Source organism: Pseudonocardia sp. OZ21 (assembly GCF_059359135.1).
Genome location: NZ_JCADBN010000003.1, coordinates 112,367 through 224,129, shown reverse-complemented (window position 1 = coordinate 224,129; position 111,763 = coordinate 112,367). Strand labels below are relative to the sequence as shown.

Annotated in this window: 111 protein-coding genes, 1 tRNA gene and 3 pseudogenes (1 of these 115 only partly in view); 54 read left to right on the top strand and 61 right to left on the bottom strand. The window is 71.6% G+C overall.

All coding sequences use genetic code 11. The features are described from left to right. The first annotated feature begins 132 nt into the window (after window positions 1-132). The 3 genes from AC5L35_RS07935 (at window position 133) to pyrE (ending at window position 2,237) form a co-directional block, all read left to right on the top strand. Window positions 133-783 carry a TtfA family protein gene (locus AC5L35_RS07935; protein ID WP_495058903.1) on the top strand — a complete coding sequence of 217 codons (651 nt, stop codon included), beginning with the start codon at window positions 133-135 and terminating at the stop codon, window positions 781-783. A gap of 73 nt (window positions 784-856) precedes the next feature. Further along, entirely contained in the window at window positions 857-1,636 is a 780-nt protein-coding gene (locus AC5L35_RS07930) for an SDR family NAD(P)-dependent oxidoreductase (protein WP_495058902.1), read from the top strand. A 31-nt stretch (window positions 1,637-1,667) separates the two neighbouring features. Then, entirely contained in the window at window positions 1,668-2,237 is a 570-nt protein-coding gene (gene pyrE, locus AC5L35_RS07925; RefSeq protein ID WP_495058901.1) for an orotate phosphoribosyltransferase, read from the top strand. Between the two features lie 17 nt (window positions 2,238-2,254). On the opposite strand, the gene AC5L35_RS07920 is transcribed toward pyrE, so the two are convergent. The 3 genes from AC5L35_RS07920 to AC5L35_RS07910 form a co-directional block, all read right to left on the bottom strand. Continuing rightward, complete coding sequence (locus tag AC5L35_RS07920; RefSeq protein ID WP_495058900.1) at window positions 2,255-3,268, bottom strand: hypothetical protein; 1,014 nt, start codon at window positions 3,266-3,268, stop codon at window positions 2,255-2,257. A gap of 88 nt (window positions 3,269-3,356) precedes the next feature. Beyond that, window positions 3,357-4,514, bottom strand: coding sequence for a DUF4142 domain-containing protein (locus AC5L35_RS07915; protein ID WP_495058899.1), 1,158 nt, complete (start codon window positions 4,512-4,514; stop codon window positions 3,357-3,359). A 17-nt stretch (window positions 4,515-4,531) separates the two neighbouring features. After that, the gene (locus AC5L35_RS07910) at window positions 4,532-5,860 is read right to left on the bottom strand and encodes a ferredoxin reductase family protein (RefSeq protein ID WP_495058898.1); all 1,329 of its coding nucleotides are present in this window, start codon (window positions 5,858-5,860) and stop codon (window positions 4,532-4,534) included. Window positions 5,861-6,409: 549 nt separating this feature from the next. Here AC5L35_RS07910 and AC5L35_RS07905 point away from each other — a divergent pair. Further along, window positions 6,410-7,201: a TrmH family RNA methyltransferase gene (locus tag AC5L35_RS07905; RefSeq protein ID WP_495058897.1), complete on the top strand. Its 792-nt coding sequence runs from the start codon at window positions 6,410-6,412 to the stop codon at window positions 7,199-7,201. A gap of 61 nt (window positions 7,202-7,262) precedes the next feature. Then, entirely contained in the window at window positions 7,263-7,952 is a 690-nt protein-coding gene (locus AC5L35_RS07900) for an HAD family hydrolase (protein ID WP_495058896.1), read from the top strand. 8 nt (window positions 7,953-7,960) lie between these two features. Here the strand turns inward: AC5L35_RS07900 and AC5L35_RS07895 are convergent, their stop codons facing one another. From AC5L35_RS07895 to AC5L35_RS07885, 3 genes are read right to left on the bottom strand one after another with little or no spacing between them, the layout of a single operon-like run. Continuing rightward, window positions 7,961-8,203 carry a hypothetical protein gene (locus AC5L35_RS07895; RefSeq protein WP_495058895.1) on the bottom strand — a complete coding sequence of 81 codons (243 nt, stop codon included), beginning with the start codon at window positions 8,201-8,203 and terminating at the stop codon, window positions 7,961-7,963. After that, window positions 8,200-8,844 carry a DJ-1/PfpI family protein gene (locus AC5L35_RS07890; RefSeq protein ID WP_495058894.1) on the bottom strand — a complete coding sequence of 215 codons (645 nt, stop codon included), beginning with the start codon at window positions 8,842-8,844 and terminating at the stop codon, window positions 8,200-8,202. Before AC5L35_RS07890 ends, AC5L35_RS07895 begins: the two co-directional genes overlap by 4 nt. Then, window positions 8,841-9,839 carry a GlxA family transcriptional regulator gene (locus AC5L35_RS07885; RefSeq protein WP_495058893.1) on the bottom strand — a complete coding sequence of 333 codons (999 nt, stop codon included), beginning with the start codon at window positions 9,837-9,839 and terminating at the stop codon, window positions 8,841-8,843. The genes AC5L35_RS07890 and AC5L35_RS07885 overlap by 4 nt, the downstream gene beginning before the upstream one ends. Before the next feature lie 78 nt (window positions 9,840-9,917). Between AC5L35_RS07885 and AC5L35_RS07880 the strand changes: the two genes are divergently transcribed. Beyond that, window positions 9,918-10,985 (top strand): glycoside hydrolase family 76 protein, encoded by a 1,068-nt coding sequence (locus AC5L35_RS07880; RefSeq protein WP_495058892.1) that lies wholly within the window; start codon window positions 9,918-9,920, stop codon window positions 10,983-10,985. A gap of 18 nt (window positions 10,986-11,003) precedes the next feature. Here AC5L35_RS07880 and AC5L35_RS07875 read toward each other — a convergent pair whose 3' ends face one another. From AC5L35_RS07875 to AC5L35_RS07860, 4 genes are read right to left on the bottom strand one after another with little or no spacing between them, the layout of a single operon-like run. Continuing rightward, window positions 11,004-11,702, bottom strand: a complete 699-nt coding sequence (locus AC5L35_RS07875) for a DedA family protein (protein WP_495058891.1) — start codon at window positions 11,700-11,702, stop codon at window positions 11,004-11,006. Window positions 11,703-11,750: 48 nt separating this feature from the next. Further along, window positions 11,751-12,395 (bottom strand): DedA family protein, encoded by a 645-nt coding sequence (locus AC5L35_RS07870; RefSeq protein WP_495058890.1) that lies wholly within the window; start codon window positions 12,393-12,395, stop codon window positions 11,751-11,753. A 27-nt stretch (window positions 12,396-12,422) separates the two neighbouring features. Then, entirely contained in the window at window positions 12,423-12,647 is a 225-nt protein-coding gene (locus AC5L35_RS07865) for a hypothetical protein (protein ID WP_495058889.1), read from the bottom strand. Window positions 12,648-12,652: 5 nt separating this feature from the next. Next, on the bottom strand, window positions 12,653-13,237 hold the full coding sequence (locus tag AC5L35_RS07860) for a SigE family RNA polymerase sigma factor (protein ID WP_169397994.1): 585 nt from the start codon (window positions 13,235-13,237) through the stop codon (window positions 12,653-12,655). A 105-nt stretch (window positions 13,238-13,342) separates the two neighbouring features. Between AC5L35_RS07860 and fbaA the strand changes: the two genes are divergently transcribed. From fbaA to AC5L35_RS07845, 3 genes are all read left to right on the top strand, one after another. Continuing rightward, a complete protein-coding gene (gene fbaA, locus AC5L35_RS07855; protein ID WP_495058888.1) occupies window positions 13,343-14,374 on the top strand; it encodes a class II fructose-bisphosphate aldolase in 1,032 nt (343 codons plus the stop codon). A gap of 70 nt (window positions 14,375-14,444) precedes the next feature. Then, window positions 14,445-14,858 (top strand): DUF3151 domain-containing protein, encoded by a 414-nt coding sequence (locus AC5L35_RS07850; RefSeq protein WP_495058887.1) that lies wholly within the window; start codon window positions 14,445-14,447, stop codon window positions 14,856-14,858. A 17-nt stretch (window positions 14,859-14,875) separates the two neighbouring features. After that, window positions 14,876-15,967, top strand: coding sequence for an FUSC family protein (locus tag AC5L35_RS07845; protein WP_495058886.1), 1,092 nt, complete (start codon window positions 14,876-14,878; stop codon window positions 15,965-15,967). Between the two features lie 12 nt (window positions 15,968-15,979). On the opposite strand, the gene AC5L35_RS07840 is transcribed toward AC5L35_RS07845, so the two are convergent. Then, the gene (locus tag AC5L35_RS07840; protein WP_495058885.1) at window positions 15,980-16,219 is read right to left on the bottom strand and encodes a hypothetical protein; all 240 of its coding nucleotides are present in this window, start codon (window positions 16,217-16,219) and stop codon (window positions 15,980-15,982) included. 152 nt (window positions 16,220-16,371) lie between these two features. Continuing rightward, the gene (locus tag AC5L35_RS07835) at window positions 16,372-17,979 is read right to left on the bottom strand and encodes an ABC-F family ATP-binding cassette domain-containing protein (protein ID WP_495058884.1); all 1,608 of its coding nucleotides are present in this window, start codon (window positions 17,977-17,979) and stop codon (window positions 16,372-16,374) included. Window positions 17,980-18,147: 168 nt separating this feature from the next. On the opposite strand from AC5L35_RS07835, the gene AC5L35_RS07830 reads away from it, so the two are divergent. Further along, complete coding sequence (locus tag AC5L35_RS07830) at window positions 18,148-18,810, top strand: lysophospholipid acyltransferase family protein (RefSeq protein WP_495058883.1); 663 nt, start codon at window positions 18,148-18,150, stop codon at window positions 18,808-18,810. 31 nt (window positions 18,811-18,841) lie between these two features. On the opposite strand, the gene AC5L35_RS07825 is transcribed toward AC5L35_RS07830, so the two are convergent. From AC5L35_RS07825 to AC5L35_RS07785, 9 genes are all read right to left on the bottom strand, one after another. After that, window positions 18,842-19,465 carry a dienelactone hydrolase family protein gene (locus AC5L35_RS07825; protein ID WP_495058882.1) on the bottom strand — a complete coding sequence of 208 codons (624 nt, stop codon included), beginning with the start codon at window positions 19,463-19,465 and terminating at the stop codon, window positions 18,842-18,844. Next, window positions 19,444-20,742, bottom strand: a complete 1,299-nt coding sequence (locus AC5L35_RS07820; RefSeq protein ID WP_495058881.1) for a reverse transcriptase family protein — start codon at window positions 20,740-20,742, stop codon at window positions 19,444-19,446. Before AC5L35_RS07820 ends, AC5L35_RS07825 begins: the two co-directional genes overlap by 22 nt. A 257-nt stretch (window positions 20,743-20,999) precedes the next feature. Next, a complete protein-coding gene (locus tag AC5L35_RS07815; protein ID WP_495058880.1) occupies window positions 21,000-21,776 on the bottom strand; it encodes an urease accessory protein UreD in 777 nt (258 codons plus the stop codon). A gap of 5 nt (window positions 21,777-21,781) precedes the next feature. Next, window positions 21,782-22,480, bottom strand: coding sequence for an urease accessory protein UreG (gene ureG / locus AC5L35_RS07810; RefSeq protein WP_495058879.1), 699 nt, complete (start codon window positions 22,478-22,480; stop codon window positions 21,782-21,784). An 11-nt stretch (window positions 22,481-22,491) separates the two neighbouring features. Further along, window positions 22,492-23,175, bottom strand: coding sequence for an urease accessory protein UreF (locus AC5L35_RS07805; protein WP_495058878.1), 684 nt, complete (start codon window positions 23,173-23,175; stop codon window positions 22,492-22,494). Next, window positions 23,175-24,893, bottom strand: coding sequence for an urease subunit alpha (locus AC5L35_RS07800; RefSeq protein ID WP_495058877.1), 1,719 nt, complete (start codon window positions 24,891-24,893; stop codon window positions 23,175-23,177). The genes AC5L35_RS07805 and AC5L35_RS07800 overlap by 1 nt, the downstream gene beginning before the upstream one ends. After that, complete coding sequence (locus AC5L35_RS07795; protein WP_495058876.1) at window positions 24,890-25,267, bottom strand: urease subunit beta; 378 nt, start codon at window positions 25,265-25,267, stop codon at window positions 24,890-24,892. The genes AC5L35_RS07800 and AC5L35_RS07795 overlap by 4 nt, the downstream gene beginning before the upstream one ends. 1 nt (window position 25,268) lies before the next feature. Then, a complete protein-coding gene (locus tag AC5L35_RS07790; protein WP_433277009.1) occupies window positions 25,269-25,571 on the bottom strand; it encodes an urease subunit gamma in 303 nt (100 codons plus the stop codon). Between the two features lie 73 nt (window positions 25,572-25,644). Next, window positions 25,645-26,361, bottom strand: coding sequence for a hypothetical protein (locus AC5L35_RS07785; protein ID WP_495058875.1), 717 nt, complete (start codon window positions 26,359-26,361; stop codon window positions 25,645-25,647). An 86-nt stretch (window positions 26,362-26,447) separates the two neighbouring features. On the opposite strand from AC5L35_RS07785, the gene AC5L35_RS07780 reads away from it, so the two are divergent. Continuing rightward, complete coding sequence (locus AC5L35_RS07780) at window positions 26,448-27,728, top strand: adenylosuccinate synthase (protein ID WP_495058874.1); 1,281 nt, start codon at window positions 26,448-26,450, stop codon at window positions 27,726-27,728. Between the two features lie 127 nt (window positions 27,729-27,855). On the opposite strand, the gene AC5L35_RS07775 is transcribed toward AC5L35_RS07780, so the two are convergent. After that, window positions 27,856-28,473: a LysE family transporter gene (locus AC5L35_RS07775; RefSeq protein WP_495058873.1), complete on the bottom strand. Its 618-nt coding sequence runs from the start codon at window positions 28,471-28,473 to the stop codon at window positions 27,856-27,858. Window positions 28,474-28,756: 283 nt separating this feature from the next. On the opposite strand from AC5L35_RS07775, the gene AC5L35_RS07770 reads away from it, so the two are divergent. Then, complete coding sequence (locus tag AC5L35_RS07770) at window positions 28,757-29,965, top strand: outer membrane protein assembly factor BamB family protein (RefSeq protein ID WP_495058872.1); 1,209 nt, start codon at window positions 28,757-28,759, stop codon at window positions 29,963-29,965. 27 nt (window positions 29,966-29,992) lie between these two features. Here the strand turns inward: AC5L35_RS07770 and AC5L35_RS07765 are convergent, their stop codons facing one another. The 4 genes from AC5L35_RS07765 to nth form a co-directional block, all read right to left on the bottom strand. Beyond that, on the bottom strand, window positions 29,993-31,189 hold the full coding sequence (locus AC5L35_RS07765; RefSeq protein WP_495058871.1) for a MarP family serine protease: 1,197 nt from the start codon (window positions 31,187-31,189) through the stop codon (window positions 29,993-29,995). A gap of 103 nt (window positions 31,190-31,292) precedes the next feature. Continuing rightward, the gene (locus tag AC5L35_RS07760) at window positions 31,293-31,988 is read right to left on the bottom strand and encodes an NUDIX hydrolase (protein WP_495058870.1); all 696 of its coding nucleotides are present in this window, start codon (window positions 31,986-31,988) and stop codon (window positions 31,293-31,295) included. Between the two features lie 28 nt (window positions 31,989-32,016). After that, complete coding sequence (locus AC5L35_RS07755) at window positions 32,017-32,667, bottom strand: TlpA family protein disulfide reductase (RefSeq protein ID WP_495058869.1); 651 nt, start codon at window positions 32,665-32,667, stop codon at window positions 32,017-32,019. 49 nt (window positions 32,668-32,716) lie between these two features. Then, window positions 32,717-33,451, bottom strand: coding sequence for an endonuclease III (gene nth, locus AC5L35_RS07750; protein WP_495059252.1), 735 nt, complete (start codon window positions 33,449-33,451; stop codon window positions 32,717-32,719). A gap of 252 nt (window positions 33,452-33,703) precedes the next feature. Here nth and AC5L35_RS07745 point away from each other — a divergent pair, with 252 nt between their 5' ends. The 3 genes from AC5L35_RS07745 to AC5L35_RS07735 all read left to right on the top strand — a co-directional run bounded on the left by AC5L35_RS07745 (window position 33,704) and on the right by AC5L35_RS07735 (window position 36,169). After that, a complete protein-coding gene (locus tag AC5L35_RS07745) occupies window positions 33,704-33,955 on the top strand; it encodes a hypothetical protein (protein ID WP_495058868.1) in 252 nt (83 codons plus the stop codon). A 179-nt stretch (window positions 33,956-34,134) separates the two neighbouring features. Then, window positions 34,135-34,809, top strand: coding sequence for a Crp/Fnr family transcriptional regulator (locus AC5L35_RS07740; protein WP_169398011.1), 675 nt, complete (start codon window positions 34,135-34,137; stop codon window positions 34,807-34,809). 172 nt (window positions 34,810-34,981) lie between these two features. Then, window positions 34,982-36,169 carry an MFS transporter gene (locus AC5L35_RS07735; protein ID WP_495058867.1) on the top strand — a complete coding sequence of 396 codons (1,188 nt, stop codon included), beginning with the start codon at window positions 34,982-34,984 and terminating at the stop codon, window positions 36,167-36,169. A 7-nt stretch (window positions 36,170-36,176) separates the two neighbouring features. Here AC5L35_RS07735 and AC5L35_RS07730 read toward each other — a convergent pair whose 3' ends face one another. Beyond that, window positions 36,177-36,968 carry an MBL fold metallo-hydrolase gene (locus tag AC5L35_RS07730; RefSeq protein WP_495058866.1) on the bottom strand — a complete coding sequence of 264 codons (792 nt, stop codon included), beginning with the start codon at window positions 36,966-36,968 and terminating at the stop codon, window positions 36,177-36,179. Then, window positions 36,965-37,774, bottom strand: coding sequence for an NUDIX hydrolase (locus AC5L35_RS07725; RefSeq protein ID WP_495058865.1), 810 nt, complete (start codon window positions 37,772-37,774; stop codon window positions 36,965-36,967). The genes AC5L35_RS07730 and AC5L35_RS07725 overlap by 4 nt, the downstream gene beginning before the upstream one ends. 38 nt (window positions 37,775-37,812) lie before the next feature. On the opposite strand from AC5L35_RS07725, the gene AC5L35_RS07720 reads away from it, so the two are divergent. Beyond that, window positions 37,813-38,703: a Gfo/Idh/MocA family protein gene (locus AC5L35_RS07720; RefSeq protein WP_495058864.1), complete on the top strand. Its 891-nt coding sequence runs from the start codon at window positions 37,813-37,815 to the stop codon at window positions 38,701-38,703. A 5-nt stretch (window positions 38,704-38,708) separates the two neighbouring features. On the opposite strand, the gene AC5L35_RS07715 is transcribed toward AC5L35_RS07720, so the two are convergent. The 4 genes from AC5L35_RS07715 to sp36 form a co-directional block, all read right to left on the bottom strand. After that, the gene (locus tag AC5L35_RS07715) at window positions 38,709-41,750 is read right to left on the bottom strand and encodes a hypothetical protein (protein WP_495058863.1); all 3,042 of its coding nucleotides are present in this window, start codon (window positions 41,748-41,750) and stop codon (window positions 38,709-38,711) included. Window positions 41,751-41,843: 93 nt separating this feature from the next. Beyond that, window positions 41,844-42,434, bottom strand: coding sequence for a hypothetical protein (locus AC5L35_RS07710; protein WP_495058862.1), 591 nt, complete (start codon window positions 42,432-42,434; stop codon window positions 41,844-41,846). After that, complete coding sequence (locus AC5L35_RS07705) at window positions 42,431-42,895, bottom strand: RidA family protein (RefSeq protein ID WP_495058861.1); 465 nt, start codon at window positions 42,893-42,895, stop codon at window positions 42,431-42,433. The genes AC5L35_RS07710 and AC5L35_RS07705 overlap by 4 nt, the downstream gene beginning before the upstream one ends. A gap of 4 nt (window positions 42,896-42,899) precedes the next feature. Then, on the bottom strand, window positions 42,900-43,079 hold the full coding sequence (gene sp36, locus AC5L35_RS07700) for a Sp36 family protein (RefSeq protein ID WP_495058860.1): 180 nt from the start codon (window positions 43,077-43,079) through the stop codon (window positions 42,900-42,902). 73 nt (window positions 43,080-43,152) lie between these two features. Here sp36 and bagA point away from each other — a divergent pair, with 73 nt between their 5' ends. Both bagA and bagB read left to right on the top strand, forming a co-directional pair. Further along, a complete protein-coding gene (bagA, locus tag AC5L35_RS07695) occupies window positions 43,153-44,181 on the top strand; it encodes an ATPase BagA (protein WP_495058859.1) in 1,029 nt (342 codons plus the stop codon). After that, window positions 44,178-45,371, top strand: a complete 1,194-nt coding sequence (gene bagB / locus AC5L35_RS07690) for an ATPase BagB (RefSeq protein WP_495058858.1) — start codon at window positions 44,178-44,180, stop codon at window positions 45,369-45,371. Before bagA ends, bagB begins: the two co-directional genes overlap by 4 nt. A gap of 11 nt (window positions 45,372-45,382) precedes the next feature. On the opposite strand, the gene AC5L35_RS07685 is transcribed toward bagB, so the two are convergent. Beyond that, window positions 45,383-45,736 (bottom strand): WhiB family transcriptional regulator, encoded by a 354-nt coding sequence (locus AC5L35_RS07685; RefSeq protein ID WP_495058857.1) that lies wholly within the window; start codon window positions 45,734-45,736, stop codon window positions 45,383-45,385. A 155-nt stretch (window positions 45,737-45,891) separates the two neighbouring features. Between AC5L35_RS07685 and AC5L35_RS07680 the strand changes: the two genes are divergently transcribed. The 5 genes from AC5L35_RS07680 (at window position 45,892) to AC5L35_RS07660 (ending at window position 54,967) form a co-directional block, all read left to right on the top strand. Then, on the top strand, window positions 45,892-48,327 hold the full coding sequence (locus AC5L35_RS07680) for a penicillin-binding protein (protein WP_495058856.1): 2,436 nt from the start codon (window positions 45,892-45,894) through the stop codon (window positions 48,325-48,327). Between the two features lie 93 nt (window positions 48,328-48,420). Continuing rightward, on the top strand, window positions 48,421-48,720 hold the full coding sequence (locus AC5L35_RS07675; protein ID WP_495058855.1) for a hypothetical protein: 300 nt from the start codon (window positions 48,421-48,423) through the stop codon (window positions 48,718-48,720). A gap of 215 nt (window positions 48,721-48,935) precedes the next feature. After that, a complete protein-coding gene (locus tag AC5L35_RS07670; protein ID WP_495058854.1) occupies window positions 48,936-50,960 on the top strand; it encodes a bifunctional MFS transporter/dTMP kinase in 2,025 nt (674 codons plus the stop codon). A gap of 10 nt (window positions 50,961-50,970) precedes the next feature. Beyond that, window positions 50,971-52,122 carry a DNA polymerase III subunit delta' gene (locus AC5L35_RS07665; protein ID WP_495058853.1) on the top strand — a complete coding sequence of 384 codons (1,152 nt, stop codon included), beginning with the start codon at window positions 50,971-50,973 and terminating at the stop codon, window positions 52,120-52,122. A 34-nt stretch (window positions 52,123-52,156) separates the two neighbouring features. After that, on the top strand, window positions 52,157-54,967 hold the full coding sequence (locus AC5L35_RS07660) for a LuxR C-terminal-related transcriptional regulator (RefSeq protein ID WP_495058852.1): 2,811 nt from the start codon (window positions 52,157-52,159) through the stop codon (window positions 54,965-54,967). Between the two features lie 288 nt (window positions 54,968-55,255). On the opposite strand, the gene AC5L35_RS07655 is transcribed toward AC5L35_RS07660, so the two are convergent. After that, complete coding sequence (locus AC5L35_RS07655; protein WP_495058851.1) at window positions 55,256-55,984, bottom strand: class I SAM-dependent methyltransferase; 729 nt, start codon at window positions 55,982-55,984, stop codon at window positions 55,256-55,258. 130 nt (window positions 55,985-56,114) lie between these two features. Between AC5L35_RS07655 and AC5L35_RS07650 the strand changes: the two genes are divergently transcribed. The 7 genes from AC5L35_RS07650 (at window position 56,115) to AC5L35_RS07620 (ending at window position 62,455) form a co-directional block, all read left to right on the top strand. Next, window positions 56,115-56,191, top strand: a tRNA-Thr gene (locus tag AC5L35_RS07650). Between the two features lie 70 nt (window positions 56,192-56,261). Next, window positions 56,262-56,675, top strand: coding sequence for a hypothetical protein (locus AC5L35_RS07645; protein WP_495058850.1), 414 nt, complete (start codon window positions 56,262-56,264; stop codon window positions 56,673-56,675). A gap of 436 nt (window positions 56,676-57,111) precedes the next feature. Further along, window positions 57,112-57,345 carry a tyrosine-type recombinase/integrase gene (locus AC5L35_RS07640; protein ID WP_495058849.1) on the top strand — a complete coding sequence of 78 codons (234 nt, stop codon included), beginning with the start codon at window positions 57,112-57,114 and terminating at the stop codon, window positions 57,343-57,345. A 431-nt stretch (window positions 57,346-57,776) separates the two neighbouring features. Then, on the top strand, window positions 57,777-58,781 hold the full coding sequence (locus tag AC5L35_RS07635; RefSeq protein ID WP_495058848.1) for a hypothetical protein: 1,005 nt from the start codon (window positions 57,777-57,779) through the stop codon (window positions 58,779-58,781). Window positions 58,782-58,846: 65 nt separating this feature from the next. After that, window positions 58,847-59,359: an ABC-three component system middle component 2 gene (locus AC5L35_RS07630; RefSeq protein ID WP_495058847.1), complete on the top strand. Its 513-nt coding sequence runs from the start codon at window positions 58,847-58,849 to the stop codon at window positions 59,357-59,359. A gap of 20 nt (window positions 59,360-59,379) precedes the next feature. Beyond that, the gene (locus AC5L35_RS07625) at window positions 59,380-61,488 is read left to right on the top strand and encodes an ATP-binding protein (RefSeq protein ID WP_495058846.1); all 2,109 of its coding nucleotides are present in this window, start codon (window positions 59,380-59,382) and stop codon (window positions 61,486-61,488) included. A gap of 427 nt (window positions 61,489-61,915) precedes the next feature. Further along, complete coding sequence (locus tag AC5L35_RS07620; RefSeq protein ID WP_495058845.1) at window positions 61,916-62,455, top strand: dihydrofolate reductase family protein; 540 nt, start codon at window positions 61,916-61,918, stop codon at window positions 62,453-62,455. A gap of 91 nt (window positions 62,456-62,546) precedes the next feature. Here the strand turns inward: AC5L35_RS07620 and AC5L35_RS07615 are convergent, their stop codons facing one another. The 3 genes from AC5L35_RS07615 to AC5L35_RS07605 all read right to left on the bottom strand — a co-directional run bounded on the left by AC5L35_RS07615 (window position 62,547) and on the right by AC5L35_RS07605 (window position 64,570). After that, the gene (locus AC5L35_RS07615) at window positions 62,547-62,939 is read right to left on the bottom strand and encodes an ester cyclase (RefSeq protein WP_495058844.1); all 393 of its coding nucleotides are present in this window, start codon (window positions 62,937-62,939) and stop codon (window positions 62,547-62,549) included. Between the two features lie 157 nt (window positions 62,940-63,096). After that, entirely contained in the window at window positions 63,097-63,834 is a 738-nt protein-coding gene (locus AC5L35_RS07610; protein ID WP_495058843.1) for an SDR family NAD(P)-dependent oxidoreductase, read from the bottom strand. A 127-nt stretch (window positions 63,835-63,961) separates the two neighbouring features. Beyond that, window positions 63,962-64,570, bottom strand: coding sequence for a TetR/AcrR family transcriptional regulator (locus AC5L35_RS07605; RefSeq protein WP_495058842.1), 609 nt, complete (start codon window positions 64,568-64,570; stop codon window positions 63,962-63,964). Between the two features lie 177 nt (window positions 64,571-64,747). Between AC5L35_RS07605 and AC5L35_RS07600 the strand changes: the two genes are divergently transcribed. Genes AC5L35_RS07600 through AC5L35_RS07590 form a run of 3 tightly spaced genes read left to right on the top strand, consistent with a single transcriptional unit; the run spans window position 64,748 to window position 66,955 of the window. Then, window positions 64,748-65,155 carry a YciI family protein gene (locus tag AC5L35_RS07600; RefSeq protein WP_495058841.1) on the top strand — a complete coding sequence of 136 codons (408 nt, stop codon included), beginning with the start codon at window positions 64,748-64,750 and terminating at the stop codon, window positions 65,153-65,155. Between the two features lie 26 nt (window positions 65,156-65,181). After that, window positions 65,182-66,327, top strand: a complete 1,146-nt coding sequence (locus AC5L35_RS07595; protein WP_495058840.1) for an RNA polymerase sigma factor — start codon at window positions 65,182-65,184, stop codon at window positions 66,325-66,327. Between the two features lie 34 nt (window positions 66,328-66,361). Next, entirely contained in the window at window positions 66,362-66,955 is a 594-nt protein-coding gene (locus AC5L35_RS07590) for a DinB family protein (RefSeq protein ID WP_495058839.1), read from the top strand. Window positions 66,956-67,074: 119 nt separating this feature from the next. Here the strand turns inward: AC5L35_RS07590 and AC5L35_RS07585 are convergent, their stop codons facing one another. Further along, the gene (locus AC5L35_RS07585) at window positions 67,075-68,241 is read right to left on the bottom strand and encodes a flavin-containing monooxygenase (RefSeq protein WP_495058838.1); all 1,167 of its coding nucleotides are present in this window, start codon (window positions 68,239-68,241) and stop codon (window positions 67,075-67,077) included. Between the two features lie 172 nt (window positions 68,242-68,413). Here AC5L35_RS07585 and AC5L35_RS07580 point away from each other — a divergent pair, with 172 nt between their 5' ends. Further along, entirely contained in the window at window positions 68,414-68,647 is a 234-nt protein-coding gene (locus AC5L35_RS07580; protein WP_495058837.1) for a hypothetical protein, read from the top strand. 107 nt (window positions 68,648-68,754) lie between these two features. Here the strand turns inward: AC5L35_RS07580 and AC5L35_RS07575 are convergent, their stop codons facing one another. Beyond that, window positions 68,755-68,895, bottom strand: a complete 141-nt coding sequence (locus AC5L35_RS07575; protein WP_495058836.1) for a hypothetical protein — start codon at window positions 68,893-68,895, stop codon at window positions 68,755-68,757. Between the two features lie 214 nt (window positions 68,896-69,109). Between AC5L35_RS07575 and AC5L35_RS07570 the strand changes: the two genes are divergently transcribed. Further along, window positions 69,110-71,140 carry a sensor histidine kinase gene (locus AC5L35_RS07570; RefSeq protein ID WP_495058835.1) on the top strand — a complete coding sequence of 677 codons (2,031 nt, stop codon included), beginning with the start codon at window positions 69,110-69,112 and terminating at the stop codon, window positions 71,138-71,140. Window positions 71,141-71,143: 3 nt separating this feature from the next. Here the strand turns inward: AC5L35_RS07570 and AC5L35_RS07565 are convergent, their stop codons facing one another. The 3 genes and pseudogenes from AC5L35_RS07565 to AC5L35_RS07555 form a co-directional block, all read right to left on the bottom strand. Then, window positions 71,144-71,848 carry a DUF1345 domain-containing protein gene (locus AC5L35_RS07565; RefSeq protein WP_495058834.1) on the bottom strand — a complete coding sequence of 235 codons (705 nt, stop codon included), beginning with the start codon at window positions 71,846-71,848 and terminating at the stop codon, window positions 71,144-71,146. Window positions 71,849-71,963: 115 nt separating this feature from the next. Continuing rightward, window positions 71,964-72,227: an aldo/keto reductase gene (locus AC5L35_RS07560; RefSeq protein ID WP_495059251.1), complete on the bottom strand. Its 264-nt coding sequence runs from the start codon at window positions 72,225-72,227 to the stop codon at window positions 71,964-71,966. A gap of 47 nt (window positions 72,228-72,274) precedes the next feature. Further along, a pseudogene (locus AC5L35_RS07555) lies at window positions 72,275-72,844 on the bottom strand (aldo/keto reductase); the annotation flags it as partial. Between the two features lie 270 nt (window positions 72,845-73,114). On the opposite strand from AC5L35_RS07555, the gene AC5L35_RS07550 reads away from it, so the two are divergent. The 3 genes from AC5L35_RS07550 to AC5L35_RS07540 are packed head-to-tail and all read left to right on the top strand — an operon-like array spanning window position 73,115 to window position 76,772. Beyond that, complete coding sequence (locus AC5L35_RS07550; RefSeq protein ID WP_495058833.1) at window positions 73,115-75,334, top strand: xanthine dehydrogenase family protein molybdopterin-binding subunit; 2,220 nt, start codon at window positions 73,115-73,117, stop codon at window positions 75,332-75,334. After that, window positions 75,331-76,266, top strand: a complete 936-nt coding sequence (locus tag AC5L35_RS07545) for an FAD binding domain-containing protein (protein ID WP_495058832.1) — start codon at window positions 75,331-75,333, stop codon at window positions 76,264-76,266. The genes AC5L35_RS07550 and AC5L35_RS07545 overlap by 4 nt, the downstream gene beginning before the upstream one ends. Beyond that, the gene (locus tag AC5L35_RS07540; RefSeq protein WP_495058831.1) at window positions 76,263-76,772 is read left to right on the top strand and encodes a (2Fe-2S)-binding protein; all 510 of its coding nucleotides are present in this window, start codon (window positions 76,263-76,265) and stop codon (window positions 76,770-76,772) included. The genes AC5L35_RS07545 and AC5L35_RS07540 overlap by 4 nt, the downstream gene beginning before the upstream one ends. A gap of 7 nt (window positions 76,773-76,779) precedes the next feature. Here the strand turns inward: AC5L35_RS07540 and AC5L35_RS07535 are convergent, their stop codons facing one another. The 3 genes and pseudogenes from AC5L35_RS07535 to AC5L35_RS07525 form a co-directional block, all read right to left on the bottom strand. Beyond that, the gene (locus AC5L35_RS07535; RefSeq protein WP_495058830.1) at window positions 76,780-76,965 is read right to left on the bottom strand and encodes a hypothetical protein; all 186 of its coding nucleotides are present in this window, start codon (window positions 76,963-76,965) and stop codon (window positions 76,780-76,782) included. 86 nt (window positions 76,966-77,051) lie between these two features. Beyond that, window positions 77,052-77,558: pseudogene (locus AC5L35_RS07530) on the bottom strand (SAM-dependent methyltransferase); the annotation flags it as partial. 47 nt (window positions 77,559-77,605) lie between these two features. Beyond that, window positions 77,606-77,863, bottom strand: coding sequence for a hypothetical protein (locus AC5L35_RS07525; protein WP_495058829.1), 258 nt, complete (start codon window positions 77,861-77,863; stop codon window positions 77,606-77,608). 182 nt (window positions 77,864-78,045) lie between these two features. On the opposite strand from AC5L35_RS07525, the gene AC5L35_RS07520 reads away from it, so the two are divergent. Next, the gene (locus AC5L35_RS07520) at window positions 78,046-79,017 is read left to right on the top strand and encodes an ATP-binding cassette domain-containing protein (protein WP_495058828.1); all 972 of its coding nucleotides are present in this window, start codon (window positions 78,046-78,048) and stop codon (window positions 79,015-79,017) included. Further along, entirely contained in the window at window positions 79,014-79,805 is a 792-nt protein-coding gene (locus tag AC5L35_RS07515) for an ABC transporter permease (RefSeq protein ID WP_495058827.1), read from the top strand. Before AC5L35_RS07520 ends, AC5L35_RS07515 begins: the two co-directional genes overlap by 4 nt. A 7-nt stretch (window positions 79,806-79,812) precedes the next feature. Here AC5L35_RS07515 and AC5L35_RS07510 read toward each other — a convergent pair whose 3' ends face one another. Continuing rightward, entirely contained in the window at window positions 79,813-82,965 is a 3,153-nt protein-coding gene (locus tag AC5L35_RS07510; protein WP_495058826.1) for an ATP-binding protein, read from the bottom strand. A gap of 90 nt (window positions 82,966-83,055) precedes the next feature. On the opposite strand from AC5L35_RS07510, the gene AC5L35_RS07505 reads away from it, so the two are divergent. After that, window positions 83,056-83,673 (top strand): class I SAM-dependent methyltransferase, encoded by a 618-nt coding sequence (locus tag AC5L35_RS07505; protein ID WP_495058825.1) that lies wholly within the window; start codon window positions 83,056-83,058, stop codon window positions 83,671-83,673. Window positions 83,674-83,757: 84 nt separating this feature from the next. Further along, entirely contained in the window at window positions 83,758-84,315 is a 558-nt protein-coding gene (locus AC5L35_RS07500) for a GNAT family N-acetyltransferase (protein ID WP_495059250.1), read from the top strand. Window positions 84,316-84,433: 118 nt separating this feature from the next. Here AC5L35_RS07500 and AC5L35_RS07495 read toward each other — a convergent pair whose 3' ends face one another. After that, entirely contained in the window at window positions 84,434-84,682 is a 249-nt protein-coding gene (locus tag AC5L35_RS07495; RefSeq protein ID WP_495058824.1) for a DUF1049 domain-containing protein, read from the bottom strand. 484 nt (window positions 84,683-85,166) lie between these two features. Here AC5L35_RS07495 and AC5L35_RS07490 point away from each other — a divergent pair, with 484 nt between their 5' ends. Both AC5L35_RS07490 and AC5L35_RS07485 read left to right on the top strand, forming a co-directional pair. After that, window positions 85,167-86,555: an FAD-binding protein gene (locus AC5L35_RS07490; RefSeq protein ID WP_495058823.1), complete on the top strand. Its 1,389-nt coding sequence runs from the start codon at window positions 85,167-85,169 to the stop codon at window positions 86,553-86,555. A 15-nt stretch (window positions 86,556-86,570) separates the two neighbouring features. Continuing rightward, window positions 86,571-87,083: pseudogene (locus tag AC5L35_RS07485) on the top strand (GrpB family protein); the annotation flags it as partial. Window positions 87,084-87,101: 18 nt separating this feature from the next. Here the strand turns inward: AC5L35_RS07485 and AC5L35_RS07480 are convergent. Further along, complete coding sequence (locus AC5L35_RS07480; protein ID WP_495058822.1) at window positions 87,102-87,542, bottom strand: DoxX family protein; 441 nt, start codon at window positions 87,540-87,542, stop codon at window positions 87,102-87,104. 91 nt (window positions 87,543-87,633) lie between these two features. After that, a complete protein-coding gene (locus AC5L35_RS07475) occupies window positions 87,634-88,086 on the bottom strand; it encodes a DoxX family protein (protein ID WP_495058821.1) in 453 nt (150 codons plus the stop codon). A gap of 326 nt (window positions 88,087-88,412) precedes the next feature. On the opposite strand from AC5L35_RS07475, the gene AC5L35_RS07470 reads away from it, so the two are divergent. Further along, window positions 88,413-89,258, top strand: a complete 846-nt coding sequence (locus AC5L35_RS07470) for a patatin-like phospholipase family protein (protein ID WP_495058820.1) — start codon at window positions 88,413-88,415, stop codon at window positions 89,256-89,258. A gap of 29 nt (window positions 89,259-89,287) precedes the next feature. Continuing rightward, the gene (locus AC5L35_RS07465) at window positions 89,288-90,259 is read left to right on the top strand and encodes a 1-acyl-sn-glycerol-3-phosphate acyltransferase (protein WP_495058819.1); all 972 of its coding nucleotides are present in this window, start codon (window positions 89,288-89,290) and stop codon (window positions 90,257-90,259) included. 237 nt (window positions 90,260-90,496) lie between these two features. Here the strand turns inward: AC5L35_RS07465 and AC5L35_RS07460 are convergent, their stop codons facing one another. Next, on the bottom strand, window positions 90,497-94,852 hold the full coding sequence (locus tag AC5L35_RS07460; protein ID WP_495058818.1) for an HAD-IC family P-type ATPase: 4,356 nt from the start codon (window positions 94,850-94,852) through the stop codon (window positions 90,497-90,499). A 66-nt stretch (window positions 94,853-94,918) separates the two neighbouring features. Next, window positions 94,919-95,368: a hypothetical protein gene (locus AC5L35_RS07455; protein WP_495058817.1), complete on the bottom strand. Its 450-nt coding sequence runs from the start codon at window positions 95,366-95,368 to the stop codon at window positions 94,919-94,921. Window positions 95,369-95,669: 301 nt separating this feature from the next. Here AC5L35_RS07455 and AC5L35_RS07450 point away from each other — a divergent pair, with 301 nt between their 5' ends. Then, window positions 95,670-96,101 carry a DUF3618 domain-containing protein gene (locus AC5L35_RS07450; RefSeq protein WP_495058816.1) on the top strand — a complete coding sequence of 144 codons (432 nt, stop codon included), beginning with the start codon at window positions 95,670-95,672 and terminating at the stop codon, window positions 96,099-96,101. A 64-nt stretch (window positions 96,102-96,165) separates the two neighbouring features. Then, a complete protein-coding gene (locus AC5L35_RS07445; protein WP_495058815.1) occupies window positions 96,166-97,089 on the top strand; it encodes a Dyp-type peroxidase in 924 nt (307 codons plus the stop codon). Between the two features lie 21 nt (window positions 97,090-97,110). Here the strand turns inward: AC5L35_RS07445 and AC5L35_RS07440 are convergent, their stop codons facing one another. Next, entirely contained in the window at window positions 97,111-97,851 is a 741-nt protein-coding gene (locus AC5L35_RS07440) for a Clp protease N-terminal domain-containing protein (protein WP_495058814.1), read from the bottom strand. Between the two features lie 65 nt (window positions 97,852-97,916). Between AC5L35_RS07440 and AC5L35_RS07435 the strand changes: the two genes are divergently transcribed. Continuing rightward, window positions 97,917-99,092 (top strand): YihY/virulence factor BrkB family protein, encoded by a 1,176-nt coding sequence (locus AC5L35_RS07435; RefSeq protein WP_495058813.1) that lies wholly within the window; start codon window positions 97,917-97,919, stop codon window positions 99,090-99,092. Between the two features lie 61 nt (window positions 99,093-99,153). On the opposite strand, the gene AC5L35_RS07430 is transcribed toward AC5L35_RS07435, so the two are convergent. Beyond that, window positions 99,154-99,915, bottom strand: coding sequence for a hypothetical protein (locus tag AC5L35_RS07430; RefSeq protein WP_495058812.1), 762 nt, complete (start codon window positions 99,913-99,915; stop codon window positions 99,154-99,156). Window positions 99,916-100,142: 227 nt separating this feature from the next. Here AC5L35_RS07430 and AC5L35_RS07425 point away from each other — a divergent pair, with 227 nt between their 5' ends. The 4 genes from AC5L35_RS07425 (at window position 100,143) to AC5L35_RS07410 (ending at window position 102,962) form a co-directional block, all read left to right on the top strand. Then, on the top strand, window positions 100,143-101,135 hold the full coding sequence (locus tag AC5L35_RS07425) for a Gfo/Idh/MocA family protein (protein ID WP_495058811.1): 993 nt from the start codon (window positions 100,143-100,145) through the stop codon (window positions 101,133-101,135). A gap of 95 nt (window positions 101,136-101,230) precedes the next feature. Further along, window positions 101,231-101,635 (top strand): VOC family protein, encoded by a 405-nt coding sequence (locus AC5L35_RS07420; protein ID WP_495059249.1) that lies wholly within the window; start codon window positions 101,231-101,233, stop codon window positions 101,633-101,635. Further along, window positions 101,632-102,435, top strand: a complete 804-nt coding sequence (locus tag AC5L35_RS07415; protein ID WP_495058810.1) for an MBL fold metallo-hydrolase — start codon at window positions 101,632-101,634, stop codon at window positions 102,433-102,435. The genes AC5L35_RS07420 and AC5L35_RS07415 overlap by 4 nt, the downstream gene beginning before the upstream one ends. Before the next feature lie 29 nt (window positions 102,436-102,464). Then, on the top strand, window positions 102,465-102,962 hold the full coding sequence (locus tag AC5L35_RS07410; RefSeq protein WP_495058809.1) for a bifunctional nuclease family protein: 498 nt from the start codon (window positions 102,465-102,467) through the stop codon (window positions 102,960-102,962). On the opposite strand, the gene AC5L35_RS07405 is transcribed toward AC5L35_RS07410, so the two are convergent. From AC5L35_RS07405 to AC5L35_RS07370, 8 genes are all read right to left on the bottom strand, one after another. Beyond that, window positions 102,927-104,195 (bottom strand): MFS transporter, encoded by a 1,269-nt coding sequence (locus tag AC5L35_RS07405; RefSeq protein ID WP_495058808.1) that lies wholly within the window; start codon window positions 104,193-104,195, stop codon window positions 102,927-102,929. The two genes, AC5L35_RS07410 and AC5L35_RS07405, sit on opposite strands and share 36 nt — an antisense overlap. After that, window positions 104,192-104,653, bottom strand: a complete 462-nt coding sequence (locus tag AC5L35_RS07400; RefSeq protein WP_495058807.1) for a MarR family winged helix-turn-helix transcriptional regulator — start codon at window positions 104,651-104,653, stop codon at window positions 104,192-104,194. The genes AC5L35_RS07405 and AC5L35_RS07400 overlap by 4 nt, the downstream gene beginning before the upstream one ends. 129 nt (window positions 104,654-104,782) lie before the next feature. After that, complete coding sequence (locus AC5L35_RS07395; RefSeq protein ID WP_495058806.1) at window positions 104,783-105,367, bottom strand: hypothetical protein; 585 nt, start codon at window positions 105,365-105,367, stop codon at window positions 104,783-104,785. Beyond that, entirely contained in the window at window positions 105,364-106,200 is an 837-nt protein-coding gene (locus tag AC5L35_RS07390; RefSeq protein ID WP_495058805.1) for a carbohydrate ABC transporter permease, read from the bottom strand. Before AC5L35_RS07390 ends, AC5L35_RS07395 begins: the two co-directional genes overlap by 4 nt. Continuing rightward, window positions 106,200-107,156: a carbohydrate ABC transporter permease gene (locus tag AC5L35_RS07385; RefSeq protein WP_495059248.1), complete on the bottom strand. Its 957-nt coding sequence runs from the start codon at window positions 107,154-107,156 to the stop codon at window positions 106,200-106,202. Before AC5L35_RS07385 ends, AC5L35_RS07390 begins: the two co-directional genes overlap by 1 nt. A gap of 26 nt (window positions 107,157-107,182) precedes the next feature. Next, entirely contained in the window at window positions 107,183-108,460 is a 1,278-nt protein-coding gene (locus tag AC5L35_RS07380) for an ABC transporter substrate-binding protein (RefSeq protein ID WP_495058804.1), read from the bottom strand. A 26-nt stretch (window positions 108,461-108,486) separates the two neighbouring features. Beyond that, entirely contained in the window at window positions 108,487-109,464 is a 978-nt protein-coding gene (locus AC5L35_RS07375) for a DUF6807 domain-containing protein (protein ID WP_495058803.1), read from the bottom strand. Between the two features lie 619 nt (window positions 109,465-110,083). Continuing rightward, the gene (locus AC5L35_RS07370) at window positions 110,084-111,088 is read right to left on the bottom strand and encodes a LacI family DNA-binding transcriptional regulator (protein ID WP_495058802.1); all 1,005 of its coding nucleotides are present in this window, start codon (window positions 111,086-111,088) and stop codon (window positions 110,084-110,086) included. Between the two features lie 447 nt (window positions 111,089-111,535). Between AC5L35_RS07370 and AC5L35_RS07365 the strand changes: the two genes are divergently transcribed. Beyond that, window positions 111,536-111,763: the beginning of an extracellular solute-binding protein gene (locus AC5L35_RS07365; RefSeq protein WP_495058801.1), read on the top strand. Its footprint extends 1,086 nt past the window's final position; 228 of the gene's 1,314 nt are visible here — the first part of the coding sequence; its start codon is at window positions 111,536-111,538; its stop codon lies beyond the right edge, outside the window.

Sequence of the window (111,763 nt, the reverse complement as noted above, 5' to 3'; positions counted from 1 at the left end):
ATCGCACCAAATGTCGGAACGGGCTGCCGGTGCTGCGCCGGACTCACCCGGGAGGATGTACCGCCCGAACGAGGATCGTTCGGGTGATCGGGCGTCCGCGCACGTTGGCGACCACCGGTCTAGGCTCCCGCCGTGGGCCTCTCGTCAACGGTGTGGTTCGTCATCGCCGTGATCGCGCTGCTGCTCGGCGCCGCGCTGTTGTTCGCCGACCGCCGCGGCGGCCCTGGTGGGGCGAAGGACCGAAAGCGCTGGGCCGCCACGCACGGCTGGGAGTACCTCGACACCGATCCGGTGCTGCCGAGCCGGTGGCGCTACGGGACGATCCACCAGGGCGGCCCCGGTGTGGCGCGCAACCTGATGAGTGGTGACGTCCCCACGTCCATCGGACCGCGGCACGCCTACGTGTTCGATCACGAGCAGGCCGGACGGCTGAACTCCGTGCTGGTCGCGGTCCAGGTGCAGGACCAGCTGCCTGCCGCGGTGGAGCTGCGCCTGCCGTCGGCCCCGCTCCCGGACGACGCGGGGCTCGACCTGCTGGAGCCGGTCGGTGAGCGGTACGCCTTCGTGTCCGACGCCGACGCCGTGCGTCACCTCATCACGCCCCGTCTGGCCGAGGCCAGCGACCAGGTCGGCGACGACGTGGAGCTGCTCTGGGCCGAGGAGTCGTGGGTGCTCGCCACGGCTCCGCTGGGTTCCAGCTCGGAGCGCGTGCAGGACCTGCTCGCCGACCTCGCCGAGGTGGCCACCGTGCTGGAGCAGTCGCTGGGTGTCGGACGCCGCTGATCCGGCCTCGCCGCCACCCGTTCCGTACCGGTTCCGCCGGGTTGTCCGGATCGTTCGTCGGTAGGCTCCCGGCGTGCCCACCGTCTTGATCACCGGCGCCACCTCGGGCATCGGGGCCGCCTTCGCGTCCCGCCTCGCGCGTGACGGTCGCGACCTCGTGCTCGTCGCGCGCGACCGGGAGCGGCTGGAGGCCGCGGCGGTCCGGCACCGGGCTGCCGGTGTGGCCGTCGAGGTGCTGCCCGCTGACCTGTCGGTCGCCGAGGAGCGCGACCGGGTCGCGGCGAGGCTGTCCGATGCAGGCGCCGTACCCGTGGACCTGCTGATCAACAACGCCGGTTACACGGCGACCGCCGACGACGACCTGATCGCAGTGGGCGGCCCGGCGTTGCAGCGCCAACTCGACGTCAATGTGACGTCCGTGCTCAGGCTGACCGTCGCCGCCGTGCCGGGCATGATCGACAGAGGTCGGGGTGGCGTCATCAACGTCTCGAGCGTCGCCGGCTTCCTGCCCGGCCGCGGCTCGGTCTACGGCGCGGACAAGGCGTGGGTCACGTCCTTCACCGAAGCGGTGGCCGCCTCGCTCGCCGGCACCGGCGTGCGGGCACTCGCGCTGTGCCCCGGCTTCGTCCGCACCGAGTTCCACCAGCGTGCCGGCATCGACGTCGGCAGGCGCAGCGGTCCGTTCTGGCTCTCCGCGGAGAGCGTCGTCGAGGGGTGCCTGGCCGACCTGGCCAAGGGAAAGGTGGTGTCCGTGCCGAGCCCGCAGTACAAGGCGGTCGTCGCGCTCGTGGACCTGCTGCCCCGGCCGCTGGTCCGGCGTCTCCTGGCCCTCGGCGACCGACACCGCAAATGAGGTCCGGTCCACGGCTTGCCAGGATGACCGCATGAACGCAGACATCGAGCGCGACGAGCTGGCGGCACTCGTCCGTGACCTGGGAGTGGTGCACGGGCACGTCACTCTGTCATCCGGCGCCGAGGCCGAGTACTACGTCGACCTGCGCCGCGTCACGCTCGAGCACCGGGCCGCACCGCTGGTGGGCCGGCTGCTGCGGGTGCTCACGGCCGACTGGGAGTACTCCGCCGTGGGCGGTCTGACGCTCGGCGCCGACCCGGTGGCCGACGCCATCCTGCACGCGGCGGCCGCCGAGCGACTGGCGGTGCCCGAGATCCCACCGGTCGACGCGTTCGTGGTGCGCAAGGACATCAAGCAGCACGGCATGCAGCGGCTCATCGAGGGCCCGGACATCGCCGGGCGGCGAGTCCTCGTGGTGGAGGACACCTCCACCACCGGAGCATCCGTGCTGACTGCTGTGCGGGCGGTTCGTGAGGCCGGTGCCACGGTCGCCGGTGTCGCCACCGTGGTCGACCGCGACACCGGCGCTCGTGAGGCCATCGAGGCCGAGGACGTGCCCTACCGGGCGCTGCTCGGGCTGGCCGATCTCGGCCTCGCCTGAGCAGCGCCCTCAGGCGGTTACTTCACCGTGATGCGGACTGCGTCGAACGCGGGAGTCTGGTTGGCCCGCTGCATCATCGGGAGGCGGTGCGACCCGTCGCCCGCCCACACCGCGCACTGCGCGGTGCCCGCGGTCGGCATGCCGGTCACGGTCACGGTCACGGTGTCCGGCTCGGCGCCGCCGCCGTTGTCCTGAGTGGCCAGGAAGAACTCGGGAGCGGGTGCGGCGTCCGGCGCCACGTCCGTGGTGGAGAGCATCCGGCAGGCGGTGTGGAAGTGCCCGCGCTGCAGGCCGTCCTCCGTCAGGAACGAGCTCTCCAGGTAGTAACCGCCCGCGGCGGCACCGAGGAACCGGTCACGCACCAGGTTGCGGGTGCTCACCGAGATCGTGAACTTCTCCTTGACACCGACGCTGCGGGGCGAGTCCGTGATGAGCAGCGACGGGCTCTTGTCCTCGGACGCCACCTCACCGAAGGAGGTGCTCACACAGCGGGGAGCGAGCTGGAACCCGTCGTGCGGCGGGAGCTGGCTTCCGGTGCAGTCGGTGCCGAGGACGTCGAGGCCGTTGTTGGCCGGCGGCGCAGGCTCGTCGGGCTCGGCGGCACCGTCGTCACCATCGCCGCCCTCCTCGTCAGGGTCGGCGGAACCCTCGGACCCTCCCGCGTCGCCCGACCCGTTCGACCCGTTCGCGTCGTCGCCCTCCGGCTGGGCCGGAGCGGTGGTCTCGGGCTGCTCCTCGGAGTCGCCGGACGGTTCCGTGGCGGGATCGTCGGAGTTGTTGCCGGCGGGCACGACGGGGCGCGTCTCGGTCGGGGCGCCGTGGCCGCCTCCGGAGCCGTGGCCGCCACCGTGACTGCTTCCGGAGCCGTGGCCCGAACTGCCGGGCGCCATCGAGACCCCGTTCCCGTTGTTCGGGGATCCGGCGTACGCGCTGTCGCACGCGGTGGGGAGGACGGTCACCACAATGGCGGCCGCAGAGATCGCCAGCTTGCGGGCCGTGCTCCGGCGTCGTTCGCTACTGGACGGGAACATGCTGCTCCGTTTCGGGGTCGGGGAGCGGAAACCGGTGGCCGGGTGGCACAGCCGGGATGGATCGGCGCTTACGCGGGGAGCGTGGGAGCTAGCGCCGGAGTGAGTGACGGGAACCCTTACGGCTGGTGAGCCGGTGGGACCCGGTGTCCGAGACGGCCCGGTGCGATCCCGTTTCGGAGACGGCGCGGTGGGAGCCGGTGTCGGAGACGGCGCGGTGGGAGCCGGTGTCGGACGCGCTGCGGTAGGAGCCGGTGTCGGACGCGCTGCGGTAGGACCCCGTGTCGGAGACGCTGCGGTAGGACCCCGACTCGGACACGGCGCGGTACGCCCCCGAGTCCGAGACCCTCCGGCGGGAGCCGGTGTCGGAGATCGTCGTGGTCCGGCCGGCGCCGGACGTGTAGCGGCCGGTGTCGGACAGGGTGTCGAGCCCCGACCCGATGGACGCGGTCGCCCGGGGAGCGGGAATCGCGGCGACGGTGGTGAGCTCGGGGAGAGGTGACGCCGGAGCGCGCGGGACGGTGACCCGGTTGCGGCGCGCCGCGTTGCGACCCTTCATGGCAGCGAACAGCGCGATCGCGGCGAGTAGCGCGGCGACGAACACCAGGATCGGCACGAGGAGGTCGGTCGGGCCGGTGCCTCCGGACAGCAGACCCGGCGAGGCCTGCGGCAGCGCCGCGTAGTCGACGAGTCCGGTGCTCTCGAGGTACTGGATGTGCCGGCTGACGAACTCGTTGGCCGTGGTGGCGAACTGCCGCATCAGCTCGTTGCGAGTACTGGCCCGCACCTGCGCGATGACGGGCAGGACGCTGCCGTGCGCCTCGCGCAGCCGCTGGACGAACATCCGGTCGTAGTCGGAGCCGGTCTGCTGCGAGATCTCGTTCATCCATGCGACCTGCTGGCTGTTGGGGCTGCTGGGCAGCAGGACGCCGAGCTGGTCGGCGGCCTTGCGCACCTCCTGGTCGAGCGTGCCGTGCTCGCCGGAGATGTGCTGTCCGACCTCCTGGACCTCAGGGGAGCTCGCCTGCTGCTCGGCCTGCTGGCCCGTCGGCTGCTCCCACAGCCCGGCCAACCGGACCTTGATGAGCAGGTCACGGTCGGCAGGCCCGAGCGGCCCGAACTGGGTCTGCGTCCAACCGCCGGTGCCGGGCGACCCCGACGCCCACGACTGGTACACCGACGCGGATACGGCGAGGATCACGGCGACGATCACCGCGCGACGGAGTATGCGGGGGATACTGCGGAGCATTGGTGCCTTCCTGACGTTCACACGAAGTCGAACTGTTCGGTGTGCACCCGGGCCGGTGTCACACCAAGGGGGTCGAGAGCGCTCATTGCGTCGGTGACCAGCGCAGGCGGGCCACAGATGAAGTAATCGAGATCGTCGGGATGCTCCGTGTTCGGGAGCACCATCGCGAGCAGGCCGGGACCGATGTCGCCGGTGTGGCCGTCCCATCCGTCGTGCGGACGGCGCAGCACCTCGGTGACCACCAGGTCGAGCTGAAAGCGCAGTTCCGCGAGCTCGTCACGGAACAGCAGGTCCTCGGGCGAGCTGGCCACGACGACCAGGCGGTACGGCCGCGGATCCCCACGGTGCGCGGCCGTGCGCAGCATGCTCATCATGGGCGTGATCCCGACGCCGCCGGCGATCATCACGAAGCCGGCCCCCGCGCCGACGTCGTTGGTGAAGGCGCCGTGCGGGCCGTCCACCCAGACCGGGGAGCCCGGCGGGAGGCGGCGCAGCGCGCGGGTGAAGTCCCCGGTGTGGCGGATCGTGAACTCGGTGGTGTCCAGGTGTGCGCTGGACGCGATGGTGAACGGGTGCTCCTCGGCGGCCACCGACCGATCGAGACGGATCCATGCGAACTGGCCAGGAGCGAAGGCCCACGTCGTCGGCGGGCCCCCGTACCGCCGGCGCCTCGGCTCCAGCACGAGAGTGCTCACCGTCGCGTTCTCCCGGCGTACCTCGCGGACCAGGAACTCGGTGGACGCGTCGAACATCGGCCGCCACGCCCAGCGATATCCGAAGATCCCCACCACGAGGGCCGCGAGCAGGCCGAAGAGAGTGCCGATCGCGGGCTCGACCACGAGGTGGTCGAGCAACCACACGTGCAGTGCCGACAGCGTGATGACCGTGACCGCCAGCGCCACGTGCAGCCATCGCCACAGCTCGTAGGACAACCCGGTGTGGCTCTTCAGTACGGCGAGCCCGGCGAGTGCCGCGAGCGCGATGGTCGCCCCGGTGGCGGCTCGCGCCCGGTCGGGGGCGGTCTCGAAGTTCAGCAGCGTGATGTTGGACGGGTCTGCGGCGACCACGCAGGCGAGATGGGCGAACACCAGCGCCGCGGTGACGACGCCGAGGAAGCGGTGGATGTCGATCACGCTCTCGATGCCGAGCGCCCGGTTCAGGGAGCGGAGCCGGGACGGCAGTACCGCCGCACACACGAGCGCGGACAGCGCCAGCAACCCCGTCAGCACCGAGAGGTGATCCCACAACGGCTCGACCGGAGCGATCGAGAGCCACACGAGCGACGGTGCACCGACGATCAGGCCGAAAACGCTCAGCCACCCCGTGCGCACCCACCGCTGATCCATGCCGGGGACCGTAAGAGGCGCCATCCCGCACAGGTTGCGAAGCTGAGAGCACAGTGGGCCAGGAGTGACGCACGGCGCGACGAGTGGTCCGAGGATTACTCCGAATGTCTCATTTTTAGGGCTGTTTGCCGCGTAACGCCTTCAGGTCCGGCGTCCAGGGAGACCCGAAACGGGCGTGCCGCCACTCGCCGACGACGCCCCACCGTACGAGGACACGCGCCCCGGGCGAGCGGCGTCGGCGGTGCGCCGGACGGAGCGGGCATCGAGGGGCGTGCAGTCGGGCCCGGCAAGTCGTCCGTTCCCCGCGTCCGCGTCGTCCGAAACCTCCCCCCGACCGTTCGGCGCTCACTCTTGCGGGCATCGCCCTCTGTGATGACATGGGTGCGCTCCGCTACGGGGGGGTGCCGTGAGTCACCCGGCAGGCGCCCTCCGCGACGCACAAGCGCCATCCGTCACGCCGCGAGTGCCCTCCGTGACGGCGGGGGCCCGCCCCCGCGAGTCGGCACTCCAGCCACGTGGCCGGGCCCGTCGCGCGGGATCATTTGGGTCATGACCGAGGACGCGCCTGCACGGGCGGGAGACGAGCCCCGTCCCGTAGGGGACGGCGCGGACGCCGGAGACGGGCGACTCGACGACCCGGAACGGGCGACTCGCGGAGCAGGAACGGGCGACTCGCGGGACGGTGGGGAGGGGGTCGGGCCGAGCGAGTGGGGCGTGCCCGGACAGGTGGGGGTGGGGCCGTGGCCCGGCGGGCGGGAGTCGTGGCCCCGGGACGAGCGGTACGACCCCGAACTGCTCGAGCACGGTGACGCGCGCAACGTCGTGGACGCCTACCGCTACTGGCGGCGCGAGGCGGTGGCCGCCGAACTCGCCCGGCGGGCGCACCCCTTCCACGTGGCGATCGAGAACTTCGGTCACGACCACAACATCGGCACGGTGGTGCGCACCGCCAACGCGTTCGCCGCGGCCGGCGTGCACATCGTCGGACGGCGCCGCTGGAACCGGCGCGGTGCGATGGTGACCGACCGCTACCTGCAGGTGCACCACCACGAGACCCTGGCCGATCTCGTGGCGTTCGCGGGGGATCGCGGGCTCGTCGTGGTGGCCGTGGACAACACACCGGGAGCGCAGCGCATCGAGACCGCGGACCTGCCGCGCGACTGCCTGCTGCTGTTCGGGCAGGAGGGGCCCGGCGTCACGGGGGAGGCCCAGGAGGCGGCCGCGATGACGGTGTCGATCGCCCAGTTCGGCAGCACCCGTTCGATCAACGCGGGGGTGGCCGCCGGTATCGCCATGCACGCCTGGATCCGGCAGCACGCGGATCTGTCGGGCGCGTGGTGAGGCGGCGGCGACACCGGAAAACCGGACGGAGATCGGCTCGAGCGGTACCTAGACTTCGGCCGTGAGCAGCCGCCAGACCCTCGTGTTCGACGCCGACGACACCCTCTGGGAGAACAACGTCCTGTTCGAGCGGGTGATCGACGCGTACCTCGACTGGCTGGCCCACCCCACGCTCGACCGGGCGGCCACCCGTGCGGTGCTCGACGAGGTGGAGCGGGCGAACGTCGCCGTGCACGGCTACGGCAGCGCGAGCTTCCTGCGCAGCCTCGGCGACGCCTTCGGGCGGCTCAACCGGCGGCCCGTGACGGCGGCGGAGGCCGCGCGGATCGAGGAACTGGCCGCGGCCCTGGTCAACCACGAGGTGGAGCTCGTGCCGGGGGTGGCCGAGACGCTCGCCGAACTCGGCACCCGTCACGACCTCCTCCTGCTCACCAAGGGCGACCAGGCCGAGCAGCAGCGCAAGATCGACGCGTCGAACCTCGCCCACCACTTCCGCAGCACCCACATCGTGGCGGAGAAGCACGTGGCGGCCTACGAGGAGCTGGTCGTGGAACAGGGCCTCGTGCCGGCGACGACCTGGATGATCGGCAACTCGCCCCGCTCGGACATCCTGCCCGCCCGGGCTGCCGGTCTGGGGGCGGTGTTCATCCCGAACCGGTACACGTGGGTGCTCGAGCACGACGAGCTCGACCCCGACGACCGCGGCGTGCTGCACCTGCGGCGGTTCCCGGAGCTCGTCGAGCACTTCTGACCGACCGGCTACGCCGGGCAGGTGTACTCGGCGGGCCGGCGCAGCATGGCCAGCACCATCGCGGGCAGCATCAGCACGTGGCCGAGGGTGAACAGCGCGCCCGCGGACAGTCGGCCTGCCCAGAACGCCGGGAGCAGCACCACGAAGGGCACGAACATCGCCAGGCCCATCTCGGCGACCATCTCGACGAAGTGGCGCCAGAACCTGCGGTTGGTCAGCGCGGCGTGGGTGCTCCCGGCCGGGGCGGTCATGACCGCACCCGCAGGTGCTCGTGCACTCGCTCCATCACCGCGGGGCTGACCCGGCTCGGGTGGCCGGCGTCGAACGGCGGCTGCGGGTCGTACTCGATGAACACCTGGGCTGCCTGCGCCGCCACGTCGTCGACGAGCAGCGCGACGAGGCGGATCGCCATGTCGATGCCGGACGACACCCCGGCCGCGGTGATCAGGCGCTCGGGCAGGTGCTCCACCACCCGTTGCGTCACGGGTACCGCTCCGAGCTTCTCCAGGTGCTCCATGGCGATCCAGTGGGTGGTGGCCGTCAGGCCGTCGAGCAGCCCGGCGGCGGCGAGCATGAGGGAGCCGCTGCACACCGAGGTGGTGAAGCGGGTGCCGGCGTGGGCCGCCCGGATCCAGTCGAGGTACGGGCCTGCCCGTAGCAGGTCGCGGGAGCCGATCCCGCCCGGTACGACGACGACGTCGGGCGTGGGCACCTCGTCGAGGGTCGCGTCCACGGTGAGGCCGAGGAAGCCGTTCTCGGTGCGGACCTCGCCGCGCCGTTCGCCGACGAACACGACGTCCAGGTCGGGCACGCGCTGCAGCACTTCGTACGGCCCGATCGCGTCGAGCGCCGTCATGCGGGGGTAGAGGGGGATGGCGACCTGCATGGTCATGTCCTCTCGTCGGTGGTGGCTGTCGTGGTGGCGAAGTGCCGCCGGTACTGGTCGGGGGCGACGCCGAGGCGGCGCACGAACGCCCGGCGCATCGTCTCGGCGGTGCCGAACCCCGTACGGGCCGCGACGACGGTGACGAGCACGGGTTCGGACTCGAGCAGCCGCTTGGCCGCATCGACCCGGACCTGCTCGACGTAGTCGCCCGGCGGGGTGCCGAGCGCGCGGGTGAACTCGCGGCTGAAGTGGCGTTCGCTCATGCCCACCCGCGCGGCGAGGACCGGTATCCGCAGGTCGGCGGCCGGGTCGCTGTGAATCAGGTCCTGTGCGGCGCGGATCGAGGACTGCCGGGCCGGCGGTGACCAGATCGGTCCGGCGAACTGGCTCTGCCCACCCGGTCTCCGCAGGAAGACCACGAGCTCGCGTGCCATGTAATGCGCGACGTCGACACCGTGGTCGGCCTCGACGAGAGCGAGGGCGAGATCCACTCCGGCGGTGACGCCCGCAGCGGTCCAGATGCGTCCCTGCCGCAGGTAGATGGGATCGGGCCGGACGTCGACGGCCGGATACGCGGCGGCGAGCGCGGGCGCGTAGCGCCAGTGGGTGGTGGCCGATAGGCCGTCTAGCAGGCCCGCGGCGGCGAGCGGGAACGCCCCGGTGCACACCGAGACGACCCGTGCCGATCGTGGGGCTGCCCGGCGCAGCCAGCCGACGAGTGCATGGTCGGGTGTCATGTCGCGCGCTCCCCACCCCCCGGGGATCAGGAGCGTGTCGATCTCCCCCGTCTCCGGCAGCGCGGCGTCCACGCACATCCGCATGCCGCTGTCGGTGGTGACACTGTCCGGCGTCGCCGCCACGAAGGTGACCCGGTAGCGCGGCGCCGCGGATCCCTTGTGGTCGAGCACCCGGTTGGCGCCCATGAGGACCTCGTGCGGACCCGTGGCGTCGAGCGGCTGGATGCCGTCGAAGAGGGGGACGACGACCTCGTGGATGGCCACGCCTCAACGGTGGGACCGTCGCGGGATGGCGTCAACGACACGAAACCCACTCATTCGGCCATCAGGCAGACTGGATCGGTGGCTGCCGCGGAGGTCGACTGGTCGGAACGGGCGGGCATCGCCGAGCGGGCGGTCGTCCGCCGCCACCTACGACGGCTTGCCGGCGTGGTGCCGGGCACCCGCATCGGACGCATCCGGTGGCCCCGCCCGCTGCCCGTCCCCCCGGCGCCGTGGCACTACTGGTGGCAGGCGCATCTCCTGGACTGCATGATCGACGCACAGCTGCGGTCGCCGGAGCGACGGCGGGCCCACGCGATCGGGGCCCTGGTCCGGGGCGTCCGGCTACACAATGTCGGCTCGTGGCTCAACCGCTACTACGACGACATCGCCTGGCTCGGTCTCGCGGTGCAGCGCGCCGGACTCCTCGCAGGCCGCTCCGGGCCGTCGGCGCTCGCCGCGATCACCAACCGGCTCCACGACGGCTGGACGGAAGGCGGGGGCGGCGGCATCTGGTGGCGGCGTGACGACGACTTCAAGAACGCCCCGGCCAACGGGCCTGCGGCGATCCTGCTGGCCAGGGACGGGCAGTCGGCGTTCGCGGCGGCCATCGCCGACTGGATGGCCGAGAATCTGATCGATCCCGACTCCGGTCTGGTCCGGGACGGCGTCCGGATAGCACCTGACGGGAGCATCCGCGCCGTCGAGCCGTACATCTACACCTACTGCCAGGGTGTGCACCTCGGCGCCTGCGTCGAGCTGGCCGAACGGGACGGCCACCACCGGTTCACCGACCGCGCGCTGGCGATCGTCGACGCCATGACGCACCGGCTGGCCGACCCCCGTGGCGTGCTGCCCGGCTCCGGTGGTGGGGACGGTGGTCTCTTCGCCGGCATCACGGCCCGCTATCTCGCCGACGCCGCGCTGCGCATGCCCGAACTGGCCGGCGCGGCGACGCGGATCGTGGTGGCCGGTGCCACCGCGGTGTGGAACGGCCGCGCGGAGGTTCGTGGCGGTCCCGTGTTCTCCGCGGAATGGGGCAGGCCTGCCATGCATCCCGGCCGGGGAGTGCCCGAGGCCGATCTGTCGGTGCAGCTGTCGGGTTGGATGCTGCTGGAGGCAGCGGCCAGGCTGCAGCGGGCAGGCTGAGCTGCGCGAACCGGACTCTCAGCCGGTGTCGCGCAGGTCGTGCTCCTCCGGAGGCTGATCAGGTTCGGCGGACGGGTCGTCGATCGGCCTGCGCATCTCCTGCCGGTAGCGGTAGAGCCCGTAGCCCGTGCCGAGCACGAAGAACGCGATCGCGGCCACGGCCGTGGCGGTCTTGAGCCACGGCACGACGTCGAGCAGCCCGGCGCCGTAGTAGCCGAGCATGATCAGCGTGGGCACCCAGAGGACGGCGCCGACGGCGTTGGCGAGGATGTAGCGCCGGTTGTCCATGCGGGCGGCGCCGGCGATCATCGGCGCGAGTGTGCGTACCCAGGGCACCCACCGCGCCACGACGATGGCCCAGAACCCCCAGCGCTCGAAGAACGCGGCGGCCCGCGCCAGGTTGGTGCGGTTGAGGATGCGGCCGTTGCGGCGGGCCAGCATGCGGGTGCCGGCGTACCGGCCGACGAGGTAACCCACCTGGTTGCCGCCGACGGCGACGATGCAGGCCACCAGTCCGAGGGCCCAGGCGCTGGCCTCGTGGTGCCCCTGTGCCAGCACCACGCCCGCGGCCAGCAGCAGCGTGTCGCCGGGCAGGAACATCCCGACGATGAGCGCGCACTCGAAGAACACGAACGCGAGGACGACGACCCACACCGTCACCGGACCGGCCTCGGCGAGGGGCCCGACGGCGAGGTGCAGGACAGACGCGCTGCTCACGGGGCTCCAGAGTAGGTACCTCCGGGGTCGCGCGCGTGCGGAGCGGTGTTACCGGGCGTGGGCTCCACCGGAGCGGCGGGCGCGCAGCACCTCGAAGATGATCGGCAGCACCGACACCAGCACGATCACGATCAGCATCAGCTCGATGTGGTCGCGCACGAACGCGAACTGACCGAGCCAGAAGCCGAGCACCGTGACACCCGCGGCCCAGGCGATGCCGCCGATGAGCGAGTAGGTGAGGTAGCGCTTCGCCTCCATCTGGCCGACGCCTGCCATCACCGTGATGAACGTACGCACCACCGGCACGAACCGGCCGAGCACGATGGCCCGGTTGCCGTACTTGTCGAAGAAGTCCTGCGTCTTGCGCACGTGCTGCGGTTTGAACAGCTTCGACTTCGGCTTGTCGAACACGGCAGGGCCGGCCGTGCGTCCGATCCAGTAGCCCGACGCGTTGCCCGCGAGGGCCGCGACCACGAGGATCGCGCAGACCAGCCACAACGGGGCCTCGATCGAGCCCTGCGCGACGAAGAGGCCACCGGTGAACAGCAGGGAGTCGCCCGGCAGGAAGAACCCGAGCAGCAGCCCGCACTCGGCGAACACGATGAGTGCCAGCCCGACCAGCGCCCACGGGCCGAGCCAGGAGATGATCGAATCCGGCTGGAGCCACTCAGGGCCGAGCGCGAGTTCATGCACGGCCCGGACGGTACCGCGTTGACGCGGTCACCCCGGACCGGGGAGCACCCCCGGAGCGAGCAGCGAGAGCAGCGCGAGCGCCACGCCGAGCACCACGCCGCCGACCAGCGCGATCAGCAAGGCGATCCGTACGTCCGGGCCGGCCACCGGCGCCTGCCGCACCGCGCGGGGAACGCCGGCGCGTCCCGCGCCCGTAGCCCTGGCGCGCAGTGCTTCGGCGACCCGGCGCTCGGAATCGTCGCTGCTGCTCACGGACGTCATCGTGCCCCACCGCCGCTCATCACGCGCGCGACGGCCTCCAGTGCGCGGCTCGCCGTCGATTTCACGGTGCCGCGGCTGATGCCGGTGGCGTCTGCGATCTCGGCCTCGGACAGCCCGCCGTAGTAGCGCAGTACCAGCACCTCGCGCTGCCGGGGCGGCAACGTGGAGAGAGCATCCACCACCGCCTGGTGCTCGGCGGACAGCATCGCGAGCGACTCGGCGGAGCGGGCGTTCACCTGGTGGGGCGGGACGTAGTCGCGCGCCGTACGCCGTCGGCGCAGCACCGACCGTGAGCCGTTGACCACGGCCGTGCGCAGGTAGCCGACGGCGGCCGCCTCGTCGCGCAGCCCCGACCAGTGCCGATGCAGCCCGGTGAACGCCTCCTGGACGACGTCCTCCGCCGTGCTCGGATCGTCGACCAGGAGGACCGCCAGGCGCACCATGCGCATGCGGTGGTCGCGGTAGAGATCTGAGAGAGTCCGCGGGGCACCCGGAGCAGGGGGCGGCTCGGGGCGGGTGTCGATGCGCCGCAGCCTGCTCAGCGTCTGCTCGACGGCGTTCTCCCCACCGTCGCGGATCATGCGACGCAGCTTAATGGTGAGGCAGATGTCCGCCGACGGGGACGTCTCACTCCGAGTGCGGGATACTGCGGGTCGGAGAACGAGGACGTCGAGGAGGGCCAGACCGTGCCTATCGCCACCCCCGAGAAGTACAACGAGATGTTGGACAAGGCCAAGAACGGTGAGTACGCCTACCCGGCGATCAACGTCACGAGCACGGAGACGCTGAACGCTGCGCTGCGTGGCTTCGCCGAGGCGGAGAGCGACGGGATCGTGCAGATCTCCACGGGCGGGGCCGAGTTCCTGTCCGGCACCGCGGTCAAGGACATGGTGACCGGGGCCGTGGGGCTCGCGGAGTTCGCGCACGTCGTCGCCGCGAAGTACCCGATCAACATCGCGCTGCACACCGACCACTGCCCGAAGGACAAGCTGGACAGCTACGTCCGGCCGCTGATCGCGATCAGCCAGGAGCGTGTCGACCGCGGGGAGAACCCGCTGTTCCAGTCACACATGTGGGACGGGTCGGCCACCGAGCTGCACGAGAACCTGCGGATCGCCGCCGAGCTGCTCGACCAGGCAGTCAAGGCGAAGATCATCCTCGAGGTCGAGATCGGGGTGGTCGGTGGCGAGGAGGACGGCGTCGCCAACGACATCAACGAGAAGCTCTACACCGCCCCCGGCGACTACGAGGACACGGTGGAGGCGCTCGGCGGCGGCGAGAAGGGCCGGTACCTGCTGGCCGCCACGTTCGGCAACGTGCACGGCGTCTACAAGCCGGGCAACGTCAAGCTGCGCCCGGAGATCCTCAAGCAGGGCCAGGAGGTCGCCACCGCGAAGCTGGGGCTGTCTGCGGGATCGAAGCCGTTCGACCTGGTCTTCCACGGCGGCTCGGGCTCGCTGCTCGAGGAGATCCACGAGGCGCTGGGCTACGGCGTGGTGAAGATGAACGTCGACACCGACACGCAGTACGCCTTCACGCGCCCGATCGCGGACCACATGTTCAAGAACTACGACGGCGTGCTCAAGGTCGACGGCGAGGTCGGGACCAAGAAGGCCTACGACCCGCGCACGTACCTGAAGGCGGCCGAGATCGGGATGAGCGAGCGCGTCACCGTCGCGTGCGAGAACCTGCGGTCCACGGGCACGACCCTGCGCTGAACCGGGTGCGCAGGAAGCGCGCTCCGGCACTCGTGTCCGCGCACCACGCGAAGAACGGCAAGATGCTGGCATGACCCTGCACGGCAACCTGCTCGGACCAGAGCCCACCCTGCTGCCCGTCGACCCGGCCGCCGCGGAGCTCGACCGCGGCGTCACGCCTGAAGAGGTCGCGGCGGCGCATCCGACGTCGTCCCTCGCGTGGGCGGTGCTCGCCGAACGGGCGCTCGAGAACGCCCTGACGATCACCGGCTACGCCTATGCGCGTACGGGCTACCACCGGGGCCTCGACCAGCTGCGACGCTCGGGCTGGAAGGGCTTCGGCCCGGTCCCGTGGTCGCACGAGCCCAACCGGGGCTTCCTGCGGGCCCTGGCCTCGCTGCAGCGCGCCGCCGCCCTCATCGGGGAGACCGCCGAGGCGGAGCGTTGCCTGGTCTTCCTCGTCGACTCCGACCCGGCCGCCGCGGCTGCCCTCGGTCTGGGCTGACGTACTTGCCTGCAGCGGTGCGGCTGGACCGGGTGCGCGCCCGGTTCCAGCACGGCTTCCGCAGGCTCGAGGTGTCCGCGATCCCGATCACGCAGTGTGCGGTGGCCGCGGGACTGTCCTGGTTCGTCGCCTACAACCTGGTCGGTCACCCGCGGCCGTTCTTCGCTCCCATCGCCGCGGTGATCAGCCTCGGCGTGTCGCTGGGGAGCAGGCTGCGGCGCGTGGCCGAGCTCGTGCTCGGGGTGAGCCTCGGTGTGCTCGTCGGCGACCTGCTGATCTCCTGGATCGGGAGCGGAGCCTGGCAGATCACCCTGGTCGTCGGGCTCGCGATGGCCATCGCGGTGTTCGCCAACGGCGCCACGCTGCTCGTCGCGCAGGCCGCATCGTCCGCGGTGCTCGTGGCGACGCTGCTGCCACCCGGTGAGTCCGGCGGGATCGACCGCTGCCTCGACGCCCTGATCGGTGGCGCCGTGGGCGTGCTGGTCGTGGCCGTCCTGCCCACGGATCCGGTCGGTCCGGCCCGCAGGCAGGGACGTGCTCTGCTCGACGAGCTGGCCACCGTGCTCGGCATGACGGCCGACGCCCTGCGGGGCCGCGACGCCGGCGCCGCCGCCGCGGCCCTGGAACGTGCCCGCGCCAGCCAGCCGCTGATCGACGAGCTGCGTGCCGCGCTGCGGGGCGGCCAGGAGGTCACCACGGTCGCGCCGTTGCACCGCAGGCGGCGCCGTGTCCTCGGCCGGTTCGCGGAGCTCGCGGAGCGGGCCGACTACGCGATGCGCAACGCCCGTGTGCTCGGTCGCCGGGTCTACACCGCACTGGAGCACGACGAGCCCATCGCACCGGAGCTCGCCGACCTGCTGGGCGAGCTCTCTGCCGCTGTCCGGACGCTCACCGACCAGCTGGGGCGTGAGGGCGAACGGGAGCGCGCCCGTGAACCGGTGCTGGACGTCGTCCGGCACGCGGTGGCGCTGGTGGACGGCTGGACCGGCGGCCCATCGGAACAGGTGATCCTGGCGCAGCTGCGTTCGATCGCGTTGGACCTCCTGCAGGCCACCGGAATGACCCGCGCGGATGCTCTGGCGGCGATGCGGGACCAGCGCCGGATCTGACGGGGCCGACGGTCAGGCCGCCGCGACGTCCCCGGCCTGCACGCCGATGACACGCAGGCCCGCGCGGGCAACGGTGTCGAGCCCGCTCTGCAGGGCGGCGGCCAGCGTGTCTGCCTCCCGATCGAACCGGATCGCGGTCCGGTCGGCCTGCAGGTCCGGGGCGGTGTCGTCACCGCCCGCCTCGAACAGAGCGTCGAGCTCAGCGTCGGTGAGGCGGTCGTCGACGACCAGCGTGAACTCCTGGTTGCTCATCCCAGCTTCTCCTCGTGCAAGTGGCGGTCGGCGAACCGGTGGATCTGGCGGGCGAGGCTCTCCGGCGCGCGAGGCGTGGACCATGTTGCCGGCCGGTCCCCGCAAATCGTGCAGGTGAGCCCGGGTGCGGCACCCGCGCCGGATCTGACGGGTCAGGCCGGCCGGCCGTCCCGCAGATGCAGCTCGCGCCCCGTCCAGCGCCGGCGCAGCCACCGGTCGTGACTCGCAACCACCACCGCACCCGGGCTCGAGCCGAGCGCCTCCTCCAGCTCCTCGACGAGCGCGGGTGAGAGGTGGTTGGTCGGTTCGTCGAGGAGCAGCAGCTGCGGGGCGCCTGCCACCAGCAGCGCGAGCTCCAGGCGTCGACGCTGCCCGACCGACAGCTCCGCGACGGGCCGGTCGAGGTCCCGCGGCTTCAGCAGTCCGAGTGTCGCCAGCGGGGTGGCGGTGGCCCGCTCCGGCCCGAGCCGATCGGCGTACACCGAGCGCGCTGAGTGGGTGGACGGCTCGATCGAGATGTCCTGGGCCAGCAGCCCGACGCGCAGCCCGCGGCGGCGGTGCACCGTGCCCTCGACCGGGTCCAGCCGTCCTGCCAGCACCGCGAGCAGCGTCGACTTCCCCGCGCCGTTGGGTCCGGTGACGAGCAGCCGGTCGGCCGCGGGAACGTCGAGGTGGTCGAGGACGAGCCTGCCGGGCACGTGCACGCGGCGCAGCGCAGCCGCCGGTCCGGCGGCCGGCGCGCCGACCGCCGCGCTGAACCGCAGGGGATCCGGCGGCCGTGGCACCTGCTCGTGCGTGAGCTCGTCGAGCCGGCGCTCGGCGTTGCGCACGCGCCGCGACAGCTGCCGCTGCACCCTGCCGCCGAAGAAGTCGTAAGCCATCTTGTCGTTGTCCCGGGGCGGACGGTCGTGGGCGACACGCCGCGCGGTGACCGCCACCGCGTGGCGCAGTGCCACCAGCTCGTCCTGCTCGGCGGCGAAGCGCTGTGCCCAGCGGGCCCGCTGCGCGCGGCGGGCCTCCCGGTACTCGGTGTACCCGCCGCCGTACCGCGTCGGGCCGCCGAGCGCGGGATCGAGGTCGAGCACGTCGGTGCACACCGCGTCCAGGAACGCGCGGTCGTGACTGGCCGCGAGCACCACTCCCGGCAGCTGCCGCAGGTGCTCGGCGAGAAACCCGGCGCCGTCGTCGTCGAGGTGGTTGGTGGGCTCGTCGAGCAGCAGCGCACCGGGCCGGCGCACGAGCAGGGCGGCGAGCCCGAGCCTGGCCCGCTGCCCTCCGGACAGCGTGTCGAGCGGCCGTCCGGTGTCCACCCGGGCGAGCCCGAGGCCTGCCAGCACCAGCTCGGCCCGCCGGTCCGCGTCCCAGGCGTCGTGGTCGTGACACCACTCCAGGCAGTCGCCGTAGCGGCGCAGCACGTCGGGATCGGCGGGACGGCGTGCAAGCTCAGCGGCCAGTTCGGCGAGCGCGTAGACGGCCGCCCGGGCTTCCCGCAGCGCGTCCGCGAGCACGTCGGCGACCCGCGCCTGCGCGGGATACGGCAGTTCCTGGTGGCCGTGGCCGACGTCCGGTGGACGGGTGACGCTGCCGGAGTCGGGACCCTCCACGCCGGCGAGCAGCCGCAGGAGCGTCGACTTCCCGGCGCCGTTCTCCCCGATCAGCCCGATTCGGCTGCCGGGTGCTGCGGTCAGCGACACACCGTCGAGGACGGTGCGGTCGCCGTAGGTCTTGACGAGGTCGTGAGCGAGGAGTGCTGCGGGCACGCGGGACCACCGAAGGGTCGAGGGAGCGTCCACCGGGCGAGGCCGCGGGCGTGGACGCGTGGCGTGGTCAGATCCGCATGACCAGGCAAGGATGCCGCCATCCGGGTGGATGTGCAACGGATTTCGCAACTTCGGGAACGTTGACCACGCCACCCACGTTGGCGGCCCGTGCATCTGGTCGTTCGCTGGCTCCTCGCGCCGTTCGTCCGATTCTTGTATCGGCCGGTGGTGCACGGCGCTGAGCGGGTGCCCCGCTGCGGCCCGGTGATCATCGCCGCCAACCACCGCGCCGCCGTCGACACCGCGGTGATCTCGCTGACGGCCGGCCGGCCGGTCTCGTTCCTCGGCAAGGCGGAGTACTTCACCAGGACCGGATTGCGTGGTCGCGCGTTCGCCTCGTTCCTGACGGCGCTGGGCTACGTCCCCGTCGACCGGGCCAACGCCAAGGCCGGTCTCGCGGCGCTGCACGCCGCCCGCGAGGTGCTGGATGCCGGAGGGGTGTTCGCCATCTACCCCGAGGGCACCCGGTCGCTGGACGGACGCCTGCACCGCGGCCACACCGGCGTCGCCAGCCTCGCGCTGAGCACCGGTGCGCCGGTCGTCCCGGTGGCGCTGATCGGCACCGAGCGGGTGCAGCCCGTCGGGGCCCGGTTTCCGCGCCTGCGCCGCGTGACCGTGCGCTTCGGGGAGCCGCTCGACTTCACCCGCTACGAGGGACTCGAGGGCTCGGGCATGATCCGCCGCGCCGTGACCGACGAGATCATGGACGCGATCGCGAGCCTCTCCCACCAGGAGTACGTCGACTCCTACCACGAGCGCCCGGCGGCCTGACCTGGTCGGGCCGGTGACCGCTGGGCGGACCTCAGCGCTCGGCGAGGAAGGCGAGCACCCGCTCCCGCACGAGTGCCGCGGCGTCCGGGTCGTAGCCGGCCGACGAGCTGTCGGCGAACAGGTGGCGGTCGCCCGGGTAGAGGAACAGCTCGGCCTGGTCGGCCTCCTTGACCAGAGTCCGGGCCGCGTCGATGTCCTCGAGGAACCACGGGTCGGACTCCATCGCATGGATCTGGACCGGGACGCCGGCGGGCCATGACGTGCTGAACTCCGACACCGGCACGCACGAGTCGAAGAACAACGCGCCGCGCGCGCCAGGCCGTGTCTGGGCCAGCGCCTGGGCCGGCATCACGCCGAGGGAGAACCCGGCGTAGACCAGCTCGGCCGGCAGCCCCTCGGCGGCTCGGACGCCCCGGTCGTGCAGCTCCTGGAAGCCCACCTGCCTGGCGTACGCCATCCCGTCGTCCAGCGTCTCGAACGTGTTGCCGTCGTAGACGTCGGGTGTGTGCACGGTGTGGCCCGCCGTACGCAGGTCGTCGGCGAACGCCGTGACCCCGGCGGTCAGCCCCTGGGCGTGATGGAACAGCAGGACCTCGGCCATGGTGGGACTCCTCGTGCTCGCGGCGACGCCTGTCAATGATCCCAGTCGGGCCACCGGATCTCGGCGAAGCGCGCCCGCAGGCGGGCACCCCGCGCCGGGTGGGCGGCCTCGACCCAGGAGATGCGGCCCAGCAGGTGCTCGCGGAACGCCGGGTGGCCGGAGCGGTTCTGCGCGTCCGGCCCGGTGCGGGCGCAGTTGTGCAGCAGGGCCCGCAGCGCGTCGTACTCGCGGCGTGGAGTGGCCGGCCGCGCGTTGACCACCAGGCCGGTGATCCGCTGCCGGTGGTGGGAAGGCAGCACCCGGGTCTTGTCGGTGCGGACCCGGAACCCCTCCTCGGCCGCGATCTCCGTGACCCGGGCGACGATGCCGTACGCCGGGAGCGTCGCCTCGCCGGAGAAGACCAGGTCGTCGGCGTAACGGCCGTACTCCGCGCCGATGGCGGCGGCGAGCCCGGAGAGGCGGCGGTCGAGCCGGTGGGCGAGCAGGTTGGCCGTGGCCGGTGAGGTCGGCGCCCCCTGCGGGAGGTGCGGCGCGGCGAGCCGGTCCAGCAGCCTGCGCCGGGAGTCCAGCACGTCCGGTGGCGCGGGTGGCGCGCCGCGCAGCACGTGCACCGGCGTGCTCGTGACCAGGAGCCCGGCCAGTGCCGTGGCCACCGCCGGTGGGTAGCCGGCGGTGCGCATCAGACCGGCGATCCGTTCACCGGTGACGTGGCTGAAGAAGCCCTCCAGGTCCAGCCGGACCACCATTGCCCGGCCCGCGTGCACGGCAGCGAGGGTGAGCGGCGAGCGACCGCGGACGTAGCCGTGCGCGGCGTCGTGCACCGGGATGCGGGCCAGCACGTAGCGTCCGATGCGCCGCTGCAGTTCCTGCAGCCGGGGTGCCGGGGTCTCCAGCAACCGCGGGACGCCCGACCGCGAGGCCGTCCACCGTGTCCGGTAGTGGTGCAGCGGCCCTTCCGGCCTGCGGTGCAGCCAGCCGCCACGGTCGGCGAACCAGTCGAGCTCGCCCTCGCGCAGGTCCAGACCGCGGGTCAGCTCGTCGAGGCTGCCCCATGGCGTGACCGGCCAGCGCCAGACCGGCGCAGGCGGCTCCTCGGGCCGCAGCGGACGTGTCCCCTGCCGGGCGGCGAGCAGCGCGGTGACCTCGACCACCACTCGGGCCAGGTGGCTTCGCGGTTTGGTGCGCCAGCGACCGAGCAGGAGCGCGACGACGTCGCCGATCTCCTCCGGGCTCCTCCACCCGGGCAGCGGGGCCAGCCGCTCGGTGAGCGCGTCCAGGCGCCACGGGCCGGCCAGCGCGGCGTTTGCGACGACGGGTGGGTGCGGTGCCACGTCAGGTCGGTGCCGGACCGGTGGTGATGCAGCGGCGTGCGACGACCAGTGTTCCCGTCGGCCGCGCACTGTCGGCACTGCGTTCGTGCCCGGGGTGCGCGGGACGCCGTGCCGCAAAGAGGTGGTGCACCCCGGGGTTGCCCCGGAGCCACGAGGCCCGCCGTGTGGTGCTCGGGCGGGTGCTCGCCGTCTCGTCCGTACGCCGCTGCATCGAGGAGTGAACCTAGCGCCATGGGCCGACAAAACCGCCAGGAACCTCAGGGGGCTGCGGAGGTGAGCGTCGTCGCGGCCCAGCCGGGATGGCCGGCGATCGCGAGCGCCAGCCCTCGGCCGGCCGTGACGGCGTCGGTGCCCACGGCCGTGGCGAGCGACCCGCGCCCGGCGAGCGGGGTGAGCGACCACCACTCGCCCGCCAGACCGGTGGGCGGGTCCTCGCCCCACACCAGCACCTCCGTGCCCAGTACGCGGCGCCCGGCGAGGTGGGCGCCCGAGGCGTGCAGCGTCGGATCACCCAGCTCCTGACCCTGCACGAGAAGCGGGCGGCCCGTAGCGGTGTCCACGATGCGGGTGAGCCCCAGGTAGCGCCCCGACGTCTCCGCGGTGCGGCCGGCCACCAGCACCTCGCGGCAGCGCAGCCGGGAGCCTGCTCCCAGCTCGGCGTGCAGCTCGCCGCGGTGGTCGGCGCGCAGGGTGACCACGGTGGGCTCCGGCAGGTACTGGACGCAGGCGCCGTCGCCGATGGTGAGCCGGACGACGAGCCTGCTCGGCCCGGACGCCTGCCCGGGCAGGGCGAGTGTGGCGGCCACCCCGGTGAGGACGAGCTCCGCCCCCGGCCCGGCGACGACCTCGAGCACCACGTCGTCGCCGCCGAGTGGGGTGGTTGCCGAGCTCACCATGTGCACGGTGGCGGCCGGGGACCGGGACGCCACGGCCCCGCGCTGGGGCAGCAGCGTCAGCGGCGGCTGGGACCGCAGCTCACGGACGACGGTGCGCGCGCCGCGCCGTTCGACGACGATCCGCGCTCTGGCCAGCACGACGATCAGGCGGCGGGCACCCGCACCGCGGCGAGCTGGGCGAGCACCCACTCGGCGACGTCGGAGGCGGCCGGGTCGGTCACCAGGGACTGTGCGATCACGGGCAGCCCGCCGCGCATCCGGTGGGCGTCGGAGGTCATCACGCCGAGGTCCGCACCCACGTACGGGGCGAGGTCCACCTTGTTGATCACCAGCAGGTCGGCCGTGGTGACGCCGGGGCCGCCCTTGCGCGGCACCTTGTCCCCGCCCGCCACGTCGACGACGAAGATCTGCCGGTCGATCAGCCCGCGGCTGAACACGGCCGTCAGGTTGTCGCCGCCGCTCTCCACGAGGACGAGGTCGAGGTCGCCGAACCGCTCCTCCAGCAACTCGACGGCGTCCAGGTTGGCGGTGATGTCGTCGCGGATCGCGGTGTGCGGGCAGCAGCCCGTCTGCACGGCCTCGATCCGGTCGGGGGTGAGCACTCCGGCCCGGCGCAGGAAGTCGGCGTCCTCGGTGGTGTAGATGTCGTTGGTCACCACGCCGAGGCGCAGCCGCGGCCCGAGCGTGCGGGCCAGCGCGGCGACCAGCGCGGTCTTGCCGCTGCCCACCGGGCCGCCGATGCCGATGCGCACCGCCCGCCCGGACGGCGCCTGCGGGACGTGCGGGTCGGGCTCGGTGACCGTCGGGTCGAGCGAGTGGCCGTGGCCGTGGTCAGCACTCATGAACTGGCTCCTTACGAGACGAAGAGACGCACCTGTTCGCGGTGGTGGTGGACGTGGGCCTGGGCCATCAGGTCGAGCACCGGCGCTCCCGGTGCGGGCAGCCGGTCGGGCGGTAGCGCCGCGGCGTGCGCAGCCTGCGCGACCACGGCGTCCAGTTCGGGGCGCAACGCGACGATCGCGGCGTTCACCGCCAGCGGGTCCAGCCCGAGCAGCCGGACCGCGGCCGACGCCGGGCCGCTCACCGCGAGGTACGCGAGGCACTGGGCGGCTTCGGCCGGGCTGCCGCCGTCGATGCCGACGACGGCGCCCACCAGCAGGGCGTGGTGGGGCCGGGGGGCCACCGCGCAGAGGGCGTCGAGCACCGGCGACGGCCAGGAGAGCCGGGCCGCGCGTAGGGCCGCCCGGCCCTGGGCCCGCGACGCGTCGCGCTGGGCGGCAGCCGGCGTGCGGGCGTCCAGCTCGCCGTCGAGCACCGACCAGTCCGTGTCGGGCCGGGTCGCCGCCACCACCGCGGCCGCAGCGAACGCGGCCCCCACGAGGCCCGTGGTGCGCAGCCGTCCGGACAGGAACGAGCCGAGGTCGGGCACCCCGGTGATCAGCCCGCGGGCCGCCGCCTCCTCGACACCACCGGAGTGGGCGTGCCCACCGCCGGGGAACCGGGCGTCGGCCAGCGTGAGAGCCGCGAGGCTCGCCATCAGAACAGGAAGTAGCGCTGGGCCATCGGCAGGACGTCCACCGGGGCGGGCAAGACGAGCTCGCCGTCGATCCGCACGGCGAAGGAGTCGGGGTCCACCCGCACGTCCGGCGTGGCGTCGTTGGCGATCATGTCGGACTTGCGGACCGACCGCGTGTCGGCGACGGCCGCGGCACGCTTGGCCAGCCGCAGCCCGTCCAGGCCTGCGCGGTCGAGCGCTGCCTGCGCCACGAAGTTGACGCTGGTGTCGGCGGCCACCAGCGGTGCGGCCCCGAACATGGGCTGCGGCAGCACCGGCTGCGGCGTCGGGATGGACGCGTTGGCGTCGCCCATCTGCGCCCAGGCGATGAACCCGCCCTTGATCACCAGCTCGGGCCGGACGCCGAAGAACTTGGGCTCCCACAGCACGAGGTCGGCGAGTTTGCCGACCTCGACGGAGCCGATCTCGTGCGCCATCCCGTGGGCGATCGCGGGGTTGATCGTGTACTTGGCGACGTAGCGCTGTGCCCGCAGGTTGTCGGCGGCCCCGTCGCCCGGGAGCGCTCCGCGTGCGGCCTTCATCACGTGGGCGGTCTGCCAGGTGCGGATGATCACCTCGCCGATGCGGCCCATCGCCTGCGAGTCGGAGCTCATCATCGAGATCGCACCCATGTCGTGCAGCACGTCCTCGGCGGCGATCGTGGTGGGGCGGATCCGGCTCTCGGCGAACGCGAGGTCCTCCGGCACCCCCGGGTTGAGGTGGTGGCAGACCATGAGCATGTCGAGGTGCTCGTCGATCGTGTTCACCGTGTGCGGGCGTGTGGGGTTGGTCGACGACGGCAGGATGTTCGCCCGGCCGACCACCTCGATGATGTCCGGGGCGTGCCCGCCGCCCGCGCCCTCGGTGTGGAAGGCGTTGATCGAGCGGCCGGCGATCGCCTCGAGCGTGGACTCGACGAAGCCGGCCTCGTTGAGGGTGTCGGTGTGGATCGCCACCTGCACACCGGACGCGTCGGCCACCCGCAGGCAGGCGTCGATCACGGCGGGGGTGGTGCCCCAGTCCTCGTGCAGCTTGAACCCGCCCGCTCCGGCCCTCAGCTGCTCCCAGAGCGCCTCGGCGCTGGTGGTGTTGCCCTTGCCCATCAGCAGGACGTTGATCGGAAGGTGGTCCATCGCCTGCAGCATCCGGCCGATCGCGCGTGGCCCTGGCGACACGGTGGTGGCCTTGGTGCCGTCGGCGGGCCCGGTGCCCCCGCCCGCGAGCGTGGTGAGACCCGACGCGAGCGCGGTGTCGACGAGCTGCGGGCAGATGAAGTGGACGTGGGGGTCGATCCCGCCCGCGGTGAGGATCCGTCCGTTGCCGGAGATCACCTCCGTGGACGGCCCGATCACCAGCGTGTCGTCGATGCCGTCCATCGTGTCGGGGTTGCCTGCCTTGCCGATCCCGACGATCCGCCCGTCACGGATGCCGATGTCGGCCTTCACCACGCCCCAGTGGTCGAGCACGACGGCGCCGGTGATCACCAGGTCGGGAGCGCCCTCCGCGCTCGTGCGCGCCGACTGGCCCATCGACTCGCGGATCACCTTGCCGCCACCGAAGATCACCTCGTCGCCGGACGCGGCGCCGCGGCTGCGGTCCTCGGTGACCTCGATGAGCAGGTTCGTGTCCGCCAGCCGGATGCGGTCGCCGACGGTGGGGCCGAACAGGTCGATGTAGCGGGCACGCTCGATCGAGGTCACTGCTCTCCTCCGTAGGCGAGCGGGCCGGGGTCGGCTCCGCGCTCGTCGAGCGCGCCTGCGAACTCGACGCGCAGACCCGGCACGCGCCGGGCGCCCGCCAGTGGGACGAGCGTCACCTCCCGCTCGACGCCCGGCTCGAAACGCACCGACGTGCCGGCCGGGATGTCGAGGTGCCTGCCCCAGGCCGCTGCCCGGTCGAACGTGAGCCCTGGGTTGACGGCCGCGAAGTGGAAGTGCGACCCGACCTGGACGGGGCGGTCTGCCGCGTTGGTGACGACGAGGGTGATCCGGTCGCGTCCCGGGTTGAGCGGGATCGACCCCTCGCCGGGGATGATCTCGCCGGGGCTGCCCGGTGCCGCTGCTCCGCCGGCCACGTCAGACGATCGGGTCGTGGACGGTGACGAGCTTCGTGCCGTCGGGGAACGTGGCCTCGACCTGCACCGAGTCGATCATGTCACCTACCCCGTCCAGTACGTCGTCGCTGGTGAGCACTTCGCGGCCGCTCGACATGAGCTCCCCCACACTGCGGCCGTCGCGCGCGCCCTCCAGTACGTGGTCGGTGATCAGCGCGACCGCCTCGGGGTAGTTCATCCGCAGCCCGCGGGCGCGCCGGGACCGCGCGACATCCGCCGCGACGTGGACGAGCAGCTTGTCGCGCTCCTGCGGGCTCAAGTGCATGCCGACAGTTCTAATCCGGCTTTGTTAACGCCACGGTTCGATCACGTTTCGGGGAACGGCGGGGATCACCCGATCAAGGGACGACCAGCAGCCAGTCCTCGATGTGCCGGTACCAGGTCCAGCGCGCCACCTCACGCGGATGCGCCACGCCGTCGCTGACCACGGTGGCGGGTCGGCAGCCCACCTGGACCGCCCGGCCGACCGCGGAACCCCGCCCGCGCGGAGCCCGCGGCGCCACGGCCCGCACGCGCCCGTCGGGCGTCCGTCCGGTCCAGCCGGCTCGGACGGCGATCCCGTCCGGACCCGGGACGACCACCAGCCGCCGGGCGTTGCCGCGCAGCACCAGCACGTTGTCGCAGTAACACTCCCCGTCCAGGTCGCGGATCTCGGCGCGGCCGACGAGCACCCCGCCCCCGTCGTCCCGGACGAGCGGCATGGCAGACGCCGTGCCGGTGAGCGCGAGCCGCTCCGCGTCCGCCCCGGCCGGGAGGCCCCACGCCGTGGCCGCGGCCGACGGGCCCGAGGGCAGATACGCCACCTCGACGGCCAGCCGGTCGGTGCGCAGCAGCCGCACGAGTACGGCGGCGAGGTCCGCATCGGTGCCCGCCACGACGACCCGGCGGGGCTTGTACTCGGCGAGAACGGGGTCGATCGCCGTGCGGTCGGGCCGGGCAGGCAGTGCGACCACGGGCACCCCTGAGGGGTGCCCACTACTGTGGACCGGGAGCCGCGTGACCTGACCGTCGTCGGAGCAGGCCAGCAGCACCACTGTTGAATCGATCGTGCTCACCAGATCGGTTACCCTCCCCGCCGCGGTGATGGGCACGCGCCGCGCTCGCTGTATCCACCTCCGGGTGGCTAGGACTGGAGTTTCACATGCCGGCGATCGTCCTGATCGGCGCCCAGTGGGGCGACGAGGGCAAGGGCAAGGCCACCGACCTTCTCGGTGGACAGGTGCAATGGGTGGTGAGGTACCAGGGCGGCAACAACGCCGGCCACACGGTGGTGCTGCCCGACGGACAGGACTTCGCTCTGCACCTGATTCCCTCCGGGATCCTCACTCCCGGCCTGCGCAACGTGATCGGCAACGGCGTGGTGGTGGACCCTGGTGTGCTGCTCGACGAGCTCTCCGGACTCGAAGCCCGCGGCGTGGACACCAGCAACCTGCTGATCAGCGCTGATGCGCACTTGATCATGCCGTACCACGTGGCCATCGACAAGGTCACCGAGCGGTTCCTGGGCAAGGCCAAGATCGGCACCACCGGCCGGGGCATCGGGCCCGCCTACCAGGACAAGGTCGCACGCGTGGGCGTCCGGGTGGCCGACGTCCTCGACGAGAAGATCCTCCACCAGAAGGTCGAGGCCGCCCTGGAGTTCAAGAACCAGGTGCTGGTGAAGGTCTACAACCGGCGCGCGCTCGACGTCGACGAGGTGGTGGACACCGTGCTCGCCCACGGCCGCCGGTTCGTCGACCGGATCGCCGACACCCGCCTGCTGCTCAACCAGGCCATCGAGGCGGGGGAGACGATCCTGCTGGAGGGCTCCCAGGGCACGCTGCTCGACGTCGACCACGGCACCTACCCCTTCGTCACCAGCTCGAACCCGACGGCGGGTGGCGCCGCGGTCGGCTCGGGCCTCGGCCCCAACCGGATCACCCGCGTGATCGGGATCTTGAAGGCCTACACCACCCGCGTCGGCTCGGGCCCGTTCCCCACCGAACTGCTGGACGCCATGGGCGAGCACCTGCGCAAGGCGGGCGGTGAGGTGGGCGTCACCACCGGACGGCCGCGCCGCTGCGGCTGGTTCGACGCCGTGATCGGCCGCTACGCCGCACGGGTCAACGGGATCACCGACTTCTTCCTCACCAAGCTCGACGTGCTGTCCGGCCTGGAGAAGGTGCCGATCTGCGTCGGCTACGAGGTCGACGGCAAGCGGATCGACGAGATGCCGATGACGCAGACCGACGTGCACCACGCCGTGCCGGTGTACGAGGAGCTCCCCGGCTGGTTCGAGGACCTCTCCGGATGCCGGACCTTCGACGATCTCCCGGCCGCGGCGCGCGCCTACGTGCACCGCATCGAGGAGCTCGCGGGCGCGCCGGTCAGCGCGATCGGCGTCGGGCCGGGGCGCGACCAGACGATCACCCGCGACGTCTGACCGGGACTCCTACGCGCTGGTCAGAGGACTACGCAGCCGCACCGTTCGTCAGCATGCCCGTGACGGCGGTGCGGGTGCGGTCCTCCGCGCTCGGCCAGAGGTGTGGATATGTGCTCGCAGTCCGGGATCAGGGGATCATGGCGGCCAGGACGGCGATGAGCGCGCTGGATGAGAGCGCGGTCGACAACCGGCCTCGAGGTCCGGTCAGAAGACGTCCGAGCACGGCTCCGCCGCAGGCCAGGACCAGTTGCCAGCTGGCGGAGGCGACGAAGGCAGCGAGGACGAACACGGCCTGCTCGGCGACGGAAGTCGTGATCCCCGCCCGCGAACCGAGGACCAACGCAGTGAAGTACACGACGGTGAGCGGATTGACGATGGTGATCGCGACCAGGCTCACGTAGGCGCGAACCGCGCTAGGTGGCGTGGACCGCTGCTGTCCGGACGGTGCATCGGCACGGAACTGGCGGACAGCGCCCACGGCGAGCCACAACGCCACCGTGACGAGGACGACGACCGACAGCCACCGAAGCGGCACCGTGACCGGTTGGATCACACCGGCGAGTGCGGCTCCCCCGAGGATCGCGAGTAGGGCGTAGAGCCCGTCCGCGGTCGCGACGCCCATGGCTGCCGCTGCGCCCACACGCAGCGATGTGCGGGCGGTGAGCGCGACGAGGTACGTCGAGACGGCTCCGACCGGTAGGGCGATCCCGTACCCGGCCAACAAGCCGGCGACGAGCGCGTCCATCACGGCATCGTCGTGATCAGGCCTCCCAGGGAACGAGACTGCTGCTGAAACGCCTCGGTAGCCGTGTCGGTCCGACAGGGAAGCAGAGGAGGCGAATGCATGAAACGATCATGTCGGGCTGTCCGGTCGGGTGCCACCGGTTAAGTCGGCTGGTTGCGCATGCGTGCGAGGCCGCGCTGCTCACCCCCACCATGTCGGCCTCGCTCGTGTCGGCCTGGTTCTGTTCGAGACCGGTAAGCCGGAGAACCCGGGAGCCATCGCTCCCGCTCCGTAGCGTCGATCCATGGTTCTTTCCCGGTTCTCGGCCTGCGCAGCGGCGCTGGTCGCGGTGGCGGCGCTCGCCTCCTGCGCGGCGCCGGCGGCGGCTCCCCCGCCGGCCGCCCGGCCGGTGCGGATCGTGCTGCCGACGGGAGCCCCCGGCATGCCGTCCTGGGCGCCGTGGCCGTCTGCCCTGCACGACGCCCGGCACTCGGGAGCGTCCACGGAGGACGGGCCGACGAACGGCGCGGTGCGGTGGCGGCGCAAGCTGGAAGCAGCGGTGACGCCCGGGCCCGTCGTGGGTGCCGACGGCACGATCTTCGTCGCCTCCGACGGCGGTGTGCTGCACGCCCTGAACCCGGTCGACGGGACCGATCGATGGACGTACGACTCGGGTACGCCCTCCGGGGGTGATCTGTCGATCTCGCCGCTGGTGCTGCCGGACGGCACGGTGCTGTTTCCTGCGGACAACCGCTTGATCGCCCTTTCCCCCACGGGTCAGCAGTTGTGGTCCGAGCCGTTCGCGGACCAGGTCACCTCGCCGGTCACCGTCGACGGGAAACGCATCTACGTCGGTGACTCGTCCGGCACCGTCAGCGCGCTCGACGTCTCCGCCCCCGACGTGCACCGGGTGGCCTGGCACGTGAACGTGGGGACGACGTCGTACGGATCCGTCGTCACCGATGGGAAGGGCCGCATCTACACCACCGCCGACTCGGCGCTCGTGGCCCTCGACGACCAGGGGGCTTCCGCCCGCATGGCGTGGCGCTCGGACCCCCACGACGACATCACGGAGGTATCGGCGGGCCTCGCGCCGGACGGCACCGCGCTGCTCGGCACGAACGGCAGCAACGAGTGGGCGTACCGCCCCGACGGCACGCTGCTGTGGAAGGCGCCGCGGGTGATCACCTACTCGTCCCCAGCGGTCACGTCCACCGGACTGGCGTACGTGGCCGACCACAGCGGGGTCGTCCACACCTTCGACGTCCGCACCGGCGCGGAAACGGGCCGGTACGGGCCGATCCAGGGGCAGATCTGGAGTTCGACGGTCGTCGACCGCGCCTACCGGCTCTACTTCGGCGGCCAGAACGGGCACGCCTACGGCTTCGACGGAAACGGCACGCAACTCTTCGACGTCGACCTCGGTGGTCAGGTGGACAGCTACCCCGCGCTGACCGCCGACGGTGCTCTCATCATCGGCAGCCGGAACGGGTTCGTCACCGCAATAGGCTGAGTCGCGCCGCCCGCCCCTGGTCGGGGATCAGGCCGCGCAGTTGCCCGTGTCGGCCTCGGAGCGCAGGTTGGCTGCGGCCTGCACCACCGGCGCCACCTGGTCGACGGTGAGGACGAAGCCGGTCTCCTGGTCGTCCAGGGCCGCGCCGAAGACCACACCGATCACGCGGCCGTCCGGCGCCACGAGCGGACCGCCGGAGTTGCCCGACCGGACCACGGCCCGGACCGTGTAGACCTCCCGCGTGACCTCGCCGTCGTCATAGATGTCGGGGCCCTTGAGGTTGATCATGGACCGGATCTTGGCCGGCGTGGCCGTGAACGGGCCGTCCAGCGGATAGCCGAGCACTACGGCGTCGTTGCCCGGAGAGGCGGGCTTGGGGTCGAACGTCAGCGGCTTCGCGTCCAGATCGGGCACCCGCAGCACCGCCAGGTCGACCCGGGGGTCGTAGAGCACCACCTCGGCGGTGAGCTCCACCGTGCGACCGCGCCTGTTGACCACCTCGACCCCGGTATCGGACGTGCCGGCGACGACGTGGGCGTTGGTCAGGACGAGCTGGGGTCCGATCACGAACCCGGTGCCCTCCAGCTGGCGCGCGCAGGACGGGGCGCGACCGCGGATCTTGAGCACGCTGCTGCTCAGGTCCTCGATCATGGGGCTCTGCGCGATGGCGGGATTCGGGGGACCGACCTCCGTGATCGGCGTCTCCGCGAACGGGCTGAGGACGTCGGGGAAGCCGGAGTTGTTCAGCAGCTGCCGCAGCTCGGCAGGCAGCGCCTTGGCACCGGCCGGCATCACGGAGTCGACGGCCCGGAGCACCTCCGACCCGCGCACCCCCGAGGCGAGGCCGGGGAAGCTGGCCGACGCCAGCGGCAGCGCGACGAGCCACGCCGCGATGACCACGGTGAAGGCCTGGAGCACCGAGCCCAGCGTGGAGTCGACCTGCAATGAACGATGGCCGGTGATCCGGTCCCGGATGCGCCGCCCGAAGAAGACCCCCGTGGTCTCGCCGAGGGCCACCAGCAGCACCACCACGACGACGCTGACGATGACGCGCGTGGTGGGCGCCTCCACGCCTGCAGCCAGCAACGGCGCCAGCCGTACACCGAGAACGGCGCCGGTGAGCACTCCGACGAACGACAGCAGCGCCACCGCCATGCCGTGCCGCCACCCGGACACCGCCGCGATCAGCGCCAACCCGAGAACGACCCCGTCGACCCAACTCATCGCTCGGCCTCGCCAATGCGCTGCATCGATGAGTCGCGCGCGGGGTCACCCGTGGTGCCACCTCGCCTGCGCGCGTCCCGCCCGGCTGCCCGGGGCACCGCGCTCATGATCCTGCGACCTCCTGCCGACCGGCCCGTGCCGCGGACCACGCTGTGCCCAGATCGTCCATCCGGGAGGTGTCCCAGGGGCGCGCCCAGCCCCCCAGATCCAACAGAGCGGACAATAAGCCCCCTGTGAAACCCCAGACGAGCAGCCCCGAAACGGCGAACGCGGGGCCGCTGGTACCCGACGGGTTACGGATCAGGAGCCGGTTGGCCGGCTCGACGAGCGCGGAGAGGGGCACTCGGACGACGGCTGCGGTCTCGCCCGTGTCGACGGCGTGCACGGCGACCGGACGCTCCCAGTGGGCGACCACCGGCGTGACCACGAAACCCGACGGCGGGATGAACAGCTCGGGCAGCACGGCCAGCGGCGCGACCCCGGCCGGCTCCACGCCGGTCTCCTCCTCGGCCTCCCGGAGGGCGGTGGCGACGGCGTCGCGGTCCTCCGGGTCGGCACGGCCGCCGGGGAAGGCAACCTGACCGGCGTGGTTGCGCAGGGTGCTCGCCCGCTCCACGAGGAGCACGTCGGGACCGTGCACCGGGTCCTCGCCGAAGAGCACCAGCACGGCGGCCCGTCGCCCGCCGGAAGCGGGGGGCCGGATGCGGTGGTGGCTCAGCGTGGCCGCGTCGGCGTCGCCGACGTTCTCCAGCAGCGGGCGTAGCCATCCCGGGGTGCGCTCGGGCTGCAGGGTCGTCACGACCGGGTCTCCGTCACCACGGTCACCGTCACGACAGTCGCTCCACGGCCGCCGCGACGTCGTCGGCGCTGCGGAACGGCACGGGTGGGTCGACCCGGGTGACGCTGCCGTCGGCACGTACCACGTAGGACACGGGCAGCGCGGGCGGGATGTCGAGGGCGGTGCGGAGTGCGCCGTCGGGGTCGGTGACGGACGGCAGCGTGACGCGGATGTCGCGCAGCAGCGCGAGGGCGGCACGCGGGTCGTCACGGGAGTCGATGCCCAGCACCGGCACGGCACCCGGCCGGGCGGCGTAGGCGGCCAGCGCGGGCAGCTCGTCCCGACACGGTCCGCACCAGGAGGCCCAGACGTTGATGAGGGCCGGACGGCCGGCGAGCGCCGTGCCGACGTCGACGGAACCGGGCGCGCCGAGGCACGGGACGGTGACGCCGGCCAGCGGACCGGCAGCCGGGGCGCCGCTACCTGCGGGGCACGGTGCGCTCCCGGCTGCGGCACGTAGCGGCGTGAGCTCGGAGTCGGGCACCGAGACGGCCGTGGGGCCCGCCGCCTCCTGCGCGGGCGCGGCCCGCTCCGATCCGCTGCGCGGCCACAGCGCGAACACGGCGGCCGCCGCCAGCACTACGACGACGAGCGTGGTGACCAGCTCGGAGCGCCGGACCCCGGCACGCGTGGGACTCACCGACACGCCCGGTGGTCGCATCGGTGGCCGAGCCAGCGGCCGAGCCTCGTCATGGTGCGTCCTGGCCCTCGCCCGTCGGCTCGGGCGCCGGCGCCTCGTCGTCGGGGATGCCGGCCATGGCGAGCAGGTGGGACCGGGACGGCCCCTTGAGGAGCGCGGCGGCCCTGATCGGGTCGGTGGGGCCGGTGCCGTAGGCGGGGCAGTCGGCGCTGAGGGTGCAGGCACCGCACGCGGGCTTGCGGGCGTGGCAGACCCGGCGGCCGTGGAAGATCACCTGGTGGGACACGATCGTCCAGTCGCGCTTCGGCACGAGCGCGCCCACCGCGTGCTCGACCTTGACCGGGTCCTCCTCCTGGGTCCAGCCCCAGCGCCGGACGAGACGGCCGAGATGCGTGTCGACGGTGATGCCGGGGACGTCGAAGGCGTTGCCGAGGATCACGTTGGCCGTCTTGCGCCCGATGCCGGGGAGGGCCACCAGCTCGGCGATGGTGTGCGGCAACACGCCGTCGTGCTTCTCGACGACGGCGGCTCCCAGCCCGATGAGCGAGGTGGCCTTGTTCCGGAAGAAGCCGGTGCTGTGGATCAGGCCCTCGAGCTCGGTGCGGTCGGCCTTGGCGTAGTCGACCGCGGTGGGGTACCGCGCGAACAAGGCCGGCGTGACCGAGTTGACGAGCTTGTCGGTGCTCTGTGCGGACAGGATCGTGGCGACGGCCAGTTCCAGCGGCGTGCGGAAGTCGAGCTCGCAATGCGCGTCGGGGTGGGTGGCGGCAAGGGTGCGCAGCATCCGTCCGACCCGCCGGGCCCGGCCGAGGGACGGCTCCCCGTCGGCCACCCTCTTGGCTAGGCGTGCCGCGTTCCGCGATGCGGTGGTCACGCTTCGAGCCTACGGCGCCCCACCGACACGCTGCGACGGCGGCGGTCAGCAAACGCCCGTGACGCACCGTGACTGCGATTATCACGAAATGGTATCGACACGCCGACGCGCTCTACCCCTGCGCGACGGCCCCCGTCACCCGTGCGGGACCATCCCCTCGTCATGACTGCCTGGTTGTCCGTCCTCGTGCCACTGCTGGTGATGTTCTTCGCGCTCGGAATGGAGCGGGTCGAATCCAAGCTACGGGAGGCCACTGTCCGGCCGGAGGAGCTCGAAGAGCTCCTGGAACGACCGCGCCCCGACGAGGTCCGGGCCTTGTTCAGACAGGGCACCGGTCGGGCGCTCGAGCTCTTCCGCTTGCGCAACCGCAACCAGCGGAGCAGGCGGTCGCCCAAGCGCAGCAAGGCCGCGTGACCCGTCCGTGGCCCCACCTGGGACCGGTCGAACCGTACTGAACTGGGCTTATAGGTGACGAAACCTCATGGCGGCGCCCACGGAAGGGCGGTTGCGACGGCACGCACGTCTGACGCACCCCCTAGACTGGCGCGCCAGTGGTCCGCCGCGGGCGAGCGGCCGGGACGAGGGGCGGTGCAGTGGACGAGGTTCTGATCCGCGCGGGGATTTTCCAGGGAGTGGAGCCGCACGCGGCGGACGCCCTGGCTCAAGCGCTCGAGCCGGCGGAGTTCCCACGGGGACACGTCATCTTTGCGGAGGGCGAGCCGGGCGATCGGCTCTACATCGTGGGCAGCGGCAAGGTGAAGATCGGGCGCAAGTCGCCCGATGGTCGCGAGAACTTGCTGATGGTGGCAGGGCCCTCCGACATGTTCGGAGAGTTGTCGATTTTCGACCCGGGGCCGCGCACGTCGTCGGCCACCGCGGTCACCGAGGTGCGCACCTACACGATGGACCGCAGCGCGCTGCGGGAGTGGATCGGTAAGCGGCCCGAGATCGCCGAGCAGTTGCTGCGCGTGCTCGCGCGGCGGCTCCGGCGCACCAACAACATGCTCGCCGACCTGATCTTCACGGACGTGCCGGGCCGGGTGGCGAAGTCGCTGCTGCAGCTCGCGCGTCAGTTCGGGTCGCAGGAGTCGGGCCTGTTGCGTGTCACCCACGACCTCACCCAGGAGGAGATCGCGCAGCTCGTGGGCGCGAGCCGGGAGACGGTCAACAAGGCTCTGGCCGACTTCGCTCATCGGGGTTGGCTACGGCTCGAGGGCAAGAGCGTGCTCATCCTCGAGCCCGAGCGGCTGGCCCGCCGGGCCCGGTAACGGTCCGTCGATCGAGCGCTCCCGGCGTCGCGCCGGGAGCGCTTTTTCGTGCCCGGAACAAAGAAGTGGTACGGACGTACCAGAATGTGTCACGCTGGTCCGCGTGTCGTCCTCGTCCGCATCCCTCGCCGATTACCGAATCGTCCTGACGTCCCCCGGGGCTCCTGGCCCCGTGCTCACCTCCGCGGTCGGCCGCCTGCCGATCGCGATGTTCGGCCTGGCCACCCTGCTCTACGTGCAACGGGCCACCGGCTCGTTCGCCGCAGCGGGCCTCGTGTCCGCGGGCATCCTGGCCGGTGAAGGGATCGGCGCGGTGGTGCAGGGCCGGGTGATGGACCGGCGCGGGCCCACGTGGCCGCTGCTGCTCGTCGCCGTGCTGTTCGGGCTGGCCGGCGCCACGCTCGTGACCGCCGTGGAGACGGGCCGGCCGTTGCCGGTGCTCGTGGCGCTGGCTCTGGTCGCCGGGCTCGTGCAGCCCGCCCTTCCGGGCGCGTCCAGGGCACTGTGGAGCGACCTCGTTCCGCCCGGACGACTGCGCGACACCGCCTACGGCTACGAGGCCATCAGCCTGGAGGTCTTCTTCATCCTCGGACCGGCGATCGCCGCGTTCCTCGTGGCCGCCCCGTGGCCCGGTACCGGCGTGGTGGTGGCTGTCGCGTTGATGGCGGTGGGTTCGGTCGGATTCGCCCTCACTCCCGCGGTCCGGGCCCGGACCGCCGCCATGGCAGACCGCGGCGACCAGCCGGCCTCGTCCGTCGGGCTGTTCGGTGCACTGGCCCGGCCCGGCATGCGCACCGTTGCGCTCGCGTCGCTGGGTTTCGGGCTCGTCGTCGGCACGGTGGAGGTCGGCGTGCCCGCCGTGACGGCCGCGGCAGGCTCGGCCGCCATGGGAGGCCTGCTGCTGTCGGCGTGGTCGGTCGCCTCGGTGGTCGCAGGTGTGATCTACGGGATGCGGCCATGGCCGCGGCCGTTGCACCTGCGGATGCCGGTGCTGCTCGGCGTGTTCGCGGTGTTCGTCGCGATGATGGCGCTGACCGGCCCGCTCGAGTCGCTGCCCGTGCTCGTGGTGACGATGCTCCTGGCCGGAGCGGTCATCACCCCGCAGGTCACCGCCCACTCGATGGCCGTCGAGATCGCCACCCCGGCTGGGACGGCGTCGGAGGCCTTCGGCTGGGTGATCACCGCCGCCACGCTCGGGCTCGCCGCAGGACAGTCGTTCGCGGGCTTCGTGGTGGAGGCGGCGGGTCCGTCTGCGGCCTTCCTTGCCGGCGGGGCGTCCGGCGCGGTGCTGGCCGTGGTGCTCTGGCTGCGCCGGGCCACCCTTGCGCCGTCGGCGGAGCCGGCCTCGGTGCCTGCCTGACCGGCGCTCAGCGGTCCGCGCGGAGGTACTCCAGCTGCGCCAGCACCGACCACTCGGCGGCGGCCCAGAGCGTCCGGTCGACGTCGGCGTAGACCACCTCCACCACCTGCCGCGCCGTCGCGTCCGGGCCCAAGTGCTCCAGCGCCGCCCGGACCTGGTCGAGCCGCTGCTCGCGGTGGGCCAGGTACGACGTGGCCGCCGCGGGGGCGTCCGGCATCTCCGGGCCGTGCCCCGGCAGCACTGTGGTGCCCTCGGGCAGCTCGGCGAGCCGCCGCAGCGAACCGAGATACGGCCCCAGCGCGCCGTCGGGATGCGCGATCACCGTGGTGCCGCGACCCAGGATCGTGTCGCCGGTGAGGACGGCGGTCGCGTCACCCGGACCGTCGAGCAGGAACGACAGCGAGTCCGACGTGTGTCCGGGCGTGCCCACCACTCGCAGTTCGACGCCGGCGGCCGCCACCACATCGCCGTCCCCGAGAGCCTCCGAGCCCAGCACGAGCGACGGGTCCAGGGCCCGTACCGGGGCCCCGGTGAGCTCGGCGAAGCGCCGTGCCCCGCCGGCGTGGTCGTGGTGCCGATGGGTGAGGAGCACCAGTGCCACGGGGCCATGGACGGCGACCCGGGCCAGGTGCTCCTCGTCGTGCTCACCGGGATCGACGACGACGCACTTGCGCTCGCCGGGGGCACGCAGCACCCAGGTGTTGGTGCCCTCCAGCGTCATCGGCGACGGATTCTCCGCGAGGAGCACCGACGCCAGCGCTGTGACGGGACGCAGCTCGCCGTACGCCGGGTGGCTCATGCGCTCCCTCCGGGGACGATGCGCTCGACGTCCAGCTGGAAGCCGGGATCGTCGGGCAGCACGACGACGACCTTCCCGCCCTCCCGGCGCACCTCCGGCGTGACCGGCCGCACCACGCGCTCGTCGGCGGCCGCCAGCACCGCGGCGCTGTCGGGGTGCTCGGCGATCTCCTGCAGTGTGCGGATCGTCGGGGCCATGAGCTCGATCTCCCCGCGCTGCCAGTGCTCCAGCGCCTCTGCGGGGTACCACCACGTCGCCTCGACGGCCTCGGTGGTGTGGGCATCGGCCTCCTGGCCCTCCGGGACGAGCGCGACGAAGAAGACGGTGTCGTAGCGGCGCTTGACCGCGGGAGGCGTGATCCAGCGCGCCCACGGGCGGAGCAGGTCGGCGCGCAGCACGAGCCCGGTCTCGGCGAGCATCTGCCCCAGCGTCTGCTGCCGGGCCACGAGCTCGGACCGGTGCCGCTGCAGGTCGGCCGGGAGCTGCGGGGTGGCCAGCAGCACGCCGCACTCCTCGAACGTCTCCCGCACCGCGGCCTGCACGAGAGCACCCGCCAGTTCGGTGTCGCAGCCGAGGCGCTCGCCCCACCAGCTGGGGTCGGGGCCGACCCACGACGCGAGCGCGGCGCGGTCCCCTGCGTCGACCCCTCCGCCGGGGAAGACCGTCATGCTGCTGGCGAAGGCCATCTCGGCAACCCGACGTTGCAGGAAGACCTGGAGGGGAGCGCGCCCGGGCGGTGGGGCAGGGGCGTCGCGCACGAGCAGCACGGTCGCCGCGGGCCTCGGAACGACGGGTTCGGAGGGCATGGACGGACACTAACCCGGCTCCGGGCAGGATGTGTCCTGTGGATCAGCTGCGCGTAGGCCTGGTCGGTGGTGGCCCCTGGGCCCGGACGGTGCACGGGCCTGCGCTCGCGGCCCACCCCGCCACGGAGATCACCGCGGTCTGGACCCGCAGACCGGAGGTGGCACATGAGCTCGCTGCCGACCTCGGGGCCCGAGCGCACACCCGGCTCGACGACCTCCTCGAGGACGTCGATGCCGTCGCCTTCGCCGTGCCGCCGCAGGTGCAGGGCGAGCTGGCAGTGCGGGCCGCCGCCGCGGGGCGGCACCTGATCTGCGAGAAGCCGCTCGCCGGCTCCGTCGAGGACGCACGTGCGGTGGTGGCCGCCGTGCAGCAGGCGGGAGTCCACTCCTCGATGGTGCTGACGCTTCGGCACGCCCCGGCCGTGCGCGACTGGCTCGCGGCCCTGCCCTCGGTCCCGGCCGGTCCGGGCACGGTGGCCACGGCGCGTTGGCTGTCCGGAGCACTGCTCGGTGGTCCCTACTCCACCTCGCCGTGGCGGATCGAGCACGGCGCGCTCCTCGACGTCGGCCCGCACATCATCGACATGCTCGAAGCTGCCGTCGGCCCCGTCTCGTCGGTCGGCTGGGCGCACCACGATCAGCCCGACCTGTGGCGGTTCGGCCTGGTGCACGAGGGCGGGGCCCAGAGCACCGTGACGATGTCGATGCGGCTGCCCATCGATCCGACGGAGACCGAGTTCGCCGTGTTCGGCCGGGGGGTGTCGCACCGGCTCGCCGGCCGCGTCGCCGATGCGCGCACCTGCTACGCGGCGCTGCTCGACGAGCTCGTCGCCGCCGTCGCCGGAACGGGCCCGGCACCGGCGCTCGGCGTGGAGCGCGGCCTGCGGCTGCAGGAGCTCGTGGAACAGGTCCGCGCCGCCGCGGGCTGACGGACTCAGCCGGCCAGATCGGGTGGGTCGGCCCGGGGCGTGCCGTTGTGGCCGGACCCGTTGCTGCTCGAGCCGTTGGAACCCGAGCTGTTGGCGATTCCCGCCCGGCGGGTCACCCGCGGCCTGCGTCCCTCCGAGAGCTCGGCCTGCAGCCGGGCGAGCAGTTGCCGATCCGCATCGCTGAGCCGCGCGAGCGACTCGGGGCGCAGCCCGAGCTCAGCCGCCCCCGGGACGGGTTCCGGTTCCGGCGCGTCCTGGGGACGGGTCTCGGCGACCGGTGCCGGCTCGGGAGCGGGCCGAGCCTCGTCCCGAGAGGGCTCGGCAGCCGGCTCCGCTGCTCGGTCGTCCTGGTACGGGGTCTCGTCGGTGAACCGGTGCCGGGGAGCCCGCCGGGGCGCCGGCCGGGGTTCACGTCGGTCCAGCTCGACGGGCGGCGCCGGCTCGGCGGAGGCGTCCTCCGCCGTGTCATCGCCGACGCTCGGGTCGTCGGCGAACGCCGACGGCGCCATCGCCCAGGAGCCGGAGAGCCACTCGGACGACCAGTCGTCCTGCTCAGGAGCCGGGTCGGCGTCGCCGTCCACGGTGTCGCCGCCCACCGTCTTGCCGACGGGCGCGTCCTCCGCCGCCGGGTGGCCGCTGTCCGCCGGTTCGTCGCTACCGGGCGTGCCGGTGCCGGCCGGGTCGCCGGATGCGGCGACGTCGTCCGCGGTCTGGCTGTCTGCGGTGTGGCTGTCCGCGTCGTCGATGGTGCCGACGTCGCCCGGGGTGCCGGCCGCGAGGGTGACCGGCGGGTCGTTGTCGATCGTCGGGTCGAGCAGCGGTGCCAGCAGGGGCTCGAGCAGCGGTCCGCTCAGGGGGTCGTTCAGCGCGTCGAAGGCAGGTTGCTCGCTCAGCTCACGGGGCAGGTCGCCGTTCCGGGCTTCCTCGCGTGCCGGGTGGGGTGGCTCGACGGGATCGGTCGGACGCAGAACCTGCTCGAGAGGCGGCGCCGGGGGCTCGGTGGGCTGTGCTCCGAGCGGGGCCGCCGGCGGGACCGGTGGTGGGCCCGGGTTGCGGCGCACCAGCGGGATCGGGGGCGCCAGCGTGGGACGCGGGTTGCGGGCCGCGGTGGGACGCGGCCGGGCGGCCGGGCCGGGCATCGGTGTGGGCTCGGGCCGTCCTGGACCCGGACCGGGCGCCGGTGGGCCGGCGGACGGGCGGGGCCGGTCCTCCTCGCGCCTCTCGGGGGAAGGCGCGTGCTCGTCGGCGGGAGGCGTCGCCTGCTCGGCGGTGGGTGACACGGCCATGAGCGGCTGGACGGCCGGCATCGCCTCCGTGCCGGCCTCCGAGGGGTCGACGTTCTCCGGGCCCGCGGCCGGGGTGCGGCGTGGAAGGGGACGCGCGGGTGGCGCCTGCCGCGGGTCGGCCAGGGCGTCGGACGGACGCAACGGGCTGCCCAGCAGGCCGGCGACGTCGGGTTGCGATGCTGCCAGCGGGTGGCGTCCCGGACGCCTGCTGGGGAGCGGGGGCGCGGCGTCGGACGCGGCGGCGGGTGCGGGGCGTTCGGGCAGGGGGCGCTCCGGCAGGGGGCGCTCGGACACACGCTCGGGCAGTGGGCGCTCCGAGACAGTGCGATCCGGCAGCGGGCGCTCCGGCGCAGGGCGCTGGGACACATCGCGCTTGGGCAGCGGGCGGTCCGGCGCAACGCGTTCGGGCAGTGGGCGCTCGGACGGACCACGCTCGGGCAGCGGGCGGTCCGGCGCAGGGCGCTCCGCCGCAGCGCGTTCGGCCAGCGGGTGCTCCGACGCGGCGCGCTGGGGCAGCGGGCGCTCCGAGGCAGCGCGCTCGGCCAGGGGGTGCTCCGGCGCGGGGCGTTCGGATGCGGCGCGCTGGGGAAGTGGGCGGTCGGGCACTGGGTGCTCGGAGACGGCGCGCTCGGCGAGGGGATGCTCCGGCGCAGGGCGCTCCGGCGCAGTGCGTTGGGGCAGTGCACGCTCGGGCAGGGGGTACTCCGAGGCAGCGCGTTCGGCCAGCGGGTGCTCCGGCGCGGGGCGCTCCGACGCGGCGCGCTGGGGAAGTGGCCGCTCGGGCGAGGGGTGCTCCGAGACAGCACGCTGGGGCAGCCCGCGCTCGGGCAGGGGGTACTCCGAGGCAGTGCGCTCGGCCAGGGGGTGTTCCGGCGCAGGGTGCTCCGAGACAGCACGCTGGGGCAGCGGGCGTTCGGGCAGCGGGTGCTCGGCGAGGGAGTGCTCCGGCGCAGGGCGCTCCGGCGCAGCGCGCTGGGGAAGTGGCCGCTCCGGCAGTGGGCGCTCCGAGGCGGGGTGCTCGGGCAGCGGGCGGCCGGTCAGCGGGTGCTCCGGCGCGGTGCGCTCGGGCAGCGGGTGGTCCGGCAGCGGGCGCTCGGACGCAGTGCGCTCGGGCGGTGGACGCTCTGCCAGCCAGTCGGGCCGGCCCGTGCCGCGCTCGCTTTCCGCGTCCCACCGGATCGGCCGGGCGTGACGCAGGGCGGCGGCGTGGTACTCGGAGACGGGCGCGCCCGCGGTGAGGACCTCGACCGAGGACGGGACGCCGGCCCGCTCGAGGATGACGGCGAGCTGGTAGGCGAGCACGTCGGTGGCCCGGGATCCGGGCTGGATCTCCACCAGCACCACCGGATGCGGCAGGGGGCCGGGGGCCGAGCCGGCGGGTGTCAGGCGGTGGGAGACCAGGACGCGGCAGCCCTGCAGCTGCCGGGGAGGCACTGCCGCCAGAGCAGCGGCCACGACGTCATCGGGCGGACCGGGCTCGAACAGGTGCTCGGGGGTGCCGCCCTGGACGGGCGGGGGAAGCGTGGCGTCCGGGTCGAGATCGGTGCGTGCGGCGCGGGCCGCGGCCACGAGAGCTGCGCGCGTGGGCGGGGGAAGGACGGCGCCTGCGGCCATCAGGCTCGCCGTGAGGATCTCGACGGCGTGCGCGTCCTCGCCGACCGCGACCAGCTCCCGTGCCCAGGCGAGCAGGTCGTCGTCCACTCGGCCGGCCAACGACAGCAGCAGGTCGTGCGTCGTCTCCGGTGACGTCTCGTGTTCCACTCGGCCCCCTCCCGTCCCGCAGGTCATCTGCCGACCGCCCTGCGGCAGCCGGCACCGCCGAGCGTCAGCCCCCCGCCTGACACGCGACGCGCGTCAGGCCCCGACGAGCTCGGCCGGGGATTGCCACAGCGATGCGGACCCAATGATGACTGCCTGGTGGTACGCCGGTGGCTCTCCGTGCGGCGGGAGCACCTCCACGCACGGTGTGCGGTCGCCGTGCGCCCGCAGCACCCGCTGCAGCACGCCCGTGAGGACCCACGGCCGTTCGCCGCCCGACACCAGCACGACCCGCTGCCTGCCACGCCCACCGGTACGCCGGCTCTGGCGCAGCTCCACACAGCCGGGATGGCCGCGGACCACGGCGGTCAGGCTCAGTGCTGCGGGGTCCAGGCCGTCGGGCACGGCCTCGAAGGTGAAGAAGAGCTCGTCGGGGCCGTGGGAGGGCAGGATCGTGTCCAGCAGCCGCCGCGGCGCGCCCCACTCGCCGACCGCGGCCACGAGAAGGTCCCGCTCGTCGTCGGTGAGCCCCACGCGGTGACGCAGCAGCTCACGCGGCAGGGTGGCGCTGAGAGCGGCTCGGCCGCCGTCGGCGAGCCAGTCGCGCAGCCGCCACAGCAGGTCGTCGGGCAGCCTGCCGGCCAACCGGACCAGGAGGTCGTGGCACGCCTGGTCGGAGGAGCTCACGGCCCCTCGACCTCCACGACCAGCTCCACCTCGACCGGAACGCCCAGCGGCAGCTCGGCCACCCCCACGGCGGAGCGTGCGTGCTTGCCCGCCTCGCCGAAGATCTCGCCGAGCACGTCGGACGCCCCGTTGATCACGCCCGGCTGCCCGGTGAACCCGGTGGCCGAGGCCACGAACCCGACGACCTTCACCACGCCGGTGATGGCGTCGATACCCACCAGGGCGTCCACGGCGGCGAGAGCGTTGAGTGCGCAGATCCGGGCGAGGCGGTAGGCCTCGTCGGGGTCGACCTCGGCGCCGACCTTGCCGGTGCCGGCCGGCTTGCCGTCGACGAAGGGCACCTGGCCCGAGGTGAACACCAGGGAGCCCGTGCGGCGCGCCGGGATGTACGACCCGGCAGGCGCTGCTACGGACGGGAGGACGATGTCCAGCTCGCGCAGCCGCTCGCTCGTGGAGGCCATGCCGTCAGCCCCGGACCGGTCGCTTGAACCAGGCGACGAGCTGCTCGGCGCTGGCGCCGGTGGTGACGGCCACCAGCTCCCAGCCGTCGCGCCCGAAGTTGTTGAGAATCGCTTGCGTGCTGTGGATCAGCACCGGAGCGGTGAGGTATTCCCATGTCGTGACAGGTGACCCGGGGGCGCTCATGAACGGTCACTGTAGCCAGCGCCTCATCCCGTTCAGGCGGCCGGGCGGACGCAAGCTCCGTAACCTGACAGACGTGACGTCTTCCGCGTGGCCTGCCGCGCTGTCCGCGGCCCGCCTGCATGTCGTCTCCGGCAAGGGCGGCACCGGCAAGACCACGGTGGCCGCTGCGCTGGCGCTGGCACTGGCTTCCGGGGGGCGGCGCACGCTGCTCATCGAGGTGGAGGGGCGCCAAGGCATCGCCCAGCTCTTCGACACGCCTCCGCTGCCGTACGAGGAGCGCAAGATCGCCGTGGCTCCCGGCGGTGGGGAGGTCAGGGCCCTCGCCGTGGACGCCGAGGCGGCGCTCCTGGAGTACTTCGAGCTGTTCTACCGGCTGGGGATGGCCGGGCGCACGCTGCGCCGGATGGGTGCAATCGAGTTCGCCACCACCCTGGCCCCCGGCCTGCGCGACGTGCTGCTCACCGGCAAGGCGAAGGAGTGCGTGAACCGCCGCGGGCCCGACGGGCAGCCCGTCTACGACGCCGTGGTGCTCGACGCCCCGCCCACCGGTCGAGTGGTGAGCTTCCTCGACGTCACGAAGGCGATGGCCGACCTCGCGAAGAGCGGGCCCATCCACAGCCAGGCCGCCGGGGTGGTGCAGGTGCTGCACTCGGAGCTGACCGCTGTCCACCTGGTGACGTTGCTGGAGGATCTGCCGGTGACCGAGACGCTCGAGACCGTGGACGAGCTGGCCGCCACCGGCTTCCCCATGGGCGCCGTGATCGTCAACCGGGTGCGGCCGCAGTGGCTCCCCGACCGCTCCGTGGCGGCTGCCGCGAACGGCCGGGTGGACGCCGAGCGGATCCGCGCCGGACTGTCGACGGCCGGCCTCGACCTTCCTCCGGACGTGATCGACGGCCTGGTCGCCGAGACCGTCGACCACGCGGTGCGGGTGCACGCGGAGGCCAACGCCCTTGCCCGGCTCGACGAGGGGCCGCCGCTGCCCCGTCTGGAGCTGCCCCAGCTGGTGGACGGCGTGGACCTCGGCTCGCTCTACGAGCTGGCGGAGACACTCGTCGAACAGGGCGTCTCGGTGCCCACGCTGAGCGGGGCCTACGCATGAGCCCGGGCCGGGTCCCTCCCGTGCTGGACGTGGACGCGCTGCTCGACGACCGCGACACGCGCGTGGTGGTCTGCTGCGGCTCCGGCGGCGTCGGCAAGACCACCACGTCGGCCGCACTGGCGCTGCGGGCCGCCGAGCGCGGCAGGCGCACGGTGGTGCTCACCATCGACCCGGCCCGACGGCTCGCCCAGGCGCTGGGCCTGGAGGCGCTCAGCAACGAGCCCGGCCGCGTGGCGGCCGTCGGCGGCGGCGATGAGCCGGGCGAGCTGCACGCGATGATGCTGGACATGCGGCGGACCTTCGACGAGATGGTCTACACCCATGCCGAGCCCGGACGCGCCGAGTCGATCATCGACAACCCCTTCTACCAGACCATCTCCTCCTCGTTCTCCGGCACGCAGGAGTACATGGCGATGGAGAAGCTGGGCCAGCTCGCGGCCACCGGTGAGTGGGACCTGATCGTGGTGGACACCCCGCCGTCCCGCTCGGCGCTGGACTTCCTCGACGCGCCGCAGCGGATGTCGAACTTCCTCGACGGCCGGATGATCCGGCTGCTGTCGGCTCCCGCGCGGGCGGGCGGGCGGGGCCTTCGCAAGATCGTGGGGGCCGGCTTCACGCTGTTCGCCAAGGCGGTGTCCACGATCCTGGGTGGCCAGCTGCTGGCCGACGCCTCGGCGTTCGTGCAGGCGTTCGACACGATGTTCGGCGGGTTCCGCGAGCGCGCCACGGCCACGTACGCCCTGCTGCGCTCGCCCGGCACCGCGTTCCTGGTGATCGCCGCCCCGGAACCGGACGCCCTGCGCGAGGCGGCCTACTTCGTGGACCGGCTCTCCGCCGACGAGATGCCGCTCGCGGGTCTGGTGCTCAACCGCACCCATCCCGTGCGGGCGCAGCTGTCGGCGACGAAGGCGCGCGACGTCGCCGATGGACTGCGAGGTGCACCGCTGGCGGCCGCGGTGCTCCGGTTGCACGCCGATCGGGTGGACCTCGCCGAGCGCGAGGAACGCCTGCTCTCCCGGTTCACCAGCGCACACCCTGCCGTTGCCGTGACCAAGGTGCCGGTGGTGGCAGGCGACGTGAGCGACCTCGACGGGCTCCGCGAGGTGGGCACCCGGCTCGCGGCGGGCGACGAGGTCCCCGAGGGCCGCACCGCCACGGAGCGGCCGCTGCGCTCGGCCAGGGCCCGGTAGCCGACCGGCCGTCACGCGGACTCCTCCAGCTCCTCCGGCTCCTGCTCCAGCACTCTGGCGAGCGCGTCGGCCGTCTCCTCCGCGGCCGACGCGTAGTGCGCGGTGCGGGCGTCGGCGAGCAGCTCGGCCCACGACCCCACCTCGGGCCGGGTGCGCAGCAGCGCGCGCCGCTCCCGTTCGGTCATACCGCCCCAGACGCCGAACTCGATGCGCTGGTCGAGCGCATGCGCCAGGCACTCCGTGCGGACCGGGCAGGCACGGCAGAACCGGCGCGCCTCCCGCTGCCTGGCCCCGGTCACGAACAGCCCGTCGGCGTCGACCGCCCGGCACCGAGCCGCCACCCGCCAGTTCCACCGACCCGCCATGGCTCCCGCTCCTCCTCCTGAAGTCGTGATCGTCACGACCGGCACAGACGGATTCTGGGAGCCATCGGTTCCACGTGGAACCGAGCAAAACTACTCAAGTCGGTTGAAGGCGACCTGACGGAAGGACCACGCGCATCCGCGTACCCTCAACGCCCGTGAGCTCTCGGCGACATCTCCTGCGACCAGCGGGCCTGCTACTCGGACTCTGCGTGCTCGCCGGGCTGATCGCCGCGGGGATGGCGTACCCCGTCGCTGCCGGTCTCGGGTTGGCATCCAGCGATGTGGGGGACAGCGTCAACAGTGTCTCCACCGACCTGGTGGACGAGCCGCTGCCGCAGACCAGCACGGTCACCGACTCCGCAGGCGTCCCCATCGCCCGGTTCTTCGAGCAGAACCAGAACCGGCGGCCCGTCGCGGCGGGGGAGATCTCGCCCGCCATGAAGGCCGCGATCGTCGCGGTGGAGGACCGGCGTTTCTACCAGCACCAGGGCGTCGACTGGCAGGGCACGCTGCGGGCCCTCGTCGCCAACTCGGCCTCCGGTGACGTCGTGCAGGGCGCGTCCACGCTCACCCAGCAGTACGTGAAGAACTACATGCTCTACGTCGAGGCGGAGACCGAGACCGAGCAGCTCAAGGCCACCGAGCAGACCCCGGCCCGCAAGCTCAAGGAAGCTCAGATCGCACTGCAGATGGAGCAGGCGCTGAGCAAGGAGGAGATCCTCACCCGCTACCTGAACATCGTCTCGTTCGGCAACGGGGCCGCCGGGATCGCCTCTGCGGCACGCATCTACTTCGACACCACCCCCGACCAGCTCACGGTGGCGCAGTCGGCCCTGCTCTCGGGGATGGTGCGCAGCACCACGGCGTTCGACCCGGTCACGAAGCCGGAGGCCGCGCTGGAGCGGCGCAACCTCGTCATCCTCCAGATGCGTGACCAGCAGATGATCGACGAGGCGCAGACGCAGGCCGCACTGGCCGCACCGCTGGGCGTGGTCAGCCCGCTGCGGAGCCAGCCCAACGGGTGTATCGGGGCGGGCGACGCGGGGTTCTTCTGCAAGTACGTGGCCGACTACCTCAGCGAGGCCGGGTTCTCCCAGGAGCAGCTCAACCGCGGCGGCTACACCATCAAGACCACCCTCGACCGCAACGTCCTGGACAAGATGAGGGCCTCGCTCATCGCGGAGGTCCCGCCGGACCAGCCCAACGTCGCCAACGTCATGTCGGTCGTGCAGCCGGGGCAGGACAAGCACCGCGTGCTCGGCATGGCATCGAGCCGCAACTTCGGCCTGGACGCCGAGGCGATGGAGACGAGCTACGGGCTGCCCTTCGAGCCGGTCAACCTGGGTGCCGGGTCCACCTACAAGATCTTCACCGCGTCCACGGCGCTGGAGAAGGGGCTGGGCATCAACTACCAGCTCGCCGTGCCGCCGAGCGGCTACGCCTCGCCGATCTACGTCGACGGCAACGGTCGTCCGCTGCCCGTCCAGAACGCGAGCAGTGGGCTCCCGGAGCGCCTGTCGCTGACCGATGCGCTCGCGCTCTCGCCCAACACGGCGTTCATCAAGCTCGAGGAGTTCACCGGGGTACCCGACGTGGTCGACATGGCCGTGCGGCTGGGCATGCGCTCGCTGGCCACCACCCCGTTCGTGGACCCGGGCACCGGACGCGCCACCGACCGCTCGATCGCCGAGGTCACCAAGGCGCAGAAGCAGGCGTCCTTCACGCTCGGGGTGAGCCCGACGAGTGTGCTGGAGCTGTCCAACGTCGGTGCCACCCTCGCCAGTGCGGGCAAGTGGTGCCCGCCCAGCCCGATCGAGTCCATCACCGACCCGGCAGGCAACCCCGTCCCCGTCACCGAGGCCCCCTGCCAGCAGGCCGTCGAGCCGGGGCTGGCCAACGCGATGATGAACGCGCTGAGCAAGGACGACATCAGCGGCACCTCGGCGGCGGCGGCGCGCCAGGTCGGCTGGAACCGGCCGATGGCGGGCAAGACCGGTACCACGCAGCAGCACAAGTCGGCTGCGTTCGTCGGCGTCGTCCCCCAGATGTCCGGGGCCGTGATCGCCTTCGACAACTCCAGCTCGCCCCGGCCGCTCTGCGACGGCGCCGGCTCGCCGTTCGCCTGCCGCAGCGGCAACATCTTCGGAGGCAAGACGCCTGCCGAGACGTGGTTCGGCGCGATGAAGCCCCTGCTCGAGGGGCAGCCCGTGGAGCCGCTGCCGCCCGTGGAGCAGCGGTACCTGGAGGGTGGTGCCGAGTCGCGCGTCCCCGACGTCGTCGGCCGCAGCCAGAACGACGCGCGCGGTGTCCTGGAGCGGGCCGGCTGGACCGTCTCCACCCGCACGGTCGACAACGCGGCGGCTCGCGGGACCGTGATCGGGCAGAGCCCGCGCGGCACCGCACTGCCCGGCGAGGTCATCGTGCTGAGCATCAGCAGCGGATCCGTGCCGCCACCGCCCGCGGCTCCGAGTGCGCCCCCGCAGGCGGGTCAGCCGCCAGGTGGCCAGACCCCGCCCACTCAGGACGGCGGCAACGGCGACGGCGACGGAAGCGGCGACGGTGACGGCGGCGACGAGGACGACGGCGGCTGATCGGGTGGTCCGCCTGCCCGACGGTGTGGTCGGTGTGCCGCGTTCCGGTCGGCCTGCCCCGGTTCGTCCGCCCCGGGCCTAACATCCGCCCCCATGACTCCGGGGCCGGGTGATGCACCGTTCGACCGGGAGGGCAGCCCGCCGTTCCGCGCACCTTCCGACGAGGCCGAACGGCGCGGGGCGGCAGCCTCGTCGTCCCGGGCCGGGCCGCCCGGCCGTACCGCCGGACCCGGCCGCCCGGAGGCCCGCCCTCCCGTGGTCGAGGAGATCGCCGTTCTCGGCTTCTCCCGGCACCTCAGGAGCCGGATCGGTGCCCGGCTGTTCACCTGGTTCTTCGTGCTCGTGTTCGCCCTGATCCTCGTCCAGCTGGTCGCCTCCCTCCTCCAGCCGTAGGACGGTCCCCCGGGTGCGGCACTCCTGTGAAGTCCGGAGAAAGGGCTGAGAAGGCGCTGTGAGTGACGCGCCCGGATGCGAATGAAATCGATCCGTCCCGCTACCCTGGTCGATCGACGGCGGCCACCGGTCCGCCGCAGGCCGGCCCGGTGCGCGGCCGCCTGCCGAGGAGGTGAGGAGCGATCGGTTCCGAGTCCGCTCCGACCAATGCGCGTATGCCGGAGCTGTCGGCGCCCACCTCGCACCGCGTGCGCAGTGTGCTGGCGATCCCCGCGTTCCGCCGGTTGTGGCTGGTCACATCGGTCTCGGCCACCTGCGACTGGCTGAGCCTGCTGGCGCTGTCCGCGCTGGCCACCCAGCTCACCAGCGGCTACCAGGCGCAGAGCTTCGCGCTGGGCGGCGTCGTCGCCACGAAGCTGCTGCCTGCCCTGGTCCTCGGGCCGCTCGCGGGTGCGCTCGCCGACAAGTTCGACCGGCGCCGGGTGATGGTCGTCTGCGACCTGCTGCGGTTCGGCCTGTTCGTGTCGATCCCGCTGCTGGGCTCGCTGTGGTGGCTGTTCGTCGCCACGTTCCTCATCGAGATCTGCGCGTTGTTCTGGATCCCGTCGAAGGACGCCTCCGTACCCAACCTGCTGCGCAGGCCCGACCAGGTCGAGACGGCCAACCAGCTCGCGCTGGTCATGACCTACGGCGTCGCGGTGATCACGGGTGCCGGTCTGTTCACGCTGCTCTCCAGCGCCGGCTCGTTCTTCGGCGGCTCGGCGCTGTCGATGGTGTTCGTGGCGCTGGTCCTGAGCGGGTTCGCCTACCTGGTCATCGCGATCACCGTCTGGTTCCGCATCCCGGAGATCTCCGGCCGCGCGATCGGCAACCGTGCTGTCGCGCCCGGCGTGCTCGCCATGATGCGCGACGGCGCGGCGTTCGTCGTGCGCACTCCGATGATGCGCGGCCTCGTGTTCGGCATCGTCGGGGCCTTCGCGGCCGGTGGCACCGTCGTGGGCTCGGCCACGCTCTACGCGGCCAGCCTCGGTGGTGGCAACGCCGCGTACGGCGTGCTGTTCGCCGCCGTGTTCGTCGGGCTCGCGCTCGGGATGGGGTCCGCGCCACGGCTGGCGCGTCGCCTCCCGCACAACCGGCTGTTCGGCGCCGCGATCGTCGCCGCCGGGTTGGCGCTGGTGTTGGTGGCCATCGCGCCGCACCTGTTCGTGGCGATCTTCGCGGTCATGCTCGTCGGTGGCTTCGCCGGCATCGCGTTCCTCACCGGTCTCACGATCATCGGCTCGCAGGTGGCCGACGAGATCCGCGGCCGGATCGTGGCGTTCGTGCAGTCGATCGTCCGGCTCACCCTGCTCGGGTCGATGGCGCTCGTGCCGTTGTTCGTGGGTCTGGTGAGCGCCCGGCACATCGAGGTGCTCGGCTACCCGTTCCTCGTCGACGGCACCCGCGTCGTGATGCTGATGGGCGGTCTCATCGCGGCGGGCGTGGGCATGCTCGCCTACCGGCAGATGGACGACCGTCGCACCGAGCCGATCCTGCCCGACCTGCTCGCCGCGCTGCGTCGCGGCGACCCGCGCTCCGGCACCGGCCTGCTGATCGCCGTCGAGGGAGCCCCCGCGGAGGCCACCACCGAGCAGGCCGCTCGGCTGGCCACGCGGCTGCGCGAGGCCGGGCATGTCGTGGTCGTGCTCGACGACGGTGAGCGCGACCGTGAGCGATGGGCCGCCGCCACCCGGGAAGCGGCGCTGTCGGGCAGGCGGGCGAAGGCGCTCGCGGCGGCAGCGGTGCGCGCCGATCAGGTCGAACGGGTCGTCCGCCCGGCGCTGGAGAGCGGTGCGGTGGTGGTGGTCGACCGCTTCCTGATGAGTCCGCTGGTGCAGTTCGGCGTGGCAGCCGACCGGGCGCAGGCCGAACTCGACCACGGTGAGCTGGAGAACCTCGCGGCGTGGGCCACCGGCAGGCTGCGCCCCGACGTGTCCGTACTGCTCGACCGCGCTCCCGAGGAGCCCCCCACCGAGGCCCGTGGCATCTCCGGTGAGGAGCACGTCCGGGTGCAGCGGCTTCTCACCCGCATGGCGGCCGCCGAGCCCCACCGGTATGTCGTCGTCGACGCCGACGGCACGCCCGACGCGGTGGCCGACCGGGTCTACGGCGGCATCCAGCCGCTCCTGCCCCAGCGGTCGGCCGCTTCGGCCGATGACGAGGTCCCGCAGGCCCCGGCCCCGGCTCCCACCGCGCCGTGACGGTCCGGCCATGACCGTGTGGGACGAGGTCGTCGGCCAGCCGTCCGCCGTCGCCGAACTCAGCGCCGCCGCAGAGAACCCTGCCGCGATGACCCACGCGTGGCTGTTCACCGGCCCCCCTGGATCTGGGCGGTCGGTGGCGGCACGGGCGTTCGCGGCCGCGCTGCAGTGCCCGCTCCACGGGTGCGGGCAATGCCAGTCCTGCCACACGGTGATGGCGAGCACCCACTCCGACGTGCGGGAGGTCGTCCCGGAGGGGTTGTCGATCTCGGTGCGGTCGATGCGGCAGCTCGTGCAGTCGGCCGCCCGGCGTCCGGTGAGCGGGCGCTACCAGATCCTGATCATCACCGATGCCGACCGGCTCACCGAGAACGCCGCCAACGCGCTGCTCAAGTTCATCGAGGAACCCCCCGACCAGACGATCTTCCTGCTGTGCGCACCGTCCGACCACCCGGAGGACGTCCAGATCACGATCCGCTCGCGGTGCCGCCCGGTGCCGCTGCGCACGCCGGCGCCCGACGCCATCGCCGACGTGCTGGTGCGTCGCGACGGGATCGACGCGGAGACGGCGGGCTGGGCCGCGTCGGTCGCGGGCGGCCACGTCGGCCGGGCCCGCAGGCTGGCCCGCGACGCCGACGCCCGCAAGTACCGCGAGACCGTGCTGTCGCTGCCGATGCGGATCCGCGGGCTGGGCGACGCGTTCGCCTACGCCGGTGAGCTGGTGCGCAACGCGAAGGCCGAGGCCACCGAGCTGAGCGAGACCCGCGATGCCACCGAGCGCGAGGAACTGGCGGTCGCCATGGGCGCCGGCGGTGTGGGCAAGGGGGTCGCCGCGGCCGCCCGGGGGGCGAAGGCGGCGGAGAAGGACCTGGAGCGCCAGCAGAAGTCGCGCAACACCCGCACCCAGCGCGACGCGATCGACCGCGCACTGGTCGACCTGGCCGGGTTCTTCCGCGACACGCTGGTGGCGGGCAGTGGCGCGCAAGTGGCCCTGACCAACCCCGACCGCTCCGCCGACATCCGGCGCGCCGCCGCCGAGTGGTCGCCCGAGTCGGTGCTGCGGAGGCTGGAGGCCGTGCTGGCCTGCCGCACGGCGCTCGACCAGAACGTCAAGCCCGAGATCGCCGTCGAGTCGATGATGACGGCCCTGCATCGGGGTTGATCAGGGGGTCGTACCTCCGGGCAGAATCACCCGCGTGAAGCAGGACGGGGTTGCGGAGGCGTCCATCTCTGTCCGTGAGGCGGAGGTGCTCGCCGCGGTCGGCGAACACCTCACCAACGCCGAGATCGCCACCCGCCTCTTCATCTCGATCCGCACGGTCGAGAGCCACGTGTCGTCCCTGCTGCGCAAGTTCGGGGCGAACGATCGGCGCGCCCTGTCGCTGCTCGCCGCGGAGCGGACGCGCGATCCCGCGCCGCCGTCCGGGGACACCTCCCGGCGGGTGGCCCCGTTGCCGTCGCCGCTCACGTCCTTCGTCGGGCGGACGAGCGAGCGGGCCGAGCTCGCGGCCGCCCTCCGCGGTCCCCGGCTCGTCACCGCCGTGGGGCCCGGCGGGGTCGGGAAGACGCGCCTCGCGCTGGCGGTGGCCGCCGATGTGAGTGGGCGGTTCGCCGACGGCGTGTGGTACGCCGATCTGGTCCCGGTGTCCGATCCCCTGATGGTCGCCTCAGCGGTGGCCGGGGCGATCGGGCTCGGCGAGCAGCAGGGGCGGTCGACGGACGACACGGTGCTCGCCTGGGCCGCCGACCGCCAGGCCCTGTTCGTGCTGGACAACTGCGAGCACCTGCTGGACGGGGTCGCGCTGCTGGTGGAGCGGCTGCTGGGGCGCAGCCCCGGGCTCGTCGTGCTGGCGACGAGCCGCGCGCGGCTGCTGCTGCCGTTCGAGCGGGTCGTCCCGGTGGTGGGGATGTCCGTCCCCGACGGGGACGATGCCGAGGGCGGTGACGCCACCACGCTCTTCGAGGAACGCGCCGCCGCCGCGGGCTTTCCGGTCACTGCCGCGGACCGGAGCCGGATCGCGCGGATCTGCCGCGGCCTGGACGGGGTGCCGCTGGCGATCGAGCTGGCGGCGGCCCGGTTGCCCTCGCTGGGGGTGGACGGGCTCGAGGCGGGTCTGGCCGACCGGCTCCAGCTGCTCACCGGCGCGCGCCGCGTCGACAGCAGGCACAGCTCCCTGCGGTCCATGCTGGACTGGAGCTACGCCCTGCTCGACGAGCAGGCGCAGGCGGTGCTGCGCCGGGCGGCGGTGTTCGCCGGGCCGTTCCGCGTCGAGGACGCGGCGGCGGTGGCCGGCTGGGCTCCCGTGGCGACACGCGACATCGGCGTGCTCCTGGCGGCGCTCGCCGACCACAGCCTGCTGGTGCCGACGACAGCGGCCGACGGCACCCGCTACCGGGTGCTGGAGGCCGTCCGTCAGTACGGTGCCGAACTCCTCGAGGACGCCGGGGAGCTCGTCGAGTGCCGGGTGCGGCATCTGCGCTGGTCGGGAGATGCGGGGGCGGCCCTGCTCGCCGACACCGACGTCGAGACCGTGACGTGGCGGACGACCTTCGACCCGCTCGCCGACGAGCTGCGCGCCGCCCTCGCCTGGTTCGCACCCCGCCCGGAGCATCGTCAGGTCGCCTACGAGGGAAAGGAGCTGCTCGCGGCCCTGTGCCACCGCCGCGGCCTGTCGAGAGAGGCGCAGTGGCGCTATGAGCAGGCGGCTGCGCTGGCCCCGGACGCCGCGCAGGCCGCCGTGGCTCTGCACATGGCGGCGGGAGCGGCGGAAGCGCAGCTGGCAGGCGAGGAGGCGATCCGGTTGCGCCGCGCCGCCGCGGCCGCGGCCCTGCGCGCGGACGACCCGGAGAGTGCCGCCCGGGACCTGGCACAGGCGGCAGAGTTGATGAACCGTGGCCCGGGTACCTTCGCCCACCCGGCGCCGCCGGACGAGGTGCGCGCGCTGCTGGACGAGGCCCGGCGGTACGCAGGCGACGACCTGGCCGCGCAGGCGCGGCTGGCCACGGCGGAGGCGTTCGTGGCACCCGAGACCGACCCGGGGGCGGCGCAGGCGGGGGAGCACGCGCTGGAGCTGGCGCGGCGAGCGGGTGACCGGCTGACGGAGAGCGCGGCTCTGGACCGGCTCACCACCGTGCAGCTCGCCGGGGGTGAGGCGCGTGCGGCGTTGGCGAGCGCGCTGCGGCGGATCGAGCTGCTGGCCCCGGTGGCGCTCGACGCCGACGCGGGCTTCGAGCTGTCCGACGCCCACATCATGGCGGTGGAGTCGGCGATCGCCGCAGGCGATCTCCACGAGGCGAGGCGGGTCGCCGAACGCGTCCGGGATCTGCCCCTGCACCGCGAGGTCGGCCACGTCGCGGTCGCGCGTCTGCTGACCGTGTCCCTCCTGGACGGTCATTGGGACGACGCGGTCGCTGCCGGTGAACGCTTCCGGGAGGGTTGGGAGCGGGCGGGCCGCCCGCGCGTCCCCACGCTCCGCCGTGCCGCTCACGCGGTGGCCACGGTGCACGGCCTGCGCGGGGAGACCGAGGGCCGCGCCGCCTGGTTGTCGATCTTCGATGCGCTGGAACCCCTGTGCCGTCCGCTCCACGACAGGAACCCTCGCGCGTTCTTCGACGCCCTCGTGCTGCTCCACCTGGGCCGGCCCGATGAGGCGTTGCGCCTGCTCGCCGTCACCCCGGACGAGATCCAAGGCTGGTACCAGGGGATCTGGCGCCCCTGGTACGGAGCGCTGTGGGTGGAGGCGGCGGTCCTCGCCGACCACCCGGACGCTGCCGAGCGGGCCGTGGCCGTCCGCCCGGCCATCGGCGACAACCCGGTCGCGGCCGCGATCGTCGACCGCGCTGTCGCTCTCGCCAACGGCGACCGGGAGGGTGTGCTCGCTGCGGCTCGTGCCCTGGAGGCCGCCGGTTGCCGCTACCAGTGGGCGCGCAGCCTCGTCCTCGCCGGAGGCGCCGAGCGGGCCCGAGGGGAGTCGGCGCTACGCGCGATGGGCGCAACGCTCGTCTGACACGCCGGCACGCACGGACGGCACTGACCAGCAGTTCCGTGTCCGCTCCGTGGCGGCCACGGATGTCCGGGGGCTCCGCGGAGCCCATTGTGGAACACGTCGCCCACCACCGGAAACAAGGACGTGACCACAGTGTTCAGCGAGATCTTCACCGCCACGGTGACGAACGACCGCCACCGTTCCCTGCTCGCCGAGGCCGACGCCTACCGGCTCGCGCGTGCGGCCGCACCCGCTCCACGGGCCCGGACCGGGCTCGTGCGCCTGGCCGCTCTCGTCCGGCGCGGCAGCTCAGACCCGAGCCGGCAGGGCGGGCATCGTGAAGTAGATCATCGGGTTGTCGCCGGCGCCCCGGATCGGAGCGAGCCCCAGCTCGTCGCGCAGGCTGTTGAGGGCGTTGTAGTCGGCGCGTGCCTTCGCGCGTGACGGCGTGAAGAACGGGACCTCCCGCTCGTCCAGCCAGCGGACCACGACCTTGCCCTCGTGCAGCGGCAGCGTGACCGGGAAGTGGAAGACGTCGTGCACGCTCACCGGGATGCCGGCCGGTACCCGCGGGAACAGGTTCTCGACGTACCAGTGGGCGAAGCGCGAGTTGTGCGCGGCGTCGACGAACAGGTAGCCGGTGTCGGCGGGCACCTGGTCGAGGGTGTCCTTGATGTCACCCTTCACGAACGTCCAGCGGCCCTCGGCGAGGTCCTCCGGCACGTTGCGCACCACGTTGTCGATGATGTCGAAGCTGTGCAGGTGCCCCGACCCGTTGTCCCGCAGCGCGCTGAGGATCCACGTCGTCGACCACCCGTGGAACGTCCCGAGCTCCATCACCGAGTCCGGCTTCGTGGCCCGCAGCAGCAGGTAGGTGATCTCCGCCTCGAGGTCGTCGAGCTGAGGCGTCATCGTCGCCTTCATCGACTCGGCGTACTCGCGCTGGGCCTTCCCCACGGCAGCCAGCTCGCCCGCGAACTCGCGGTACAGCTCGCTGACGTACCCCAGGTCGATCAGCTTCAACGGACGGTCCTCCATGTGGATCTCTCCTGACGCCGAGTCGGGCAACTGTATCGGCCGGTCCAGGGCCTGCCGGACAGGGCGACCGGCAGCGGACGGTGGGCGTCGGGGGCGCGGAGGCGGTCGCTACACTGAGCACGCACCATCGGCCGCCTTAGCTCAGTCGGTTAGAGCGACGCACTCGTAATGCGTAGGTCTGGGGTTCGACTCCCCAAGGCGGCTCCAGTTCACGGCTCCGATCCCTGATCGGGGCCGTTCTGCGTCGAGCTATACGTAGAGCCACCGCGTCCCTACCGTGGGTTGCAGGGGGGCTACGGGGACCAAGGGCAAGCGCCAGCGGGGCGAGATCGAGACGCTGCCGAGCGGCTCGATGCGGGTCGGCGTCTACGCCGGGATCGACCCGCTCACGAGCAAACGACACTACCTGACCGAGATCGTCCCGGCCGGTCCTCGCGCAGAGGAAGCGGAAAAGGCTCGGACCCGCCTGCTTGCGCAGGTCGACGAGCGGCGCAACCCACGGACCAAGGCCACCGTCGGGCAGATGCTCGACCGGCACTTGGACATGCTCGACGTCAAGCCGACGACGCGCGACAGCTATGACGGGCTCGTCTGGAACCACATCAAGCCGCTGCTCGGGCAAGCGACCACGAGTGCGACCAGCGGTGCAAGCCGCACGTCTGCCGTCCGCTCGCTGCCGCCTCAATGCTGAAGATTCACGCGGTCCTCAACGGCGCGGGGAAGCGAGCGGTCCGTTGGTGCTGGGTCGGGCGCAACCCGTTCGAGCAGACCGAACCGATTTCCGCACCGCACCGCACCGCACCCCGACCCGCAGCCGCCTACCGCGGCACAGGCCGCCGCCATCATCGAAGAGGCGTGGAGCGAAGCCGACTGGGGAACGATGATCTGGCTCGCGATGACCACCGGAATCCGGCGCGGTGAGCTGTGCGCGCTCCGGTGGGGCCGGGTTGATCTCGTCTCCGACGTGCTCACCATCCGATCGAGCATCGCCCAACGGGGCGCCCGGACCTGGGAGAAGGACACCAAGACCCACCAGCAGCGCCGCATCACGCTCGACCCGCAGACCGTCGGTCTGCTTGCCGCCTACCAGCGCCACTGCGCGGAGCGAGCGGGGGTACGGCGTGGAGGTGCCCGGCGACGCGCGGATCTTCTCGGCGATGCCGGACGGATCGACGTGGATCAAGCCCGACACCGTCAGCCAGCGCTACGAGCGCATCTGCGCGCGCATCAGCTGGGACATGCACATCCACCAGCTCCGGCACTACTCGGCAACCGAGTTGATCGCCGCCGGTGTCGACGTCCGGACTGTCGCGGGGCGGCTGGGGCACGGCGGTTGGCGGGCGGTAGCGCCACAACATTAACACTGCATCGGCTCGATCATCGACAATCATCGCTGCAGCCGATCCGGGCGAGGTGCACCACGCGGTAATCGAACCGCTCACCGTTAGGTGCCTCTTCGTCGACGCATGCCACCCGCACCCAGGGGTTATCAAAGGCTGTTGTCTCGCCGAATGTTTGCCACGGCCCGTGCTCGTACACCACACCGTCGATATTATGGAGTCACTACTACCGGCGCAGTGAATGTGAGCAAGGTCAGCGCAAGGTTGCCGATATCGGCGCTTATATCTTGTTTCCTTGCCGGTCGCTTGCTTGTCAAATCGCGATGTGACGTCTCTTATGAGCTGAGCCCGGCAAGGAGTTTGTCGCTCTTCGTCTAAAGAGCGCTAGCGGACTGAGGAGATCCGCGCTACCATCCTTCTCGCCGAGCCTGGGAAGAAGAAAGAGGCAGTGCATGCTAGCGAAAGCGCCGGATCTCTTCTTGCAACTTGTCATACTTGCGGGAAGTCAAGAAGGTGCTCGAACGCTCTTTCAAACCATGGTAACTGATCTTGTGAGTGTTGGTTATCCAACCGCTAACGAGGTTGCCGCGCCCAGTGGGAGTGACTGGGGAATCGACACTTACGTCGGCGAACTTGATGTTGATACCTTTGTCTGGCAATCAAAGTACTTCATGCAGTGGACTGGCGAAGCTCAGCGAGGCCAGGTTCGAGGGTCATTTAACGAGGTGCAGCGCAAGGCGGAGGAAAAGGGATTCAAAGTAAGTTCTTGGACTCTCTGTGTACCGTGTGTATTGCCGCCTGAAGAGCAGCAGTGGTTCGACAGATGGGCGAAGCGCATGAGTCGGCAGCACAGCTGTGTAAATACTATCTGGAACGGAGTGGAGCTCCGCCGGCGATTGCTTCAGGCTGATGCGGATACGGTAAGGAATCACTACTTTACTAACGAATCGAATCGTGCGGGTGAGCCTGCAGAAGCAGTTGCTCAAGTGCCAGACCTGTCGACTCTGGTTAGTTCTCTCTTCGTTCGTCAACTAAACGAAGCAGGGCACATTGAGGCAGATGCGGCGAAGGCCCATTTCTTCGTCGCGGAAGCACTTGTAAGAGATATTGCAGCGCGAGGCAATACTGATGGAACTTCGGCCGTGGAAGAACTCCACTTAGAGCTCCACGCGCTTTGGGAGATCGAGTTTAACGATGGCCTGCCCGCCGCAGATGCTAGCGGCATCATTGCTGGGCTCATTAGCAAAGTTTTGGCCGAGGCGGCTCGAACTGCTGACCCGGAGGGGATTAAACTGCGTCCCGCGCATAAACGTGGCGTGGTTCACCGCTTAGTAGAAGCTCGAAGAGCGGGCTGGGTTAGCCATTGGCGAAGTGTTGCAGAGTCCTATGATCCGAAAGAAACGCAAGATGTAGTTCATGGACTGATGGCCGATCGAGCGGTTGGCGGCGGCTCATGACTATTGTTCCCACAACTTCTGGGCGAGACCTTAGTTCCCCGGTTCCGCTCGTACCTGAAGACAGAATGGTCTTCCGGCTGGCGCAGTTGCTGCTACTTCTTGACGAGTCCGAAGCTACCGGTATCGAGATCCCGTCGCTCGACCGGCTTGCCCATTATGACTTCTTTGCTGCGAATCCATTCGTGGTCGTATCGACTGATGATGAGCGCGACGCGGCTGATCGTACTCGCTTGCGGCTTGCCGGCTTCACGAATCAGCAACTCTCGTACGCATCTACGGGCCAGAGATTCTACACTCGCCGCCGAAAGCTGCAGAATGACCTGTCATTGTTAGTGTCGTACGGGCTAGTCCGCATTGGTGGGACCGGATACAAGTTGACGCAGCAGGGACGCGAAGTTGCGCAGCAATTGACAACTGTTTATGCAATGTCTTATCGACATTCGGTCAATATCGTGGTCCGAAGGTTGAATCGGCTGTCAGACAGGCGGTTAACAGAGTCAGCCCAGAGATGGCTCGGGTACTCGTGGCTCCTTATCGACTTGCTGGATGACGTCGCAGAATCGTCGCCATCGCAATGAACGTACGAAAGAGTGGAACGATGGACGCGGAAAGAATATACGGAATTCGGCTGTCGCAACTTTCCCTAATTGGTTCTTCTGCTCGACCGTCGAACTACGGGGTTAGATTCAGCCGAGATGCCGTCACCGAATGGCGCCCACTTTCCGTTATTGCTGGACCTAGTCAGACTGGCAAGACGAGCATTATTGATTTCGTAAGATACTGTCTCGGCGACAGCGAGCACCCGGAACACCCTGAAGTCACCGCAGCAATTCGCTATGCGGCCCTCGAAGTTGAACTTGCAGGCTCTCTTGTAAGCATCGAGCGCTCGGCAACCGGGAGTCCATCTAGCTTTGCATCGATTTGGCAATCAGCACTCGATGACCGCCGGTCCGTCCCAGAGTTACGCAAGCCAACCGAGCCAACGTCGGATCCTACTGGCTTATCTCAGTACGTTCTTGCCGCGTGTGGACTCGAAGGCATAGAGCTTCCCGAGGCTCCGACGAAGGCGGACTCTCGAACCGCAATGCTCAGCAGCCGCGATCTCTTCCGGATTATGTGGGTGCCTAATGAGCGCCTTGACAGTAAGAACTTGCTCGGTGAGGCAAACTATATGGTCGCGCAGAAACTGCGGCAGACCGTAGATGCAATGTTTGATGTGTACGATGCGGACGAGGCTCGGCTCCAAGGCAGGATCCGCAAAGCGGCCGAGGCTGCCAATCAGGCGCGCGCTAGTGCACAATCTGTGCGGCAAGTTGTCCAAGAAGAGTATCCGCTAGGTCCGCTGACTCTTAACGCCGACCTGGAAGCCGCAGAAAGTTCTGTAGCCTCAATCTCGGATGCGATCTCTCGGATCGATGCTGAACGAAGTTCTCATCAGGGCGCTGCACAGAGATTGCACGATGAGTTGAGGTCAGCTCAGCTTGCAGCGCGGGACGCACGGCTTCGGGTTGTTAATCGTGAGAGTCTTATAGACCGGCTCGCGGTTCTTCGCGGTCAGTACGCTGATGACAAGAAGAAGCTGACCTTTCTCAAAGAGGCAGAACGGGTTTTCGATCCGCTAAGAGTAGTAGCATGCCCAGCATGCCTTTCAGCGCTCGACGAATCGCCGAGTGTGGTAGATGAGCAGTGCAGTATGTGCGGTGCTGTCGTTGATATTTTGGACGACGCGCCCCTATCTATTGGAGTTGCTTCGAGGGCAGTTGAAGGTACGCACGATCTTGAAGATGGGGAGGAGGCGGGCGATGATTCAGTTCCGGTTGAAGGACTGCCTACTATCGAACTCGCCGATGTTCCAGATGTAGATGACTCGCTGGAAATGATCGAGCGGGAGTTGAAGGCAACGTCCCGTCGGTTAGATGATTTGAATCAATACTGGACGCGCTTGGATGATGACCTCCAAGTTCTGCGGCAGAGTCAGGCGAACGCAGATCGTGAGGTTGAGGCTACGGCTCAGGCGATCAACCAAATAGCTGACTTGCCTGCGCCGTATCTGGCCGAGCGAGACGAACTCTCACGCCAATTGGCAGAGGCGCGCCTTCGGGTTCAGTACATGCAAACCGGGGTTCGGTTATGGGAACGCGTGGAGGCCGCAGAACTTCAAGCAGATCAATTAGAGGGTCGGGCCTCGCGCCTAAGGAAAGAGCGACGCGACGCTGTGCAGCGGCCTGATCGGGCCGCAGTCATTAGCAAACTCTCTGCGAGATTTGGTGAGATTCTTGCGGAGATCGGCTACCCTAAGTTGAGCGAGCCGCTCGTTAATGACCGGCTAGTTCCGTCGGTTCGCGGTCTCGCTTATACAGCTGCTAGTAGTGGCGGCCTTACCTTGATATCATTGGCATGGTCATGTGCAATTTGGGAGGTTGCATACGAGGAATCCGCTAAGGCTCCAGGGTTGCTGATGATTGACAGTCCCCAAAAGAATCTAGGGCATAGCGCGCATCCCGACGATCCGGATTTCGCTGACACTAGGCTAGTCGAGAACTTTTATCGCCACGTGAAGTCGTGGCTGGCTGGGGCTGGGCGAGGTGCGCAGCTTGTTGTCATCGATAACAGTCCTCCAGCAATCGTTGATGACGATGTCATCGTCCGATTCACTAGAGACCGAGATCGTCCGCCGTATGGTCTTATTCATGATGCCATTGACTAGCTATTGTCTTACTTGGCTCTCCTCGAAGGAGGATCGTCCGCGCCTTGGTCGCTGCTCGTGCCGTGAGGTGTCAGTGGGGCGGAGCTGCGACAGAGGTCGCCGAGTAGGCCGAGGGCCTGCAGTCAACTTATACGTCTGAACGGGTGGTCTTCTGGATCCTGCGCGTGGAGCGAACCGCGGTCCAACGCTGCTGATGGAGTCGCCGTAGGCGAAGTGCAGGAGTCTATAATGCCTGGTAGATGACCTGATCGACGGAGTACGAGGCTCGCGTAGTGCGTAGGTCTGGGGTTCGACTCCCCAAGGCGGCTCCACAGCTCGGCCGATGACAGGAAGAACGGCCTGCCCTCGGCGCGGTCGGCCCGGGGTGATCCGCGGATTGCTCCGCCGACGCCGATGAGTTCGTCACCTGCGCCGGGTCGTAACCGGCGTGAGCGATACGGATGCTGATCTGGGCAAGGTCGTTGTGAACAGGTCGATGTCGCTGGACGGCTTCATCGCCGGCCCCGACAACGCGATGGACTGGGTCCTCGAGTACAACAAGTACGCGTTTCCCGAGGTCATGGAGGCCACCGGCGCCATGCTCGTCGGCCGGGGCACCCACGAGGTCGGCAAGCGGATGTCCGACGAGGACACCGACTACGACGGGGGGACGATTTTCGTCCTGACGCACCGGCCACCGGACGAGCCGGAGCACGGGATCACCTTCCTGACCTGCGACCTCGCGGAGGCCGTCGCCACGGCGCGCGCCGCCGCGGGTGGGAAGGACCTGGAGATCCTCGGTGCCGACGTGGCCAGTCAGTGCCTGCAGCGAGGGCTCGTCGACGAGGTCCTGGTGTATGTCCTGCCGGTGCTGCTCGGCGACGGCGTGCGCTTCTCGACGTCGGGCCTCGGCAGGATCGACCTGGAACCGTTCGGCAACGAGCAGTCGGGTCCTGTGACGATGCTCCGCTTCCGCGTGCGGAAGTAGGAGCGGCGGGGTCCGGCAATCGACTGGTGTGGTGAAGCCTCGACGAGAGAGCCCCGACCCTTCGGCCCGGGCCATCTCGTGGGCTCCTGTCTCACCCCGCCAACTGGTGCCGCAGGGCCTCGGCGTCGTGCATGGCTGACATGTGCAGGAACCGCCCGTCGCGGACCGTGTAGATGGCGTACTCGATGATCTCGATCGGCGCGCCGCTCGGAGCCACCCCGAGCCACTCCTTCACGGGAGTTCCGGTGTTGATCAGTCGCGCGGCCAGTCGATCGCCGTCAACGGCGATTTCCTGGGTCTCCCAGTGGAAGTCGGGTACTGCATCGGCGATCCCGCGCAACTGGGCGATGACATCGTCGCGGGTGCCCGGCTCGCTCTGCAGGGTGATGCTGTCGTGGATGAACTCGTGCATGCGGTCGAACTCATGGGCGTTGAGCGCCGCGATGTAGCGCTCGTAGAAGTCGCGCAGGTTGCTCTCGGGCATGGTCGCCCTCTCTGAAGATGTGGATGGGGATGAGGCCGAGGGTTCAGGCCTGTGCGTAGCCGCCGTCGACGAACCACTCGGTGCCGTTGACGTAGCCCGCGGCGTCCGACGCCAGGAACGTCGCGGCACCTGTGGCCAGTCATTCCGCTCCCTCCGGTCAGGCCACGAGCTCTCCGCCGTCGACGACGATGTCGGCGCCGTGGACGAAGCTGCTCTGGGTCGAGGCGAGGAAGGTCACGGCAGCGGCGATCTCCTCCGGGGCGGCGAGCCGCTCGGCGGGCACGGCGGCCGCGATCGCCGCCTTCGTCTCGTCGGCGCGTTCGCCGAGGACGTCGAACAGCGGTGTGTCGGTCGGACCCGGCGAGATCGCGTTGACGCGGATGCCCCGGCCGCGCAGTTCGTTGGTCCAGGTGCGCGCGTAGGAGCGGATGGCCGCCTTCGACGCCCCGTACGGACCCATGCCGGCCATGCCGTTCTGGCTGGCCGTCGAGCTCGTGAGTATCACCGATGCGCCGACGTTGAGCAGCGGAAGGGCCCTCTGCACGGTGAGGACGGTGCCTTTGACGTTGATGTCGAAGACCCGGTCATGGGCCTCCTCGGTGAGCTCTTCCAGCGTGGCGAGGTGGTTGACACCCGCGTTGGCGAACAGGACGTCCAGCCCCCGCCCGCGCTCGCGTACCTGCTGGTACAGGCGATCCAGATCGGCGGCGACGCTGACGTCACCGGGCACCGCCGTGGCGTCCCCGATCGTGGCGACCGCCTTCTCCAGCTCGTCCAGGCGCCGCCCGGTGACGAAGACGTGTGCACCCTCTTCGGCGAAGCGCCGTGCTGTGGCCAGGCCGATCCCGGTGCCGCCGCCGGTCACGACGGCGGTCTTTCCTTCGAGCAGTCCCATGAGACGAACCCTCCCCGAGTTCTGCAACGATCGATCCTGAACTCGAAGCTAGCACATTCCGCATCGATCGATGCAAAACGGACGCGCCGGGCGTCGAACTAGGGAGGAGTGAGACGCGTGGTCGACCTCAGTGGAGCGGCCACTGACGGAGGATCGCGTCGGCGATCGCCCGGAGCTCCTCCTGGTCGACACCGCTCGCAGCCTGCACGGAGATGCCGTACGCCACGGTGGTGAGTAGACGGGCGAGCAGCCCCGGATCGACCTCCGGGGGTAGGTCGCCGTCATCGACGGCTCGCGTGAACCGCTCGCGGACAAGGGTGCAGGTGTCGTCTCGCCAGGCGGCGAGGAGGTCGCGGACCTGCAGCCCCGAGTCGCTGGTGGCCAGGGCGCCCTGGACCCCGAGGCACCCGTGTGGGTCGTCGGGGCGAGTGGTGGTCAGGATGGTGCCGGTCAGGATCGCGGAGGCGACGCCGAGGGCGGTCGGCTCGTCCAGTGCCCGGTGCAGGTAGGCGCTCGGGCCTTCGCTGTAGCGCTCGAGGGCCTTGCGGAACAGTTCTTCCTTGTTGCCGAAGGTCGCGTACATGCTGGTGGTGGAGATGCCCATCGCGCCGGTCAGGTTGGCCAGGCTGGCCCCCTCGTAGCCCTGCTCCCAGAACACCCGCAGGGCGCGCTCGAGAGCCTCGTCGACGTCGAACCCTCGCGGTCGACCGGTCCGGCGGCGCTGTTCGGTCTCCATCGCTCCAGGCTACCTTTTCTGTATCGATCGATGCGGAACCAGAGGCTGGGCGCGACCGATCATCGCGACGTAGATCAGTCCGAAGAAGATGCGGCGAGGATGTCGAGACCGGCCCGGCGGCTCCGTCCCAGGGCCAGATGCAGCCACCGTGGCCGCACCGCACCGAGGAGACCCAGCATGGCGAAGTACCTGCTTCTCAAGCACTACCGCGGCGCCCCCGAGTCCGCGAACCCCGTCCCGATGGACCAGTGGACCCCGGAGGAGGTCCACGACCACGTGCAGTACATGAACGACTTCGCCGCCCGGCTCGAGAGCACCGGTGAGTACGTCGACAGCCAGGCGCTCTCGCCCCGGGGCACGTTCGTCCGGTACGACGGGGAGGGTCGGCCGCCGGTCACCGATGGGCCGTTCGCGGAGACCAAGGACCTCATCGCCGGCTGGATGGTGATCGACGTCGGCACCTACGAGCGCGCGCTCGCGCTCGCCGGCGAGCTGTCGGCAGCCCCCGGAGCCGGTGGCAAGCCGATCCACGAATGGCTCGAGCTGCGCCCGTTCCTGGGCGCACCGCACACGGTCACCGAGTGACGGCGCCGGCCAGGGAAGATCAGCTGATGGACGAACTGCTGCTGAGGGAGCTGACTCCCGCGGTGATCGGCGTCCTCGTGCATCGCGGGGTCGATTTCGCGACAGCCGAGGACGCCGTGCAGGAAGCACTCATCCAGGCCGCGCTGACCTGGCCGGACCGTCGACCTGCCGACCCGAAGGGCTGGCTGGTCACGGTCGCCTGGCGCAAGTTCCTCGACGCCCGCCGCTCCGAGGTCTCCCGTCGCGACCGGGAGCAGCGGGTCGAGGTCGAGCCGCCACCCGGGCCGACCGAGACCGCGGACGACACGTTGCAGCTCTTCTTCCTGTGTGCCCATCCGTCGCTGTCTCCGGTCTCCGCGGTGGCCCTCACGCTGCGTGCCGTCGGTGGCTTGACCACCCGGCAGATCGCGCAGGCCTACCTCGTGCCGGAGGCGACGATGGCGCAGCGGATCAGCCGAGCAAAACGCACGGTCGCTGATGTGCGGTTCGATCAGCCGGGCGACCCGGCGACCGTGCGGCGGGTGCTCTACCTGGTCTTCAACGAGGGCTACAGCGGCGACGTCGACCTGGCGGCCGAGGCGATCCGGCTCACCCGGCAGTTGGCGTCGATGACCGATGACGAGGAGACCGCGGGGCTGCTGGCGTTGATGCTGCTGCACCACGCCCGGCGACCGGCGCGGACCGGGCCCGACGGCAGCCTGGTCCCCCTGGCCGAGCAGGACCGCTCCCGCTGGGACACCGCGCTCATCGCCGAGGGCGTCGCCATCCTGCAGAAAGCGCTGGGTCGCGACCGGCTCGGTGAGTTCCAGGCGCAGGCCGCCATCGCTGCCCTGCACGCCGACGCGCCGCGCGCCGAGGAGACCGACTGGGTGCAGATCGTCGAGTGGTACGACGAGTTGCTCCGGCTGACCGGGAGCCCGGTCGTGCAGCTCAACCGGGCCGTCGCGGTCGGCGAGGCCGACGGCCCCGCGGCCGGCCTCGCGGCCTTGGCCACTGTGGACCCCGGCCTGCCTCGCCACACCGCCGCCTCGGCGTACCTCCACGAGAAGGCGGGCGACCTTCGGACCGCGGCACGCTTGTACGCAGACGCCGCCCGGTTCGCCCCCAACCTCGCCGAACGTCACCACCTCACCCTGCAGGCAGCGCGGATCAGCCAGTCGCTGCGCACGTGAGGCCGGAGGTCGTCGGGTGGCAGGCTCGCTCCCCATGATCGACGATTTCGCGAAGGCGTACCTCCACAGCGACCTGCGTGACGTGCGGGAGACGATGCTCTGGAAGCTGGAAGGGCTCACCGAGTACGACGTCCGTCGCCCCCTGACCTCGACGGGGACCAATCTCCTCGGCCTGGTCAAGCACCTGTCGAACACCGAGGCCCGTTACTTCGGCGACGTGTTCGGGCGCCCGTTCCCTGAACGACTGCCCTGGTGGGACGAGGACGCCGACTTCGCCGCCGACAAGTGGGTCACCGAGCACGAGTCACGCGCCGAGATCGTCGACCGGTACCGGCGCGCGTGGGAGCACTCGGACTCGACGATCGCCGCTCTCGACATCGACGCCCCCGGCCACGTGCCCTGGTGGCCGCGCCCGGACGTGAAGCTGTTCAACGTCATGGTCCACGTGCTCACAGAGACCAACCGGCACGCCGGGCACGCCGACATCCTGCGCGAGCAACTGGACGGGGCGGTGGGAACGGCCGCATGGAACACGGCCCTGCAAGAACGAGGCGCAGCCTTCTGGGAGGCCCACCGAGCGAAGATCGAGCGGGCGGCCATGGCGGCAGCTGATCCGGCTCAGGCCTGATCGGCGAGTGATCAGCCCGAGTCGCACATCAGCGCCCTGCCGGGGGCACTTTCGTACGGATCGCAGCGATCACCGGGCGCAAGCGAGGCTCCTGCCCGTCACATCGCGATTTCCGGCCTTCAGGCGGTGGTGGCATCGCGGCGCACTGCCCGGCCCACACGCCGGGCTTCGATGGAGATGTCGCGGAGTGCGCCGCTGATGGAGATCGTGTAGCCGACGAAGTACAGCCCGGGTGCGATGGCGACTCCCGAGGTCGGCGGGCGCCCGTCGCCGTCGAGGATGCCGAGGTGGCCGACCATCTTGTCGAGGCCTTGGCGGTAGCCGGTCGCGGCGATGACCACGTCGGGGGTGATCACGGAGCCGTCGGCCAGCCGGACCCCGGACTCCTCGAACCCGGCGACCGACGCCACGGGCTTGACCTTGCCCGACGTCACGGCGTCGATGAGGCCGACGTCCTGGACGGGGACCGCGCGGTCCCGGAGCACGCGCGTGTACATGCCCTCCTGCGGCCGGCGGAGGCCGTACGCGCTCAGGTCGGGGATGCTCAGCCGGGCCTGCACGCGTGCCGCCCGGTCGACCGCGGTGCGCGGGGCGTGGCGCAGCAGGATCCCGGATGCCTGCGCGGGCCATCCCGCCACGTCGCGGCGGACGATGTGCGGCGGCGTCCGGACCGCGAGGCGCACGCGACGCGCACCGCCGGCCGCCAGGTCGGCCGCGATCTCCGCCCCGGTATTGCCGACGCCGACGACGAGGACGTCGCGCCCGGCGTACGGAGCGGGGTTGCGGTAGTCCTTCGCGTGGAGGAACTCGCCGGTGAACGTCCCCCGTCCCGCCCAGTCCGGCAGATGTGGGGTGTGGTTGTGGCCGGTGGCGACCACGACCGTGCGCGCGGACAGTTCCTCGCCGCCGGCGGTGCGCAGTAGCCACCGGGTGCTGTCGTGTGCAGCGTCGTTCGCGCGGTCGACCCGCTCGATCTCGATGCCGGTGCGGACGTCGAGACCGTGGTGCTCCCTGTACTGCTCCAGGTACCGCACCAGGTCGTCGCGAGCCACCCAACGGCCGTAGGACCGCGGAATCGCGAACCCCGGAAGGCCGGACAAACTGCGGATGGTGTGGAGGCGCAACCTGTCGTAATGGGAGCGCCAGCTCGACGCCACGGCCTCACTGCGCTCCAGGACGGTGACGGGAATTCCGTGTCCCTTGAGAACGGCGGCCGTGGCGAGCCCGGCGGGACCACCGCCGATGACGTACGCCTGCCCAGCACCCTGCCCGATGGGGACGACCATCCCGACAACCTCGCTTCTCCGGTGTGCACCGCCGCGACAACGTAGCCAATCCGGGCCCCTTGTGGATCAGTGGAACGGCGTCCCCTCGCTGGCGGGGGTGAACGGCGAGCTCTCGCCGTCGCCGGTCCGGGATGATGGAAGTACATGACCCGACAGCCAGGGAGCGGATGCCGTGACGGTCGACGAGCTGGTGGTCGAGTTCGCGTTGACGCGACTCGACAACCCGGGCCTCGACCTCGAGGAGATCGCTGCACTGGTCGTCCGACGTGTCGGACCGGACCAGATGCTCGAGTTCGCGTCGCGGAACCTCGGAGTGCGCGGTGAGCTGCGGGGCGGCGCGTTCGAGTCGGCCGTCGAGTACGTGCTCCGCACCGTGCTGCAGCTGAGGGACGACGTGGGCGACTGACGCTCTCCCACCACGCGACCGAGCATCCGGCCGTCACATGGACACATGTCGCGGTCCGAAGGGCCTTGTGAACCGCGATATGTGTCCACGTCGCGGTCGCCGTCTGGCTACGCCTTCTCGCCACGCTCGGAGCGGTCGCGCGGGAGCGCGTTGGTCTGCTGCCGCAGCTTCTCCACGTCCCAGCGGAACTGGCCGGTTGGCAACGTCAGGTCCGGGGTGATCCAGCCACGCTCCACGTAGCGCGCCAACGTCCCAGGGGGAGCCGTCGAGGAGTTGGCGACGCGGCCGGACGTGATCGAGCGGCTGATGGCCGCGCACCTGCCGAACGACGACGGTCTGTGCGTCGAGTGCACGACCCCGGGCCACGGGACGCCACGCGCGCTGCGGAACCCCCGTCGGCCGCCCGGCTGAATCCACTCTTCGTCGCCTGTTCCGGCTCGGAGCCGGGGGTAGCCTGCATTTGTGGCCGCATGGGAGCGGGCCCATCGGCTTCCGCTCGGCGCGGAGATCGCGCTGGCGTTCGCAACGGGCGCCGGCACGTTCGCCCTGGCAGCCGTAGTTCTGGAGCACATCGACTCCGGGGTGGTCGCTGCGGTCCTTGGCGTCGTGTGTTTCGTCGCCGTGGTCGCGATCGCCAAGTTCGTGAGTGTCGTGTACGCGGTCCCGGCGGGTATGGCGGGCACGCTCGCCTTCGACTGGTTCTACCTGCCGCCGACGCACGCGTTCGAGTTCCCGGACACGGCCAACCTGGTGGACCTCATCGCCTATCTGGTGGTGGGCGTCGTCCTGGGTGAGCTGGCGGCCCACACCGCCCGCCGTGCCCGTGCCGCCGAGCATGCCCACCGTGAGATCGCCGACGAGCAGGTGGCGCTTCGTCGGGTGGCGACCCTCGTCGCCGAGGACGTACCCGCCGGTGACTTCTTCGCCTCGGTGGCGGAGGAGGCCGGCACCCTGCTCGACGTGCACGGCATCCGGCTCGCCCGCTACGAGAACGGGACGGAGCTCGTGCACGTGGCCGAGTGGAGTCGGCCCGGCTGCGCTCCTCCTGCCTACCAGCGCACGGAGGTCGACGGGACGACCGTGTCCGCCGAGGTGCTCCGCACGGGGCGCGCCGTCCGCATCGACAACTACGAGGACGTCGCCACGCCGTTCACTCAGGGCACGGATCTGAAGTCGGTTGTCGGCGTTCCCGTTGTCGTCGACAACCGGCGGTGGGGCGTGATGATCGCCTGGTCCGTGAGCGGCCCGCTCCCGGCCGAGACGGAAGTCCGGTTGACCGGCTTCACCGAGCTGGTCGCCACCGGGATCGCCAACGCGCAGGCCCGGGTGGAGCTGCGGAGCTTCGCCGAGGAGCAGGCCGCCCTGCGGCGGGTGGCGACGCTGGTGGCGGGCGGGGCGGGACCGGCCGAGACGTTCGGCTTCGTGGCGGGTGAGGTCGGCAGGCTGTTCGGCGCGGACGTCGCCGTCGTGTTCCGGTACGAGCCGGACGGCACCGGCACGGTCGTCGGTGTGTGGAGCGTGCCCGGGGTGGTGTTCCCGGACACCGCACGGTTGCCGGTAGCGGACACCGGCACGGCCGCAATAGTGCTGGAGACCGGCCGGCCGGTGCGGACGGATCGGTTCGAGGGTCCCGAAGGATCGATCGCGAACTGCTTCGCGCACCTCGGTGCGAGGTCGGGGGCGGGGGCACCGATCACCGTCGACGGGCGGCTGTGGGGAGTCATGATCGCCGCGTCGCGCACGGAGCCGCTCCCGCCGGGCACCGAGGTACGGCTGGCCGGCTTCACCGATCTGGTCGCCACCGCTCTCGCCGATGCCGATGCCCGGGCCGCGCTCACCGCCTCGCGCGTGCGGATCGTGGCCGCCGCCGACACCGCGCGCCGCCGCATCGAGCGCGACCTGCACGACGGCGCCCAGCAACGCCTCGTCTCACTCGCCCTGTACCTGCGCGGCAGCGTGCAGCAGGCGGTACCGCCCGGCGCCGACTACCTGACCGCGCAGCTGGACCGGGTCGTCGACGAGCTGGGTGAAGTGCTCGGCGACCTGCGCGAGATCGCCCGCGGTCTGCACCCGGCCGCCCTCGCCGAGGGCGGCCTGCGCTCCGCGGTGAAGACGCTGGCCCGCCGCTCCGCCGTTCCCGTCCGTCTCGACATCCGCGTCGACACCCGGCTGCCGGAGCCGATCGAGCTCGCGGCCTACTACACCGTTTCCGAGGCGCTCACCAACACGGCCAAGCACGCGGACGCCAGCGTGGTCGACGTCGAGGTGAGAACGGACGGCAGCCTCCTCCACGTCTGCGTCAGCGACGACGGGTGCGGTGGCGCCGACAGCGGCGGCGGGTCCGGTCTCGTCGGCCTCAAGGACCGCGTCGAGGCACTCGGTGGCCGGCTCTCGGTGCACAGCCCGCTCGATGCAGGCACGTCCGTGAGCGTTTCCCTGCCCCTCGCCGCGCCCCACGGGCACACAGGGGGGCGCCCTGAAACAGGGCGCTAGGACTCAGGTGCTGGTGATCAGGCCGACCACCAGGCCGAGGATCGCGGTGTTGTAGACGAACGTGAGCAGTCCGTGGGCCAGCACCATCCCGCGCGCGCGGGCGGAGCGGATCTCGACGTCGGAGGTGACGAACGTCGTGCCGACGGTGAAGGCGAAGTAGGCGAACTCCAGCAGCGTGGGGGCCGGGGTGGCGGGGAACGCCAGCGGAGGGTCGTCGGCGCCGAGGTAGAGCTGGGCGTAGCGCTCGGCGTAGCTCAGGTGCAGGATCGCCCACGCGAGCAGAACGGTGATGACGTTGACCACCCGGATGGTGTCGGCGACGCCTCCGGTGCCCTCGACGCCGACGATCTCCAGGCCGGACCCGAGGAGGATGATCGCCGTGGACAGGGTGATGAGGTAGCTCGTGCGGCCACTGGCCAGCCACTTCGGCCAGTCCTGGTCACCGCTGCTCGACCGGCGCACCCGGAAGACCCGGATCCCGATGTAGCAGCTGCCCACGACGATCCAAATCAGGCTCGTGACCATGAACGGGCGGAGGTCCGCCTCGGGATCCTCGGGGTTGACGATGGCGGCCAGGCTGGTCAGGAGCAGGAGGACGTCGACCGCCCGGGCCGCCCATCGACCTGCCGTGCGCGCCGGCGAGCCGGAAGCCCGCCGGGTCCCGGCGCTGCCGGGTTCGGCGTCCGCTGGTGTCGTCGGCTCGGTCACTGTCGTCCCCGTTCATCGCGCCGTGGCGGATCGGGTTCTGCAGTCTGCCCGCTGCAGGTCGTTGCGCGAACCATCGACAGGGGTCAGTCCCCCGGTCGTGCCTACCGGGGTGCCGTCACGAGGTGCGGTCGAATAAGGACGCGATCTGCGCGCGTTCGTCCGGGTCGAGCGTGAGGTCGAGCGCGTCGGATACGTCGGTGAACTGGGCCGCGTTGCGGGGTGCGACGAGCGGGGCTGTGACCAGCGGCGCGCTGGTGACCCAGGCGAGGGCGAGGGCGGCGGCGCCGACTCCGCGGCGGTGGGCGGCGGCGGCCAGGAGGTCGAGGCCGCGCCACGTGGGTTCGTCCAGGGGACGCAGCGAGCCAGGGGCCACCACCATCCGGCTTGCCGGGTCCGGCGCCACACCCCGCTGGTAGCGCCGGACAGCGTTCCTCCGGCCAGCGGGCTGTAGGGGGTGTAGCCGAGGCCGTGTTCGGCCACGAGGCGCCACACGTCGGACTCGTCGGACCTGTTGAGCAGGTTGTACTCGTTCTGGACCCACTCGTAGCGAGGCAGGCCGTGCCGGTCCGCGGCAATGAGGGACGACTCGAGCTGCGACGCGGTGACGTTGCTGGCGCCGAAACCGCGGATTCGGCCGGACTCGAGCAGGGCCGCGAACGTCTCCAGCGTTTCCTCGATCGGGGTTTCGTCGTCCGGGCCGTGCGACAGGTACAGGTCGACACGGCCGAGTCGTTCTTCGCTGATCGCGAACTGATGCGCGATGTGCTCGGCGGTCAGCGTGACTCGGCGCTGATCCGGCGACACCAGGTTGCCGACCTTGGTGGAGATCAGCACGTCGCTGTCGGGATGTTCGGCGCTCCACAGTCCCACGACCTGTTCGCTGATTCCTCCCGAGTAGGAGTCGGCGGTGTCCAGCACGGTGATACCCAGCGCGGTCGCCGAGTCGATCTGACGATGATCATCCTGGTCGCGTCGCAATGTCAACTGCGCTGCCACCTCGTCGGCATGCCGAATCGGCAGGCGATCGCGATTCCATCTCGGGTTGGGTGATATGTCTTCTTCGGCGATTTCGTTGCGGGCCCGGTGATCTCGAGCCGCCCGGAATCCGCCCCCGTCCGAGGCCCGAGGATTAGTGTGAGGCGAGTGAGCGGATTTCCGCAGACTCGTGTCCCGGTCCGGCCTCCCGTTTCGCCGCCTCCTGCCCCCACCCGTGTCCCCGAGAGCGCGCAGTCCTGGGCGCTGGGGAGACGCGAGGACGCTCGCCTGGTGACCGGGGCGGGCAACTACGTCGGTGACCTCAAGGTCGCGGGCTGCCTCGATGCGGCCTTCGTGCGCAGCACGGTCGCCCACGGGCGGCTGCTCGCGGTCGACACGAGCGCGGCCGCCGAGGTCGAGGGCGTCGTCGGGGCCTGGAGCGCCGCCGACCTGGGCGACGACCTGGCCTTCGTCCCCCCGTTCATGCCGTCCGCCGACGCCGGCGATCCGCGGCGGTGTGCGGCCCTGGCCGTCGACCGGGTGCGGTTCGTCGGGGAGCCGCTCGCCATCGTCATCGGCACCGACCGCTACGTGGCGGAGGACGGCGCCGATGCGGTGCGGGTGGAGATCGACCCCCTTCCCGTGCTGGTCGACCCCGGGGCGGCCGCCGCGTCGTCGACGTGGCTCTTCGACGGGGTGGACAACGTCGCGATGGAGATGGAGTTCGGGACACCCATCGACGACGAGGTGTGGCAGCGGGCCGCCGTCGTGGTGGAGGGCGCCTACCGGCAGCCGCGCCTCGCCCCCACCCCGATGGAGCCGCGGGCGATCCTCGCCGTTCCCGAGGCCGACGGTCAGCTGAGCGTCTGGGTCTCGCACCAGGCACCCCACCGGCTGCGCAACGACCTCGCCAAGACACTGGGGCTCGACGCGGAGCGGATCCGGGTGCGGGTCGCCGACAGCGGTGGCGCCTTCGGGGCGAAGAGCGGCACGTTCCCCGAGTACCTGTCGGTCGTCGGGCTGGCGGTCAAGCTGGGCCGTCCGGTGCGGTGGCTGGAGGACCGCGCCGAGACCCTGTCCGGTTCCACCCACGGTCGCGGCCAGAACCAGCGGGTTCGGCTCGCCGCCGACGAGAACGGCCGGATGCTGGCGCTGGCACTGGAGGTCGACGCCGACGTCGGCGCGTACCCGACCACCGGTTTCGTCGCCGGCGAGACGGGGATGGCCGCCGCCGGTGTGTACCTGACCCCCCAGGTGCACGCCCGGGTCCGGGTGGTCGTCACCAACACCACCCCCACCGCCCCCTACCGCGGTGCCGGCCGCCCCGAGCAGGTCTACGCCGTCGAGCGCACCGTCGACCTCCTCGCCCGCCGCCTCGACATGGACCCGGCCGAGCTGCGGCGGCGCAACTTCATCCCGCCGGAGGCGTTCCCGTACCACTCACCCACCGGCCGGGTCTTCGACAGCGGGCAGTACGCGCTGGCCCTGGACAAGGCCCTCGAACTGGTCGACTACGCCCACTGGCGCGAGGAACAGCGCAGGCGCAGGCGCTCAGGCAACGAGCGGCCGCTCGGCATCGGGCTCTGCAGCTTCGCCGAGCGCTCGGGGCTCGAACAGGCGCCCATGGCACACGAGTGGGCGTCCGTCGACGTCGCGCCCGACGGGAGCGTCACCGCCCGCGTCGGCACCTGTTCCACCGGGCAGAGCCACGAGACGGTCTTTCCGGAGCTCGTGGCGCGCACGCTGGGCATCCATCCGGGCCGGGTCTCGCTCATCGAGGGCGACACCGACGAGACGGTGCAGGGCATCGGCACCTTCGGGAGTCGCTCGATGCAGGTCGGAGGCTCGGCGCTGCACCGGGCCGCACTGGAGCTGATCGAGGAGGCGAAGCGCCGCGCCGGGGAGCCGGACGCCCGCTACGCCGACGGCACCGTGATCGCCGGGCAGCGCAGCTGGACGCTGGCTGAGCTCGCGTCGGCGTCCCCGGAACCGCTGCGGGCCGGTGGCGTGTACGACACCCCAGCCGCCTTCCCCTTCGGGACCTACGTGGCCGTGGTCGAGGTCGACCGGGAGCTGGGCAATGTGCGTGTGCTGCGCCTCGTCGCCGTCGACGACTGCGGGGTGGCGGTCGACCCGGAGATCGTGGAGGACCAGACGCGCGGAGGCATCGTGCAGGGGCTCGGCCAGGCGCTGTACGAGGTGATGCCGTACGACGAGCAGGGCGTGCCGCAGGCCGACGGGCTGCTCGGCTACCTGCTGCCGACGATCGGTGAGCTCCCGCCCATCAGCCTCGACACCACCGTCACTCCCAACCCGAACACGGCGCTGGGCGCCAAGGGCGCGGGCGAGGCCGGCTGCATCGGCACCCCGCCCGCGATCGTCAACGCCGTCATCGACGCGCTGGGACCGCAGGCCGCCGGCACGTCCACGGACATCGGCGGCATGCAACTGCCACTGACCCCGGAGACCTGCTGGCTCGCAGCCGCCGGCCAGGAGGTGGGCGCCCGATGAAACCGGCACCTTTCGACTACGTCGCCCCGGCGGAGCTGTCCGACGCCGTCACCGCGCTCGCCGAGCGACCGGAGACGGCCCGCGTGCTGGCCGGCGGCCAGAGCCTCGTGCTGGAGATGCACTACCGGCGCGAACGGCCCGCGCTGCTGGTCGACATCAACAACGTGCGCGAGCTGGACACGATCACCGTGGACGGTGACGCGCTGCGCGTCGGTGCCCTCGCCCGGCACCGCGCCTTCGAGACACCGACCGTGGCGCCGGGGGCGCTGGGGCGGCTGTTGAGCCGGGTCAGCCCGCTCATCGCGCATCCGCCGGTGCGGGCGAGAGGCACCATGGCCGGCAGCCTGGCGTGGGCCAACCCGGTCTCCGAGTGGTGCGCCACGGCCGTGGCCCTGGATGCCGGGATCGAGCTGACCGGGCCGGCGGGCAGCCGGCTGGTGGGTGCGGGCGACTACTTCGTCGGCCCCTTCCGCACCGCGCGGCGGCCGGACGAGATCCTGACGTCGGTACGGCTGCCGCTGCTTCCGGGGACCGAGGCCGGCACGGTCGGCGTCGGCTTCTGCGAGCAGCACCGCACCCACGCCAGCTTCGCCCAGGTCGCGGTGGTCGCCGTGCTGACCCTGCGGGACGGGGTGATCGTCGAGTCCCGCCTGGGGCTGGCCGGGGCGGCCGACCGGCCGGTGCGTGCTCATGAGGCCGAGCGTCATCTGGTCGGCCGGGAGCCCGAGCCCGCGGTCTTCGCCCGAGCCGCCGAGTTGGCCGCGGCAGGCGCTGATCCGCTTTCCGAGCCGCACGCAGGTGTCGAGTACCGGCGGCACGCGATCGGCGTGCTCGTCCGGCGAGCGCTGGTGCAGGCCCGCGAGGACAGCGAGAGCGACGAATTCTTCAGCGGCGGGGGCCGCCACGGACACGACGGCTGGGAGGCACGATGACAGGGCGGATCCCGGTACAGCTCACGGTCAACGAGACCGCGTACGACGTCACGGTCGAGCCACGACGGCTGCTGGCCGACGTGCTGCGCGAGGATTGCGACCTCACCGGCACCAAGCTCGGATGCGAGCACGGCGTGTGCGGCTCCTGCACCGTCCTGGTCGACGGCGAGGGGGTGCGTTCCTGCCTGATGTTCGCGGTGCAGTGCGCCGGCCGTGACATCCGGACGGTCGAGGGGCTGGCGGCGGACGGAGAACTGCACGCCTTCCAGGAGGCGATCTCCGCCGAGCACGGCCTGCAGTGCGGGTTCTGTACGGCCGGGTTCGTGATGCTGGTGGTCGGCGCCCTGGAGGAGGACCCGACGATCGCCGAGGATCCCGAGCGCCTGGACGGGCTGCTGAGCTCGAACCTGTGCCGCTGCACGGGCTACGAGGGCATCCGTCGCGCGGTGCTGCGGGTGTACGGCAAGGACGGCACGCGTCAGGAGAACGAGGTCGCGGAGGACTGAGCGGGGATCAGTCGTCGCGTCGCCGTGCGACGAAGAGCAGCGCGTCCTGCCCGTCGAGCAGATCCGCACCGGCTGCCTCGGTGAGAAGGCCGTTCGCGACCACCTCGCCGAGCTCTGCCCGGAGGTCGTCGGCGTGCTCACGCCACAACGTGTAGAGCCTGCGCCAGTGCTCGTGGTGGAAGGCGTTGGGCACGCGTGCCTCCACATCGAAGCCGGCGTGGTCGAGAAGTTGCTCCCACGAGCCGGGAGACCCGGCACCGTCGACCGGTCCTGCGCTGCTGTGAAGACCAGGCGCCCACCGGCCGAGAGAAGGCGGTGCACCTCACGCAGCGCGTCAGCGCGGCTCGGAGCGAAGGGCAACGCGTCGATGCTCACCGCGCCCTGGGCGATGCCGGCCGCCAGCCCCGTGGAGCCGAACTCGGCGATTCGGAATGAGGCCCGCCCCTCGGTGAGGAACTGCGGAGACCGCGATCTCGCCAGTTCGATCGCGACCGGACTCAGGTCGACTCCGACCAGGCGGGCGGACAGGGCACGGGCGAGCCACAGGCCAGGACCGCCGCGGCCGCACCCGAGATCGAGGAGGGTGTCGTCCGGCCTCAGCCGGACGCCGGCCACAACGTGCCCGAGCAGCCACCAGCAGCACGAGCTGAAGGGGTCGACCTCTGCCGGGTACTGGTCGCCCAGTGCTTCCGCCCAGAGCTCCCTCACCAGGGGGCTGTCGTGCAGAACCCGGAAGGCCAGGTCGTAGCTCTCAGCCTCGCTGCCTGATTTGTCCGATTCACTCATCGGGAAGAAGATCCCACGAACCGGGCCGACCGCGCGCCGCGGGGCGCTCAGCGGCCGGCGACCGCCAGCCGCACGCCCAGCCTCACCAGCACGGTGCCGCTGACGGTAGCCGCCCGACTGCCGCGTCGCCCGCCGGCCGGCGGCAGGTCCGGGTGGGCCGCGGCGCCCTCGCCACGCGTCCGCCACACCGCCCACCCCGCCCGTACCCCCAGCAGGACCAGCACCGCCGCGCCGACCACGCGCAGCACGAGGTACGCCACCTCCGACGCGGCGACGAGTGCGGCGAAGCCGCCTGCCGCGAGCAACGCCAGACGTAGAGCCCGGCCTCCAGGCCGAGCACGGTGGGCACCGCGCGAGCCAGCGGATTCCGGCGGCGCAGCCTGCGGGAAACGTGGTGAAACCGTGGTGAAGCCGCACTGAATGCGCTCGGCCGCACGCTCTCCTCGTCGTCGTGGCAACCAGGGCCACGCGGGAACACGAGGGGCCGATGAACACCACATCATCGCCGTCCGCGATCGCGGCGGCCGGACTGCGCAAGTCGTTCGGTGACAAGGTCGTCCTCGACGGTGTCGATCTGCGAGTCCCGGCGGGAACGGTCTTCTCGTTGCTCGGCCCGAACGGTGCCGGGAAGACCACCGCCGTCCAGATCCTGTCCACGCTCATCAGTGCCGACTCCGGGGAGATCCACATCGCGGGTCACGACCTTCGTCGCGACCCCGACGCCGTACGGGCCGTGATCGGCGTGACGGGACAGTTCTCCGCGGTGGACAACCTCCTCACCGGGGAGGAGAACCTCCAGCTGATGGCGGACCTGCACCATCTGGAGCGGGGGGAGGGCCGTCGCCGCGTGGCCGGGCTGCTGGAGCGGTTCGACCTGCGGGACGCCGCCCGGCAGTCGCCCGTCACCTACTCCGGAGGGATGCGGCGCAAGCTCGACCTGGCGATGACGCTGGTCGGCGACCCGCGCGTGATCTTCCTCGACGAGCCGACCACCGGCCTGGACCCGCGTACGCGCCGCACGATGTGGGAGATCATCCGCGAGCTCGTGGCCGGCGGCGTGACGATCTTCCTCACCACGCAGTACCTCGAGGAGGCCGACCAGCTCGCCGACCGGATCGCGCTCCTCGACCACGGACGGATCGTGGCCGAGGGCACGGCGGCCGAGCTCAAGCGGATGGTGCCCGGCGGACACGTCAACCTGCGGTTCACCGATCCCGCACGGCTCGACGCCGCCGCCCGGGTCTTCGCGGGGTCCGCACGCGACGACGAGGCACTCACCCTGCAGGTCGCGGGTGAGGGTGACGTCCGGTCGTTGCGCGCTCTGCTCGACCAGCTGGATCGGGCAGCCATCGAGGTGGACGAGCTGACCGTGCACACCCCCGACCTCGATGACGTCTTCCTGGCCCTCACCGGCCGCCCCGCCGAAGAGCAGCAGCCGCAGAAGGAGCTTGCCCGATGACCACGCTCGCCTACGCCGCCCGTGACTCGCGAACGATGCTGCGCCGCAACGTGCGCCGCATGGTCCGCTACCCGTCGCTGACCCTGATGCTCATCGGGATGCCGGTGGTCTTCCTGCTGCTGTTCGTCTACGTCTTCGGAGGGACCCTCGGGGCCGGGCTCGGCGGTCCAGCCGGTGGCCGTGCCGACTACGTCGCCTACGTGGTGCCCGGGGTCCTCGCGATGACGGTGGCCGCAGCGGCGCAGGGCACGGCGATCTCGGTCTCCATGGACATGACCGAGGGCATCATCGACCGGTTCCGCACCATGGCCATCTCCCGCGCGTCGGTGCTCACCGGGCACGTGGTCGGCAGCATGATCCAGACATTGCTCGGCATCGTGGTGGTTTTTGCGATCGCCGTGCTCGTCGGCTTCCGGACCACGGCGGGTGTGGGGGGACTGCTCGGGGCGCTCGGTCTGGTCGTGGTCTTCACGCTCGCGCTCACCTGGCTGTCGGTCGCGTTGGGCCTCAACGCGAAGAGCGTCGAGACCGCGAGCAACACCCCGATGTTCCTGATACTGCTGCCGTTCCTGGGCAGTGGGTTCGTGCCCACCGACTCGATGCCGGCCGGGCTGCGCTGGTTCGCCGAGTACCAGCCCTTCACCCCGATCATCGAGACGCTGCGCGCCCTGCTGACGGGCAGTGCGGCCGGTGGCAGCGCGGTGCTCGCTTTCGCCTGGTGCGTGGTGATCGCCCTGGGCAGCTACCTGTGGGCGAAGCGGCTCTTCAACCGGGAACGGGCCCGGTAGGGCGGGATCACGGCCGTGCCCGCAGGGCATGAAGGGCGGCTCCCCGCAGCTCGTCGCGACCCAGTCCGGCGTACCTCGACACCGCGTCGAGGTACGCCGGACCGTCGGCCTGTTCGGCCGCGGCACGGGCCCGGGCGGAGGACATCGTCGGCTGGAACGTCCGGACGAAGTGGAACCGCTCGGCGAGGGCGACGAGCCGCACCCCCGACGCGGTCGCGCGGGTGTCCCCGAAACGCCGTCCACGATCGAGATCCACCATCGCCATCGCCAGCAGGAGCGCACCGTGCAGCGGTAGCTCGACGAAGTAGGCAGGCTGCCGCTCGGCGGGCTGCGCGAGCATCGTCGTGAGCGTCCGCGGCAGCTCCTCGGTGATCTCCTCGATGAGATCGAGCCGGCTGTGCCTGGCGTGAGCGACGACGGTGGCGGCGAGGACCTCGACCAGCCATGGCCCCACACCGACGGCCCCCTCCGCGGGATGCCGCAGGTGATCAACCGTGCAGCGCCAGAGCTCCAGACCGGCGTCGACCTCGCCCCGGAGGAGCAGGATCTCCGCGCGCGCGATGAGGTCCTCGCGGAAGGGGGAGGCCGTCTCGTCCGTCAGGTCGGCGGTCGCCTCCTTCCACCGGCGCTCCGCCTCGTCGACGTCCTCGAGCTGCAGGTCGGCGAGGATCAGCGACCACCGGACGCCGGTTTCGAACAGCCCCATCTCCTCGAGCAGCTTGGCCTCATCGAGGTGGTGCCGAACCTCGCCACCGCGCTCCTCCTGCAGGAACAGCTCGGAGAGCCGGGCGTGAGCGGTCGCCCGGAGCCACGGGGTCGCCGGTCCCTCGAACGCGGCCGCCATCCGTTCGGTGGCCGCCACGGCGCCTGCCCGATCGCCCTCGTGCTCCCGGATGTAGCTGGCGAGGCCGCTCGCGATCCCGGCGAGGCACGGCTCGAGGCTGGTGCACATCGCGTCGAGCGCCGTGCGGTCCGGGCCGGCGAGCTCCCGGACCTGCAGGAGCACTGCTGCGACGGCGCGCATCGGCGTGTCCGGCGGAGCGGGAGGAAGCCGCTGCAGCACCACCAGCGCGCGCACCGCCCGGGGTCCTTCCATCATGAACGTGCTCGTGGCGGAGATCGCGGCAGCCGTCCGCGTGACCTCGACGAGCTCGGGGGCGGGCCGGAAATGCGACAGGATCCAGGCGGTCTCCTCGACCAGCGCCGCCAGGCGGGCGTGGTTGGCCTCGACGAGCCACAGGGTGGCCAGCACGGCCGTGACGGCCGCGACGGTGGCGCCGTCGCCGCGGGCGAGCCCCAACCGCAGTGCCTGCACCAGGTTGTCCTGCTCGGCCCGGATGCGAGCCGCGGCTCCGACGGGGTCGGCGCCCAGCGGCGACTCGTGCTGCGCGATGCCGAAGTCGCGGGCCCAGGCGAGGAGCCCGTCGACGGCGCGCTCGTCCTCGCCTGCCTCGTGCCGGCGCGCGGCGCTGAACTCCCGCACCGTCTCCAGCATGCGGAAACGCGTCCCCGACGGGGTGTCGGTGACCTTCAGCAGCGACTGGTCGACCAGGTCCTCCAGGACGGCGAGCGTGCCGTCGCCGCCCAGGAGGTGCTCCGCGGCCTCGGCCGCGAACCCGTCCGGGAAGATCGACAGCGTCCGCATCGCGGTGCGGTCCGCGGGGTCGAGGAGGTTCCAGCTCCAGTCCACCACGGCGTGCAGGGTGCGATGTCGCTGCGGTGCGTCCCGCGGCCCACCCTGCAGCAGCGCGAAGCGGTCCTCCAGGCGCCGGGCGATCTCGGCGACCGACAGCACCCGCACCCGGGCCGCGGCCAGCTCCACGGCGAGCGGCAGCCCGTCGAGGTGCCGGCACAGCTCCACCACGGCCGCGGCGGGGAGATCGACGCCGGGACGGGCGGCCCGCGCCCGGCTGCGGAACAGCTCGACCATGGTCGGCAGGTCCAGCTCCGGCAACGCGTACACCGACTCCGACGAGAGGCCGAGCGGGGCGCGGCTCGTGGTGAGCACGCGCAGCTCGCCGGTCATCGAGACCAGCGCCTGTACGAGCTCGGCGGCGCCGTCGAGGACGTGCTCGCAGTTGTCCAGCACCAGCAGCGCGGGCCCGGTCCCCAGAGCGCCGATGAGGCCGCTGAGCACATCCGGCTGGAGGGTGCGATGCGCGAACGGCGCTCGCCGCGACTCGCGGACGTCGAGTACCGAGGCGACCTCGGCGGCCACGTCGTCGTCCGTCGCGACGCCGGCCAGCCCGACGAAGTGCACGACGCGCTGCTCCGCCTGCCGGCTCACAACATGGGCGAGCCGCGTCTTGCCGAGGCCGCCCGGTCCGACGATCGAGGTCACGCGGGACACCCGCAGCAAGGTGGCCACCGCGACGACGTCGTCGTCGCGGCCGAGCAACGCGTTGGGCTCGTGCACGACCCCGTGCCGGACGGTGGGTGCCTGGCCCTGCAGGAGCTGCTGGTGGAGGGCCTGCAGCGCCGGGCCCGGGTCGGTTCCGAGCTCATCGCGCAGCCCCCGGCGGTAGGCGTCGTACCGGGCCAGCGCCGCCGAGGGTCCGGCCGTGGCCGCCTCGCAACGCAGCAGTTCCAGCAGCACCTCCTCGTCCCGCGGCCGCTCCAGGGCGAGCCGGGCGAGCCCGTCGAGCGCGTCGACGTGGCGGCCCAGGCGGGAGAGCGCCAACGCCCTGGCCCGCACCAACGCCCGGTACGTCGGCAGCCGCTCCGCGCGCAGGGCCGACACCGGATCGTCCGTCACGGCGTCGCCGTCGGCGCTGCCCTCCCACAGCGCGAGCCCCGCCTCCGCCTGCGCCAGCGCGGCGGCGTGGTCGCCTGCCCTCGTGTGCTGAGCGCTCGCCGCCGCGCTGAGCAGGACCGCCGATGCGTCGATCTGCTCCTCGCCGAGGGCCAGCCGGTAGCCGGTGGGTGTGCTGACGATGACGGCAGCACCCACCAGGGCGCGGGTACGGGAGACGAGCACCTGGAGTGCTTTCGTCGGGTTGTCCGGCTGCTCGTCCGGCCAGAGCCCGTCCACGAGCCGGGCGGTGCTGCAGCCCGTACGCAGGTCGCCGGCGAGCAGCGCGATCAGGCTGCGGAGCCGAGGGCCGGTGATCTCCTGGCCACGGAACGCGACCCGCGGCAGGAGGGCCAGCTCGGTGGGCACCCACGTAGGTTAGAGCGGGAACCAGGCATCGCCGACAACGGTTGCGGACGGGACCTGTGCCACCGCGTCCGGGTGCGGCAGGCTGGCCGGGTGATCGACTGGATCCGCTGGCACGGCCACTACGACGACCCGAGCAGCCCGCTGTCGCAACGACTCATCGCGGTGCGGCAGCAGATCCACCTGGCGCTCGAGCGCGCTGCTCCGGGTCCGATCCGCCTGCTCTCCCTGTGCGCGGGCCGGGGCCAGGACGTCCTGCCCGTTCTCGCGGCCCACCCTCGTGGCGGCGCCGTCACGGGTCGCCTGGTGGAGCTCGACCCGGACCTCTGCGCCGCGGCTCGCTCAGCGGCGCCGTCCGGGATCGAGGTCGTGCAGGGCGACGCCGGCACCACCACCGCCTGCGTCGGTGCCGCGCCTGCGGAGGTGCTGCTGTTGTGCGGGATCTTCGGCAACATCTCCGACGAGGACGTCGCCCGGACCGTGGCGGCCGTCCCCTCCCTGCTCGTGACAGGGGGAACGGTCATCTGGACCCGCCACACCGATGCGCCGGACCTCACCCCGCGCCTGCGGTCATGGTTCTCCGAGGCCGGGGTGGAGGAGACGGCGTTCGTCACCGGGCCGCACCCCGGATGGGCCGTCGGCGCCGGTGTGCTCCAGGCGCCGTCCACACCCCTCGTGGCGGACGGCCGCCTGTTCGCGTTCACCAGGTAGAGGGCGGGAGTCAAGCCCTCTACTTTGCATACAGTATGCCGTAACGTGTCGGCGGTGACCGATGCCTGGAAGCACCGTCCGACGATGTCCGGGGAACACGTCCGGCTCGAACCACTCACAGCGGAACACGCCGGAGGCCTGTACAAGGCGGGTTCCGATCCAGCCGTATGGACCTGGCTCGCCGTCCGCCAGCCCGACGACATCGGGGGGATGCGCACGCTCGTCGACAACATCCTCGCCGACGGCACCCGGCTCGCCTGGGCGCAGGTGGATGCCGCGACCGGGGAGGTCGCCGGCACGACGTCCTTCTATCAGATCGACGCGAACCACCGGATCCTGTCGATCGGTCACACCTGGATCGGCAAGCCGTGGCAGCGCACCCCGCTCAACAGCGAGTCGAAGCTGTTGATGCTGCGCCACGCGTTCGAGGAACTGAGTGCCAACCGGGTCTCGCTGGAGACCGACATCCGCAATGAGGCCTCGCAGCGCTCGAACGAGCGTCTCGGCGCGCAGCGGGAAGGCGTGCTGCGGGCCCACCGGATCCGGCCGGACGGCACGCTGCGCGACACCGTGGTCTATTCCGTGATCGCCGAGGAGTGGCCGGCCGTGCGCGAGAGCCTGGTGGCGCGCCTCGCCCGCTGACCGTGGAGGCTGCGGCGGCGGGCACCCCGACGGGGCGCAGGCTCCGACGATGAACGGTGCTCGCCGCTGTCGTCTGCTCGTACGCGGCTACCCGCGAACCAGGTGACCGGGCGCGGCCTCAGCGCCGCCGTCGCCAGACGGCGCCGACGATGACGCCGACGACGAACATGGCCGTGAGGGCTGCCCACAAGGGCATCACGACGATCGGGATGATCACCCGGATGGCCGCCGGTTCGCGGTTCTCGATGATGAACACGAAGGTGAGGAGCACCAGCACCGCGCCGACCAGAACCCGGGCCGATGGCCACCGCCTGCTCCGATCGGCCCGCTTCGACGATGCCCGCCCCTGTGCTGCCGGGTCGGTCATCGCGGGTCCGTGGATGTACTCGGCCGCCCCGCTGCAGGAGATACGTCGTGGGTCGCCATAGCCGGTCCCATCCCCGTCGTGTCCGGCCGTGGTTCGACCGGGCGTGGGACGCCACCTTCACCCGGTCGGCGGGGCGGCGGATCATCCGAAAAGTGTGATTCGGGTTCTGTCCGGTGCTCGTGGCCCTCGCCGAGACGGTGCCGGCCGGCCTCGAACCGGCACCGCGGGCGGCCCGGACCACTTTCCCATTTCGGTGGAATCCGGGATGAGTCGGCTGCATCATCGGTCGACCCGAAACTGTTGCGATCTTCATCACCGCGGTGGCGTCTGGTTTCGCTGACCTCCACCCAGCAGGCTGATGGAGCGCGCTGATCGTGGATGCCTTTCCGCTGCAGACCGACCTGCCGGTGAGAAGAGGTTGCACCGGCGCGGCAGACGCACGTTGCTGGTGTCCATTCTCATCACACGTCTGGAAGTGATGGCGTTGGCTTCCGTACTGAGTTCCCCGCATGCTCTCGCGGCCGCCGTCGACGGCCCGGTTCTTCTTCCCGGGGATGACGGTTACGCCGAGGAGGTGGCCACCGTCAACCTTTCCGTGCGCCATCGGCCCGCGGCGGTCGTGGGCGCCGCCGGCGCGTCCGACGTCCAGGCTGCCGTGCGCTTCGCGGCCGCGCACGAACTTCCCGTGGCCGTCCTCCTGACCGGGCACGGACCGTCCGTGTCCGTCGACTCCGGGGTCCTGGTCAACACCCGGCGGATGACGGGAGTCATGATCGACCCGGTCGCCCGGACCGCCAGGGTCGAGGCCGGGGTGTGCTGGCAGCAGGTGGTCGACGAGGCGGCGAAATCCGGGCTGGCGCCGCTCGCCGGGTCGTCACCGACGGTCGGCGTGGTCGGGTACACGCTCGGCGGCGGGATCAGCGCCACCATGGGACGCGCGTTCGGATGGGCCGCCGACCACGTCCGCCGGATCGACGTGGTGACGGCGGACGGGCGACTCCGGCACGTGACGCCGGACGTCGAGCCGGACCTGTTCTGGGCACTGTGCGGCGGTAAGAGCAACTTCGGCGTGGTGACGGCGATGGAGTTCACCCTTTTCCCGGTCACGCGCTTGTATGCCGGGAACCTGTTCTACTCCGGCGAGCACACCCGCGAGGTACTGCGCGCCTATCAGACGTTCGCGACGCAGGCGCCGGACGATCTGACGTCGTCGATCGTCCTCCTCCGGATGCCCGACCTTCCGTTCATTCCCGAGTTCATGCGTGGAAAGCTGACCGTCAACATCAGGATCTCCTACCTGGGCTCGAAACACGAAGGTGAGGAGCTGATTGCGTTGTTGCGGGCGGTCGCGCCGGTGCTGCTCGACACGGTCGCCGACATCCGTTACGCGGATTCCGCCGCCATGTTTCCGGACTCCGGCGAGCCCGCCGCCGCGGTCGAGCACTTCGCACTGCTCACCGCGATGACGCCCGCGACGGCCGATGCCATCACGGAGGTTGCCGGTCCGGGCGTCGACTCCCGAATCGCGATCATCGACATCCGCCAGATGGGCGGCGCGCTCGCCGGGACCACCGGCACCCGGAACGCGGTGGGGAACCGCGGCGCGGCCTTCGTCATCTTCGCCCTGACCTTCGTCCCGCCCGATGAGGTCGCAGGGTCCGAGGGGTCCGGCCTGGAACTGATGGAGGGGCTGCGTCCCTGGATCAGCCCCCTGAAGCACCCGAGCTTCCTGTCACCCGCGGACGCTGCGGTGGAGGAGACGCGCAAGGCGTTCGACGACCTGACCTACCAGCGTCTTCGGTCGATCAAGGCCGAGTACGACCCGGCCAACATGTTCCGGTTCAACCACAACATCCCGCCTGGGGGCTCGTAGCGTCATCCTTGGGCGGTGACCGGACCGGAGCAGTGGCCGCGGTGGGCGACGGAACCGGTCGAGGTCGTCGACCACGACCCGCGCTGGCTCCCCCGCGGTGAGCTCGTCGCCAACCGTCTCGACCGGCTCCTCGTGGGGTGGCTCACCCGCACTGTGGAGCACATCGGTTCGACGGCCGTCCCCGGACTCGCCGCCAAGCCGATCATCGACGTGCAGGCGGCCGTCGGCGACTTCTCCTGCGCTCCACTGGTCGCGGATGTGCTGGCTCCGGAGGGCTGGCACTTCGTGCCCGCGGAGCTCGATCAACGGCCGTGGCGTCGCTTCTTCGTGCTCGTCGAGAAGGACCGGCGGGTTGCGCACCTCCACCTGATGATCGACGGAAGTCAGCGATGGGACGACCAACTCGGCTTCCGCGATGCGCTGCGCAACGACGCCGATCTCAGGAGCCGGTACGCCCGGGCCAAGCAGGAGCTGGCGTCCCGGCACACGGACGACCGCGAGGCGTACACCCGCGGCAAGGCCGCGTTCGTCGCGACGGTGGCAGGGTCAGGCGGCCACGTCGGAGCGCTGGGAGCGCTTCCGGGCCGCCAGCACGCCGTCGATGCTGAAGCGACCGGCACCGACCGCCGCGATCAGCAGCGCGACCACGGCGATCAGGCCGACGAGCTCCCAGCCGCCGCTCCGGACGAAGACACCGTTGCTGATGTGGACGAAGAGCAGGGCGCCGACCATGTCCAGCGCGACGAGGATCGCGCCCACCGCGGTGGCCACGCCGACGAGCAGCAGTAGCCCGCCGCCGATCTCGGCGACCGTGGCGTAGAGAGCGGACAGCGTCGGGAGCGGGATGCCCATCGCCTGGAACGACGCGGTGGTGCCGCCGATGCCGTTGGTGACCAGCTTCTGGAGGCCGTGCGCCATGAGCACGACGCCGAGCAGGATGCGGGCGATGAGGACGGCGATGTCATCGGTGGGCTTGGGCAGCGTCATGGGGAGCCTCCGGAGGCACGTGCAGGGATCGGACCGTCGATGTGAGGGGAGGACGCACCTGCGGCGGTCGCCGTCCGTGCTCCTCTCCGCGTCAGGTCGTCCCGAAGGCAGGGGGCTGAGGCACCGACTCACGCGTCCGCATCAGATGGGCGACGCTGTAGCGCCCGGGGCCGGTGGCCGCGATGGCGAGGAGGCCCGCACCGAGCACGCCGACGAGCTCCCAGCCTCCGTCGCCGACGAAGATGCCGTGGGGGATGTGGACGAAGATCGCGGCGCCCGCCATGGTGACGAGCTCCAGCGAGGCGACGAGCAGGGTGGCCACCCCCGCGACCATCAGCACACTGCCGGCGAACTCGACCACCGTCACGAACGAGGCCGAGACGATGGCGAGCGGGATGCTCATGTTCTCGAACCCGGCTGAGGTCTGCCCGATCCCGTCGATCGCCAGCTTCTGGTAGCCGTGGGCGAACATCACGACGCCGATCACGACACGCGACAGCAGCAGGACCCAGTCGCGTGACGGCGCGGGCAGGGATCGGAACATCGGGGACTCCAGGGATGACTCGGTGATCAGCCTGACGAGAGGCTGCTACCAGTCAACTCAGCAGCGCTGTTCCGGCTCCGCCGCCCTGCCGTCGGCGCGGCCATCGAACGGGTGGCAGCGACGAGCAGCAGGCGCAGCGCCGCTTCGTGCGCGACCGCACGTGTCCGGTCGGTCACCCCTTGATCGACACCGTTGGGCGCTCGGCGTCGAAATCCGGTATCACCTGACGCCTTCTGCCTCCCAGGACACTGCGTTCGGGCCGCCCTTTCGTGATCGTGGCCGCCTTGTCCTGTGCCGATCGGTGGCGGCTGGCAGCATGGCGGTCGATGCCTGGCACCGCGATCGTCCTCGGTGGTGGTGGCGTGCTCGGCGCCGTCCAGGTCGGCATGCTCCGCGCGCTCGTCGAGGCCGGAGTGCGTCCGGATCTGGTGCTCGGCACGTCCGTCGGAGCGATCAACGGCGCGGTCTTCGCCGCGCTGCCGCCTGACGACGTGCCCGACCGGCTCACCACGCTGTGGTCCTCGGCCGAGGCCAGAGCCGTGTTCGCGGCGGGCACCATCGGACGGTTGCGGGAGCTCGCTCGAAGCCGGGTGGCTGCGCACCCGTCGACGCCGCTGCGCCGGGCGCTGACCGCCGTGCTCGGGGACCGGCGGATCGAGGATCTCCCGGTGCGCTTCCTGTGCTGCGCGGCCGGTATCGAGCACTCCGCGGAGCACTGGTTCGACCGCGGCCCGATCGTCGACGCGGTCATGGCCTCGGCGGCCGTGCCCGGGCTGCTGCCGCCCGCTGTCGTCGACGGCCGCCACTACATGGACGGTGGCCTGGTCAACAGCATCCCGTTGGGCCACGCCGTCGAACTGGGCGCTGACCGGATCTTCGTGCTGCACGTCGGTCGGGTCGACCAGCCGCTCCGGCCGCCGCGCCAGCCGTGGGAAGTGGCGATGGTGGCCTTCGAGATCGCGCGCAGACACCGCTACGCCCGCGACCTGGCCGCCGTTCCCGACGGCGTCACGGTGCACGTGCTCCCGGCAGGCGAAGGAGCCGCGCCCCGCTGGGACAGCCGCGCCGCGCTGCGTTACCGCGACGTCGGCACCACCGCGAAACGAATCGCCGCTGCGTACCGGGCATCCGTCGAGTACCTGGACGCCTCCCTCGGCAGCGACCACCGGTGACGCCCCCGCCACGCTGGATCCGGCGGACGATGCTGGCACCCGCCATGGTGCTGCTGACCGTCGCGGTGGTCAGCACGCTGCCGATGTGGTTGCTGCTCGCGGCTGCCCTGTCGCCGTTCCTCCCCGGCCGGTGGCGTCCGCTGCGCGTGCTGTGGGTGGCGGTCGTGGCGATGGTGCTCGACAGCGTGGTGCTGGTGGTCCTGTTCGCGCTGTGGCTGGCGTCGGGCTTCGGGCTGCTGGTGCGCACGCCGCCGTTCCAGTACCTGCACTACCGGCTCGTGGGCTGGTACCTGCAGGTGCTCTACGGCGAGGCGGTGCGGGTGCTGCGGTTGAAGGTCGAGGTGGAGGGTCCCGACCCCGACGAGTACCTCGACCGTCCGCTGCTCGTGTTCTGCCGCCACGCCGGACCGGGCGACTCGTTCCTGCTGGTCCACGCGCTCGTGAACTGGTACGCGCGGGAGCCGCGCATCGTCCTGACCGCGGCGCTGCAGTGGGATCCGGCGCTCGACGTGGTGCTCAACCGGCTGCCCACCCGGTTCCTGCCGGCCGGCGGCGGCGAACAGCTGCAGCGCCGGATCGGCGAGCTCGCCACCGCCCTCGACCACAACGACGCGTTCGTGATCTTCCCCGAGGGAGGCAACTTCACCGAGCGCAGGCGGCTGGCCGGGATCAAGCGACTACGGGCACGGGGCCTGGAGCGCATGGCGCGCCGTTCGGAGGCCATGCGCCACGTACTGCCGCCCCGCCCCGGTGGAGTCCACGCGGCGCTGGCCGCGGCTCCCGAGGCCGACGTCGTGTGGGTCGCGCATTCCGGACTCGACCACCTCTACACCTTCGCCGACATCTGGCGGGAGCTCCCGCTCGACGCGACCGTGCGGATGCGCTGGTGGCGGGTGCCGGCGGCCGAGGTGCCGTCCGGTGAGGAGGAACAGGTGGAGTGGCTGTACCAGTGGTGGGCCAAGATCGATCACTGGATCGAGGAGACCCGCCGGCTGCCCTGACAACAACGCCGGTCGGCGATCGGGTCAGGCGGCCGCGGGCTGCAGCGATCCCCAGAAGGACCTGGCGACCCGCACCGCGAGCCGTTCGAGAAGTGCTGCTGCGACCGCGACGAGCACCGCGGTGAAGAATTCGGTCATTGCTTCCACCTTCCGATGACCTGTCGAGGATCGGTGACGGTGGTGAGCGATGGGCACACCTGGGCTGGATGTCCGATGGCGAGCAGATGACGAGCGCGTTCAGCCGGGGGCGACGAGACGCTGCGCCAAGAGTTGTGCGGCGGTGGCCGCCACCGCGGCGGTGAGCGCGATCGCCCACTGGTGCGGCAGGAGTGGCCGCGACCCGACGGCGTGGCTGAGACCGGGAACCTGGACGGCGACGGCGAGCAGCGCCATCGAGCCGACAACCGATGCGGCGACCAGCGGGGTGCGCCCGCGCACGGCGAGGGTCTGACCGAGCTGGGCGCCGACGAGCGCGACGAGCCCGGTGGTGCCGGCCTGCCCCGGCGTGCTGACGGGGCGGCTCACCAGCCATGCGGCGCCTGCGGCGGCCGCCGTGATGGCGGCGCGGACCTGGATGTCGCGGATCAGAGCGCCGCCTAGGGACGTCTCGGGTCCTTCGGCGAGGAGCTGGTCGGGGGTGGCGTGGGGCGGCGGGCGAACGGCGACGGCCATCGCGGGCAGGACGTCGGTGAGCAGGTTGATCAGCAGTAGCTGCCGCGCGTTCAGCACGCCGCTGCCTCCCGCGAGCCCCGTGGCGAGCGTGTAGACGATCTCGCCGAGGTTCCCGCCGAGGAGGATCGACAGGGCGTCGCGGACCGAGGACCACATGCCGCGGCCCTCGACGATGGCGTCGGTGATGGTCTCGATGCGGTCGTCGGTGACCACGAGGTCGGCCGCCTCACGCGCGGCGGGCGTTGCCCTGGCACCCAGCGCGATGCCCACGTCGGCCAGGCGGATGGCGGGGGCGTCGTTGGTGCCGTCACCGGTGACGGCCACCGCGAGACCACGCTGCTGCAGCAGCCGGACGATGCGTGCCTTCTGCGAGGGGCTGACGCGAGCGAACACCGCTGTGCGCGGCAGGGTGTCGGTGAGCTGGGCGTCGGTGAGCTCGCCGAGCTCCACACCGGTCATGACCGTGCGTCCGTTGAGGGCGTCCAGCTCGGCGGCGATGGACTGGGCCGTGCTGGGGTGGTCGCCGGTGATCATGACGATCTCGACGCCCGCGGCGCGCAGGGTCGCCACCGCCTGGGCGGCGGTCGGGCGGACGGGGTCGACGAGCGCGACGAGGCCCCGGAACTCCAGGTCCCGGACGTCGGTCTCGCCCAGCCGGGTCTGGTCGGGGACGCGCCGCTGGGCGACGGCGAGTACGCGGTGCCCCTCCCGTGCCAGGCGGTGCACCTCCTCGTCGATGGCGGCGCGGGTGCCGTCGTCGAGCGGGTGGACGTCGCCCTGCCGCCTGCGCGTGCTGCAGAGCGGCAGCACGACCTCGGGTGCGCCCTTGACGCTGATCCGCTCGCCGCTGTGACCGCGCCAGAGAGTGGCGTGGTACGCGCGGCTCGACTCGAAGGGGAGCTCGTCGAGCTGTTCGACGAGCGCGTGCCCGTTCTCCGCGCTCACCCCGATGGCGTCGGCGCCGCGCAGCACGGCCCGGTCGGTCTGGTGGGTGACCTGGCGCGGGTCGGCGCGGAACGGGCTGGCGCGCACCGCGACGGCGACGACGTCCTGCAGGTCGTGCGGGAGCGGATCGTCGACGGTGGCGGTGGCGGTTCCGTCGGACACCTGCCGGAGGCTGATCCGGCCCTCGGTGAGGGTGCCGGTCTTGTCGAAGCACAGCACGTTCACGCGGCCGAGGGCCTCGATCGTCGACGGGTTGCGCACCAGCGCGCCGCGGACGGAGAGCCGGCGGGCGGCCGCCAGCTCCGCGACCGTCGCCACGAACGGCAGCCCCTCGGGCACGGCGGCCACCGCAAGACTGACCGCTCGGGTCAGCGCCACCCCCGTCGGCTGCCGGCGCAGGAGGTCCACCGCCATCAGCACGACGCCCGCGCCGAGCGAGATGGGGAGGGTGCGGGCCGTGAGCTTGCGCAACCGGATCTCCACGCCGGTCGGCGGCGCCTGCTCGCCGTCATGGTGCAGGGCCCGGCCGGCCTCGGTGCGGGTACCGGTCGCGACGACGGCGGCCTCGGCCCGCCCGGCGGCGACCACCGTGCCCTCGTAGAGCATCGAGCGCCGGTCGGCGACCGTCCGGGCGTTCGTCGCGCGGTTCGACTTCGACACCGGCACCGACTCGCCCGTCAGGGACGACTCGTCCACCTCCAGGTCGTGCCCGGAGAGCACCCGGCAGTCCGCCGGGACCGCGTCACCGGCCTGCAGCCGGATCACGTCGCCGCAGACGAGCTCGTCGGCTCGTAGCTCCACGTCGGACTCGCCCCGGCGGACGAGCACCCGGGACGCACTGCTGTGCCGCAGGGTGCGCAGCGCCCGCTGCGCGGCGACCCGTTGCACCCCGCCGATGAGCGCGTTCACCCCGAGCACGGTGGTGATCAGCAGCGGGTCGAGGATCGAGCCGGTGGCAGCCGAGACCCCGGCGCCTGCGGCGAGTGCGGGGGTCAGCGGGTTGGCGAGCTCGTCCAGGGTGGCCCGGCCGAGGCCGGCCCCGTCGGGGTCGTCGGGCGTGGGCCCCTCGTGGTGGCGCCGCCGCGACTCCACCTCGGAGAGACCGGTCGGCGCGCTGCGCAACGCGCCGAGCACCGCCCCGGCCGACATGGCGTGCCACGGCGTCCGGTCAGCCGGCACCGGGTCGGGGCGCCGGTCGAGCGTCGTCGCCGACCAGACGCCCAGGCCGAGCGCGAGCAGTGCAGCGGTGTGCACGGGGATGGCGGCCCGGCTCGCCGCGCCGGTCGGGGGCCCGAGCACGGCGAGCAGGGCGCCGAACCCCGACCCGGCCGCGGCGAGCTGCGCGGCCCGGCGGCTCACCTGCCGAGCCGCGCTGACGGCGTCCAGGAGCAGGCACACCTCGCCCGCCGATCGGGTCAGCACGTCCGCGGTCCACGGCGGGGTCTGCCGGGGCGCGACGGATCCGATGCCCACGTCGGCGGCGACGAGCGCGCTGTGCTGGTTCCGGCTGACCACGGCGACCACGTGGCCGTCGGCCTGCAGCGCCCGCACCGCGCCGGCCAGCCCGGCCCCGCCGGCCACGGCCCCGTCGAGCTCCAGTCGCCGGGCCAGCTCCACAGGGCCTCCCACGAGGACCAGCCCGGCCCGTGCTGCGGCCGCCACGACCGCCTCGGCGAACGGGTCGAGCGCCGGTGAGACGCCGACGAGGGCGACCGGATCGCCGTCGCGGCGCAGGGTGAGCATGACCGACGACCGCCGGGAGAGCGCGGCGGCGGCGTCGTCCATCCGTTCCGTCGCCTCCGGGCCGCTCGGCTCGACCGCCCATTCGCCGTGCACGCCCGGGTGTCGCGGCCTGCGCACGTCGATCAGGTCGTGGGCGCGCTCGACGAGCTCGGCCGGGTCGGTGCCCTCGCCGATCGGCACCACGTCGTCGATGCCGTGGCGGCCGGTGAGCAGGATTTCCGAGTCCAGCACGATCGTGTCGACGCGGTCGAGCCTGCGCAGCACGTGGCGGTCGAGGACGAGGGCGCCCCTCGCGGCGGCGGCGCGGTCGAGCTGGGCGGCGAACCCCTCCCGCCCCGACCGCGCGGCTTTGGGTGCGCCGAGAGCGAGTGCGGTGGTGACCAGCGGCATCGACCGGGTGGCGGCGAACAGCGCCGCGGCGCCGCCGAGAGCGGCCACGCCGGACCGGTCGGCGACCTTCTCCACCGGTCCTGGCGGCAGGGGCGCCGGGCGGGCGCCGACCGGGTGGGCCGCAGCCCGATGGGCGCCCTCCTGACCGGCGAGAGCGCCGTCCCACGCCGTCCACGCCCGTCGGCGGGCCTGGCTCTCCTGGTAGAGGAGGTAGCGCTGGCAGGCGTCGGCGACCAGCCCGATCGGCCGCTTGCCCAGCCCGTTGGACATCGCGGCGCCCGTGCTGAGCAGCGCCTCGGCGACGGGCTCGCCGACCGCCGCCGCGACGAGTCCGCGCAACCGCGGGGCGGCGTCCACGACCGAGAGGATCGACGACGGCAGCGCGATCGGCGCGGCGGGCAGCGCGCTGCCCACAGTCGTGTAGACCAACCCGACGGCATGGAGGCCGAACAGCGCGGCCTCCTGCAGCGCCCGGCCGGCGGCTCCCGGGTGGTCCTGGTCGGTGTGCGGCTCCGACGCGAGCCCGTGGTCCTCCTCGACCTCCTGCACGAGGTCCAGCACCTCGGACACGGGGAGTAGGTCCGGGTCGAACTCGACCAGCACATGGCCCAGCGCCGCGTTGACCTCTGCCCGGCAGACGCCCTCGTTGGCGAGAAGCCGGTCCTCGATGGCGGTGGTCGGCGCGTCGCCGGTGTGGACTCCGCGGAGGGGAACGTGCACCCGACCGTCCGACACCGAGGTGGCGCTGGACGTGGTGGCCGAGACCAGCTCGGCCACCCCGCTCACCGCGCCGATGACCGTGCCCACGGCACCACCGGCCAGGTTGAAGACGCTCTGCAACACCAGGGCCTCACAGCCAAGCATGAGGACGAGCCGCGGCCCACCGCGGCTCGTCCTGACGGGATCAGGTCAGTCCTGCGCCTTCCCCGCCGTCGAACTCGGCGTGTCCGCCTGCGCGGGTGGCAGGGCGGCACGAGGCTGGGGATCCGCCGAACCCCGGCTGGCCAGCGCGCTGCCGATGCCGATGGCCGCCGCCACCGGCCACTCGAGCACGCCGACGACCGCGGTGGCCGCCAGGCCGCCGAAGAACAACATCGACTTCTTCGACGGCAGCATCGACCGCGCTCCACGCGCGGCGGCGTCGAGGTCACCGCGGCTCGGCGCGTGCAGGTCCGGCAGGCGGAACTGTGCGGTCACGAACGGCAGGTTCAGCGTCGCCGACCGGTGGCCCTCGAACCGGCCTTCGGCCGGCCGGTCCGGGCGCACGTCCCCGGTCAGCGCAGAGGTGTCACCGCCCGTGTCCGGGGACGACTCCACGTCGCCGTGCTGCTTCTCCGTAGCCCTCGCCCTGGCCGTCACTGCCCACCTCGCTCTGCGTCGATCACGGATTTGAACAACCGAGCGTTTCCGGGGTGGCCGGCAGGAAAACATGAGGCGGCGAAATTGGGCCGAACGGCGCGGAGAAAGCTCGTCAGAACGGCATCTGCCGCATTTCCGTGCCTGGCCGTGGTCATCATGAGGGTGAGATGTCCCCATTCATCCGGGCCGCCCGGCGGTGGCTCTCATGGGTGTCATTGGCGATGCTCACGGTTGGCCGGACGGAGAAACGGTCATTCCCGGGGGTGGCGACGCCACGTCGGATCATGAGGAGGGCACCACGATGAGCACGGGTGCGACGGGCAGGGAGCCTGACGGCGTCGGCGAGGAGACGGTGCCCGTGGCACCGGACCGACCGGTGGTCGACGGGAAAGCGAAGTCGTCGGAGGAGCTCCGTGAGGAGGTCGTCGAGCTGGACGACGATCGGCTGCGGCACATCGACGAGCTCCGTGCGGAGCTCGGGGAAACCGTCGAGGAGCTCATGGCGCGCCTCGACGTCCCGGCGCGGGTGCAGGCCAAGAAGGTCGAGACCGTTGCGGCGGCCCAACTGCAGTTCGACCGGATGTACCGGCTCGCCGTCGAGAAGGCCGAAGCCGTCCGGGAGATCGTGCGGGACCGGCCGGGTGCGGTGGCCGGAGCGGTCGTCGCCCTGCTGCTCCTCGTCGTGCTGCGCAGGCGGCGGAAGGCCAGGGTCACGGCTCCGGGCCGCGGCTGATCGGCGGATCGGTGCGCGAACACACAGCGGGGGCGGCAGCGCGCCCAGCGTGGACACTGCCAGCATGGTCGTCGTGAACGCGCAGCCGGGAATCTTCGCCCTCGGTACACCGGAACACGGATATCAGGAGTTCGACCTCCTGCCGGGAGCGCAGCCGGTCGATCTCGTGACGGCCGCCGCCTCTCTGGTGGGACCGTTGTCGACCACGGGCGGAGTCAACCTCGTGGTCGGCTTCCGGCCCGAGCTCTGGGCGGAGGTGGCCGATCCCGCCGAGGTGCCGTCGGGGGCCCGCGGCTGGGAGGACGGCGTCGCCGGTCCCGACGGCTTCACCATGCCCGCCACCCAGCACGACGCGTGGCTGTGGACGGCGGGTGGGGACCGCACGGCGGTGTTCGACAACGGTCGCGCGATCGTCGACGGGCTCTCGGCGGTCGCCCGGCTGCGACGGGAGACGGCCGGCTGGCTGTACCGCCACGACCGCGACCTCACCGGGTTCATCGACGGCACCGAGAACCCGTCGCTGCTGGAGGCCCCGGAGGTCGCGCTGGTGCCCGACGGCAAGCCGGGGGCGGGCAGCAGCGTCGTCCTCGTCCAGCTGTGGGAGCACAGCACCACCAAGTGGGAGAAGCTGCCGCAGGAGGAACAGGAACGGGTCATCGGCCGGACCAAGCCCGACAGCATCGAGCTCGACGAGAAGACGATGCCCGCCGACAGCCACGTCTCGCGGTCGACGCTGGAGGTCGACGGGCAGGAACTGGATATCTTCCGGCGCAACGTCGCCTACGGCACCGCCACCCGGCACGGCACGGTGTTCGTCGGATTCGGCTGCGAACAGTTTCGGCTCGAGGAGATGCTGCGGCAGATGGCGGGCGTCGGCGACGGGATCCGCGACGCGCTGACCCGCTACACCCAGCCCGTCTCCGGGGGTTACTACACGATCCCCTCCATCGACGCGCTCCGGCGGTTCGCGCCGCCCGAGGACGACTGACGAGTCCGGCGCAGCCCCGGTCTACTGCTGCTCGTCGGCGGCCGCGCGGGCGGCCACGGCGGCGGTGATGGTGGCTTCGGCGCCTGCCTTGGTGACACCGAGGCCGCCCAGCGCGCCCGAGCCGTTCTCGAGCTCCAGGAGCGCGAGCAGGATGTGCTCGGTGCCGACGTGGTCGTGGCCCAGCCGCAGGGCCTCCCGGAACGTGAGCTCCAGCGCCTTGCGCGCCTGCGGGTCGAACGGGACGAGGTCGGGCACCGGATCGGCTGCGGCGGGCAGGGCCGCCACCACCGCCTGGCGCACCGTCTCCAGCTCCACGCCCTGCGCGACGATCGCCTGCGCGCCGAGCCCGTCCGGCTGGCCCAGCAGTCCCAGCACGAGGTGCTCGGGCCGGATCGTGTCGTTCCGGGCGGAGTGGGCCTCGTTCTGGGCAACGACCACCACGTTTCTCGCACGGTCGGTGTACCGGCTGAACCCCTGATCGGGATCGAGGTCGGTCGGCTCGCCCGGTCCCTTCGGCACGAAGCGCTTCTGCGCGGCCTGCTTGGAGACCCCCATGCTGCGGCCGATCTCCGTCCAGGAGGCGCCGGAGCGTCGTGCCTGGTCGACGAAGTGGCCGATCAGATGGTCAGCGAGGTCGCCGAGGGCCTCGGCGGTCATGACCGCGGTGGACAGCTGGTCGAGGGCGCCGGTATGGACCTTCTTGATGCCGTCGATCAGGTCGTCGAGTCGGACCGGGTTGGCGATGCGGACGCGGTTCGTCATGCGTCAACCCTAAGTTGACGATCCGGCTTCCGTCAACCCGCAGTTGACGGCCGCCGGATCTCGGAATGATCAAGACGTCGGCGGTCGTCGCCACCGGCAGCGACAACCGGGAGGTCACAGCGCATCCTTACGCGATGACGGGGGCGCGGGAGGACGACGGGTCGGGGCCGGACCAGGAGCGCCCGGCTGTGCCGGACACCCGGGAGCGGGGCCACGCGGTGCGCCGGGTGCTGCGGCGCACGATCGGCAGCGCGTGGGACGACGACATCTTCAGTGAGTCCGCGTCCGCCGCGTTCTGGCAGACGCTGTCGCTGCCACCCTTGCTGCTGGGTCTCTTCGGGGTGCTCGGCTACGTCGGCGGCTGGTTCGGCCCGGACACGGTCGCGGCCGTCCAGCAGTGGATCATCGACCTCACCAGCGGCGTGTTCAGCCGCAACGCGGTGGAGGAGATCATCGTCCCGACCGTGGCGGACGTACTGACCAGCGCCCGTGGCGAGGTGATCTCCATCGGGTTCGTCCTCAGCTTCTGGTCGGGATCGTCGGCGATGGCCGCGTTCGTCGACGCGGTGACCAGGGCGTACGGCCAGTACCAGCTGCGCAACCTGGTCTGGCAGCGGATCCTCGCGATCCTGCTGTACCTGGTGGGCCTCTCCGTCGGGATCGTGTTCCTGCCGATCATCGCGCTGAGCCCCGACCGCCTGCTGCCGCTGCTCCCGGATGCGTGGGAACCAGTGGCAGGGGTGGTGCTCGGTTCGCTGTACTACCCGTTCATCGGGCTGGTGCTCGTGCTGGCGCTCACCACGTTCTACAAGATCGCGCTGCCGCTCAAGCCACCGTGGTACCGGGGCCTGCCCGGTGCGCTGCTGGCTGCCGTGGTGTTCCTCGTCGGCGCGACGGGGCTGCGGCTCTACCTCGACTGGATCACCGGCACCGGCTACACCTACGGCGCGCTCGCTGCCCCCATCGCCTTCCTGCTCGGCACCTTCTTCATCGCGCTCGCGATCATCCTCGGCGCACACCTCAACGCCGCCCTGCAGGACGTGTGGCCCGCCCCGCTGCGCCGGCGGGGGCGGCGTGCCGAGCGACAGGCCCCGGTGCAGGACCTCGCCCGCGCGGTCCGGGTCGCACCCGAGGTGGCCGCCGCTGTGCTCGAACGCCTCGACTACGTGGTCACGCGCCCGGCAGCCGTCCCCACCGGTCCTCGGGGCGGCGGAGCGAGCGACGTCCACGACGACGCGTGAACGGCACCGGCGGGTGCCCTCCTGATCCGGAGGAGGGCACCCGCCGGTGGACGCGCGGAGGTCAGCGACGCGTGGCGTCCCGGGAGCCCGTGTGCTGGGCCCCGGTCATCGCCGACCAGGTCTGCTGCTGGAGCTTCACCATGGTCTCGACCATCGAGGCGAAGACGTGGACGGGCGCCAACGCCAGTTCGACCCCCGACGCGACGACCTTCCCCGGCGTGGCCGGGACGACCCACCGGGTTCCGACCGCTGGCGGCTGACTGGGCACAGGCGTCCACCCCTGCTGTCCCTGCGGGCCGGGAAGTCCCTGCGGCCCCGGCAGCCCGGGAGGGCCGGGAGGGCCTGCCGGCCCCTGCGCACCGCGTGCCCCCTGCTCGCCCTTCTCACCGCGCTCGCCCTTCTCGCCGGGTGCCCCCTGCTCGCCCTTCTCACCGGGCAGGCCCTGCTCGCCGCGTGGGCCCTGCTCCCCGGGCCGGCCCTTGTCGCCGGGCAGGCCCTTGTCGCCGCGCTCGCCGGACAGGCCGTGCTCACCGCGCTCGCCGCTGGGGCCCTGCTCGCCACGCTCACCCTTGTCGCCGTGCGCGCCCTTGTCGCCGGGCGAACCCTGCTCGCCGTGCTCGCCCTTGTTGCCGGGCGTGCCCTGGCCGCCGCGGAGGCCCTGCCCGCCGCGGGTGCCCGTCTCGCCCGTCCGGCCCTGCTCGCCGCTGGGACCCGCTGCCCCGCGGACGCCCTGCTCGCCGCGCTCGGCCTGCGCGGTGCGGGGACGATCCGTGCCGGTGCTCCGGCGGGCCGTCGGTGTCGATTCTGTTGTCTCGTCTGCCATCTGTGTTCCTGTCCATCAGCGCTTGGGATGTGGGGCTGTCCGTGGTGTGGCGCCGGGTACCGGCGCCCACTCCTGGGAGGTATCCCAGGCATCGATCGGCAACCCAAGCGCCCGAGTCGGAACCGTCACAATCTGAGTCTCGAACGTCCGTTCGAGTTGTCCACCGAGTTGTCCACAGCTGTGGATGCCGTCCGGCATCGGAGCCGCGGCGCCGCCAGGATGGGGGCATGAGCATCATCCGCTGGGGAGTGGTGGGGCCGGGCCGGATCGCGGAGAAGGTGGTGGCCGACTTCCCGCACGTACCGGGAGCGGAGGTCGTCGCGGTCGCGTCCCGATCGGCTCAACGTGCGCAGGCCTTCGCCGCCGCCCACGGGATCGCCCGCGTCCACGACTCCTATCGCGCGATCATCGAGGACGACGCCGTCGACGTGCTGTACATCGCCACCCCGCACCCGCACCACCGTGCCGTTGCGCTGGCGGCGATCAAGGCGGGCAAGGGCGTGCTGGTGGAGAAGGCGTTCACGGTCACGCCCGCGGCCACCCGGGAGATCGCGGAAGCGGCCACCGACGCGGGGGTGTTCGCGATGGAGGCCATGTGGACCCGCTTCCAGCCCGCCGTGGTGCGGCTGCGGGAGCTGATCGCCGACGGTGCGATCGGCGAGGTCCGCGGAGTGCAGGGCGAGCTCGGGGTGAACGCCCCGACCGACCCGCTCGACCGCTACTACAACATCGCCATCGGCGGCGGCGCGCTGTTCGACCTCACCGTGTACCCGATCTCGTTCGCCCAGATGGTGCTGGGCACCCCCGACACGGTCGCCGCCCACGGCACGCTCGCCGCGAACGGCGTCGACATCGAGGAGGCCGTGCTGCTGGGCTGGGCCGACGGCCGCACCGCGTCCCTCTTCACCTCGCTCCGCTGCGCCACCCCGGGGCAGATGCGCATCTTCGGCACCGGCGGCTGGATCGACCTCCTGCCGCGCTTCCACCACCCCGAAAGGTTCGTGCTCCACCGCACCGGGCACGACGCGGACGAGGTCACGGTGCCGCACGTCGGGGGCGGTTATGCCCACGAGCTGCGTGAGGTCACCGACGGTGTCCTGGCGGGGCGCACACAGAGCGAGGTCATGCCGCTCGCCGACACCATCGCGGTGCAGGACGTGATGGGTTCGGTCGCCGACCAGCTCGGCATGGTGCCGCAGGAGGGGCCTGCCGAGCTCTGAGCAGTTCCGCGCGCCGGCTGTGGTCCTCGCAGACCCCGTGGGCCCTGTGCAGACCGCACCCGGCGCGCGGGAGGGGTCATCATCGCCAGGTGCAGATGCGAATCGATCTGGTCACCGTCGTCGTCGAGGAGTACGACCCCGCCATCGCGTTCTTCGTCGACGTCCTCGGCTTCGAGCTCGTGGAGGACTCCCCGTCGCTCACGAACGACGGCAGGCCGAAGCGATGGGTCGTCGTCCGGCCGCCCGGCACCGGGACCGGGCTGCTTCTCGCCCGCGCCGACGGGGAACGTCAGTCCGGCGTCGTCGGGAACCAGGTGGCCGGCCGAGTCGGGTTCTTCCTCCGGGTGACGGACTTCGATGCCGCATACCTCCGGATGGCGTCCGCGGGCGTCGAGTTCGTGACCCCGCCCCGTTCGGAGGACTACGGGCGCGTCGCCGTGTTCCTCGACGTCGCCGGCAACCGGTGGGACCTGCTCGGGGCGCCGGAGGTGGAAGCATGAACGACACCTACGAGGTCGTCGAGCTGGTGCAGGGCTTCCCGGGTCGCAGCACCCGCCACGGCGTGCTCGGCTGGAGCAGCGTGACGCTCCTGCGCGGGACCGACCGGCTGGTGCTCGTCGACTCGGGGAGCTTCGGGATGCGGGCGGTGCTCGCGCAGCGGCTCGCCGAACACGACGTCGAGCCGGGTGCCGTCACCGACGTGCTGCTGAGCCACACCCACCACGACCACGCCGCCAACTACCTGCTGTTCCCCGGAGCCGCGGTGCACGTCGGCGCGGCGGAGCTCGCCTGGGCGCAGGCTGTCGGTCCCGCGTTCGGCCCGGTGCCCGAGCTCTACGTGAAAGACCTGGCGACCAACCCGCGAACCCGCCCGATCGAGACCGGGCCGGACGCGCGTTGCCGTGTCCTGCCGGGCATCACGGCCGTGGCCGCCCCTGGCCACACGCCGGGCAGCCTCGTATTCCTGGTGGAGGGGACCGCCGGTCCCGTCCTGTTCACCGGCGACGCCGCGAAGAACCGTGCCGAGCTGCTGTCCGGTGATGTCGACATGACCACCGACCGCGACGCCAGCAGGCGCACTCTCGCGCTCATCACGGCTCTGTGGCGCGAGCGGCCCGGCACCGTCGTCGTTCCGGGCCACGACGTCCCGCTGGTCTGGCCGGAGGGGAGCGACCACCCGGAGTACCTCGGTGTCCGGGAGGCGGGGATCCAGGCGTGGTTCGGCGACGATCTCGCCACCACCCGCGACGTCGACCTCGCGCGGGAGCGTCGCGTCGGCGACACCGGTGGCGCAGACTGACCCCGGCGCCCGAAGGAGTGAGGCCGAGGATGCGGGAGATGCGTGTGCTGCGGTTGGTGGTCCACGTGCGGACGCGGGAGCCCGTGCTGCTGCTCGGCGAGGTCGACGGCGACCGCTGCCTTCCCGTGTTCCTGCACCGCGGTCCGGCGGAGGTGATCGCGGCCGGCCGGAGGGACGAGTCCCGCCCGCCGCTGCCGCAGGACGTGCTCCTGCCGGTCGTCACGGGTCTCGGACACCACCTCGACGGCGCCGAGATCACCGAGCTGCGCGAGGGCAGGTACTCGGCTGCGCTGGTGTTCGACGGCGGCCACCGCGTTCCGGTCCGGCCCAGTGACGCCCTGGCCTTCGCGGTGCGGGAGGGCCTGCGGATCGGTGTGGCCGAGGCGATCCTCGACGAGGTCGGTCAGCCGGTCAGCGACCTGTTCCCGGACGGTGCGGACGCCCCGCCGGACGAGCAGCTGCGCGACTTCCGGGAGTTCCTCGACGACGTGTCACCCGACGACTTCGGTCGCCCTGGCGGCGGCTGACTCCCGGCGGACGACGATCGCCCCCAGCCCGGCGGCGACGAGACACGCGACAGCGCCGAGCACCAGACCGGCGCGACCCCCGAAGTGCTGGCTGACCACACCGGCGATGGGGCCGCCGATCGGTGTCGACCCGAGGAACGCGACGGCCCACAGCGCCATCACGCGTCCCCGCATGTGGGGTGCCGCGGTCAGCTGCAGAGTGCTGTTGCCCGTGGACTGGAAGGCGACGCTCGCCGCTCCGACCAGGGCCATTCCGCCCAGCGCCAGCATCAGCGTGGGTGAGAACGCGGTGGCCAGCAGCGCCAGACCGAACGCGGTGGCCCCGACGACCATCGACTTCATCCCCGTCCGTCCCCGCGCGGCCACGTAGAGACCACCGACCACCGCACCGGCGCCCATCGCGGCGGTCAGGAAGCCGTAGGTGCGCGCGTCACCGCGGAAGGTCTCGCTGGCGACGATCGGCAGCACCACCTGGAACTCGTACGCGAGGCATCCGACCAGCCCCATCATCAGCAGCGGCACCGCGAGCTTCGGCGTCCGGCGGACGTAGCTGAAGCCTTCACGCAGCTGCCCGGGAGCGCGGGGCGCGGGGTCCGACGGGGCGAGCTTCGACGTGTCGAGCCGGGTGAGCGACACTACGACGGCGACGAAGCTCACCGCGTTCAGCAGGAAGCACACCCCGATGCCGCCGGTGGCGATGACGATGCCGGCCACGGCCGGGCCCACGGCACGGGCGCAGTTGACCAGCACCGAGTTGAGGCTCACGGCGTTGCGGAGGTCGGTCGGGCCGACCATCTCCAGGACGAACGACTGGCGCGCCGGGTTCTCGAAACAGTTGTTGAGGCCGAGCAGGAAGGCGAGCGCGTACACGTGCCACAGCTGGACGGCGCCGGTGATCGTCAGCAGCCCGAGCAGCAGCGCGAGTGCGCCCATCATCGACTGGAGACCGATCATCAGCTTGCGCTTGTCCATCCGGTCGGCGATCACGCCTCCGTACGGACCGAGGACGAGCGTCGGCAGGGTCTGCAGCGCGACGACGAGGCCGAGCGCCGTCGCTGAGCCGGTGAGCTGCAGGACCAGCCAGGACTGGGCGATCGTCTGCATCCAGGTGCCGACGAGCGAGACCGACTGGCCGCTGATGTAACGGCGGTAGTTCGGGTTGGACAGAGACGCGAACGTCTGCCGGCGCAGCGCATCGAGAGGGGCGAGGGCTCGCTCGCCGACGAGAGTCACTGAATCTCCTTGCGGGGTATGGCGGGGGTCAGCTGGTCGGCGAGCGATTCGAGGGCGGGCAGCGCGGCGAGCAGTTCGGCCGCGTGGGCCTCGTGCATCGTGGCGAGACGGGCGCTGAGCAGCTGGGTGCGTTCGGCGCGCAGGCGCAGGTGCTCCGCGCGTCCGACGTCGGTGCACTCCACGCGAGCGGCGCGCCGGTCGTCGGGGTCGGGGTCGCGGCGGAGCAGACCGCCGTCCTCGAGCTTGGCCACGATGCGCGAGAGCATCGTGGGGTTGACGCCCTCGACGTCGGCCAGTTCGGACAGGCGTACCGACCCGAGACGCACGACCGTGGCCAGCACGGATGCCTGGGTGCGGGTCAGCGTGTCACCGCGCGACTGCCGGTCGAGCAGGCGCGAGATGCGGGCGAGTGCGATGCGGAGACGGGCGACTGCCTCGTCGTCGAAGGTGTCCGTCATGTCGCCCCCTCAGATAGTTGCCTGACAACAAGCAACTATACGCCGGGCGTAACCATCACCGCTGGTGAGGGGGTGTGAGCCCCGATACGGGGCGAGCGTAGCCGGGCGGACCGGCAGGTGCGCTGCTGCTCAGCCGGCCGCCCGTACCTCCGCCCGGGCCTGCACCGCCACGGCCGCCAGCAGCAGGCAGCCGAGAGCGAGGGGCAGCAGGGGCGGGAGCTGCCAGGTCAGCACGGTGACAGCGACCAACGCACCGACGAGGAGTGCGCAGCCGGAGAGGTCGGCGGCGGCGCGAGCGCCCGCGAGCCGGAGCAGGGCCGACCACGCCGGCCCGTCCTCGCGCCAGAGCGCCGCGGCGCGGAGCAGGACGACGAGCCCCGCGACGGCCGTGGCGGCGACCACCCCCGCCACCGCGACGGCACCGGGAAGCTCCGCCCGCACGACCACGAGGGCGTCGAACCCGAGGAGCGCGCAGCCCCCGACGACACCGGCCGCCGCAGGCCCGCTGGTGCGCAGCGCCCGCCGCAGGTCGCCGACGAACACGCGGGCCCCGCTCGTCCGGTGCTCGACGAGCCTGCGGACACCCGAACACCCGGCCGCGAGTGCCGCGGGGAGGGTGACGACGGGCAGCGCCGCGAGCCCCACGAGCACGCCGAGCAGCAGGCACTCGGCGAAGAGCTCCAGCCGGCCGACCCGGGTGGAGTCGCTGCTCATCCCTTCATCCCCGAGGTCGCCACACCCTCGACGAGGTAGCGCTGGAAAGCGAGGAAGAACAGCAGCACCGGGATCAGGGCGAGCAACGACATTGCGATCATCGCGCCGTAGTCCGACGTGGTGGTCTGGTCGATGAACGCCTGCAGCGCGATCGGCAGCGGATAGTTCTCCGGGCTGTTGAGATAGAGCAGCGGGCCGAGGAAGTCGTTCCACGTCCAGATGAACGTGAAGATCGAGACGGTGATCAGTGCCGGCCGGGACAGCGGCAGGATGATGTTCCAGAACAGCCGGAGGTGCCCGCACCCGTCGATCGTGGCGGCCTCGTCCAGCTCCCGCGGGAGCGTGCGCATGAACTGCACGATGAGGAACACGAAGAACGCCTCGGTGGCCAGGAACTTGCCGATCAGCAGCGGCACGAACGTGTCGATCAGGCCGGCCCGCTGGAAGATGATGTACTGCGGAATGATCATGACGTGGAACGGCAGCAGCAGCGTGCCGATCATCATCGTGAACATCAGGCCCCGCCCGCGGAAGCGCAGCCGGGCGAAGGCGTAGCCGGCCATCGCCGATGACGCCACCGTGCCGATCACCGAGAGCACGGCCAGCACCACGGAGTTGCGGAAGAAGCTCCAGATGCTCACCCCGGCGATGCCCTCCGCGGCCCGGGCGTAGTTCGTCCCGGTCGGCGTGGCCGGGAACAGCTCGAGGTTGCCCACGATCTCCCGGGACGGCGTGAACGACGCCCCGATCGTCCAGACCACCGGATAGAGCAGCACCACGAGGATCGCGAGCGCGGCGACGTGCCAGACCACCGAGCGGACGCGCGTGGTCATCAGCTGCTCCCGTCGTTGTAGAAGACCCACGAACGCGAGGTGCGGAACAGGACCGCGGTGACCAGCCCGACGGCCAGCAACAGCATCCAGGCCATCGCCGACGCGTAGCCCATCCGGAAGTCCTGGAAGCCGCGTTCGTACAGGTAGAGCGTGTAGAAGAGGGTCGACCCGGCGGGTCCGCCGACCCCGTTGCCACTGCTGACGACGAACGCGCTGGTGAAGGCCTGGAACGCGCCGATCGTCTCCATCAGCACGTTGAAGAAGATCACCGGCGACAGCGTCGGCAGGGTGATCGACCAGAACTTCCGCCACGGGCCGGCGCCGTCGCACTCGGCGGCCTCGTACAGCTCGCGCGGGATCTGCTTGAGCCCGGCCAGGAAGATCACCATCGGGGCGCCGAACTGCCACACCGCCAGCAGCACCAGGATCATCAGCGCCCGCGACGGGTCGCCGACCCAGCCACCCGACGGAAAACCGACCGCGGTGAGCACCCGGTCCACCGCGGCGTCGTCGCTGAACAAGGCCCGCCAGGTGATCGCGATGCTGACGCTCGCGCCGATCAGGGACGGCGCGTAGAACGCCGACCGGTAGAACCCCTGGCTCCGGCGCGGCCGGGCCAGCAGCATCGCGACGGCCAGCGCGACGGCCAGCTTCAACGGTGCCGAGATCACCACGTACGTCAGCGTGACCAGCACCGACTGGCGCCACCGCTGGTCTGCGAACATGTCGATGTAGTTCTCGAGCCCGACCCACTCCGGGGCCGAGAACAGGTTGTAGTCGGTGAACGACAGGTAGAGCGACGCGAGCATCGGCCCCAGCGTCAGCAGGAGCATGCCGAGGATCCACGGGCTCAGGAAGAAGTACCCGGCCGGCCCGTCCGTGCGCAACGACCGCTTCGTGCGCCCGCCCGGGCCGGCCTGCTGGGGACCGGCGCTCGGCCGCAGGCCCCGGGACAGGGCAGGCCCTGCGCTGGTCCCCGCTGTCACCTGAGTGCCGCCTCGGTCTCGGAAAACCACTGCGCCACCGCGTCCTGCACCGAGATGCGGTTGTAGGCCAACTCCTCGTTGATGCGCAGGAAGGCGGAGTCGGCGGTGCCCACGCCCGCGGGCGGGATGGTCGGCGCCACCGTCAGGTACTGCGCGATCGTCTTCTCGTACTCGGCCACGGCAGCGTCGGTCTCCGACAGCTTCGGAGTGGCGGCCTCGCGCTGCGCGTTGCTGGCCGGCAGGCCGCGGTTACCGCCGAAGATCTCCCCGACCCGCGGGTCGTTGACCATGAAGTCGATCAGCTGCGCCGCCTGGCGCGGGTGGTCGGTGCCGCTGAACGCGGAGAGCAGGATGCCCGGACGCAGCCGGATCCCCAGGTCGTCGGGGTTGGAGCTGGGCAGTGCACCGAGAGCGAGCTTCCGCTCGGACTCGCCCGCATAGCGGGTGACCATGCTGTCGAGGTTCACGGTGGAGGCCGCCAGGTCGGCGCCCATCACGGTGACGGGCAGGGCCTGCGCCACCTTGTCCTGGGGCGGGAACGCTCCGGCCGCGCGCAGGTCGACGCCCTGCTGCCAGAACCGCTCCAGATCCGCCGGAGTGGCCTCGATGCGGCCGTCCTCGGTGAACAGGACCTTGCCCTGCTGGCGCAGCCAGATCTCGAAGACGCCCATGATCGACGTGTAGTCCCACGCCCCCGCCATCCCGGAGGTCTGGCCGACCTTCGTGATCGCCGCGCCGTACTCCTCCCAGGTCCAGCGCTCGGGGACGGCGACGCCCGCGGCCTGGAACGCGGCCGGGTCGTAGATCAGGCCCCAGGTGTTGCCGGACAGAGCCACCGCGAACCGCTCGCCGCCGACCACGCCGGCCTGCTGCAGGCCGGGCAGCAGGTCGTTCACGGGTACCGGGTTCTCCGACTTGTCGAGGTCCAGCAGCAAACCCCGGTCGCCGTACTCCCGCAGGTAGCTGAAGTCCATCTGCAGGACGTCCGGGGTGCCGCCACCCGCCGACTCCGTGTTGAGCTTCTGCCAGTACTCGGCGAAGTCGGAGAAGTTCGGGATGATCTTGATGTCGGGGTGGTCGGCCTCGAAGATCGCGATCGCCTGCTGCATGAGCGCGGCGCGGTCGGCATTGCCCCACCACGAGTAGCGGAGCTCCACCGGACCGCCGTCACCACCGCCGCCGCCACCACTCCCGCCGCAGGCGGTGAGCAGCAGGACGGCGGCGCAGGCCAGCGCGGCGAGGAAACGGGATCGGTGCCGCTCTCCGTTGAGCATGCGTTCCTCCAGGTCGATAGGGGGAGTCAGTGGGACTGCTGCGTCAGGGACTTCGCGCCCAGCGCGGCGAGGTGCGCGGCGCCGTCGGGGTCGTGCTCGCCGTCCGCCACGACCACCGCGTAGCGCAGGTGCAGCTCCGCGCCGTCGTCGAGCACGTACTCGGTCTCACCGAACGGAGCCGGACACAGGCACGCGTAGAGACCGGAGCGGACGAACCACGGCGTCGGGTGCCGCAGGTTGTCCTCGGCGTCGACGAACACCAGCGTGGAGGCGTCGCCGCCCTCGTCGTGCCGTCCGGTGAAGCCCAGCCAGGGGCCGTGGACGCCGTTGAGGTCGTCGTCTCCGGAACGGCCGGGCGCCAGCACCGTGCCGCCGGTCCAGGAGCGCGGGCCGCGCCAGAACAGACCGGCGTAACCCGCACCCTCACGTCCCTCGGTCGCCGGGCTGCCGATGGGCAACGCGCCGCCGGAGACGTTGGTCAGCCGGGTGGACCACGTGAGTACCCAGGCGTTCGCGCCCGCCGGGACGGTGACGTCGATGCGGCGGTGCTCGACGATCGCCGTCTCTCCGGCGGCCGTGACCCAGTCGAGGACGTGTCCGATCGTGGCGCCGTCAGCGTCGGCGCTCAGCACGTCGAAGCTGCGGTGCTGCATCGAGCCGTCGTTGTCCGACTGCCGGTAGCCGGGGCCCCGCGTGTAGGTCGGGCCGCCCCAGAAGTTGTGCTCCCCGACGTTCGGCAGCGCGAAGCCCAGGCCCTTGTGCCACACGTGGTCGTGCGGCCGGTAGAGGCTGACCAGCTGCCCGGACAGCGTCCGCAACGGATGGACGTAGGGCCGTGGCGACTCGAGCTGTGGGTCCCACGGGTGCGTGACGTAGCGGAGCAGCTGTGCGCCGCGGTGGGTGACGGACACGGAGCGGCCGTGCTCGTGCTGCAGCCCGAGCCCGAGGGGGGCGGGCTCGGGCAGCAGGCCGCCGACGGGACCGCTGGCGCCGGCGTACGGCATCAGCGCGCCGAGGCGTCGGCGGGGAACGGGGGGCAGGCGCTCACGGATCTCCGATCGGCGGTGACGGGGGTCGGAAAGCGCTTGCAACGGTCGCATACGACACGCAACCGCACAATCGGCAATTATCCGAAACTTCCGACGGCCCGGGCGCCCAGGCCACCACCCCGACCCCCCGCGCGCGACGGCGAACGTCGCACCACGACATGGATGCATGTCGCGAAAACCGGCGCCCGAAACCAGCCACACGTGTCCACGCCGCCCCCACCCCGCGAGTCGCCCGGAAACCGCGCGCGAGTCGCCCGGAAACCGCGCGCGAGTCGCCCGTTCCGTCAGGCAGGCCGAGGTCGACCAGCCTGACCCTCCCTGCTGCGACATGGACACACGTCGCTGTTCAGGAGCGGCCACGAGCAGCGACATGTGTCCATGTCGCGCCGGCCCGGCGGGTGTGTGCTGGACGGTGCGCGCGGGCAGGGGCCCACTCGCGCGCGCGAACCGGCGACTCGCGCACGTCAACCGGGCGACTCGCGGGGCCGGGGTGGGCGACTCGCGGGGCGGGAGTTGGCGACTCGCGGGGCCGGAGTGGGCGACTCGCGGGGTGGGAGTGGGCGACTCGCGGGGGTTAGTGGGGGGCGGGGCCGGTGCTCTCCCGGAGGACCAGGTGGGTGGCGAGCTCCACGCGGGGTGGGGGTGTGCCGGTCGCGCCCGCGGTGTCCTCCGCCGCCAGCACCAGCCGCACGGCCTCGCTCGCCATCCGGGCCAGCGGCTGGCGCACGGTCGTGAGCTGCGGCGTCATGTGCTCGCAGAAGGCGATGTCGTCGAACCCGACGACGGAGAGGTCCTCGGGGATGCGCAGGCCGCGTGCCGATGCCTCCTGGTAGACGCCGACGGCCTGCATGTCGGAGCCGGCGAAGATCGCGGTCGGGGGGTCGGGCAGGTCGAGCATCTGCTGCGCGCAGAGCCGGCCGCCGCGCGGGCGGAAGTCGCCGAAGTGCACGAGGTCCTCGTCGACGGGGATCCCGGCGCGGCCGAGCGCGGCGCGGTAGCCCTCGACGCGTTCCTGGCTGCACACCAGCTGGGGGCGTCCGGAGATGACGCCGATCCGGCGGTGGCCGAGGGAGACCAGGTGCTCGACGGCGCTGAGGCCGCCCGCCCAGTTGGTGGCGCCGACCGTGGCGAAGGAGGGGTCGCTCCCGCCGACGGGGTCGAGCAGCACGATGGGCGTGTGCAGGGCGGCCAGTTGTTCGACCGCCTCGGGTGCCGCCTCGCTGACCACGAGGACCAGGCCGTCGGAGCGGCGGGACGCCAGCCGGTCGAGCCATTGGCGGTCGCCGGCCGGACCGTCCTCTGCCGAGGTGAGGACGACCTGCGCGCCCGCCTTCCTGGCCTCCGCCTCGGCGCCGCGCAGCACCTCCACGATCCAGGGGGAGTCGAGGGTAGGCAGCACCATGTCCACGAGGCCGACGCGCCGCAGTGACCCGGGCTTGCGCCGCTGGTAGCCGCGGTCGGCCATCACCTGCTGGACCCGTAGTCGGGTGGCCTCGGCGACGTCGGAGCGGCCGTTGAGGACCTTGGAGACCGTCGGAACCGACACTCCGGCCTGTTCGGCGATCTCCGCGATCGTCACGCGACTGCTGATCCTGTCCAGGAGTCCTCCCGTGTTCGGGCCTGAGGCGGCGCGAATGGTAGCCGAAACTTTCCGCCCGGTCACAGCGCGATATCGGTGAACCGGCGGGGTCTTGACGGGGGGCGGGCGGGAAATCTACGGTCGGCCCCCTTAGTTCGCAAGTCTCGGAAAGTTTCGGCACCGGCTCGAAGGGGAGTCTCGTGACCAGTCGATCTCGGCGTGCTCTCCCGACCGCCGGAGCCCCGGCTCCGACCGGGGATGCCGTGGTCGTTCCCGTCGTCGCGGCGCCGGGTCCGGACGAGGCGAACCCCCTCCCTGGCGCGCCCCCGACGCACGTTCCGCACGTCCTCATGCAGCGGACGATCGCCGATGCCAGGGTTCCGGCCGCCGCCTGACGATGGCGCCTGCCGTGACCTCCCACTGATCCGACTCCCCGAGGGAGAGCACATGCCCACCTGGTCCACCGTGCGGACGACGCTGGTAGCAGCGGCCGCCGTACTGACTGTCACGGCCACCGCCGCCTGTGGCACCGCCGGCCCCGCAGGGGCGGGCGGTTCGGGCGGGCTGACGTTGTGGACGCTCGAGAACGAGGGCATCAACGGTGTGCAGCAGGCCGCCGTCGACTCGTTCAACACGGGCGAGGGGCCGGACATCGCGCTCCGGACCTACGTCAAC

What these genes read in the sequence shown, in the direction of transcription:
- pyrE (WP_495058901.1), top strand. Translation starts at nt 1,668, where the DNA reads ATGAACGCAGACATCGAGCGCGACGAGCTGGCGGCACTCGTCCGTGAC.
- AC5L35_RS07920 (WP_495058900.1), bottom strand. Translation starts at nt 3,268, where the DNA reads ATGTTCCCGTCCAGTAGCGAACGACGCCGGAGCACGGCCCGCAAGCTG.
- AC5L35_RS07915 (WP_495058899.1), bottom strand. Translation starts at nt 4,514, where the DNA reads ATGCTCCGCAGTATCCCCCGCATACTCCGTCGCGCGGTGATCGTCGCC.
- AC5L35_RS07910 (WP_495058898.1), bottom strand. Translation starts at nt 5,860, where the DNA reads ATGGATCAGCGGTGGGTGCGCACGGGGTGGCTGAGCGTTTTCGGCCTG.
- AC5L35_RS07905 (WP_495058897.1), top strand. Translation starts at nt 6,410, where the DNA reads ATGACCGAGGACGCGCCTGCACGGGCGGGAGACGAGCCCCGTCCCGTA.
- AC5L35_RS07895 (WP_495058895.1), bottom strand. Translation starts at nt 8,203, where the DNA reads ATGACCGCCCCGGCCGGGAGCACCCACGCCGCGCTGACCAACCGCAGG.
- AC5L35_RS07890 (WP_495058894.1), bottom strand. Translation starts at nt 8,844, where the DNA reads ATGACCATGCAGGTCGCCATCCCCCTCTACCCCCGCATGACGGCGCTC.
- AC5L35_RS07860 (WP_169397994.1), bottom strand. Translation starts at nt 13,237, where the DNA reads ATGATCCGCGACGGTGGGGAGAACGCCGTCGAGCAGACGCTGAGCAGG.
- AC5L35_RS07850 (WP_495058887.1), top strand. Translation starts at nt 14,445, where the DNA reads ATGACCCTGCACGGCAACCTGCTCGGACCAGAGCCCACCCTGCTGCCC.
- AC5L35_RS07840 (WP_495058885.1), bottom strand. Translation starts at nt 16,219, where the DNA reads ATGAGCAACCAGGAGTTCACGCTGGTCGTCGACGACCGCCTCACCGAC.
- ureG (WP_495058879.1), bottom strand. Translation starts at nt 22,480, where the DNA reads ATGAGTGCTGACCACGGCCACGGCCACTCGCTCGACCCGACGGTCACC.
- AC5L35_RS07805 (WP_495058878.1), bottom strand. Translation starts at nt 23,175, where the DNA reads ATGGCGAGCCTCGCGGCTCTCACGCTGGCCGACGCCCGGTTCCCCGGC.
- AC5L35_RS07790 (WP_433277009.1), bottom strand. Translation starts at nt 25,571, where the DNA reads ATGCACTTGAGCCCGCAGGAGCGCGACAAGCTGCTCGTCCACGTCGCG.
- AC5L35_RS07780 (WP_495058874.1), top strand. Translation starts at nt 26,448, where the DNA reads ATGCCGGCGATCGTCCTGATCGGCGCCCAGTGGGGCGACGAGGGCAAG.
- AC5L35_RS07775 (WP_495058873.1), bottom strand. Translation starts at nt 28,473, where the DNA reads ATGGACGCGCTCGTCGCCGGCTTGTTGGCCGGGTACGGGATCGCCCTA.
- AC5L35_RS07770 (WP_495058872.1), top strand. Translation starts at nt 28,757, where the DNA reads ATGGTTCTTTCCCGGTTCTCGGCCTGCGCAGCGGCGCTGGTCGCGGTG.
- AC5L35_RS07765 (WP_495058871.1), bottom strand. Translation starts at nt 31,189, where the DNA reads ATGAGTTGGGTCGACGGGGTCGTTCTCGGGTTGGCGCTGATCGCGGCG.
- nth (WP_495059252.1), bottom strand. Translation starts at nt 33,451, where the DNA reads ATGCTGCGCACCCTTGCCGCCACCCACCCCGACGCGCATTGCGAGCTC.
- AC5L35_RS07745 (WP_495058868.1), top strand. Translation starts at nt 33,704, where the DNA reads ATGACTGCCTGGTTGTCCGTCCTCGTGCCACTGCTGGTGATGTTCTTC.
- AC5L35_RS07730 (WP_495058866.1), bottom strand. Translation starts at nt 36,968, where the DNA reads ATGAGCCACCCGGCGTACGGCGAGCTGCGTCCCGTCACAGCGCTGGCG.
- AC5L35_RS07725 (WP_495058865.1), bottom strand. Translation starts at nt 37,774, where the DNA reads ATGCCCTCCGAACCCGTCGTTCCGAGGCCCGCGGCGACCGTGCTGCTC.
- AC5L35_RS07705 (WP_495058861.1), bottom strand. Translation starts at nt 42,895, where the DNA reads ATGGCCTCCACGAGCGAGCGGCTGCGCGAGCTGGACATCGTCCTCCCG.
- sp36 (WP_495058860.1), bottom strand. Translation starts at nt 43,079, where the DNA reads ATGAGCGCCCCCGGGTCACCTGTCACGACATGGGAATACCTCACCGCT.
- bagB (WP_495058858.1), top strand. Translation starts at nt 44,178, where the DNA reads ATGAGCCCGGGCCGGGTCCCTCCCGTGCTGGACGTGGACGCGCTGCTC.
- AC5L35_RS07685 (WP_495058857.1), bottom strand. Translation starts at nt 45,736, where the DNA reads ATGGCGGGTCGGTGGAACTGGCGGGTGGCGGCTCGGTGCCGGGCGGTC.
- AC5L35_RS07675 (WP_495058855.1), top strand. Translation starts at nt 48,421, where the DNA reads ATGACTCCGGGGCCGGGTGATGCACCGTTCGACCGGGAGGGCAGCCCG.
- AC5L35_RS07670 (WP_495058854.1), top strand. Translation starts at nt 48,936, where the DNA reads ATGCCGGAGCTGTCGGCGCCCACCTCGCACCGCGTGCGCAGTGTGCTG.
- AC5L35_RS07665 (WP_495058853.1), top strand. Translation starts at nt 50,971, where the DNA reads ATGACCGTGTGGGACGAGGTCGTCGGCCAGCCGTCCGCCGTCGCCGAA.
- AC5L35_RS07655 (WP_495058851.1), bottom strand. Translation starts at nt 55,984, where the DNA reads ATGGAGGACCGTCCGTTGAAGCTGATCGACCTGGGGTACGTCAGCGAG.
- AC5L35_RS07635 (WP_495058848.1), top strand. Translation starts at nt 57,777, where the DNA reads ATGCTAGCGAAAGCGCCGGATCTCTTCTTGCAACTTGTCATACTTGCG.
- AC5L35_RS07630 (WP_495058847.1), top strand. Translation starts at nt 58,847, where the DNA reads ATGGTCTTCCGGCTGGCGCAGTTGCTGCTACTTCTTGACGAGTCCGAA.
- AC5L35_RS07625 (WP_495058846.1), top strand. Translation starts at nt 59,380, where the DNA reads ATGGACGCGGAAAGAATATACGGAATTCGGCTGTCGCAACTTTCCCTA.
- AC5L35_RS07615 (WP_495058844.1), bottom strand. Translation starts at nt 62,939, where the DNA reads ATGCCCGAGAGCAACCTGCGCGACTTCTACGAGCGCTACATCGCGGCG.
- AC5L35_RS07610 (WP_495058843.1), bottom strand. Translation starts at nt 63,834, where the DNA reads ATGGGACTGCTCGAAGGAAAGACCGCCGTCGTGACCGGCGGCGGCACC.
- AC5L35_RS07605 (WP_495058842.1), bottom strand. Translation starts at nt 64,570, where the DNA reads ATGGAGACCGAACAGCGCCGCCGGACCGGTCGACCGCGAGGGTTCGAC.
- AC5L35_RS07600 (WP_495058841.1), top strand. Translation starts at nt 64,748, where the DNA reads ATGGCGAAGTACCTGCTTCTCAAGCACTACCGCGGCGCCCCCGAGTCC.
- AC5L35_RS07595 (WP_495058840.1), top strand. Translation starts at nt 65,182, where the DNA reads ATGGACGAACTGCTGCTGAGGGAGCTGACTCCCGCGGTGATCGGCGTC.
- AC5L35_RS07590 (WP_495058839.1), top strand. Translation starts at nt 66,362, where the DNA reads ATGATCGACGATTTCGCGAAGGCGTACCTCCACAGCGACCTGCGTGAC.
- AC5L35_RS07585 (WP_495058838.1), bottom strand. Translation starts at nt 68,241, where the DNA reads ATGGTCGTCCCCATCGGGCAGGGTGCTGGGCAGGCGTACGTCATCGGC.
- AC5L35_RS07560 (WP_495059251.1), bottom strand. Translation starts at nt 72,227, where the DNA reads ATGGTGGTGGCCCCTGGCTCGCTGCGTCCCCTGGACGAACCCACGTGG.
- AC5L35_RS07545 (WP_495058832.1), top strand. Translation starts at nt 75,331, where the DNA reads ATGAAACCGGCACCTTTCGACTACGTCGCCCCGGCGGAGCTGTCCGAC.
- AC5L35_RS07540 (WP_495058831.1), top strand. Translation starts at nt 76,263, where the DNA reads ATGACAGGGCGGATCCCGGTACAGCTCACGGTCAACGAGACCGCGTAC.
- AC5L35_RS07520 (WP_495058828.1), top strand. Translation starts at nt 78,046, where the DNA reads ATGAACACCACATCATCGCCGTCCGCGATCGCGGCGGCCGGACTGCGC.
- AC5L35_RS07515 (WP_495058827.1), top strand. Translation starts at nt 79,014, where the DNA reads ATGACCACGCTCGCCTACGCCGCCCGTGACTCGCGAACGATGCTGCGC.
- AC5L35_RS07500 (WP_495059250.1), top strand. Translation starts at nt 83,758, where the DNA reads ATGTCCGGGGAACACGTCCGGCTCGAACCACTCACAGCGGAACACGCC.
- AC5L35_RS07495 (WP_495058824.1), bottom strand. Translation starts at nt 84,682, where the DNA reads ATGACCGACCCGGCAGCACAGGGGCGGGCATCGTCGAAGCGGGCCGAT.
- AC5L35_RS07480 (WP_495058822.1), bottom strand. Translation starts at nt 87,542, where the DNA reads ATGACGCTGCCCAAGCCCACCGATGACATCGCCGTCCTCATCGCCCGC.
- AC5L35_RS07475 (WP_495058821.1), bottom strand. Translation starts at nt 88,086, where the DNA reads ATGTTCCGATCCCTGCCCGCGCCGTCACGCGACTGGGTCCTGCTGCTG.
- AC5L35_RS07470 (WP_495058820.1), top strand. Translation starts at nt 88,413, where the DNA reads ATGCCTGGCACCGCGATCGTCCTCGGTGGTGGTGGCGTGCTCGGCGCC.
- AC5L35_RS07465 (WP_495058819.1), top strand. Translation starts at nt 89,288, where the DNA reads ATGCTGGCACCCGCCATGGTGCTGCTGACCGTCGCGGTGGTCAGCACG.
- AC5L35_RS07450 (WP_495058816.1), top strand. Translation starts at nt 95,670, where the DNA reads ATGAGCACGGGTGCGACGGGCAGGGAGCCTGACGGCGTCGGCGAGGAG.
- AC5L35_RS07445 (WP_495058815.1), top strand. Translation starts at nt 96,166, where the DNA reads ATGGTCGTCGTGAACGCGCAGCCGGGAATCTTCGCCCTCGGTACACCG.
- AC5L35_RS07440 (WP_495058814.1), bottom strand. Translation starts at nt 97,851, where the DNA reads ATGACGAACCGCGTCCGCATCGCCAACCCGGTCCGACTCGACGACCTG.
- AC5L35_RS07435 (WP_495058813.1), top strand. Translation starts at nt 97,917, where the DNA reads ATGATCAAGACGTCGGCGGTCGTCGCCACCGGCAGCGACAACCGGGAG.
- AC5L35_RS07430 (WP_495058812.1), bottom strand. Translation starts at nt 99,915, where the DNA reads ATGGCAGACGAGACAACAGAATCGACACCGACGGCCCGCCGGAGCACC.
- AC5L35_RS07425 (WP_495058811.1), top strand. Translation starts at nt 100,143, where the DNA reads ATGAGCATCATCCGCTGGGGAGTGGTGGGGCCGGGCCGGATCGCGGAG.
- AC5L35_RS07420 (WP_495059249.1), top strand. Translation starts at nt 101,231, where the DNA reads ATGCGAATCGATCTGGTCACCGTCGTCGTCGAGGAGTACGACCCCGCC.
- AC5L35_RS07415 (WP_495058810.1), top strand. Translation starts at nt 101,632, where the DNA reads ATGAACGACACCTACGAGGTCGTCGAGCTGGTGCAGGGCTTCCCGGGT.
- AC5L35_RS07410 (WP_495058809.1), top strand. Translation starts at nt 102,465, where the DNA reads ATGCGGGAGATGCGTGTGCTGCGGTTGGTGGTCCACGTGCGGACGCGG.
- AC5L35_RS07400 (WP_495058807.1), bottom strand. Translation starts at nt 104,653, where the DNA reads ATGACGGACACCTTCGACGACGAGGCAGTCGCCCGTCTCCGCATCGCA.
- AC5L35_RS07395 (WP_495058806.1), bottom strand. Translation starts at nt 105,367, where the DNA reads ATGAGCAGCGACTCCACCCGGGTCGGCCGGCTGGAGCTCTTCGCCGAG.
- AC5L35_RS07390 (WP_495058805.1), bottom strand. Translation starts at nt 106,200, where the DNA reads ATGACCACGCGCGTCCGCTCGGTGGTCTGGCACGTCGCCGCGCTCGCG.
- AC5L35_RS07380 (WP_495058804.1), bottom strand. Translation starts at nt 108,460, where the DNA reads ATGCTCAACGGAGAGCGGCACCGATCCCGTTTCCTCGCCGCGCTGGCC.
- AC5L35_RS07375 (WP_495058803.1), bottom strand. Translation starts at nt 109,464, where the DNA reads ATGCCGTACGCCGGCGCCAGCGGTCCCGTCGGCGGCCTGCTGCCCGAG.